Origin of the sequence: Oxalobacter paraformigenes (assembly GCF_000158475.2) — a bacterium.
In the GTDB taxonomy this organism is placed as follows: Bacteria; Pseudomonadota; Gammaproteobacteria; order Burkholderiales; family Burkholderiaceae_D; genus Oxalobacter; species Oxalobacter paraformigenes.
In genome coordinates, this window is the sequence record NZ_KI392031.1 from 1 (window position 1) to 115,343 (window position 115,343).

The following is a 115,343-nucleotide window of genomic DNA, read 5'->3' on the forward strand; positions in this document are numbered from 1 at the left end:
GTGGTCCTACTTCATCATAGTTGTTGGTGGCTTTGACGTCCCTGGCAACGTGTTCTGTCCCGTCTTCCATGATCAGCTTCATGCCGTCTTTTCTGATGGCTTCCAGGTTCGCACCCCGCACGATGAAGGTCACGTCTTCTCCGGACAACGCCAGCTTCACCCCAACGTAGCCTCCTATCGCTCCGGCTCCTATGATCGCAATTTTCATGTTCTTTCCCTTTTAAATATCGTCTACGCCTGACAGCCTTCGGATTTTCTATCGTTTATTCGTACAATGAATGCACGGCATTTCGTTTTTGCTGTCGGCTTGTTCACTAATTTTCGTTTTTTATGTATGAAAGTTCTCGTACATATGAGAAAAACCCATGCCCGTCATTCCAGAACCTTGCCGGTAAAAAAGGTACTCTACGTTATCTGATAGATAACGCATTACAGGGCGGTGTTGTCAAGGTTTAAAGCCCGCGCTTTAAACCCGCCTTCTTAATTATGAAACTTATGCAATGAATGAAATCTGCACTCGTAATGCAGAATTGCTCATTCTTCATGACGGATTTCCTGCCGCAGGAGCAGAAAATCCGCGCTAGATCAGAATAATCCGACAATACGACCATCTGCGTCAATGTCAATCATATTGGAAGAAGGCACTTTCGGCAAACCTGGCATAGTCATAACGTCGCCACACAGCATCACAATGAATTCGGCGCCCGCCGCAAGCTGGACTTCGCGAATGTTGACGGAATGACCGGACGGCGCGCCGCGTAATGCCGGGTCGGTTGCAAAGGAATACTGGGTTTTGGCAACGCAAATCGGATAATTGCCGTAGCCGTCTTCTTCCAGTTTTCTGATCTGGGCCTTGACCTTGCTGTCGGCAACAATATCCCTTGCACCATACAGTTTGGTTGCCAAGGTCGCCATTTTGTTCCAGAGCGATTCCTTTTCATCATAGACGAATTTGAAATTGCTTGGCGTCGTTTCGATAACATTGACAACAGTTTGGGCCAGCTCTTCAGCGCCCTTGCCGCCTTCACTCCAATGTTTGGAAACAACGATCGGTGCGCCACGGCTTGCCATTTTTTCTTTCAGCAATTGTATTTCCGCATCCGTGTCAAGGGTAAAATGATTGATACAGATAACGCATGGCAGACCGTAGTGATTGCGGATATTGTTTACGTGGCGTTCAAGATGTGCAATACCTTTTTCGAGGGCAGCCAGATTTTCCTTGCCCAGATCCGGCAAATTGACGCCACCGTGGTACTTGAGCGCACGAATGGTTACGACAATGACGGCGCAGTCAGGGCGCAATCCGGATTTCCGGCAAACGATATCGACAAATTTTTCCGCCCCCAAATCGGCGCCGAATCCGCTTTCGGTCACGACATAATCGGCCAGTTTCAAGGCTGATTTCGTCGCGATGACGGAATTGCTGCCGGTAGCGATGTTGGCAAACGGGCCGCCGTGGATCAGGGCGAGATTGTTTTCAAGTGTCTGAACCATGTTCGGTTTGATGGCGTCTTTGAGCAAGGCGGCCATCGCACCGTGAGCTTTCAGGTCGCTGGCGAGAACCGGTTTGAGGTCGCGGGTATAGGCAACAACGATTTTGCCGAGCCGTTCTTTCAGATCCTGCAGGCTGGTAGCCAGACAGAAAATGGCCATGACTTCCGATGCAACAGCGATGTTGAATCCGTCAGCACGGGGAAAACCGTTTGCCGGCCCACCCAGACCGACTGTAATGTTGCGCAGGGAGCGGTCATTCATGTCCACCACCCGTTTCCAGATGACACGACGAGCGTCGATGCCAAGTTCATTTCCGTGATGGATATGATTGTCGATCAGGGCCGACAGCAGATTGTTGGCCAGCGCGACAGCACTGATATCGCCGGTGAAATGCAGATTAATGTCTTCCATCGGGATGACTTGCGAGTAGCCGCCGCCTGCTGCGCCGCCTTTCATGCCGAAAACAGGTCCCATGGACGGCTCACGCAGGCAGATGATCGCTTTTTTGCCGATCCGGTTCAAAGCGTCGCCCAGGCCGATAGTGGTCGTGGTTTTTCCTTCTCCTGCGGGAGTCGGGTTGATGGCGGTTACCATAATCAGCTTGCCATCGGGTTTATCCTTCAGAGTATCCAGAAAATCCAGAGAAATCTTGGCTTTGTAATGGCCGTAAGGTTCCAGGTATTCTTCCTCAATGTCATAGCGTTGCGCAACTTGGCTGATGCGAAGCATTTTCGCACTTTGAGCAATTGCAATATCTGATGTCATATTTGGGTCTCGCTTTCTCTGCAGGAAAAAAGGTTGCACTAATTCAAAGTTAAAGGCCATTGTAGAATATACAAAGTACGGTTCGCAACTATAAATAGCCTAAAGGAACGGATATTCCCCGTTATTGATTTCAAATCTTTGGGAAATGAAGGGCAAATTCTTTTGCAAAGTGAGGATGGCATCATTTTTGCTGCCTGTTCTTCCGTCTTCGCAAGCCTGAAGACGGCTATGCAGCCCGGTGAAAAATACGATTACAATAAAGGCCGGTCAACAATTTCATCAAAACTGTTTTTTACTGAAAACTTATGCTCGATAATCTGACTCAACGTTTGGCTAAGGTCGTCAAAACGATTCGCGGAGAGGCCCGTTTAACAGAGGCCAATACGGCAGAAATGCTTCGCGAAGTCCGGCTGGCATTGCTGGAAGCCGATGTCGCTTTACCTGTTGTCAAGAACTTTATCGGAAAAGTCCGCGAAAAAGCTTTGGGAAAAGAAGTGATGGATTCCCTGTCACCGGGTCAGGCGCTCGTTGGTGTGGTTCAGCAGGAACTGGCCAATATAATGGGAGCGGATCTGGGAGAGAAATCGTCCCGGCTGAATTTTGCCACTCAACCTCCTGCGGTTATTCTGATGGCTGGTTTGCAGGGGGTCGGAAAAACCACGACGGTAGGGAAACTGGCCAGATATTTGCGACAGGAAAAGAAAAAGAAAGTATTAACGGTTTCAACCGACGTTTACCGGCCTGCGGCGATTAAACAGCTTGAGACGGTTTCAGGCCAAAGCGGAGCGGATTTCTTTCAACCGGACATTTCCGAACAGCCAGTTGCCATTGCCAGAGCCGCCTTGGATCATGCCAGGCGGCATTTTTACGATGTTTTGATTGTCGATACGGCTGGACGGTTGGGTATTGACGAGCAAATGATGCAGGAGATATCGGGATTGCATCAGGCGCTTTCCCCGATTGAAACGCTCTTTGTCGTGGATGCGATGTTGGGGCAGGATGCCATCAACGTTGCCCGAAGTTTCAACGAAGCCTTGCCCTTGACAGGCATTGTCCTGACCAAGCTTGACGGCGACGCACGCGGGGGGGCTGCCCTGTCGGTCCGTCATATTACCGGAAAGCCGGTCAAATTCGTTGGCGTTTCCGAAAAGCTGGATGGCCTTGAAGAGTTTGACCCCGTCCGGATGGCGAACCGGATACTGGGAATGGGCGATATTCTTGCTCTGGTAGAAGAAGCCCGGAAAAATGTCGATCTGAAAGCCGCTCAGGAGCTTGAAAAAAAACTGAAAGTCGGAGGGCGCTTCGATTTGAACGATTTTCAGGCGCAACTGGAACAAATGAAAAACATGGGCGGTCTTTCCAGTATGATGGATAAAATGCCTGCGCAGTTCCGGCAGGCTGCGCAGAGTACCAATTTCGATCAGGCCAATAAACAGGTGGGCCGTATGGCCGGGATCATTAATTCCATGACTCCTCAGGAACGGGCAAAACCGGAATTGATCAAGGCTTCGAGAAAACGTCGAATTGCGGCAGGCGCTGGCGTTCAGGTTCAGGAAGTCAACCGGTTGCTTTCCCAGTTTGAACAAATGCAGTCGATGATGAAGAAAATGAAAAACGGCGGCATGATGAAGCTGATGCGTGGCTTGAAGGGCATGATGCCGGGCATGCGATAAAAATCGGAAAAAACGCCTTTCAAAATCAACAGATTGGCGTTTAGATGAATGATTTGTTTGGCTTTCAGCCTGTGGTTGCCTAATTGAGAAGCACATTAGCCACACTTTGGGCAATGAAGGGAAAAAATACTTGCGTTTTGCAAGATTTCACACCTATATTTGATCTTGCAGTAAGTGACATAAATTCCCTTTCGTACTTTGTATATGAGGCATCGTTATGGCAACAAAAAAACCTGCAACAAAATCGACAAAAACACCCGCTGTAAAAAAGGCTGAGCCGGCTAAAAAAACGCCTGCGAAGGCCGAGCCGGCAAAACGCACCCCCAATGCTGCATTTATGAAGCCGGTTACACCAAGCGCTGTGCTGGCTGCCGTTATCGGTGCAACGCCTGTGCCGCGCACTGAAGTGACAAAAAAAATATGGGATTACATAAAACAGAACAATCTGCAGGATAAAGACAATCGGCGCATGATCAATGCCGATGGGAAACTGCAGCCTGTTTTTGGGGGTAAAAAACAGGTATCCATGTTTGAAATGACCAAATTGGTTTCCGCGCAGCTCAAATGAAGTAAAGCCGTTTCCGGGAAACCGTCGTTTTTCGCTACTGGCGCGATCGGTCGGGTAAGATATTGCCATACGAAAGAACGGATTTTTCACAGCGCTAGCCCGGGATGGAGCGGAATAGACGGTTTCCATAAAAAACGCCAGAAAAGATCTGGCGTTTTTCAGGCTACTGACCGCGTATTAAGGACGAAAAAAGAAGGTCAGAACAAAAATGAAATGTTTTTTTGTTCTGTGCATAAAGCGATTTCTGGTATTATTCACTGGCCAGTTTGTCTTTGATAAAGTTGGCCATATCGTCGATGGCAACGGCAGTCGCTTCTTTGTCGCGCCTTCCCTGATATTCCAGTTTGCCTTCTTTCAGACCGCGTTCTCCGATAACAATACGATGAGGGATACCGATCAGTTCCCAATCCGAGAACATGACGCCCGGTCGTTCTCCACGGTCGTCCATAAGGACATCGAGACCCGCGTTTTTCAATGTGCCATAAAGTTTGTCGGCCGTATTCCTGACCATTTCGCTACGATCATATCCCAAAGGGCAAAGCACGACTTCAAATGGCGCGATCGACACCGGCCAAATAATACCCCGTTCATCATTGTTTTGTTCGATGGCAGCGCCCATAATCCGGGTGACGCCGATACCGTAGCAGCCCATTTGCATCAGCTGCGGCTTGCCGTTTTCGTCCAGATAAGTGGCATGCATATCCTCTGAATAACGGGTACCAAGCTGGAAAACATGTCCGACTTCAATACCACGCTGGATTGCCAGAGTGCCTTTCCCGTCTGGCGACGGATCGCCCTCGACGACGTTGCGGAAGTCGGCAACAGTGGAGGGGAGCGGAACATCCCTTTCCCAGTTGACGCCGGTATAATGCATGTCCTTTTCATTGGCGCCGCAAATGAAGTCGCTCATAACCGTGACGGCATGATCGGCATAAAGCGCAATATCGGTACGCTCCGACAACCCGACAGGGCCCAGGTAACCGGATGGGCAACCCAGGTAATGCACGATTTCGCTTTCGCTTGCAAAACGGAATTCCCCGATATTTTTTTGCGTTTTGATTTCGTTGAGCTCATGATCGCCCCGCATCAGAATAATGGCGAAATGACCGGCTTCTTCTTCCGGAATGTCCGTCCGGATGGCCGCAATCACTTTAAGCGACTGGGAAAGCGGCTGATTCAGGAAAGTCGTGACATCTTCACAGGCTTTTTGACCCGGTGTCGGCACTTTCTGCAGGGTTTTCGACGGAGCGGCGCGTTGTGCAGTCGGAGGCAGTGCGACAGCCGCTTCCATATTGGCGGCATAATCGGAGTCACGCGAGTAAACGAGCGCATCTTCGCCGGTGTCGGCAATGACATGAAACTCATGCGACCCCGAGCCCCCGATAGCGCCATTGTCGGCGGCAACCGGCCGGAATTTCAATCCGAAACGGGTAAAGATTTTGATATAGGCATCGAACATGACCTGATAGGACTTTTTCAATCCCGCCACATCACGATCGAACGAATAAGCGTCTTTCATGGTGAATTCGCGGCCTCGCATCAAACCGAAGCGGGGCCGTCTTTCGTCGCGGAATTTTGTCTGGATATGGTAAAAGTTGATCGGTAACTGCCGGTAAGACTTGATAACATTCCTTGCGATATCGGTGATCACTTCTTCCGATGTCGGCTGAATAATGAAATCGCGATCATGTCTGTCCTTGACGCGCAAAAGCTCCGGACCGTATTTTTGCCACCGGCCGGTTTCCTGCCACAGTTCGGCTGGCTGTACGAGTGGCATCAACAGTTCAACAGCGCCAGCCCTGTTCATTTCCTCGCGAATGATGTTCTCGATTTTATGAATAACGCGAAGCCCCATTGGCATATAGGCATAAATGCCGGAACCCAGACGCCGGATCATCCCGGCCCTGACCATGAGTTTGTGGCTGATGATTTCAGCGTCGGCTGGCGCTTCTTTCAGCGTTGAAATAAAAAATTGTGATGCACGCATGACAGTGAATTCTTTTATTAACATAACAGGGTTATAATCTATATGATTCTAAAGGATTAGCTGGCGGATGCGTTCACAGTTTGTCTAATCGATGGAAATAGAGGTTTGTTTGTTGTAACTAGCGTAAATTTTTGCCCTGTAAAATCGTACGAGACTGTGAGAATGGCATTTTGCAAAGACATTGAGGTGAAAAATGTTGGACCGTGAAGGTTACCGCCCCAACGTCGGCATTATTCTGTTAAATACCAATAATGAAGTCTGGTGGGGCAAGCGGGTGCGCGAGCAGTCCTGGCAATTCCCGCAAGGCGGCATAAAATATGGCGAAACGCCAGAGCAGGCCATGTATCGTGAGTTGCAGGAAGAGACGGGCTTGCGTCAGGAACATGTCAAGGTCGTTGGGCGGACGCGAAACTGGTTGCGCTATGAAGTTCCTCCCCATTTTATCCGGCGCGAGATAAGAGGACATTACCGTGGACAGAAGCAAATATGGTTTCTTCTGCGTATGTTGGGGCGCGATACCGATATCAACCTGAAGCTGACCAATACACCTGAGTTCGATGCGTGGCGCTGGCACCAGTATTGGGTGCCGCTTGATGTCGTTATCGAATTCAAACGGGATGTCTATCTGAAAGCGCTTCAGGAATTGTCGCGTTTCCTGAATCCTACTCCAAAGCCGGACAATCAGCAGTATTTCAAGCTTTATGCCGGTAATCTTTCCAGGGGAACTGGCCGGGAAAGGACTTCGGGTCCGCCCAGAAAGCGGGAAGATACTGAATCGGGTGCCAATTCGAATGCAAAAAACATTTCTTGATTACCTTCGCAAAAAGGCCAGGCTTCTGGCTTTGGCGATGTTATTGGCCATCGGTTTTCATGCGTCGGCTGAGATCATTTTCGGAGAATACGGTAGCGACGATGAGGATGAACCCCCCAAAGAAGTCAAGGTTATGCCGCTCGTATTGCCCGAATTTCCCAGGGAAGAGAATCTTTTGCCGTTTGGAGGTGGCCCAACGGAAACGCAGGATTTTTTCATCGACTCCACCTCTTTGTCTGTCGGCGAGGATGAAATACGTTATACCCTGGTGACCAAAAGCAGGGCTGGTGCGATAAATGTCAGTTATGAGGGTATTCATTGCGATACCATGGAATACCGAAGGTATGCATACGGACACAAGGACAGTAAATGGGCCATGTCGAAAAGCGAAGCCTGGCGGAAAATCAACTTTCATGCCGCAAACCGCCCCCGTGCCCTGTTGGCGCAGGAATATTTCTGTGACCTGACGTCAATTGCAGGTTCCAAAGAAGATATGATTTTCCGGATTCGTTACAACCGTTCGGTTGAAAAAAGAAGGTACACCGGAAGTTCTTTCTGACATTCAGAGCACGATCATGTTATCCCGGTGAATCAGTTCGGGTGTACCGTCATAGCCCAGAATATTGATGAAATCCGAGGACTTGTGTCTTGAAATGAGATTGGCTTCCACGCTGGAATAATTCGTCAGTCCCCGCGCGATTTCCTTTCCGGATTCATCCAGACAGGAAATGATTTCGCCTCTCCCGAATTCACCGGTAATGCGGATGACGCCAATCGGCAGTAAGGATTTGCCTTCTTTCGAAACTTTCTGGACAGCCCCGGCATCGAGAATTGCGTTCCCGGCCGTTTGCAGGTGATCCGCCATCCATTGTTTCCGGGCCTGCAAATGACTGTCGGGGGCAGACAATTGCGTTCCGATCATTTCGCCGTCCGCAAGACGCAGGAGAACATTATCTTCCCGACCCCATGCGATGACGGTATGAGCGCCGGAACTGGCGGCGCGTTTCGCCGCCAGTACTTTGGTCAACATGCCTCCGCGTCCGATTCCTGTTCCCGCACCGCCAGCCATATCTTCCAGAACAGGGTCTCCCGCGTGAGCTTCTTTAACCAGGATGGCTTTCGGGTCTTTGCGGGGATCGGCAGTAAACAGTCCTTTCTGATCGGTCAGAATGATCAGGGCATCCGCCTCGATCAGATTGGCTACGAGCGCGCCGAGCGTATCGTTGTCGCCGAATTTGATTTCGTCGGTAACGACGGTATCGTTTTCATTGATGATCGGAATGACGCCGAAACGCAAGAGCGTGAAAAGGGTGGAACGGGCGTTCAGATAACGTTCACGGTCGGCCAGATCGGCATGTGTCAGCAGTACCTGCGCCGTGTGCAGGCCATGCGTTTCGAAACTGGTCTGGTAAATTTGCACGAGTCCCATCTGTCCGACTGCGGCACAGGCTTGCAGTTCATGAATATCGACAGGGCGTTTTTTGAATCCCAGTTGCAACATGCCTTCGGCAATGGCGCCGGAACTGACCAGGACGACTTCCTTTCCATGCAGGCGAAGCCGGGCAATCTGTTCAGACCACTTTGCAATGGCCATATGGTCGAGGCCGTGTCCATCGTTGGTAACCAGGGAAGAGCCGACTTTGACAATGAGCCGTTTTGCGTTTTGTATGACCGAATTCATGAATGCCAGAGAACAAACCTTATTCAAGGGATTTAAAACGGGGATCGTTTGAATCGATGGAATCGATATTGCGGGCTTCTTCAACTATGCCGGTTTTGCCAGCCTGTTCTTCCTGGCGCTGTAGTTGTTCGAAATAACGATAAATGGCTTCCATCAATTCTGCACAGCCAGCTTTAGTATAGGCCGAAATTTCGAAAACAGGGCCTTTCCAACCCAAACGCAAAACCAGATCGCGCACTTTTTCATTTCGCTCCTCTCCGGAAATCAGGTCGAGTTTGTTCACAACAAGCCAGCGCGGTTTTTTGGCCAGTTCCGGATCGTATTTTTCCAGTTCGGCAATCAGCGCCCTGGCTCCGGAAACCGGATCGGCTGTTTCATCGAAAGGGGCAAGGTCGATCAGGTGCAGCAAAAGGCGCGTACGTTGCAAATGACGCAAGAACTGATGACCAAGACCGGCTCCTTCAGCGGCGCCTTCAATCAGTCCGGGGATGTCGGCGATCACAAAACTCTTTTCATGTCCGATGCGGACAACGCCCAGATTGGGCTGTAAAGTCGTAAACGGGTAATCGGCAATTTTGGGACGGGCGTTCGAGACAGCCGAGATCAGGGTGGATTTGCCGGCATTCGGCATCCCGAGCAGTCCCACATCGGCCAATACTTTCAATTCAAGCTGGAGTTCGAGACGCTCACCCGGTTTGCCGTCTGTTTTCTGTCGCGGGGCGCGGTTTGTCGAACTTTTGAAATGGATGTTTCCCCAGCCGCCTTCGCCGCCTTTCGCGAGCAACTGTCTTTGCCCGTTTTCGACAAGATCGGCGATAACAGCGCCTGTATTGCGATCGGTGATAATGGTGCCGACCGGCATCCGCAACACGATATCTTCCGCTCCCTTGCCATAGCAATCCGACCCCCGGCCGTTTTCGCCGTTTTTGGCGCGGTACATTTTTGTATAATGGAAATCGATCAGCGTGTTGACATTGTTGTCGGCAATGGCCCATATGCTGCCGCCCTTGCCGCCGTCGCCACCGTCTGGCCCGCCAAAAGGCTTGAATTTTTCGCGATTGAACGAAGCAACCCCATTGCCTCCGTTTCCGGCGATCACTTCGATTTTTGCTTCGTCAATAAATTTCATCAAACAATCCCGTCAATACGAAAAGGCTCTGCCAACGGCAGAGCCCTCTCCTGATTTGAAAAGGCTCGCTTAACAAGCCCGTCTGCAAAGGGTTATGCGGCAGCTGCCGGAACAACCGTTGCAAAATGTTTTTTCGCTTCGCCCCTGACGACGAATTTGACGGTACCGTCTATCAGTGCGAACAAAGTGTGATCTTTTCCCATGCCGACATTTTCGCCGGGATGGATCGTAGTGCCACGCTGACGCATGATGATACCGCCAGCGTTGATCGTTTGTCCGCCATAAACTTTAACGCCCAGTCGTTTCGATTCGGATTCGCGACCGTTACGGGTGGTACCGCCGCCTTTTTTGTGTGCCATTTTAATACTCCAGAATGAATTGCTTTATGACCGATTCGAGATGAATCGCATCAGCCGGTGCTTAAGCGTTGATCGCAACGATTTGCAGTTCGGTATAATTTTGACGATGACCCTGACGTTTCTGATAATGTTTACGTCTGCGCATCTTGAAAATCTTGACTTTTTTGTGACGACCCTGCGCTACTACCGTTGCCTGAACCTGAGCACCATCGACCAGTGGGGTACCGAAGCGAATGGATTCGCCTTCGCCAACTGCCAGAACTTGATCGAGAGTGATTTCGGATCCAATGTCAGCCGGTATCTGTTCTACTTTATATTTTTTACCTGCGACAACTTTATATTGCTTGCCGCCGGTTTTTATGACCGCGTACATGGAAACTCCATCAATAAAATGTAAGTTGATAAAACCTGAAAGATCAGGGTAAAACCGGGAAAACGTCAAATTATATAATGGCTTGCCGGATTCGTCAAAGCGCTTTGACGTTTTTTGCCGGACAGGCCGTCCTCGAAAATAAATGACAGTCCCTGTAACACGCAAGGATGGGCGCTATAATGCCGCAACATGAATTTGCTTAAAACACTCGTTACGATTTCCGGCATGACCATGCTGTCGCGCATTACAGGCCTAGTGCGCGAGCTGTTGATTGCCCGGGCTTTTGGCGCATCCGGTTTTACCGATGCGTTTTTTGTCGCATTCCGCATACCCAATCTGTTGAGAAGACTGTTTGCCGAAGGCGCTTTTTCGCAAGCGTTCGTTCCTATTCTGGCAGAGTACGTCAACAAGAAAGGGGCTGATCCGGCCAAAGAACTGATCGACAAGGTTGCCACGGCCCTGATGTGGACGCTGGTTCTGATCTGCGTTGCAGGAATTTTTGCGGCGCCGGGTGTCGTTTATCTGGTGGCGACCGGGCTGGACGGTAATGCGGAAGTATTCGAACTGTCCGTGCTGATGACGCGGATTATGTTCCCCTACATCCTTTTCATGTCGCTGGTCGCATTGGCAGGCGGCATTCTCAACACCTGGCGTGAATTCCGGATCCCGGCGTTCACGCCGGTTTTGCTGAATGTCTCCTTTATCATTGCTTCGCTTTTTGTCGCCCCGCATCTTGAGCAGCCTGTTCTGGCGCTTGCATTTGCCGTGTTTGCCGGCGGTCTTTTGCAACTGGCGATCCAGATTCCCGCATTGGTCAGGATCGGCATGATGCCGCGTGTCTTTCTCAATATAATCGGCGTTTTCCAAAATCCCGGAGTGAGGCGTGTCATCCGGCAGATGGTTCCGGCCACGTTCGCCGTTTCAGTGGCCCAGATCAGTTTGATGATCAATACCAATATCGCTTCCCGTCTGGTGCATGGCAGCGTTTCCTGGATTTCCTATGCCGATCGTCTGATGGAATTTCCCAATGCCTTGCTGGGGGTGGCGTTGGGGACGATTCTGTTGCCCAGCTTGTCGAAAGCGCACGCGAACAATGATGAAAAAGAATATTCATCGCTTCTGGATTGGGGGCTGCGTTTGACTTTCCTGCTCGCCCTGCCGGCATCCGTCATGTTGATGACCCTGCCGGTTCCTTTCACGGCTACCCTGTTTCATTATGGCAAATTCAGCTCGCAAGATGTTTTCATGACGTCGAATGCCCTGATAGCATATGGTATCGGGTTGATCGGGCTTATCGTTGTCCGCATTCTCGCTCCGGGTTTCTATGCAAAACAGGATATCAAAACACCCGTCAAAATCGCTGTCGGCGTTCTGGTGGTCACCCAGCTGATGAATCTGATATTTGTTCCGCTGTATGCGCATGCCGGACTAGCGCTCTCTATCGGGATCGGCGCTTGCTTTAATGCCGCCATTCTGTTTTTTATGTTGCGTCGCCGGGGTATTTACCGGCCTCAAAGCGGCTGGAGAATTTTCTTTTTCAAAGTCGGCATCGCATTGATCCTTCTGGCCGGTGTTTCCGTCTGGGTAGCGGGTTACTTTGACTGGATTGCCTTGCAGGCGCATCCTTTTTTAAGAGCAGGAGCACTGGCGCTTGTCATGTCGGTTTGCGGCGTCGTCTATTTCGGCGCGCTGTTTGCGATGGGGTTCCGTCTGAAAAATTTCCGTCGCATAGCGTCTTAAACTCCGTTTTTTTATTCTTTCGTTTTCGATTCCAGTTCGTCCCAGCGGGCAATACAGTTCATCAGTTCTTCTTCGATTTCGGCAAAACGCTGGTTGAGGCGAATGCCTTCGGAAGGATCGCCCTGGTAAAGTTGGGGGTCGTTCAGCCGTGAAGCGATTTGCGCCTGTTCGTTTTCCAATACAGCGATTCTGGAAGGAAGTCCATCCAGTTCCCGTTGATCCTTGTAACTCAGTTTTTTGCGTCTGGTCGCATTGGCGCTTTCTTTTTTTGCTGGCGAGACGGCAGTTTCCCTCTCCGGTTTTTTGGCGGTGTGTTTTTCGGAAGGAGCAGGACGCATGCGTTCCCAGTCACTGTAACCGCCTACGTATTCACGCCATATACCGTTTCCTTCGGCAGCGATGACCTGTGTGACGACATTGTCGAGGAAAGCGCGGTCATGGCTGACCAGAAAAACGGTGCCATCGTATTCCTGCAAGAGCTCTTCAAGCAGTTCCAGAGTGTCAATGTCCAGATCATTTGTAGGTTCGTCCAGAACCAGGACATTGGCGGGGCGGGCAAAAAGACGGGCAAGAAGAAGACGGTTTCGCTCGCCGCCCGATAAGGATTTGACGGGAGAACGCGCCCGTTCGGGCGTGAACAGGAAGTCAGAGAGATAACTCATGACGTGTTTTTTCTGGCCGCCGATCTCGACCCATTCACTACCTGGCGAAATAGTATCAATGAGGCTGGCCTCGTCATCCAGTTGGGCGCGCATCTGGTCGAAATAGGCAACCTGCAATTTCGTTCCCAGCCGGATAGTGCCTGCGTCGGGAGAAAGTTCACCCAAAATGAGTTTCAGCAATGTGGTTTTTCCAACGCCATTGGGTCCGATCAGGCCGATTTTGTCGCCACGCAGAATGGTTTCTGAAAACGATTTGACGATGGTTTTTTCGCCGAAAGATTTGGAAATGCCTGTCAATTCGGCGACCAGCTTTCCCGAGCGTTCACCGGACGACACATCCATGCGAACCTGTCCCTGACGTTCTCTTCTGGACGCGCGGGTGGCTCGCAAGGCTTCCAGCCTTCGTACCCTGCCTTCATTGCGGGTTCGCCGCGCTTCGATTCCCTTGCGTATCCAGACTTCTTCCTGTGCCAGAAATTTGTCGAATTTGGCATTTTCGACGGCTTCATTTGCCAACAGTTCGTTTTTGGCGGTTTTATAAGCGCTGAAGTTGCCAGGGAAAGAAAGCAGCTTGCCACGATCCAGTTCAACAATGCGGGTGGCGATGTGATCAAGGAACCGGCGGTCGTGGGTAATGAAAACCAGGCTGCCGTGAAACTCTTTCAACAGGCTTTCCAGCCAGAGTATGGATTCGAAATCCAGGTGATTTGTCGGTTCATCCAGCATCAGTACGTCCGGGATTCCGACTAGTCCATGGGCCAGGGCGACTCTTTTGTGGAGACCGCCTGAAAGCGTTCCGATCCGGTCGGCGCCGTCAAGCGAGAGACGGTCGAGAATGGTCTCGACGCGATTGTTCAGATTCCACGCATCGGTTGCATCCAGTTGCACCTGAAGCTCATGAAGCTGTTCAAGGGTGCCGGCGTCGTTGTGTTTTTCGAGCGCGGATGTCAAAGCCTCGTATTCGTCAAGCAGGGCCTGTATCGTGTTTAAGCCGGAAGCGACGGTTTCATAGACGGTCTGGCCGGCAGGAAAAACGGGTTCTTGTTCGACGTAGGCAATTTTCAGTTTTTGCTGGACTGTCAGACGTCCGTCGTCCAGCCGCATTTTGCCGGCGAGGATTTGTAATAAAGAGGATTTGCCCGTTCCATTGCGACCAATCAATCCGACTTTTTCGCCTGCCTCCAGTGAAAATTCAGCGTGGTCAAGCATGGGAAAATGGCCAAAAGCAAGTTGTGCGTTGGAAAGCGTGATAATTGCCATAGTGAATTAAATCGCCACAGTTTGAAAACAGGAAAACATCATTGTACCGGCAAGCAGGGCAATATAGAGGTTTGCCCCTCGTACAGATTCGCCTCATGCGGTACAATGGCGTCGCCTGAAAAAATATCGGGAAGTCTCGCCGTAGCACAATGGATAGTGCACATGCCTCCTAAGCGTGGGATACAGGTTCGATCCCTGTCGGCGGGACCAGCAACGATCTAAACAATTCCAGCCTCTAAAAATCCCCGCGAAAACACTAACGGAAAACTTTCTGGCGCAAAGCGATGCGAGGCAGTGTGGCCAGACATGACAATTCGGGACGCAAGTTTGAATGTAATTTGCTGCGATTGGCTTTTCCCCAAAAAACCTTGGTGCCATTTCCACCGCTTATAACTGACGACGAAACACATTGTTCCATTAAATGCCGAAAGATCGAAAACCCAAAACCGGATGCAAAAATTACAGCTTATCTGGAAGTAATGGCTTTTATTGAAAGTCGTCTACTCAGCTTCCCGATTCCGGAGGCTGAAATAGCGCTTCAGTGAGGAATCCTGTTTTATTGGGCAGACATTCCTTTTATGTAGGGAAAATACAATAAAGAAATGTTCGGCATTTTCCAGACAGAACGAACGGTCTTGTCCTGTCTTTTAAACGGAAACAGGGCCTGCCAAGAAATGCCGTGTTTTGCCAATCGGAGGATTTTGAAAACGGGAAGAAAAGCGCACGACGGTTTCCGGTATTTCCAAGGTGATTTTTCCGTAATGTTGTCTTCTTTTGCACCCGGTTAGCCAGCTCCTGCGCTTCGCGGGTTGCAAAACTTTGTGTCTGACCCTTTTGACTTTTGTCTGGCGCGCAAACGCCGGATTTTCTTTGGCGACATTCAAGGCTTGAATGCGAAAAAAACGTTTCTGAAAGACGGAAAAAACCTTGTTTTGCCCGTATTTCACATGGATGGTTTTCTATAACCATCCAGGCGGTTGTTTTTTTGCAAAAGAGAAGGGGTTTTCAGGGGAAATCCTGCGTGAATAGCGGCCATTGTTCCGGATTGAGGACAGCGGTTTTTTTCGGGGAAAATGATGAATCCGGACGGTTTGTGTTTCGGTTCGGGGAGATGTTTTTTTTGAGGACAGGAAACAAATTGATCTGGGTCAATAATTGTAAATTGACCTAGGTCAATGATAGCGAATTGACCGCGGTCAATAAGGGCAAATTGACCTAGGTCAACGGTCTTTTCAGGCGTAATGCGGCATACTCGGAATTGACGTTGAACAACGTTTATCAAAACCAACCAAAGAAAGGTATTACTCATGAGTAACGACGACAATGTAGAGTTGACTGATGGCTTTCATGTGTTAAAGGACACACTGAAGTTGAATGGCATCGATACCATGTATGGTGTGGTCGGCATTCCTATCACCAACCTGGCCCGTCTGTGGGAACAGGATGGTCAGAAGTTCTATAGCTTCCGCCACGAACAGCACGCTGGCTATGCTGCCTCTATTGCCGGCTACATTCAGGGCGACAAACCTGGCGTATGCTTGACCGTTTCCGCCCCTGGTTTCCTGAACGGTTTGACGGCATTGGCTCATGCTACCACCAACTGCTTCCCAATGCTCCTGTTGAGCGGATCCAGTGAACGCGAAATCGTCGATCTGATGCAAGGCGATTACGAAGAAATGGATCAGATGAATATCGCTCGTCCGCATTGCAAAGCTTCTTTCCGTATCAACAGCATCAAAGATATTCCAATCGGTATTGCACGTGCAATCCGTACCGCTGTATCCGGTCGTCCGGGCGGCGTTTATGTTGACCTGCCAGCCAGACTGTTCGGTCAGACCCTGCCAGTAGAAGAAGCGCAAAAACTGCTCTTCAAGCCAATCGATCCGGTACCGGCACAGATTCCTGCCGCCGATGCTATCGCACGCGCTGCTGACATTATCAAGAACGCAAAACGCCCTGTTGTCATGCTGGGTAAAGGCGCTTCAATGGCCAAGGCTGACGCAGAAGTCAAACAGTTTGTGGAACAAACCGGTATTCCTTTCCTGCCAATGGGCATGGCTAAAGGTCTGATGCCTGACAATCATCCACAGTCTGCTGCCGCTACCCGTGCATTTGCTCTGGCACAGTGCGACGTCTGTATCCTGATTGGCGCACGTCTGAACTGGCTGATGCAGCACGGTAAAGGCAAGACCTGGGGTAACGAACTGAAGAAATTCGTTCAGATCGATATCCAGGCTAACGAAATGGATTCCAACCAGCCCATCGCTGGCCCGATCGTCGGCGACATCAAGTCCAGCCTGGCTCTGCTGAACGAAGCTCTGAAAGGCGCTCCGAAAGCCAATGCAGAATGGGTAGGCGCTCTGAAAGAAAAAGTGGATACCAACAAGGGCAAACTGGCAACCAAGATGGCTGCTCCTGTCGCTCCGACCGGTATGAACTATTCCAACTCGCTGGGCGTTCTGAAAGAATTCATGCTGGCCAATCCAAGCGTCAATCTGGTTAACGAAGGTGCAAACGCACTGGATAACACCCGTATGATCGTGGACATGCTGGAACCACGCCGCCGTCTGGACTCCGGTACCTGGGGCGTTATGGGTATCGGTATGGGCTACTGCGTCGGCGCAGCAAGCGTAACTGGCGATCCGGTTATCGCTGTTGAAGGCGACTCCGCATTCGGCTTCTCCGGTATGGAAATTGAAACCATCTGCCGTTACAACCTGCCAGTTACCATCATCGTCATGAACAACGGTGGTATCTATAAGGGTAATGAAGAAGATCCGGGCAATGGTCTGGTTTCCTGTACCCGTCTGATTCGTGGCCGTTACGATCAGATGATGGAAGCCTTCGGTGGCAAGGGCTATCTGGTCAATACTCCGGAAGAGCTGAAAGCCGCTCTGGAAGAAGCTGTTGCTTCCAAGAAACCATGCCTGATCAATGCCATGATCGATCCGGACGCTGGTGTTGAATCCGGCCGTATCAAGAGCCTGAACATTGTAAGTAAAGTTGGCAAGAAATAATTAGTCCGACTTTGAAAGCCAGTCTTTTGGCTGGTTTTTCGAATGTTCCGAATACCCCTCAAGATTCGTCTTGAGGGGTATTTTCTTTTTTCTCTTCGACCTTGCTTTGGTTAGACGCTGAAAGATGAGCTGATGAGTTATTGAATTGCTGTCGATAAAGGAGAAGGTGTTTTAATCGATGAATTCGGCGGTACTACCTTGCTGAAGAAGAATAAAAAACACTGGCTTTTTCATGGCTGAAACAGGATAATCGAAACATTTTGAATATTGTCCGGTTTTTCCCGGCCAAGCCATGCTTTTAAAACGAAAGTCTATTGAGCGGGAAGAGTCTCTTCGACCTGCTTCGGATGGTTCCAGAAAAACGCATACGCGCAAAATCAGGTATGCGCCTGTGACGCTTTCCGAACAGGGAGGGGTGCGTTATCTCCATTTCGGAACAGAATGGATACAAGGCGCCATGCGGCTTAAAAAGCCGAACTGGCTTGAACTTGAATACAGCCGGAAAATGATGTCCTGGCTGTTTTTCAAAAAAGAGCCTCGCGCTATTTGCCAGCTTGGGCTGGGCGCCGGTTCGCTTACCAAATTCTGTTATTACCAGTTTCCTGCCTGTATAACGACTGCTGTCGAATTGAATCCGGACGTCATTGCGGTTTGCAAGTCAATGTTTGCGTTGCCGGAGCCGGATGACCGGTTGCGTATTCTTGAAATGGATGCGCTGGATTTTGTCAATGACGTAAACAATTTCAACACGTTCGATATCTTGCATGTCGATTTATACGATGCGACTGCGCGTGGCCCGGTACTGGACACCCCCGAGTTTTATGCGGCTTGTAAAAAATGTCTTGTTTTCGACGGTATCATGACGGTCAATCTGTTTGGCGACCATTCCAGCTTTGGAAAGAACATGGCCGCCCTGTGCAAATCGTTTGAAAAAGTGGTGTGCCTGACGCCGACTGAGGAAGGAAACGTGATTGCGCTCGCTTTCCGGAAGCGGCCTGAACTGAAGGACGACGAATTGAAAGCGCGGGCGGCAGAAATCAGGGATAAAACCGGGTTGCCAGCGAAGAAATGGATTAAGGATTTCAGGAAAGCTTTACTGTAATAACGACAGCCAACGGAGATTGGTTACCTTTTAGAGAGCGGATTTATGCCAGACAAATTAAATGAATACGATCCCACGGACATTGAACTCAAACAGCTTTTCGAGCGCAATAAAGCCTGGGCGGAACAAATGGTTCAGGATGATCCGAATTATTTCTCGCGTCTGGTAACGCAGCAGTTGCCAAAGTACTTCTGGATCGGTTGTTCGGACAGCCGGGTTCCTTCAACACAAATCACCAATCTGTTGCCAGGCGATATCTTTGTTCACCGGAATGTCGCCAATGTCGTGTCTTATACCGATCTGAGCTGCCTTTCCGTGATGCAATTTGCTGTTGATGTCGTCCGGGTGCGTCATATCATGGTAACTGGCCATTACGATTGTTCGGGTGTTCATGTCGCCATGATGAGACAGAGAGTGGGATTGGCGGATAACTGGTTGCGCCATGTTCAGGACGTTCATCACAAGCACGAGCGTTATCTGGGAGATACGCTGCCGGCGAGAGTGAAATACGATCGTCTGTGCGAACTGAATGTCATTGAATCGGTGGCAAATGTGTGTCAGACCACTATCGTGCAGGATGCGTGGAACCGGGGCCAGCAATTGACGGTACATGGCTGGGTTTATGGTGTTCACGATGGTCTGATTCGGGATCTGGGCATGACGATCAGTTCGATGGAGGAGTTGCCCATCAAAAAGGCCCAGAGTCTTGCGCGTTATGAAATCGATTCCAACGATTCAGTAAAACAAAAAGTGGCAGGCAACAAGTTCTGATGATGAAGTCAGGCGTGCCCCTTTTTCTGTCCGCTTGTAAAGGCTCACGGTGCTTTTGTCCACACTTTATGCCAAAATGCTGTTGGCAGAATTTGCCGGAAGTTAACTTGTTCTGAATTCGGCTGCTTTCAGTCCGTTCCAACGATGACATAATCGGCTCTGGGGATGGGCATAGGCCGGTTTCACGACAGCCCGTTGCAGATGACTGGCACAGAGCAGTCATTATTCAAATGGTAACGATCGTTTCAGACCAATTTCGATTTTGAACCCGGAACGGACAAAGCTTTCGTGGATTGGGGACATGAGTCTTTCCGCCCGTTGCTCGCACAGATTTGTCTGTCATTCTTCCCCGCGAAAAGAAATGGCAAGGTATTCTGGCTATGTATCGGATTCTTTTTGAACTGAACAGCAAAAGTCCGCCGAAAACCGGTTTGTTTTCAATCGGTTCTGTTTAAAACACGCAGCGGACCAGCATTGCACACCTGACGGTAGGTCATACTGGCGGGGCAATGACGGTTGTCGTCAGAAGCAATGTTCAGGCGCCGGGAAGGATCCATCCTTGACCGCGCGCACATACGCTTTGATCGCATCTTCGATACTGGACTGTCCTTCCATGAAATTGCGGACAAAACGCGCCTTTCTGCCGGGATAGACATTGAGCATGTCATGCATGACAAGGACTTGGCCGGAACAGTCAGGGCCTGCACCGATACCGATAGTCGGGACGTTCAGGGCTTCGGTGATTTCTTTTCCCAGTATGGCAGGGACAGCTTCCAGCACATAGAGAGACGCTCCCGCGTTTTGCAGGATTTTTGCGTCTTCAAGGATACGTTTGGCATCTTCCGAGGTTTTACCCTGGACACGATAGCCACCGAACTGGTGGACGGATTGGGGAGTCAGTCCCAAATGACTGCAAACCGGTATGGCTCGCTCTGTCAAAAAACGGACGGTGTCTTCAAGCCAGCGACCACCTTCGATCTTGACCATATGGGCGCCCGCCTTAATCAGTTCGGCGGCATTGTCGTAAGCGGATTCAGGCGTTGCGTAGGTTCCGAAAGGCATATCCGATACGATCATGGCGGTTTTGTTGCCTCTGGCGACGCATTCGGTATGATAGGCGACTTCTTCGATGGAGACGGGCAACGTGGAATCTTTTCCCTGGCAAACCATGCCGAGTGAATCACCGATGAGCAGGATTTCGACTCCGCACTGATCCATAAGGGAAGCGAAACTGGCGTCATAACAGGTCAGCATGGTGATTTTTTCATGCTTGTTATAGAGAGCGGCCAGAGTGTGGCTGGTAACCGATTTGCGTTCCTGAAGATAGGTTGCCATAACAATCCTTTATTGAACTGGAAAATGGAGAGAACATCAGGACGTAACCATATCCCGATGCATGGCGGGCTGTCACGATTTCAGATCAATTATGAGCGAAAAATGAAGTAAACCGCGCCAAGCAGGCACAAGGCTGCCCAGACATAATCCATTTTGAAAGGTTGGCCCATGTAATAAACGGCAAAGGGGACAAATACGCTCAGGGTGATGGCTTCCTGCAAGATTTTGAGCTGTGCCAGACTGAATTGTGAAAAACCGATACGATTGGCGGGAACTTGCAAAAGATACTCGAAAAGAGCGATTCCCCAGCTGATCAGCGCGGCGATGAGCCATGATCTTGACGAAAGATGCCGCAAATGACCGTACCACGCAAATGTCATGAAAACATTCGATAAAATAAGCAGGCCGGCGGTCTGGATAAAGACAGGGATGTGAAACATGACTGGAACTCCTTAAAACAGGCTGTCAATTAAATACGTTCGATTTTCTGATTGCTGACGCGATGAAGAAGGGTGGAAAGCGGTTCTTTTTCCGGAATAACGATGTCGGGATCAATTTCGGCTAACGGGACCAAAACGAAGGCCCGCTCGCACAGGCGAGCGTGTGGGATCGTCAGGCGGTCGGTCAGAATACGTTCCCGGTTGTAGAGAAGAATATCCAGATCCAGCGTTCGGGGAGCGTTTTTGTAGGGCCGTTTTCTGCCGAAACGGTTTTCGATGTCCCAGAGGGCGTCCAGTAAGGGATCGGGTGCCAGACCGGTGACGAGTCTGGCGACGGCATTGATATAATCGTCGCCTGTCGCGTTAACAGGAGCTGTCCGGTAAAAGGAAGAGGACTTGTCCACGGAAGTATCGGGTAAACGGTTCAGGCTGTTTATCGCTTCGGTAACGTTTTGCAGGGCGTTTCCCAGATTGGAACCGATACCAATGTAAACGATGTTCCCGCTCATACTATGGCTGGATGTCTTCAGTTGTTGGCAAGGGGACCGTCGCCGGATTTGTTCCGGTCTTGCGGCGGCGTGAGCGTTTTGCACGTTTTTTACCGGATGAACTGGCCGATAGCCGTTTCACTTGTTCAGCGATCATTTGCTGCCGTTCATCGCCGGATGCATCAATAAATGCCGTCCACCATTGGCCGACTTCGGGATCGAGTTCGCCAGCTTCACACCGGATCAGCAGAAAATCGTAGGCGGCACGGAAGCGTTCATTTTCAAGCAGGCGGTACGCGGATTTCCCTGTACGCCGTTCCAGTCTGGGTTGCATGAGCCATATGTCCTTCATGTCACTTGCAATCCGCCGCTGAATGGCGAGTTTCTCGGTCTGGGTCTCCAGTATGTCTCCTGCGGCCGCCACAAGAGCGGGAATGGGGTGTTCTCCCTGCGCACGGTAATGCTCCCATTTTTCCTCAACCTGTGTCCACAGGAGTGTGGCAAACAGGAAACCCGGAGAAATACGCCGGTTTTCCCGGATGCGCTGATCGGTTTTGTCCAGGGCAAGTTCTATAAAATGAGCTGCCTGAGGCTGTTCCAGGGCAACGTCCAGAAGGGGGAGCAAACCTTTGTGCAAACCCCGGGTACGCAATTCTTTCAGGCAAGACATGGCGTGACCGCTCATCAGCAGTTTCAACATTTCGTCGAAAAGTCGGGCAGATGGAACATTGTTGATGAGAGGGGCCAGTGAAGCAATGGGTGCGCGTGTTGCCGGATCTATCGAAAAACCCAGTTTTGCGGCGAACCGGACAATCCGGAGCATGCGTACAGGGTCTTCGCGATAACGCTGTTCGGGATCTCCGATAATTTTCAGGGTCCGGTTGCGCAGATCGTTCATGCCGCCGTGGTAATCCAGCAGTAGCTGATTGGCCGGATTGTAATACATGGCATTAATGGTAAAGTCCCTGCGGGCGGCGTCTTCTTCCTGGGTGCCGAAACTGTTATCGCGCAACAACCTGCCGGCATCGTCTTTCAAGGCAGGTTTGGTAGATGATCCTCTGAAGGTCGTGACTTCGATCAGCTCCTGGCCGAGGAGAACATGAACGATCTGGAAGCGTCGGCCGATGACGAAGGCCCGTCTGAAAAGGCGTTTCACCTGTTCCGGTGTGGCGTCTGTTGCCACATCGAAATCTTTCGGCTTGAGTCCCAGCAGCAAATCCCGTACCGCGCCGCCGACAATAAATGCCTTATAGCCGGCATTGTGCAATATACGGACAACCCGTATGGCACTGTTGGATACCAGACGCGGATCGATGCCGTGCTGTGCGGAATTCAAGGTAACAGGTTTATCGGCGGCACGGGTATCCGAACCCATGCCAAAAATCTTGCGGATCAGTTTGTTAATCATCGAATAATTGCAATAAAGGCCAGCCTTTCATTTCGGCATATGCTTTCAGACGACTGTTGGGATTGACGGCAACCGGATGGTTTACCTGCGAGAGAAGCGGAATGTCACGGTCGGAGTCGCTGTAAAAATAGACGTGTCTGAAACTGTCGAAGGACAGATTCATCTGTTTGAGCCAGTTCTCGGTATGGATGATTTTACCTGCACCGGATGTGGGAATTCCTACCAGTTTCCCGGTGAGTTCGCCTTCCGGTGTTTCTTCGGGCAATGCGGCAATCAGGTGATCGACACCGAACGCTTTTGCAATCGGTTCCGTAATGAAACGGTTTGTTGCCGTAACAATGGCAACCAGATCGTGATTTTTTTGGTGTTTTTCCACCAGACGGCGTGCGGAAGGCGTAATGGCGGGGTAAATGACTTCATCCATGTATTGCTGCCGCCAGCGGTTCAGTTGCGAGCGGGGGAAGCGGGACAAGGTGCCCAGAACGAATGCGAGGAATTCGGCCGGGTCGAGAGTGCCTGCCTGATACTGGATGAAAAACTCCGCATTGCGCCTTTCATAGAATTCCTTGTCAACTGCGCCGATACGTACCAGAAATTGTCCCCACTCGTAGTCCGAGTCGATAGGGAGAAGCGTATTGTCCAGATCGAATAGTGCCAGTGTGTCAGTCATAGCGTCGGCTCCTGCTTTTTGTGCAGCAGATCGTAAAGGAGCGGCAGGGTGATCGTGCGTTTTGTCTGAAGCGAATAACGGTCCAGAGCGTCCAGAATCATGGAAAGCGAATGCATGTCTCGTTGATAGTGCGTAATAAGATAGGGTAGCACACCTGGGGAAAGAGTGAATCCCCTGCTTTTGGCCTGTTCTGTCAGGGCAGCTATTTTTTCTTCATCAGTCAGCCCCTTTATCTGATAGACAAGTCCCCAGCAAAGCCGGCTTTTCAGATCGTCCCTTAGCGTCAGGGCAAGCGGCGTGCTGGAACCCGCTGTAATCATGCATGCTCTGCCGTTTTCCCGGACCTGATTGAAAAGATCAAAAGCGGCAATCTGTTTTTCCGGAGATAATTTGTCGCAATCGTCTATCAGATACAGCGAAATGCCGGAGTCGTAATCAAAGGCCGCAAGAGGAGACCGGGCACTCAGGTATCGTGAAGGAGCAAACCGGGCCATCGCGAGCAGAAGATGCGTTTTTCCCACTGCGGCATCGCCCCACAAATAGACGAACCGGTCACGGGACTGTCTCGCCGCAATAAGATGAAGAAGATGCAGTGCCTCTTCATTTTGCCCGGGCACGAAAGTTTCAAGAGCAGGGGGGCTTGCAGTGTCAAGATTTAGCAGCAGTTGTTGCATGACGGAATTCAGCTTTTGTAAAAATTACTGTCAAAATAGTAATTTCGCAAATGTTTGTAGGCAACCGAGAGAATAGCCGAAGAAGGCAAAGCGAGCAAAATACCGACAAAACCGAAAAGCTGGCCGAATGCAAGCAAGGCGAAAATAACAATTAAAGGGTGAAGCTGAATACGGTCGCCGACCAGTTTGGGAGTCATCAGCAAGCCATCGAAGGAATAACCGAAACCATAGATGATTCCGAGGGTAATCCACGCTTCCATGCCGGTAAATTGCAGCAGTGTCGCTGTAATCGCCAGAGCCAGACCGAAACAGATCCCGATATAAGGGATGAAGGCCAGCATACCGGTCATGATGCCAACGGGCAGAGCGACGTTGTAGCCGGCAAGCGCAAGCGTAATGGAATAATAACTCGACAGAATGACCATAACCAGTAATTGTCCACGCAGATACTGCGCCAGCATACTGTTCACTTCCCTGGAGAAACTGACGGCCCTGGTTACCCAGCGTCTGGGGATCATGTCCCTCAGCTTGCGCATCATGATATGCCAGTCTTTCAACAGATAAAACAGAACGACCGGGATAAGGATCAGATTCCATGCCCAGGTGAGAACGGCCGTTCCTCCGAATTTGGCAGAGGCGATAAGCGATTTCCAGACGCCATCGCCTTTGGGAACGAATTGTTCAGTCAGAATTTTTTTGATGCCGGCATTGTCTGCCGGGATCTGGATGCCCAGTTCATTCAAAATCGGACTCAGGTAGTTATTGACCTTGGCGATAAAAGCCGGAATTTGTTCGTAAAGCATGGGCCATTCCCTGATCAGCATGGGAATCATGATCAGTGCGAATGCCGTCACAATGGCGATGAGCAGCAACATGACGATGATGACGGCAATGAGGCGGGGTAGACGAAGCGTTCCAATACGTTTCGAACGAAGCCAGTCAACGATGGGGTTTAAGGCATAGGCCAGAATGGCTCCGGCGATAAACGGCGTCAGGATCGGCCCGAGCAAGAGAAGAATGACAATCAGAAAAATACCGATGCCGGTCCACAGTGCCGTTTGTCTTTGTTGTGGTGTAAATAATGCCATTCGGTCGTACTTGTGTGATCAGTTTGTTAGAATACGGAATTATTGTTATTTTACGCCCAGCGGTGCATTTACATTATGAGCTCATCCACTAATCAATCTCTTTCCTATCGCGATGCCGGTGTCGATATCGATGCAGGCGATGCGCTGGTAGCTGCCATCAAACCGTTTGCCAGACGTACCATGCGCGAAGGGGTGTTAGGTGGCATTGGCGGTTTTGGCGCTCTTTTCGAAATCGGCAACAAATATCGCGAGCCGGTACTTGTTTCCGGTACCGATGGGGTCGGCACCAAACTCAAGCTGGCCTTTTTGCTTAACCGACATGATACGGTCGGGATAGACCTTGTGGCAATGAGTGTGAACGATATTCTGGTTCAGGGCGCGGAGCCGTTGTTTTTTCTCGATTATTTTGCCTGTGGCAAACTCGATGTCAACACGGCTACTGATGTTATCAAGGGGGTTGCTGCCGGATGCGAACAGGCCGGATGCGCGCTGATCGGAGGGGAAACGGCTGAAATGCCCGGCATGTATCCGGACGGAGAATATGATCTGGCCGGTTTTGCTGTCGGAGCTGTCGAGAAATCCGCCATTATCGACGGGACAAAAATCGTACCCGGCGATGTGGTTATCGGGCTGGCTTCCTCGGGGATTCATTCAAACGGGTATTCTCTCGTTCGCAAAATTGTTGAAGTCGCCAAGCCTGACCTGAGCGCCGATTTCGATGGCCGTTCGTTGGCAGATGCCTTGATGGCGCCCACAAGAATTTATGTCAAACCGCTGCTGTCGCTGATGTCTTCTATCGAAGTCAAGGGAATGGCTCACATTACGGGCGGTGGCCTGGTGGAAAACGTTCCGCGTGTTTTGCAAAATCATCTGACGGCTGTTTTGAAAAAAGAAGCCTGGAGTATGCCTCCGCTCTTTAACTGGCTGCAAAAACACGGCAATGTTGCCGATGAAGAAATGCACCGGGTGTTCAACTGTGGAATCGGTATGGTGGTGATCGTTTCGAAAGAAAATGCCGATAAAGCCGTTTCAGCACTGGAGATATCGGGTGAAACGGTTTACCGGATTGGTGAAATACGCCAGCGTATCGGCAACGAACCCCAGACAATCGTTGAATGACCATTGATTCTCTTCCTGGGGGATTTCGCGCACGAAATCTCCTTGTTGACGGGAAAGTTTTAAAAACAGGAATCTGAAAAACCCTGTTTTTAAAACGACCTCCAAAAAGGTTAGGCGAAAATCCTATTTTTATACAAACCAAGCATATTGCACAGCCGTGCACTGACGTTCTTTCGGGCCGCGCCTTGTTCTGTCGCTGGCCTGGAAGGAAGAAAGCCGGCCGATGGACGGTATTGCTTTGTCTTTTAAGGCCAGAGGGCTACTACGTTTCCAGGCTATGCCGGATTTGTCCTAACGATCAGCCACGAGCTTGATTGAATCCGAACTTGTGTATTGATTAAATACGATTTTTTGCTAATCATATGAACTCAAATTTCATATGATTAGCAAAAAATGTGAGATTATACATCATATGCCTTCATTTCCAATATGAATTTATTTCATATCTCTTTGGGGTAAATATGAAATAAATTTATTTGCTGACGGGAATAATGTGAAATAAGATTGCATATGTGGTTCTGCTAAATATGATATTAATTTTCATATGTGGAACTCATGATATGAGTCCCGGGAAGGTGCCATGGAATGGTTATCGGGCGCATTGATGGCCTTGTCGTCTGGTGGCGCTGGCATTTTCCCGAATCTCAATTTTGTATTAACTTGATTAGGGATTGGTAAGATGAATAATCCGCAAACAGCACAACCGGCAACCCCGCAAGCAGCAGGGAATATTCGCTGGTTCTATTTGGTATTGGCAGTTTTGCTAATGTGTATGATCTCGGGTGTCCAGTATTCCTGGACACTGTATGCTAACCCGGTGAAAGATGCTCTGGGCGTTTCACTTGCTGCCGTTCAGACAGCATTTACTCTTTCTCAGGTTATTCAAGCTGGTTCACAGCCGGGTGGTGGATATTTTGTCGATAAATTCGGTCCCAAGATTCCGTTGATGTTCGGCGGTGCCATGGTGCTGGTTGGCTGGTCTCTGATGGGACAGGTAAGCAGTATCCCCGCTCTGTATGCCCTTTATACTCTTGCCGGTGCCGGTGTCGGTATCGTTTACGGTATTGCCATGAATACGGCTAACAGATGGTTCCCGGACAAGAGAGGTTTGGCTTCCGGTTTTACGGCTGCCGGTTATGGCCTGGGTGTGTTGCCTTTCCTGCCATTGATCAGCTCTGTTCTGAGAGTTGACGGCGTTGGCCCGGCATTCATGTATACCGGTCTGATCATGGGTATCCTGATTATTGCTATCGCCTTTTTCATCAGATTCCCTGGAGAACAGAAAGGGATCAAAAAAGTTATCGTTCCAACCGAAAAAGACTTCAACTCGAATGAAATGCTCAAGACCCCACAATTCTGGATTCTCTGGACAGCTTTCTTTTCGGTCAACTTCGGTGGCCTGCTGCTGGTTGCCAACAGCGTTCCTTACGGCCGCAGCCTGGGTCTTGCTGCCGGTGTCCTGACTATTGGCGTTTCCATCCAGAATCTGTTCAATGGCGGTTGCCGTCCGTTCTGGGGGTTTGTTTCCGACAAGATTGGCCGTTACAAAACCATGTCGGTTGTATTCGGTATCAACGCTATCGTTCTGTGGTGTTTCCCGTATGTTGCGAAGGTTTCCGAAGTGGCTTTCATCGCGATGCTTGCATTGGCCTTCTTTACCTGGGGGGGTAGCTACGCTTTGTTCCCTTCGACCAACAGCGACATTTTCGGTACAGCTTATTCCGCAAGAAACTACGGCTTTTTCTGGGCTGCCAAAGCGATCGCTTCGATCTTTGGCGGTGGTCTTGGCGCGGCGGTTGCCACAAATTTCGGCTGGAATACGGCTTTTATGATTACCGGTATCACTTCCTTTATCGCTTTCGCTCTGGCTACCTTCGTTATTCCAAGAATGGGACGGCCCAAGAAGAAAGTCAAAGCTGAAGCAGTACAGGTCGCTCACTAGAAATTCGGTCTGTCTGGTTTAACTGAAAAATGGCTGGAGGATTCCAGCCATTTTTTTATCGTCTAAAGGGGCAGCTCAGGCAAGGTTGCGGTTTCTTGCAGGCGGTTATCCGGTTTTGAAACCGTGTTGTATTCTTACGCTTGGCCCCAAAAATGTCGCGACTGGCGCGAGCCTTTTTCTGCGGTTATCGGAAACCGGGCGTCATTTTTGTAGTGTTGGTTTCCTCCGCTGTTTCCTTGTCTCATACCTTTGGCGGGGTCAGAATCTCCAGGGATTTGCGTGTTCTGAATAAAGGGGCTTACAGTATTCTGGAAGGAATTTTATCGCCTTGGAGGGATGAAACCGGCTATGTTCAGCCTGGCGGGCTCTGGTACAAAGGCGATGCCGGTCGTGTTGTTTTTTTAATGATAAGACGGTAACGGAAAATAAATGGCGTTTTGGGCGGAAGATGTGCGCAGCCGGCGACTTGAAGAAGCGGATTTCTTGAGCCGGTGCTGCTCATCGTTCAGCGCATGACTAACGCAGGGAACAGCATGATGGCGCGCTCGGCGGGGATCGAACCCACAACCCCTGCCTTCGGAGGGCAGTACTCTATCCATTGAGCTACGAGCGCCTTGAAAAGAAGCACGTCATTTGCGGAATTTGCACGAGCGTTTAAAGCCGAAAAATGACGCAGGCAGTATTCTACCTCATTTGCCCGATCCGGGCCGCAGTTTAAGCAACAAAATTGATGGATCCCTTAAATCATACGGTTTCGGGCGCGCGGGGGATTCTTGGCAAAATATTTCTTGATGCCGTTCAAAATGGCGTCAGCAATGTCTTCCTGATGGGTGTCGTTGTTCAGTTTCGCTTCTTCTTCAGGATTGGAAATGAAGGCGGTTTCGACCAGAATGCTGGGAATGTCCGGCGCTTTCAGTACGGCAAAGGCCGCTTGTTCGACGGAATCCTTGTGCAGTCGGTTGATGCCTCCCATCTCATCCAGAACCGCGCTTCCCAGTTTCATGCTGTGTTTGATCTGGGCTGTTGTGGAAAGATCCAGCAGGACACTGGCCAGTTGCCGGTCATGTTTTTTGATATTGACTCCTCCAATGAGGTCTGCCGCGTTTTCCCGTTTGGCAAGCCATCTGGCCGCAGTCGAAGATGCTCCTTTTTCCGACAGGACAAATACGGAAGAGCCGCGCGCAGTCGGCCGGATAAATGCATCGGCATGAATGGAAATAAACAGATCCGCCTGAACAGCTCTGGCTTTCTGTACGCGAACGCCCAATGGAACGAAAAAATCGGCATTGCGGGTCATGACAACACGCATATTGGGTTGCTGTTCAATTTTGGATTTCAGACGTTTGCCAATAGCGAGAACGACGTCCTTTTCCTTGCTGCCTCTTGCTCCGATCGCTCCCGAGTCTTCACCGCCATGCCCCGGATCGATGACGATTGTGACCATCTGTTTCAACGGCATTTGAGTATCTTTTCCGGCGGGAGAGGGCGAAAATGACGTTTTCCGGCCGGGAGCTTCTATGATGGATTTTTTCGGATTACTGGCGGCAAGCTGTACCGGTTCAGCTTCTTTTTTCCATTCCCCTTTCAGGATCAGGGCGGCAATCGGATCGAGCGGTTCTTTCGGATAAAGATCAAGGACGAGACGATGCTTGTATTTATCGATCGGCGCCAGCGAAAAAACCTGTGGGTTGACGGCAACTTTCAGATCAAAGACAAGACGGACGGTTTTCGGATCCAGTTGCCCGACACGCACATTTTGAATGTAAGGATCGTCTGGCTGGATTTTGGAGATCAGTTCTTTCAGGGTGGAACTTAATTCAGTTCCTGCCACATCGACGACCAGCCTGTCCGGATTGTTCAGCATGAAGTGTTTGGCCTGGATATTGCCTTCGTGTTCCAGAGTGATGCGCGTATAGTCGTCTGCCGGCCAGGTGCGGACGGCGACAATGTTGCCGCCGAAGACCGGTTGCATGGCTGTCACCAAAAAGATAAACGATGCCATAACCAGAAGGATCGTTTGCCAGTGCTTGTAAAATGAATGTTTCATCTTCGACTCATGAGTGAGGCAAAAAGCGCAAATTTTCCAGACAGTGTGAACCTTTGTCGGACGACGCCTTCAGACAGGCGGTACGGCCGTCTCCGGTGACTTCCAGAGAGATAACGAGATCCGGAGGCGGTAATTCCGGGTCGGCTTTTTCAGCCCATTCGATAAAGCAAATCGTTTTTTCATTGAAGTGTTCCCGAAAACCCGCTTCAAGAAATTCTTCGGGGCACCCCAGCCGATATAAATCGAAGTGCAGCAAATCGACAGGCCGGTTGTTCAGGTCAATCGAGTAAGGTTCGACCAGTGTGTAAGTGGGACTTTTCACCTTTCCCTTGTGGCCCGCCTCTTTTAGCATGGCACGGATCAACGTTGTTTTCCCGGCGCCCAGATCACCATGTAAATAGATTTTGAGCCCTGCTTTCAGTACGGCCGCCAGCGATTTGCCGAGGGCACAGGTGTCGGACTCGTTTTTCAAATAAAAAGTCTTTTGATGCATCGTTCAAACGGTTCAAATCACTCTTCAGTTCTATTGTTTGATGGCAGGGCGATTCGTCTATAGTATCTATAATCATTCCGTTTTGGGCAATGTTTTTTGTTGTTTTTCATGAAATTTGCCGGGCAATTGACTGATTTTGTTTCAAAAATGCGTGGGAAGGCAACCCGTGTGGTTTTCGGGGGAAGGCATTGCCTTGTTAGTACTGGCCAAACCGGATGGCGGTTGGAGCAGTAGTTTGCAAACGGGTTTATGGAGAACGCATTTCGCGACAAGGCAGGGAGGGACGTCTCGTCCGGACGAGTAGTTGCCGAATACATGGTGTGTTTTATGGTGACACGAATTGTCTTCGGAATGTAGCGATGGCTGGATAGTGAAACCGGTTTGGGGGCAGGCACGCTTGTCGAAATGTGGATTTCGCCGTGTGCAGCGGAGTGGAGGAAGAAAGCGGCTCGTTTGCCTGTCGCGTTTTGACAGATTCAGTACCTGCGCTGGAGGTCGCTTTGGCCAAAAAAACTGTATTGACAGACAGGATAAAAAATCTTTTTGCAAACGGGCAGAAAAACGCGTTTTTTCAGGTGAAGGACTGTCCGATTCCCTCGCATTTGTTGAGATCAGGGAAAAAGCGCATTGCATAAGTAGCGGCCTTGTCTTCAGGATTGCCTGATCGGAGCCATTGCGGTACGGTATACAATTGATGTACGCCGGTGTATTTCTTATCGGGCCGTTGAATTGAAAAACGCCATACAGGAAAAGGGGTAACTGTCGTCCGAGAATTGCCTGTATGTTGGGATGATGGTCATTTACCTTATCCCCGGACAAATTTGCCGAAAGTCCCGCGCTATCCGGTTTCGCCGTTTGTTCCCTTTTTGACAAGGCTAAACTGCCGGAACGGTTTTTCTGAAGCGATGCCGGCTTTTATGAAAAGCTGAAGAAGCGCTGTTATACGCAGCGGATGCAGTCGCAGGTGTCGCATATCGCCCTCGTGTCAGGCAAGGCGTTTGGCACGGTGAAGAGGCGCCGGATAACCACAGAATCGAAGAGGCCCCCTTAAAACAAATACGATATCGGAAATGAGGGATAACCACACTGACTGGGCTACTCATCAGAGTGATTAAAATTATTTGTCGGGAATGTCTCTTTGGAAATGAGAAAGAAATATAATTTTTCTCTCAAGGTCTTTTCAGAAAAAATGCATATGAGCGCTTTGATTCCCGATAGATGCAGCGCGATTGTCAGAACCTCTTTCGGTTCTGTAGGGATTGCCGTTGAGCATGAGACAATTACAGCTATTCGTATTTTCCCCGACCTGTTCGTGGAAAAGAAGGCGACGGACGCCTTGTCAGCCGAAGCGGTCAGACAGATTCGGGGGTATCTGGATCATCCCGGTGCCTGTCTGGATTTGCCGGTAACGATGCCGGGAAGAGAAATCCATCGCAGGGTCTGGCGCGAATTAATGTCGATTCCGTGTGGAGAAATCCGTACTTATGGCGAACTGGGTAACCTGTTGCATCTTTCCCCCGGAGTGATCTGCCGGGCATGTGAGGAAAATCCATTGTCGCTTTATATTCCAAGCCATCGCGTTATTGCCATTACAGGGCCGCGGGGCCCTGTCGGTGAAGGCGATCCCTCCAGTGCGCGACTCCGGATGAAACGCTGGCTGCTGAAACATGAAGGTTTTTTATACGGATGAAGAAACAGGACAGATATACGCTTTCATCTGAAAACCGTTTGGCGATTGATGAGTTTTGCGAGACGGTCTGGCTGGAGGACGGTTTGTCTCAGAATACGCTTGATGCATACCGTCGCGATATGCAACTGTTTGCACAGTGGCTTGAAAAAAACGGGCCCGGCACCCGTCTGCTGGAAGTCACACCGGATATTCTGAACAGCTATTTTCTGGCGCGTCATTCCGAATCGAAAGCAACATCGGCCAATCGGCGTCTGACGGTACTCAAACGTTTTTACCGCTTGCAGTTCCGCCTTGGACGGCTGGCAGTGAATCCATGCCAGAAAATGCATGCCGCAAAACAACCGGCACGGTTTCCCGGAACTTTGTCCGAGACACAGGTCGAATCGCTCCTGATCGCACCCAGGGTGGAAAATCCACTAGGTTTGCGTGACAGAACCATGATCGAACTGATGTATGCAAGCGGACTGCGGGTATCGGAACTGGTTACCTTGAAGCTGGTGGAAGTGGGCATGAATGAAGGCGTCTTGCGCATTCTGGGGAAGGGCAGCAAGACACGGCTTGTGCCGTTTGGCGAAGAGGCGCGCATCTGGATCGAACGCTACATGCGGGAAAGCCGTCCGTTCATTCTTGCCGGAAAGGTGTCCGATTATCTGTTTGTTACAGCGAGGGGAACGTCCATGACGCGGCAGATGTTCTGGACGCTGATCAGGAAATACGCTTTGCAGTCCGGCATTCATGAACCTCTTTCACCGCATACCTTGCGGCATGCTTTTGCAACGCATCTGTTGAATCATGGAGCCGATTTGCGGGTTGTGCAGTTACTGCTGGGACATGCGGATATCTCGACAACCCAGATTTATACGCATGTGGCGCAACAGCGACTCAAGCAATTGCATGCCATCCATCATCCCCGCGGCAGCGATGTCGCGGACAAGAGAGAAAACGGATAGGTGTATGTGTCCTTCCCTGTTTTGAAGAGCGGGTTATTTCAATTCGATAGTGACAAGCGCCAGACTGTGGTCGGACAGTTCGGGATTGTCAGGATCGCCGTCATTTTGCAAATAGACCATTTTCTTGATTTTCCCTGTCAGAAATCCCGATTCTTCGGTGAATTCTTCCGAAACGAATATATGATCGATTCGGGGTGTCCCGTTTTCTTCAAGAAACTGCGACAAATTATTCATGTGATGATCCGGATCGCTCTGTATTTCAAAACAATCGTAAAGTCGGTAAAAAGGTGAGAGTGGTTGCTCACTTTCGTGTTCTTCGCCAGTCACAATACGGGTGGATACGGCCAGGGAAAAATCGTTGAAATCGCCGAGGATGGCAATGGGCAGGGCATTGTTCTGGCGGAACTCCGCTACGAGCGCCCGAACGCCGAGCGCGTCGGCTGCTCTTCTCATCAGTGAACGCAGCGCAGCCAGACCGTATTGGTAAGGATCCGACTTATTGACGAAACTGACGAAATCGGGACGTTTCGATTTCAGATGAACGACATAAATGTTGAGAATCTGTCCATTGGGGAGAAAGACAGGCGCTTCAAGTACAGGTCGGGAAAACCGGTTGATAAGGGTATCGGTGATCGGTAATGTGATCTGGAACTGCCGGGGAAAAAGTTGATGGGTTTGAGGTGAGCCTGCCAGTGGAAAACGGGACAAGAGGGCGACCTGGGGTTTTAAGGCAGCCGGCAGATGGTTCCGGTCGAAACAGATCAGGTGCGCTTCCCGGTAGTGGCGGGTTTTCGCAACAACGTCGTTTAAGGCTTGTTTGGAAAAAATTTCCTGAAAACCGATAACGTCGGCATCGGACTGGTCGATTTTTTCGGCAATCCATGCTGTTTTCGCCTCGTATTCTTCCTGCGTGTAGGGCGGCAAATCATCGTAATAGGCGATTTCCGGCAATACCAGATTGCGCACGTTGAACGTTGCAAGTCGAATTTCCTGCTGCATATTTTTCCTTTCACCACTACAATGCGGACATAAGCAACATTTCCTGTTTCGTTATCTTAACAAACGCTTCTGTTATTTTTGAGGTCATTGCGACTCTTGTTTGTGACAGAACAAGAAAACAGCGATTTGAAAATATGTATACGGTTTTATTTGTCATTGCCGCCTATCTTCTGGGATCCATCCCCTTCGCGCTGGTTTTCAGCAGGCTTTTCGGACTGGCCGATCCCAGAACGTACGGTTCCGGAAACCCGGGAGCCACCAATGTTTTGCGCAGCGGCAACAAACTGGCTGCCTTGCTGACGTTGCTGGGCGATGCCGCCAAAGGCTGGCTTGCCGTCTGGCTGGCTTCATATCTGGGGCCGCAATTCCAGGTAGGGGAAACGGGAACGGCCTGTGTTTGTATCGCGGTTTTTCTGGGACATCTTTTTCCTGTTTTTGCACGTTTTAAAGGGGGAAAAGGCGTGGCTACGGCATTGGGTGTGTTGTTGGGCATCAGCCCCTTACTGGGAGCGCTTGTACTGGTAACGTGGGTGGGTGTTGCAATTCTGACACGATATTCCTCGCTGTCTGCCCTGATTTCGGCTGTGCTCGCTCCCATCTATTACGGGCTGTTTTATGGATTCAACCTGTATTTTGCCGCTATTGTCGTCATGAGCGCTTTCTTGATCAGTCGTCACAGGCAGAACATCGGCAACCTGCTTTCGGGAAAAGAAAGCAAGATCGGCAGCAAGAAAAAAACCGGCTGATCCTGGCCGGAAACCGGCATTATCGTTCAAAAGGAGCGAGCAAGTTGTGAGCAATGGCGTACTGGACGATTTCCGCCAGAGAATGCATGTCCATTTTGGCAAGGATCCGGGATTTGTGCGTACTGACTGTTTTGACGCTTAAATGAAGCTGGGTGGCAATGTCTGTAATGGATTTGCCGCTGGCCATCATGTTGAAGATTTCGAATTCACGATTGGAAAGCTGTTTGTGAGGCAATTCCTTTTCCGGGGTCATAATGTCCAGCGCCAGTCGTTCAGCCACTTCCATACTGATGTAAGGTCTTCCGGAAGCGACTCTTTTGATCGCCGTAACGAGCTGGCTGCCGGCGCTTTCCTTGGTCAGATAACCTTGGGCACCGGCACGGATCGAACGGACGGCGTACTGTTCTTCCTCATACATCGTCAATACCAGAACGGGCAGCTTGGGCGCTTCTGTCCGGATCTGCCGGATAAGGTCGATACCGCTGCGGCCGGGCATGGAAAGATCCAGCAACAACACATCGAACCCGCCTTTCCGGACTTGCGCCAGAACGCTGAAACCGTCAACGGCTTCGCCGGCGACAGTGATTTCCTCGTTGCCTTCAAGAATGCGTTTCAGTCCTTCGCGCATTAAGGTATGGTCGTCCGCAATGACAATTCTGATCATGTGAGGTCTGGTAAAAACGATTGAGTGGAACAATACGACATCGGTATTTCGCAAAGAGGGCAGGCATGTCAAATAGATGTGCCGGCAGCACTACACATTATGCGTTGTCGCGGTAAAATGTAGCTTATCCGTTTTTTATATACAAGTCATGAACGTCGATAACAAAAACAGCCATTCTGCCTCATCGTCCAATTTTCTGCGCGCCATTATCGAATCCGATAACGAAAAGGGAACGTATCAGCGTCCCGGAATGCCGAAAGTCATTACGCGTTTTCCTCCGGAACCCAACGGTTATCTCCATATCGGGCACGCCAAGTCGATCTGTCTCAATTTCGGTCTGGCAAGGGATTACGACGGAAGATGCCATTTGCGTTTCGACGACACCAATCCGACCAAGGAAGATCAGGAATTCGTGGACACTATCAAAGATAGCGTCCAGTGGCTCGGTTTTTCATGGGAACAGGGCGGTACGGATTATCTGCATTATGCCAGCGATTATTTCGATACCCTGTATCTGATGGCCGAATACCTGATTGAAGCCGGGCATGCCTATGTGGACAGCCAGACTCCGGAAGAAATCGCCAGAAACCGCGGCAGTTTTTCCGAACCGGGCAAAAATTCGCCGTACCGTGACCGACCGGCGGCTGAGTCGCTTGATCTTTTCCGCAGGATGAAAGCCGGCGAGTTTCCTGATGGCTCATACGTATTGCGGGCGAAAATCGATATGGCTTCGCCCAATATGAACATGCGCGATCCGGTCATTTACCGTATCCGTCATGCACATCATCACAGAACGGGCGACAAGTGGAATATTTATCCGATGTACGATTACACGCATCCGATTTCGGATGCGCTGGAAAATATCACCCACTCGATTTGTACACTGGAATTTCAGGATCATCGGCCTTTTTATGACTGGATTCTCGAGCGGCTGTCCGAAACGATTACGTTGCCGGACGGTCGGGTTATCGGCGGTTTTCTTCAGAAACCGTTGCCTCACCAGTACGAATTCGCCCGGTTGAATCTGACTTATACCATTACCAGCAAACGGAAACTGTTGCAGCTGGTGGAAGAGAAAATCGTCGATGGCTGGGACGATCCGCGCATGCCGACGATTGTGGGTATCCGTCGTCGGGGTTATACGCCGGAATCGATCCAGCTTTTTTGCGAACGGATCGGTGTGGCGAAAGCGGATGGCTGGATTGACGTGGGCACGCTGGAGGGCAGCCTGAGAGACGATCTCGATCCCAAGGCGCCGAGAGCGACAGCTGTCTTGCATCCGGTAAAACTTGTTATCGACAATTTTCCGGAACATCTTCAGGAAGAATGCACTTCTCCGGTTCATCCGCATTATCCGGAACGCGGTTTGCGGCGTTTCCCGATTACAAAGGAATTGTGGATAGAGCGGGAAGATTTCATGATCGATCCGGTGAAAGGGTATTTCCGCCTGTTTCCCGGTAACCGTGTTCGCCTCCGCTATGGATATGTGGTCGAATGTACCGGTTACGACGTGGACGAAGCGGGAAATGTGACGGCCGTACACTGCAATTATTTTCCGGACAGCAAGAGCGGCACGGAAGGCAGTACAGCTTACAAGGTCAAGGGAAATATCCACTGGGTCAGCCGGGAACACGCAGTTGAAGCGGAAGTCCGCCTTTACGACCGGCTGTTTGCCGATCCGGCGCCGGACGCGAACAACAAGGATTTCAGGCTGGCCTTGAATCCGCATTCAAAAGAAGTCGTCAGGGCTTATCTGGAACCGGGACTGGCCGCCGCACAGCCCGGAGACATTTACCAGTTTGAACGGCACGGCTATTTTGTCGCCGACATCAAGGATTCGCAACCGGGCCAGCCCGTCTTCAATCGTGCGGTGACCTTGCGCGATTCCTGGGGCAAGAAGAAGTCATTTTTCTAGGTAGCGGGATCATCAAAAAACGCGCTTTCAAAGCGCGTTTTTTGTTAAAACGACGTTATCTTTTCTTTTTTGCCGCGGACTTGCCTTGACGTTTGGCGGCGGTCTGATAGAGCGGCATGACTTTGGGGAGTTCCGAGTGCAGTCTGTCGATTCTGGAAGAATCGCTGGGATGGGTTGAAAGCAGTTCCGGTGTCGAGCTGTCTCCCAGGTTTGCCATCTTTTTCCATACGTTGACAGCCGCTTCGGGGTTGTAGCCGGCTCGTGCCATCAATTCCATTCCCATGACGTCGGCTTCCGCTTCCATGGTTCTTGAAAATGGCAGTGTCAACACCAGTTGGCTGGCTGTTCCCGCGAGCGATTGCTGGGTGGAACTCAGTCCGGCCAGTGCACCGGCAATAGACAAAGCCTGATCGGTTGCAATCTGCTGGGAAATTTGTTCGCGACTGTGTTCGCGAAGCGCATGCGCCATTTCATGTCCAATGACGGCGGCCAGTTCATCGTCGGTAAGATTAAGTGAACTGATAATCCCGCTGTAAACGGCGATTTTTCCGCCCGGCATGCAGTAAGCGTTCACTTCCTTGCTGTTTATGACATTGACTTCCCATTTCCATTTCAAGGCATCGGGACGGAAAACGCCGACCTGGGCAATCAATTTATTTGAAATGTTTTTGACCCGTTTTGTGTAGGCAGTGTTCGTATTCAGCGCTTTTGCCGAACGCGCCCGGCCCAATTCTTTTTTGTAAGCGGTTGCCGCACCCTGATTGACCTCGTCAGACGAGATCAACAATAATTGACTTCGTGACGAATTGGTCGCGCCTCCGGCGGTTGTGCTTTGGCAACCCGATAGCAGTAGTGTTCCGGCCATCAGGGCAGCCAGTAAAACAAAAATACGTTTCATGAGATTCCTCCCTATAGGTTGTTGTCGTGTCATGATCTGCGCCAGAGCTATTTTTTTCCAATGTTGGCAAGTTGGCAATTCATTTCAACTGGATTCAGCAATATATGCTGGAAGAGTGACAATGAACTGACACGTCGTATCTGTGCAGGGGTATTATTTATTGCTGACGGATAAGGCAGTTTTATGTTCCTGTCACAACCTGTGTCTCTATTTTATGAAAGGCTGAAACAATGAAATTGTATTACACTCCCGGAGCCTGTTCGCTTTCACCTCACATTGTGTTGCTTGAATCCGGCTTGCCGTTTGAACTGGAAAAAGTGGATTTGCAGGAAAAGGAAACCGCTTCGGGCCATGATTTTTATCTCGTCAATACAAAAGGATCGGTTCCCGCGCTGGAACTTGAGGATGGTTCCATTCTGACGGAAGGCGCCGTTATTATCCAGTATCTGGGTGATCTGGTTCCGGAAAAACAGCTTGTTCCCTTGCCGAAGACGATGGAACGATATCGTCTTATGGAGTGGCTCAACTTTATTGCGACGGAATTGCAGAAAAGTTTTGTACCGATATTCAATCCGTCTTATGGCGCCTGCCGCGAAGAGGCGAAAAAGACCTTGCTCAGGCAATTCGATTATGTCGAACGCCAGTTGGGGAAAAAGCCTTATTTGATGGGGGAACGGTTTACCGTTGCCGATGCGTATCTGTTTACTGTTTCCACCTGGCTCGGGGCGGCTGATCTGGAGATCGATCAATGGAAAGCCCTGGCTGAATATGGTAAGCGGGTTTCAGAACGTCCGGCCGTTCATAAAGCCATGATTGCAGAAGGTTTGCTTCAGGGGTGAGGAATGGCGCGTTTTAAGGTGGGCTGTTTACAGGGCCGGATTGGTGATCAGGGCATGGATTGCATTGATTCGATCAACGATTTCATCGTTTAGCGAAATGGAAATGGCATCGATGTTTTCCTTAAGATGGTCCAGCTTCGTTGCCCCGATAATGGTGGCGTCGATAAACCAGCGGGAATAACACCATGCCAGAGCCAGTTGGGCTGGCGTCATGTTGTATTCCCTGGCCAATTGCATATACTGGCGGGTCGCTTCGAGTACGGCCGGACGGCGGTAGTGTGCGTTCCAGTCTGCTGAAAAGAGAGTCAGCCGTCCGCGAATTTTCGGGTTGTCGATGTACTTTCCTGTCAGTTGGCCGAAAGCGAGAGGGCTATAGGCGATCAGTCCGACGTTTTCCCGGAAGCAGATTTCATCCATGCCAATTTCAAAATGCCGGTCAGTCAGATTGTAGGCGTTCTGGATGGAAACGATTTTCGGCAAACCTTTCATTTCGGCGATCTTGATGAACTCCATCAGGCCCCATGCCGATTCGTTGGAAATGCCGATATGGCGGATTTTGCCTTCTTCAATCAGTTTGCCCAACGCCCCCAGCGTTTCTTCAATCGGCACACTGGGCCGCTCGTCTTTGGGATTGAAGATAACCTTGCCGAAGAACGGCACGTTCCGGCTGGGCCAGTGTAACTGGTAAAGGTCGATGTATTCGGTTTTGAGACGTTTCAGGCTGTTTTCGACCGCGAGGCGGATATTGTGTTCGTCGAGATCGCTTTTGCCGTTGCGTATCCATGGGATGAGCCGCGAGGGACCGGCTATTTTTGTCGCGAGAACGATGCTGTCACGATTTCCCCTTTTTTTCAGCCAGTTCCCGATGATGGTTTCGCTCAGTCCGTGAGTGACCGCTTGCGGCATGACGGGATAAATTTCGGCTGTGTCGATGAAATTGATACCGCGTTCGACCGCGTAATCGAGCAGGCGAAAAGCTTCGCTTTCATTGTTTTGGTCGCCGAAGGTCATGGTGCCCAGACAAACCTTCGAGACGAACATGCCACTGGTGCCTAAAGGTATTTTCTGCATGATTCCGGTTCCTCTTGTAGATAGCGACAGTAGAAAAAACCTCAGTCCCTGCGCAAGGCCTGTACGCATTCGCGTACCAGTCCGGGGCCTGAATAAATCATGCCGGTCAGTATCTGGACCAGTGACGCGCCCGCTTCTGTTTTTTCCCGGGCGTCTTCGCCGGACAAAATACCGCCTACCCCGATGATGGGAATGGCATTTCCCAATTCCGTTTTCAAGCAGCGGATAACGTGAGTGGAAAGATCCTTGACGGGAGCACCGGAAAGTCCTCCCGCTTCCTGACCGTGTTTGAGATGTTTGACGGTATCGCGTGTAATGGTTGTGTTCGTTGCAATGACGCCATCGATCTTGTGACGAAGCAATGCATCCGCGATATTTCTGATCTGGTTATCGTCAATGTCCGGCGCGATTTTCAATGCCAGAGGAACATATCGGGAATACTGTTGCGACAGTCTGTCCTGCGCCGTTTTCAGTTGCGTCAGCAGATTGTCCAGTTCGGATTCACCCTGCAATTGTCGCAGATTTTTCGTATTGGGCGAGGAAATGTTGATGGCAATGTAATCTGCGACAGGATAAACCTTTTCGAGACAGATCAGATAGTCGTCAACGGCGTTTTCAATAGGCGTGCTTGCATTTTTTCCGATGTTTAAACCCAAAATGCCTTTTTTTTCCCGATAAAAGCGTGAGGCTTTTACGTTCTCCACGAGTATATCGACACCGTCGTTGTTGAATCCCATCCGGTTGATCAATCCTTCCGCTTCCGGGAGCCGGAACATTCTGGGTTTGGGATTGCCGGACTGGGGTTTCGGAGTGACGGTGCCAAGTTCGAGAAAACCGAATCCGAGAGAGGCCAGACCGTCAATGCAGGATCCGTTTTTATCCAGACCGGCGGCCAGTCCGACCGGATTGGGAAAAGTCAGTCCCATGACTTTGCGGGGCGACGGACTGACGGCGGGCGCCAGAGCGGTCATTCCCATAGCGGAAGCCATTCTCATGGATGAGAGAGTGAAGTGGTGGGCGTTTTCCGGATCCAGGGAAAAAAGGCATGGCCGGATCAGGGCGTACATGAAATTAGGGATCATGAGATTCAATTTTGTTGCGACGGCGCCAGACCGGTTCCGGAAGAAAAGGCCTTTCACGGCGGTTTTTCCGGAACGAACATTCAGGATGGCCTATATTGTATCGTAATTCGCGGATTTATTTTCATCGGGAAATTGTGTGAAAGGAGCACAAGGGACAGAGATTGTCTGATTTCCACGACGTGACCGGCGGCAAATCGATGACGCTTTTAAGGTGAACAGTGAAATCGGCGCGGCTGATCGGACGGGCGCCCAGTGAAGCGAGATGGGCTGTTTCCTGCTGGCAGTCGATCATTTTCACGCCGTTCATTTTCAGGAAAAAAACAAGATGGGAAAGGGCGATTTTCGAGGCGTCCCTTACCCTGGCGAACATGGATTCGCCAAAAAATATTTTTCCCAGGCAAATGCCGTAGGCTCCGCCTACCAGTCTGTTTTCATACCATAGCTCCGACGAATGGGCGATGCCCATTTCATGGAGTTTCTGATAGTTGTCGATGATTTCGTCGGTTATCCATGTGCCCGCTATATGGTTTCTGGGTGCGGCGCACGCTTTTATGACTTGCCCGAAGTCGGCATCGAATTTCAGTTTCCAGGGGCCGCCGGTGTGGATGCTTTTGTGAATTTGTCGAAGTTTTTTCTTCAGACTGTGGGAAATGACAAAATGTTCCGTCGGCAACACCATACGGGGATCAGTGCTCCACCACAAGACAGGCTGGTTTTCGGAAAACCAGGGGAATATGCCCTGTCGATAAGCGTTGACAAGGCGGTCCGGAGACAGATCGGCGCTTGCCGCCAACAGTCCCGGAAAACCGCTTTCTTCCGTCAAGGCCGTTTCGACCGCAGGAAAAGGATCGTTTTGTTCTAGCCAGGGGATCATTGAACGGGTTGCTGCCATTTCAGAGATGGCATACGGGGCTGGATAAAAAACTTTGCCAATTATTTTTTGAGTCTGGCATGTCTGACGATGGCATCTCCCAGTTGCATGGCATCCCATTTCACGATTTCCGCCGCGGCGCGTTTTTCCTTGTGGGAGGTATATTTCGGATCGACGGCATCTACCAGAATGACTGGTATGCCCAGCTTTTTCGCCGCGTCCAGTTCCAGATTGATCCAGCGTTTGAATTCTTCATAAACGCCCGCCAGAATGATGAGACACGAACAGGGTTTCATCTGCTTTTCAATCGCGATTGCCAGTGCCTTGTTGGAGGGCACAGACTGGGCCGGATCGTCTTTCGATACGCTGTAGTATTCATATCCGAACCCTTCCGTTTTCAGACGGTATGTTTCCATCAGGCTCGTGATTCTTTCAATGCCATCTTGTTCGACCCAGCCGTGGCTGAGAAAAACGGGATACGTTGCCATAAAGTGAAATCTCCAAATTTTGCAGTGAACGGCTGAAATCGGATCGGGTCGGCCTATTGGGTCAGGTCGAGTGTGTGAAAACCGAAATCGCCTCCCTTCTGAATTTTCTTTTTGTCTTCAAAATAGAACTTGAGTGCGTATTTTATCGTTGAAAAGGCCAGTTGATTCCAGGGAATTTCATTTTCGGTAAAGAGTCGGGTCTCAAGGCTTTCCTCACCCGGCGCAAAGTTCGTGTTTTCCAGATGGGCCAGATAGAACAGGTGAACCTGATGATAGGCCGGCAAATTCATTAGGGAGAACAGGGTCGAGATTTTTACGTCTGCCCCCGCTTCTTCCTTTGTTTCCCGTCTGGCTGCCTGTTCCGTCGTCTCATCGTTTTCCATAAACCCCCCCGGGAGAGTCCAGAAACCGTGCCGGGGCGTTATCGCCCGGCGACACAGCAAAATGGACGTTTCCTTTTTCGTCTCCCAGGTCGGTATGCTGCAAACCACGATTTTCGGATTTTCATAATGGATCGTGTTGCAGTTCGGGCAGATATGGCGCGGCATATTGTCCAGCGGCGGGATATCGACAATCAGGGGATGAGCGCAGTGAGAACAGAATTTCATGTAAATTTAAAACGGCTCGGAACGGAATATAAGGAAACGACAACAGGATATCATTGAATAAAACCATTGATAACAATTCGCGCAATCAACACAATGTTACCTTCTTTTCCAACGCTTCAAAAGGTGCGTTGGCGGCGGAAAGTACAAGGCCCTTGTGAGGTTTTCCGGAAAAGAATGGCTCTTTATGAGACGCACTTGAATAAAAAAGAAAACCGGGTTATAATTCTACCTTTCCAGACGCGGGGTGGAGCAGTCTGGCAGCTCGTCGGGCTCATAACCCGAAGGTCGTAGGTTCAAATCCTGCCCCCGCAACCATTTTTATAAAAATGCCGTTAATTCAATGAGTTAGCGGCGTTTTTTGTGCTATTTCTAGTCTGATTTTAAAATCAAAAAACTAGCATTACCTGCAACTTCTCTAAATAAACTTGGCGTTAATTAATGAGAACTAATCGTCTAGTTTCAAGAAGGAACTAGTTCTTCGATGGTGCTGAATATTGATGCACTTTGAATGCGGAATAATATAATTTAAGATATAAATCATAGGGCGTGAATAATATCTGATGCGCAGCACAATCGGGTAGCCCAAGACAAACTCCCTCAATTGCTAAATCACACGCAAAATGTCACTGGTCATTAGCTGTATCACACACTGGAATTCGGAGTAAGTGCCTGCATTCACATAGAGGTTAAGTGCGTATTCATGGTGCATGAACAATAGAAATAAACTCATGTGCCCCATCTGGGGAATATGCTTTTCCACCTGCTGCATCAAGGGTGCTCATGAATGCGAGAAGTGGGATGGTGCGTTTGTCAGATTTTGAGAAAGTGATGTTTCCCATCTCATTGTTTTCATGTACCAATAATAAAGATAACTGGCGGATTTCAAGATCAAATGCGCAAAATATTCCCCTAGAGAATGTATATGCGGGGAATTCATTGTCAATAATCGTTTTTGTTTTTGTTCGTTTAATGCCAGTGGGGTTGACAGAAACCTCGTCAGCAACCCAGAAGCTAGTAGTAATGCCGTTTGCAAAGACATGGCGGGTTGCCCCAAGGAAGAGTGTTACAATGTCCACGGCATCTTCAACCTCTGATAAATTTGGGCTATGAAATTCGTGCTCCATGAGATTACGGAGGCGAATAATTTTTTTAATGATCCGAGGAGCAACCAAGCCAAGGGCTGATATTTTTTCAAGCCTGCTTGGAAACTGCTTTGGAATAGAGAGGCCAAACCCATGAAGAATATTCGCGACCTGACAGTCTATTGCTCGTTTGGCGTTTGATAGGCCGTTTACAAGGCCGTGAACATCTCCGATATTTAAGTCAGCTTCGGCATAGCGAAGATATTCAAATGGCGTAACTGGGGTCACGTATCCTAATGACTCAACACCCTTAAGGTCAAGTGTGGGTTTCTGCCAATTAGGCACATAGGCATTAATGTACTGAGCTTCGTTCATTGTAATCAGGCTATGAGTTCCAATTTCATCGTTATTCAGCATTAGGAAAGAGTACCAATTTCTTAAGCATACACACTCAAGCCCAATCAGTGCTTCAATGCTGGTCTTTTTCGTTCATTCTAAAAGAGTAGTGTCAGTTTATATCACATGTGTCTTCATTTACGTATTTTTGCAGAGAAGCTATTAATAGACGAACGGCTAGTACTCCTGCATTCAGAAATTTCATCATATGTGATTCTTCAGAATATCAGGCTAATTTATCTCGGTTCCATGATATTAATTTTGCTGTCCCATGCACAAAAGTTAAGCGTACATCGTAGAGACGGCCAACGATGTTCGTGTTGTTTTCCCAACGACCAAGCCATAGCTTAACTTTTTCAGAAAGTTGTCTTCTCATGTCACCATGCCCATCTATGTAAAAAGCCTCAAGAGCTTGCATAACGCCAAATAGTTGTATTCCATCGCTTGTCGAATCGGCTAGACCCACTACATACGTATATGCTGCTAGCGTGCGTTCGATTCGACTTTCGCTAATGTACTTTTCGAAATTATTTTTATTGGCCCATTCCACGACCTTTATAATTTCGATATTTACTAGTTGAGGCTAAGCGGATTCTTGCATTTTGTATTCAATCGAATATAGCCGAATTTTTTCTCGAATTGATTTTTGTAATTGCTCATTCACGAAACTTAAGCTTTTACAGGTTTCGATAATGCTTGGGTAAGCTAACTTTGTCAGGAACAGAATTATTTCGATTTTTTTCGCATAAGTAGCACAAGTAGCGTAGTCTGATAAATAGTGTTCTATTTCATCTTTTCCTAGATATGAATTGCCTTTCAAAAAGAGTTGTCTGTCGATTGATATCGCTCCCTTTATAAAGATTGTTACGGCTTGAAAAAGACGAAAATAAGGATTTCTTTTTTGAATGGCGGCAGTTAGTTCAATTGACAATTCATTAATGAGATCGGTAGAGTGAAAAATGATAGTCCCTACTATAGATGTTTTTGCAATTTGTATTGCATGCGGTAATTGTAAAATAAGTTAATCTAAAACTGAGAAAATTTATCTCCCAATTCATTTTTTTCAACTAATGGGAGGCTGACTGGAAGAAATGCCTATACAGAATGTTGTGCCATACTTCATCTCTTGAAGTGGTATTAGCCCTATTGCCAATATTATGCTCGATAGATATAACTGTACACTAGTCATTGCATTTAACTTTCGTTTACCTGTAGATTTTTATGTCTTAAACCATGGTTTACGATTCTTGGGAAAGCTATAGATAAGTACTTCTTGTCTATACCGTACGGTGCAGACCACCGCAACCAGTTTCAAACGCCGCTGTAAGTTACCTTCAGCGGCGTTTTGTCTATTTTGTTTCCCGGTGATGCGTCTGCTTGTTTGTCAGGTATGGTTTTTAGATAAATTGACGTTTTGATCCCGTCAGTTTTTTATGCCTTTTTCTGTTGCCGAAAAGTGTGCTTTTCAGAAGCTGGCGTGGCCTGAAATTGTGTAGCGTTTTCCGTATCTAACCGAAATGTCCGCTTAAATTTCTTCACGATAGGCTTTATCCGCTTTTTCGAACTGCACTTTCATCGTTTTGGAGGGCGGTTTGCCGAGAAGGCTGGTGACGACAATGGCGATGATGCCGAAAAGGAATCCGGGGATAATTTCGTAAATGCCCAGATGATCCAGGCATGTTTTCCATAAAATAATGGTTGCCGCGCCGACAAAGATGCCGGCAAAGGCGCCGTTTCTTGTCATCCGTTTCCATATGAGCGAAATCAGAATGACGGGGCCGAATGCCGCCCCGAAGCCGGCCCAGGCATAGGAAACCAGACTCAGTACCTTGTTGTTGGGGTTGAAAGCAATGACAAGCGCGATGAGGGAAACCAGCATGACCATGATGCGGCCTGTCCAGACCAGTTCGGTCTGGGAAGCGTTCGGGCGCAGGAAAGCCCGGTAAAAATCTTCGGTCAGGGCGCTGGAACAGACCAGCAACTGACAGCTTAACGTGCTCATGACGGCAGCCATGATTGCCGAGAGAATAATGCCGGCGATCCAGGGGTTGAAAAGGATTTTGGTCAGTTCCATGAAGATCGCTTCATTATTTTGCGCGACACCGGCAGCTAAAGCGGGATTGTCCGAGAAGTAGGCGATACCGAAAAATCCGGTAGCGACGGCGCCCACAAGGCAGAGAATCATCCATGTCATACTGATGCGGCGCGCCTTGGGAATGGTTTTGACGGAATCGGCTGCCATAAAACGGACGAGGATGTGCGGTTGTCCGAAATAACCCAGTCCCCATCCCAGCAGGGAAATAATGGCAATAAAGTCCATTTCTTTGAGCATGTCCAGTTTATCGGGTGTTTTCGCCTGGATTATGGACAGGGCTGTCGGAAAATCGCCGATTGCCAGAATGGCGAAAACCGGCGTTATCAAAAGAGCAAAAATCATCAGGGTTGCCTGAACGGTATCGGTCCAGCTGACTGCCAGAAAACCGCCGATGAAAACGTACGTGATTGTCGCGAATGCGCCTATCCAGAGGGCGGTCTCATAGGAGAGACCGAAAGTGCTTTCAAAAAGACGGGCTCCGGCTACCATACCTGAGGAACAGTAAATCGTGAAAAAGATCAGGATGACGAGAGCGGAAAGGATCCTCAGGAGTTTGCTGGTGTCTTCGAAACGGTTGGTCAGATAATCCGGCAGTGTCTGGGCATTGCCGCAATATTCGGTATGGATACGGAGGCGGCCGGCTACCAGCAGCCAGTTGAACCATGCCCCAATAACCAGTCCGATTGCAATCCAGCTTTCCGATAAGCCTGAGAGAAAAACAGCGCCCGGCAAGCCCATAAGTAGCCAGCCACTCATGTCGGAAGCTCCGGCAGACATGGCTGTGACAAAACTGCCAAGACGGCGTCCGCCCAAAATGTAATCGGAAAGGTTGCGTGTTGCCCGGTAAGCGATAAATCCGATAAGGGTCGTTGCGAGAATGTAAACGACAAAAGTAATGAGCAGAGGGGTATCAACATTCATGCCTGGCTGTCCGGATAGGGGTTGGTGTAAAACGGGACATTAAAGCAAATAATCCGGCAATACGCCAGTATGCGATGAATTTTCAGGAGGTCGGCAAGATTTTCTCGCCCAGATATCGGTTCATGACCTGATCCAGCAGCCCGATATCCAGCGGTTTGGCAAGATGCGCATTCATGCCGGCGGCTTTTGTGGCTGCCACGTCTTCCGTGAAGGCATTGGCTGTCATGGCCAGGATAGGAACCGTTTTGGCATCCTTGCGGGAGAGACTCCTGATTTGACGGGTTGTTTCAAGTCCGTCCATGACCGGCATCTGGAGATCCATGAAAATCAGATCGTAATAGAATTCAGGCCTTGTGCAAAATTTTTCCAGTGCTTCCTGCCCGTTTACAGCTGTTTCGACGGAAGCGCCTGTCTGGCCCAGGATCTCTTCCGCAATTTCCCGATTGAGATCGTTGTCTTCCACAAGCAGTACCCGTTTTCCCGGAAAAGACCGTCTTTGCCTTGCAGATTCAACGAAGGTGGAATGAACCGGTTCTTTAAGGGTATATTTTTTGATGGCATAGACGAGACTGGACTTTAGCATGGGTTTGACGATAAAACCGTTGACTCCCGCTGCACGCGCCTCCGTTTCGAATTCCGTCCAGTCATAGGCGGAGATAAGAATAATCGGAATGTCCGGTCCGATTTTTTCACGGATGCGCCGGGTGGTTTCGATACCGTCCATATCCGGCATTTTCAGGTCGATAATAATAGTGGAGAAGTCGTTTTTTTCTTCGTGGGCAGCGACGGCTTTCCGTATGGCTTCTTTGCCTGAAAGAACCCAATGCCCCTTCAGCCCTATTTCTTCCAGCCGCTCGCACGTCGTTTCGCAGGCAATGCGGTCGTCATCCACCACCAGCACACTCAGCCCGGGCAGGCGGAAAGCGTTTTTTTCTTCATCCTGCAGTTTCAGGGAAAGCGTGACCGTGAAAGTGGATCCGTTTCCATAGGTACTTTCTACCTGAATATCGCCATCCATCATTTGCACGATGTTTTTGCTGATGGCCATTCCGAGTCCGGTGCCCTGTACTGCACGGACGGCAGCGTCCTCTGCGCGTTCGAAAGGCTTGAATATCTTCCTGAGGAATTCAGACTTCATTCCGTATCCATTGTCCCGGAATACGAATTCATAGCAGCCGTAGCCAGCTGTTTGGGACGGTTTCTCACGTATGCTGAGAAGTATCTTGCCGCCATCCGGCGTGTACTTGACGGCATTTGAAAGAATATTCAGAAAGACTTGCTGGATATGTTGCGGATCGCCTGTGACGTTTTCGTGCTGTAACTCGCGGGCTTGAATGTCGAAGGCATGCCGTTTCGCCATAATGGACGGCTGTATGATTGTGACGATGTTTTGCAGCATTTCATTCAGGCTGAATTCCTCTTCTGTGATGCTGATCCTGCCGCTTTCTATACGGGACATATCGAGAACTTCATTGATCAGGCCAAGCAGCAGCCTGGAAGAAACCGTGATTTTTTGCAGGCAATCCCGAACACGGTCTTTGTCATCGAGATGGGAGCCGGCGATGGCCGTCATGCCGATAATGGCATTCATGGGGGTGCGGATATCGTGGCTCATCTGGGACAGAAAATCTGACTTTGCCTTGTTTGCCTGCTCTGCTGCCTGAAGCGCGTTGTGCAGCATTTCGGAGCGTTCCTCGAGCTGCTTTTGCAGTTCCCGCTGTTCGGTAATGTCAGTAATATCGATATATATGACCAGATAGACCGGATTTCCATGCACCCGGTCGATACAATCGGCATTGACCTGCAACCACACATTGCCGCCGGTCTTGTCCTTGGCCTGCAGGGTGAAGTGGACGCGTTTTCCTTTCCGCATAAGCGGAAAGTGTTGCGCATAAGCTTGCCGGTTTTTCCCGGTATCGAGATTGGAAAGGCCGTAATCGGCGCGGTTTTGCTTGTAGCCGAAGAATTTGCGGAAACGTTCGTTGCCTTCGAGAAACAGGAAGCCGTTTTCGTTCACCTGGAATTTGGCGACAAAGCCGGGAAGATTATCGTAAGTAATCGATTGCTCCTTTTGCATCCGGACCAGATCGTCGACATCGGTCATGACGGTGTATGACACCGGGTAGCCATTTATGTATTCCTCACCGAATACATTGGAAATATTGACCCAGACGTGGCTGCCGTCCTTGCGCGGCATGCGAGTGACAAGGGTGTAACCATTCTGATGGGTACGGATCGCCCGGGTAACCGCATGGACAAGTTCGTTCCATTCTTCCGGATGGTCTGCATAGTAAAGGTCAGGCCTGTTATGGAAGCGGGCAACGTATTCTTCTTTTGGCCAGCCGATGAGCTGGTAATAGAAATCGTTTGCCCAGATCAGGGTGTAGTGCTCGTCGAGCAGATGTTTGCTCACGCTGACGCCAAGAAGGCGCATCAGTGTGTTGTATTCATAATCGGCGACGGACTGCGTGCCGGACAATTCCCCTGTGTTTTGCTCCATTGTTGCCATTTCACCGATCTGTCGATTTTCTTTCCGGACTGCACGCAAGTTAGTGACGGGATATCGCGCGAACTCTTACCTTTATCATCGTATCACAGTATTGCAAATTATTTTTCCACTGTCTGTTTACCGGAAAGAAGAATGGTGTCTGATAGAAATCAGGCTTGAGACATGCGGTAATGAAGGGATATAAACTTCGGCACTTGGACAGCGTGAGACAGGGATTGGCCTGAAAATCATGGCATACTGAAAACCTTTAGAAACGATTGATGGAACAGGAGGCGACAGGGAGTGGGAGAAAAGGACAGGCATGTGCTGATTTATGGATATCTGCTTGCCAGGATACATTTCGGTTTTTATCCGGCAGGGGAAAATCTTCCTTCCATTTACCGGTTGAGCGACATGTTCGGGGTGTCAACCATGACCGCTCGCGAAGCGATTCGTTTGCTGGAAGAAAAAGGATACGTTCACAGGACACAGGGAAAGCGATCAGTTGTAATTGACGGTCATTTCCCTCATGAATTCCCCGCTTCTCTCAAGGTGCCGGAAGAGACACTGCAGGATCTCTACCAGAGTCTGTACCTTTTGCTTCCCAGTATTTTTTATCACAGTTACCGCCATTGCGGTGAAAAAGAAAAAAAGGAGCTGATCCGGATACTGGAACGTTCCAGTCAGGCCTGGGATGAGCCGACAGTCCAGTTTCTGTTCCATGTGGTCAGACAGTTGAAAAATCCGCTTTTGAACAGTCTCTATGTCGATACGCTTTTGTTTTCTTATCCCGCCCATCTCGCCCGTTTGTCGGCGGCAAGGGAAGACTGGAAAGCCTCTTATGAAAAACTGCAGCTGAAATTGCGGCAAATGCTGGACGTCTGGGAACAGGGAGACGTGGATTGGCTCTGGAAAATGATCCGGCAGACCTATCTGGAGTTCGATTCCTTTTATGCGGTGAAACCGCTTGCCGGACCGTTGAGCGTCTCTTATCGCTGGGGCAGGCCAATTGTCGTCAATTCCATCGCCCGCGAACTGATTTTCCGCATTTACTGTGGTCTTTATCCCGTCGATTCCTTTCTTCCATCGCCCAAAGCGCTTGCGGCAGACCTTTCTGTTCCGCTTATTACCATCAGGCGGGCGATCGGTTTGCTGAACAAGTTGGGGATTGCCGAGTCTGTCAATGGAAAAGGAACCCGTGTTCTTTCACTGGCAGCTGGCAAACAGCGGATTCAGTGGAAGGATTCGTCGGTCAGGAAGAATGTGATGACTTATCTTTATGCCTTGCATGTGCTGGCCCTGACGTGCGGGTCAGTGGCGGCTGCCATTTATCCGCTGATAGAAAACGAGGCCAAGGACAAAACAGGGAAAAAGGTTAGGGATGCAAAGGAAATGGGGCATTCCGATATTGTGGTGGCTATTTGCCTGGACATGATAATCGAATTCGGTCGTCTTGAGGCTTTCAAGAATATTTACAGCCAGTTGTTGAGTCTGCTTGTTTGGGGTTATCCGTTAACGTATCTTTTGCCGCGTCCGCGGCTTGAGCACCATACCGATGAGATTATTGCGGGTTTTGAAGCGGATGATGGCCTGTTGTTTGCAAAAGGACTTGAAAAAATTGTCGGCGCCTTGTTTCTTTCCGCCAAAACGAAGATTCTCTCGGCAGGTATCCTGGAAGCGGAAAGTGTCGATATCCCTTTTTTGCCAAAGAATGCGGAAGGTGAGGGCAGGCAGCTCCGGCACAACGGATTGTGCCGGAAGAAATCGCGTGCATGAAGGAGTTTCTTCCGGTTCGGTTTGATGAGGAAACGCCAATCAGGCGTGAAAAACAGCAAAGGTGAAAGGACAGGTCTTGCCGGGTCTGTTTCAGGATTAAAAAGGTCTGATCCACTCTGGTCGAAGATGCGCCTTTTCCGGGCGTTCGATGGCCAGATCGATCAGGTCGAGCAAGCGTTGCTTGTCCTTTCCCAAGGTGCCTTTCAACACGAGCTGATTGGAAGCGTGGTCGCTTCGGAAAATGGTCGATTTCAGTTCGAGCGCTCCAACAAATTGCCTTATTTCCCGGAACCTTTCGTGTTGGGTCATTTTGATGAATTGTCCGTTGTATCCTTGCTGGAAGCGGGCTTCTCCATTCGGCAGATTCAAAACGAGCGTAGCGAGAAATTCCGGTTGGGTTTCGTTGGCCAGCAATGCCGAATTCAGGGCGTGCTGTTCGCTGAACTTTGTGCCGCCCACGCCATTGATGATCATCACGGAACGCTTGATGCCTGCATCCCCAAGACGGTTCAGTGCCTCGACTGTCGATTGGTGGGTTTCCCCCTTGTTGATGCTTTCAAGCACGAAGTCGTCACCGGATTCGGCGCCGACATAAACCTGTTTCAGCCCGGCGTCAAAAAGGGTTTTCAACTCTTCGTCCGATTTGTTGGCAACGTTTCTGGGCGAACAGTAAGAAGCGACACGGGTGACTTCAGGCAAATATTCCCGAATGGTGTTCAGGATGTTGAGCAGTCTTCTGGTGGAAAGGGCAACCACATCACCATCTGCCAGGAACACCCGTTGAATCCCGTCATAATGCCGGCTGAACCATTCGATTTCTTTTTTGACGTCTTCTTCCGGTTTTACCGAAAATCGTTTCTGCGGCTGGGTGTACATATCGCAATACGTGCATTTGTTCCAGCTGCATCCGTTGGTAACTTGCAGGATCAGCGAATTGGCTTCACTGGGTGGACGGAAAACGGGATCAATGTAAGTGACAGGAGCGTATTGCATGGTTAATCAAAATGAAATGGTTGAATCTGATTTCTTCCGAACAGGTTTACTCATGAGGGTTGAAGGGATGGCCTCAAAAACCGGTATGACAATGTCCGGTCAGGAAGCGGATTATCCGCTTCCTGACTACTTTTGGTTTTTCCCGCGAAAAACGGCGCATTGGTGAAAAGCTTCAAGCGAGACCGGGGTATCGCAACTCATGCAAAGACGGCTGGTCAGTTTGAGCAATTCCTTGATGTCCCGTCCGCTGGAATGGGGAAAATCCCGCACGAGCTGATCAATCAGATCGTCTGAGAGCTCGACCTCGAATTGTTCCGAGAGCGATTTCCAGAGTTTGACAGCGTCTTCGCGGGAAGGCGTATCGTACCGGATGATGGCAATGCAGCGGGACAGAATGGCATCGTCCACATCGTCCACCCGGTTTGTCGTCATGAACAGCAGGCCGTCGAAATATTCCAGTGTCCGCAGAAATTCGGCGACAATCGCATTGTGCTGGAGATCGTTATCGCGTTTGCGGATATAAACGTCGGCTTCGTCGAGCAACAAAATGGAATCCCAGCGGGCGGCACGACGCAAAATGTCCGATAGCGCCGCTTCCACACTTTCTGCCGACGTTCCCAGTTGTCCCGAATGAACACGGTATAACGGTTTGCCGACGACTTCCGAATAGACTTCCGCTGTCAGCGTTTTGCCAAGACCGGCAGCGCCCATGCACAGGATCGTCGTTCCTCCCGATTTGCCTTCGATAATGTCGTCCATCAGTACGTCGGTATGCGCCGTCAGGATGTCGATCAGTTTGCGATGTTCCGGAGGTAAAATCAGTTTGGTCCGCAATTCGGGTTTGTACTGGTACTCTTCCAGATTCTGGACATGAACCCAGCAGTTCTGGTGCAGTTCCAGGTGGAACATGTACAGATAGCAGTGGAGCGGGATCTGGCTGAAAGTATTGTCAACCCGTGTTTTTCTGTCGGAGTGCGTTTCAATCCGGCGTTCCAGTATCTCTTCGTCATTGACGCATTTGACGGATGTGCCGGGGGTGATACGGAAAAATTCGAGATTTTTGAAAAGGGTACTGTCGCCTTCCTTGATAAGGAATCCCGAGTTTTTTGCCAAAAACTGTTTCCCGTAGAATGGCTGGAAGTTCTGGAAACGTGCCGCCTGTTTTTCATATTCTTCCTTGAACTCGGGACACTCCTTGTAATACCCTTTTCGGGCAAGAAGTTCCGGAATGGTCAATCCTCCCATTTCCCTCTGGTAAAAGAGAATGGAATTTGTCATTCCGCTGCGCCACTGGTCGGGCGCATTGTCGTCGACAGGACTGGTGGCGGCAATGGTGTTGGCCAGCAGCTGAATGCTGACAAAAGGCAGTCCGGGTATCAGTCCCTGTTGCCTCTGGACATATTCAATGCTGTCGATCAGCCAGGGAAGCAGGATACCATCCTTGTTGCGGCGGTATATCCATCCGTCGATAGCGTCTGTTGCGAAATACTCGACCAGTGCGGGCACGAGCATGTCCAGCTTGGGAACCACAAGGGAGTGACCTGGCCCTGTCCGGATATTTCGCAAGGCGATCATCTGGAACATCAGCGATTTGTCATTGTCTTTTTCGGCCAGTCGCCACAGGTGTTCCAGCGTTTCGGCATCGAAAATATGATCCGGAATCAGGATTCTGCCGTTGGTCAGTCCATGTGCGGAAAGGCGTTTCGCCAACGGAGTTTCTTTACTCACGCCGGCAAGCAAATCGTTTACCTGCGTAACGGAAAGCTCGAATTCCATTGCCACTCCTTGTGAACGGTGATTGCATGTACAGCTGTCCGGATGTCGCTGATCCCTGGATAAAGAGTGCCCGCCGACAGCTAAAGTTTCTATATTAGCATGTCTTGTGCCGGAATGATCAGAGTAACATCGTCCCGGAAAAATTCAGGCGTTTCCAAGCTGTGACTTGACCTTTTCGGCAGAGACGCCCAATGCAGCGGAGAGATTGGCAATCGCTTCTTCACGGGACAGCCTGGTTTGAAAATTCAGCATTTTCCGGGCTTTTTCCATGGAAAGCGGCCAGTCATCGGTCAAAAATGCACTGCCTTTCCATTGGGCAGCATCGATGGCGACAACTTGTGCGCCGGGATTGACCAGATCGGTGATCAGTCTGGCGACGTCTTCCCAGGTCAGATAGATGCTGGCCGCATTGAAAAGCTCGCCTTTGATGTCGCTTGAAAACAGGGCAAGAACCAGAGAGACGAAATCGTCGAGCTGCAGGAAACTGCCGCCGCTTTTTGCGGGAACTTCGATGCGCCCTTTTTCAATGGCGTCGCGAATCATGGCGCGGATGTTCCGGCCGCCGATAACGTCTCCGTAGGCATACCATACCATGAGGTTATTGACCTGGAGACCGTGCTGGACGGCGTAAATTTTGCCGAGTTCTTCGGTTGTCAGTTTGGCAAGCGCATAGACAGGGTTTCTCGACATCTCGACCAGATGTGCCTGATCTTCACGAACCGGGTTTGAAAGGGGCTTTCCGTAAGAAACGGCTGTCGTGGTATTGGCGACATGCTTTACACCGTATTCAACGGCAGCATCCAGCAGATACTGGTATCCCTTGACGTCGATATCGAGGAGATCAGGAAGATTATCCGAAAAACTCCAGGCGAGATGAATGATGGCATCGACGCCTTTGACGGCTGATTGGACGAACGCCTTGTCGGCCAGATCGCCGCAGCATGTTTCCATGCCGGTTTTTCCAAATTGCCCCAGTCCTTCCCGGTCGCGGTCGAGCACGCGTATGTCGTGTCCAAGTGAGGCCAGTTTGCGGATAATGTGCGGTCCCATGTTTCCACAACCGCCAGTAACAAGAATTTTCATGATTTTCCTTTTTGAGTGTGCCGTTGAATGCCGTTGGGCCAGTGCGAACCGGCTGTCAACCGGATTTGTCCGGTGCGATGATATCCATTTTCATTTTAATGGATGCCAGGTTTGCTTTGAAAGAAGAGAATGCCGGAAAAAATCAGGAAATCTTGCCGGGCTTTCGTGGCAGGCCTGGCAGATATACCGGAATTCCATGTCAAATGCACTTCCGGATGACGCTATCCGGTTAAAAAATGCTTTCCGGATGTTGATTAATGGAAATATTGGATGCCAATTATGCTTAAATACGTTTGAAACCGGAAAATAATTGGAGTGCCCGGTCGTAAAAACGTCAGTGAAACCGTGCTTATCTTTAAGGCTTGCAAATGGATCGGTTATTTGAAAAACGATTCGTGTCGAATTCGGCAGACGGTATTGCAACCGTCGTTTCAGATCGGGAAATGACATTGCTTAATGCCAATGAGTCGTTTTGCGCGCTTGCCGGCATAGCGGCCGAAAAAGGGCAGACCGGGCACAGCCTGTCGGATTTGTTGAAGCCGGAGGCGGGAAAAGCGCTTCGGGAAGCCTTTTCCCTGAATTTGCCCTGGTTTACGTGTAAAGAGGTGGCGTTTGAAAAAACGGCCACAGACGCCCCTGTTTTCCGGGTGACCGGAATTCGCATTGAAGGATGCGCCTGTGAAAAAACTTGGCCTGTTTATCATCTCGTTTTTTCGGATGATTCCGCTATCCACAAATTGAGACGGACTGTCGATTTCGAAAAAAGGAAACAGGACATCATTTCCAGCCTTTCGGAAGATATCACTTTCGAATATGACTATCTTTCGGACACGATTGTTTTTGCGGACAAATACCGGTCGGTTTTCGGTTCCGATCCTGCCATGCGGTTTTTCCGGAAACGTTTGCTCGATAATGATTGGATCGATAACCTGACGGAAACGTTCCGTGAACAGTTTTGCGAAATGCGGCCTTCGTCGGAAGAACCGGCCGACGCAAGGATCAACACGAAAAACGGTGAGTACAGATGGTTTTCTTTTTTCTGTACAAGGCTGGAAGACGAGAATGGCAAACCGGTCAAGGCAGTCGGTCTCATACGGGATATCGACAGCCAGAAGAAAGAACGCTTGCGTCTGCTGGACAAATCGCGTCTGGACCCCATGACAGGCTTGCTGAACAAAATCGCAGCGGAAGAGATGATCCGTTCGGCAATGGCGGCGGCGACTCCGGATAACATGGGTGTCTTGCTGATGATCGACATCGATTCTTTCAAGAACGTCAACGATACCTGGGGGCATCTTGCCGGTGATGAAGTCATCTTGCAAATTGTGCAGCAGTTGCGTCGGACTTTCCGTGAACACGATATCATCGGAAGAGTCGGCGGGGATGAATTTCACGTTTTCATGCGGGATGTCAAGGACGCGGCATTTGTTGACGAAAAAGCGCGGGGGCTCTGTCTGGCAGTCCAGAACCTTTTCTCTGGCGAGAATGACGGACGTGTCGTTACAATCAGTATCGGGATCGCGATCACCGGGGAGAATAAAACCTATAACGAAATTTACAGGCAGGCAGATATTGCGCTGTACCGCGCCAAGGCCAGCGGAAAAAACCGTTTCGTTTTTTATGGACAGGAATTATTGCAGGAGGTTTCCAGACCGTACAATGTCGTTTCTCCCCTCAAGGTCAATTCGGCGCGCGACAGGATACTGGTCGATATTATCGATATCCTTTTTAGCGTGCCCGATCTGCGCAAAGGGATAGACAAGGTAATGGAGTTTATCGGGAACGCCTTGCAGGTGGGCCGCATTTCCATCTTCGAGAAGTCGCTTGATCTGAAGAAAATCAGCATGACCCATGAATGGGCCTTGCGACCGGAATGGCGCAGCGGGGAACGGTACAGGGATTGCGATGTTGAAGCACTGAACATGCCGAAGTCTTGCGATGCCAACGGTATTTATTATTGCAGCGACATGAGCCAGTTGCGGGAAGCGGAAAAATCCTTTCTCAAGGGGGCACCGGTTTTTTCCTATCTTCAGTGCGATATTGTTCAGGACGGGCAAACGGTGGGGTACATCGGTTTTGAAGAACGCAGCCGGAAGCGGATATGGACCCGGCAGGAAATTGACGCCCTGATCCTGATGTCCAAACTGATCGGAGAAAGTATCCGGCAGCATCAGTCTGTCAGCCTTCTGCGCCACAGTTACAACACGACAAGAAGCATTCTGGATGGCCTGAATGGTGCCTACATTTATGTCATTGATGAGAACAGGAATCTTCTGTACCTCAATGAGGGAGCGGCAAAGGAGTATCCTCAGATCAGGGCGGGGATGAGATGTTATGTCGCCTTGAAAAACCGGGAGACCCCCTGTGAAACCTGTCCGGAAGCCATCGTTCGCGAGAAAGGCTGTTTCAGTTCGGTATTGCACGATACGCCATTTGGCAAGTCCATGAATGTTTCCGTTTCCCGGGCTCTCTGGGAAAACCGGGAATGGGTGTATATCGCCCTGTTTTCCGAACATCTGCCAACTGTCGAGGAGCGTAAACAGCAACAGAAACGGGCGACCTACATCGCCGCGCTCTGCAATACTTGCGACCACATTGCCGACATTGATACTCAAACAGGACAGTGCGAAATACTGGCATTTGCCGAAAACAGGCGCAGTTACGATTTGCCGGAATCGTGCGATTATCCCTCCTTTTTCGAGTTCGTCTCCAGATCGTACGTCAAGGAAGAATTCCGGGAGCCGCTTCTGAAAAAGTTCAGCCTGCAAAATATGCTGGAGGCTTTTTCAAAAGGCATGCCCAGCATCGCCATGGAATATGAACTGTTGAATAACACGGATGAAACTCCTGTCTGGAAAGAGCGGACGGCTTTTCCTTACCAGCTGAATGACGGTTCGCTTCACATTCTCTTCCACATCCGGGACATTACTGAAAAGAAGCAGGAAGAATGGCGGAGAAAACAGGATGAAAACAGTTTCATTGCCGCTCTTCAAAGCAATTATGCGGAAATCTACCATATCGATCTGGAAAGTGACCGGATTTCTCCCTTGTACTATAACAAGGATCAGATTCCCATTCCGTCAGGATCCATGAGTTTCACCGAATTTGTGCGCAAGCGGGCAGCTGACAGGGTGCATCCCGATGATATGCAGGCGGTTCGGGAGTTTTACAGTCTGGAGAATTTACGAAAGAAAACAGCTCTTTTCGATGTGCCAGAACTGGAATACCGGAAAAGACAGACGATAGAGGGGGAATACCGGTGGGTGGTCGCTACCGTTCGTCCGGTACAGGACAAAAACGGGAAGGCCGTCCTTTTCCTGAGAGACGTGACCCGTTTGAAGACAATGGAACAGACGGTGCGTGGACTCGAGAGGCGATATAACGCCGTATTCCGCCAGACTGTCGATATATTTACCGAAATCAGTCTTGAAACGGAAACGTATTCAAGAACGTTTTTTCAGGCCGGGAAAACGGATTCTTTTACGCATGGACAGTACCCGCGTGATTTCAGCCATTTTCTTGAGCTGGTCCATCCGGACGATCGGGAAAAGGTGAATGCCTGTCGCAATATGCAGGCCCTTTGCGAGGCTTACGGTAATGAAGAAAAAACCAATTTCTGCCTGTACCGGATTCTTTCGAATGGCGAATATATCTGGATTTCCAGCAGAGTGTTTTTTCTCTGTGAAGACAATACCGTCTCCGCCTTTATTCTGGCCAGAGACGTTACTGTGCAAAAGCGGATTGAAGAAGAGCGCCATATTGAATCCCAACGGTTCAACATGGCCATCAGAAATACTTATAGCGAAATTTACGAAACCGATCTGGAGCGCAACCTCACCCGGCTGATTTATCAGAACAGTGATGTGTTGGTGCCTCCTGGCGAGAATGAAAAACTGGAGGATTTTGCCGAAAGATGCATTCATCCTGAAGACAGACTCTATTTCACCGCGCAGATCATGGACAAAAACCTGTCGGAACGCTTCGCAAGGGGAGAAACCGAAATACATGGGGAATACCGGCGTCTCGGAAGCGACAAACAATGGCATTTTGTTTCGGCCATCATTGTCCCTCTTTTCGGAAGCTATGAAAAGAGGCCGCAGAAGGGGTTGTGTTTCATACGCGATATTTCTGAAAAGAAAAAGCTGGAAAAGCAGCGACGGATTGCGGAACAATACGATCAGGCGCTTCGTCAGATATATAATGAACTTTACGAGGTCAATGTGACAACGGATTCCTACCGGATCGTTTATCACGTCGACAACAAGTACAAGACGCCCGCGAGTGCTGGCAGGTTGAGTGACTGTATTGTGGAAGTCTCCGAAAACATGATTCATCCTGAAGACGCGCCGCGTTTTCTGGCGTTTTTCGATCTTGACCTTGTGCGGAAAAGTTTCCGGGACGGGCAGGAATACCGTATCGCCGAATTCAGAAAATTGTGGCTTGACGGTACGTATCACTGGGCCTCATTGACCGTTTTCCCTCTTCCGGCCGATGAAAGCGGCGACGAGATGTATCTCGTTTTCATTATGGATATCGACGACAAGAAACGGGCAGAGGAAGTTGCATTGCAAAAAGAGTTTCTTGAAAAACAGCGTACTGCCGACGAGCGTTACAAAACCATTATTGAACAGACAGATACGCTGGTTTTCGAATGGATCATGGAAACGGGTTCACGTTATCTTTCTCCCGAAATACCTCTCCGGTTTGCCGGACGTTACGATGAACGGGATCTGTTGCACATCTGGCGAGACGATGGAGTCATTCACGCAGACGACTTGTCCATGCTGGATGAACTTAAAGCCGCCATTCATGAGCGCAGTCATGTGGAAATGGTGGCGCGTTTTAAAAAACGGGACGGCCATTACGCATGGCATCGCATCACGCTTTCGTGCCTGTATGATCGGGAAGGCAAGCCAAGACGTTACATCGGCACAATCAACGATATCGATAATGAAACCCGTTCCGTTAAGGCGCTGAAGTACCGTGCTGAATTCGATGTGCTGACCGGCATTTACAATATGCAGACGTTTTACGACCGGGCATCGCAGATGATGGAGTCGGCGCCCGGGCAGCAATTTTATATTGTCCGGCTCGATATCGACCGTTTCAAGGTCATTAACGATCTTTACGGCCTTGAAGAAGGGGACTGCCTTTTGAAAACAATTGCAGCCATGTTGTCGGAAAAACTGAAAGAACGGGCGGTTTATGGCAGGATCAGCGGCGATATATTTTGTGCCTGTGTCGATTGCAGCAGGGAACAGGTTATTGAATTCGTGCAGGAAATCGCTGCGGCACTGGCCGAGTATCCTCTGGCCAGCAAGGTCATTCCCTCCTTTGGCATCTGCCGGGTCGATAATGTCCGGACGCCGATCAATGTCCTGTGTGACTGGGCGAATCTGGCGCTGAAAACGGTCAAGGGGAGTTTTTATCCTTTTTACGCTTTTTACGATGAAACGTTAAGGGATCAGATTCTCTCGGAAAAGAAAATCGAAAACGAAATGGATGCCGCACTGGAGAACAGGGAATTTGTGCTTTATTTCCAGCCGAAAGTTGATATCGCCACTTCACGCATTGTGGGAGCCGAAGGGCTGGTGCGTTGGCAGCACCCGTCTGAAGGCACGATTCCGCCGGATCAATTCATTCCATTGTTCGAGAGAAACGGATTCATCATTCAACTGGACGAGTTTGTTTGGGAACAGGCATGTGTTTGCCTGCGCAAATGGATTGATCAGGGGCGTGAGCCGGTACCAATCTCCGTCAATGTTTCGCGCATGCATATTCACGACGAGGGGCTGTCGGCCAAACTGGCCAGCCTGATCGGCAAATACAACTTGTCTCCGAAATGGCTGGAACTGGAGCTGACGGAAAGCATTTTCTTTGAAAATGCCGATTTGCTTGTAAGAACTGTCCAAAATCTTCAGAAAGAGGGGTTCCGTTTTTCACTGGATGACTTCGGCGCAGGGTATTCGTCGCTGAATATGCTGAAAAGCCTTCCGGTCGAAACGATCAAGCTCGATCGCGGTTTTTTTAATGAAGTCATTGTGACTTCGCGGGGGAAAACGGTAGTGGCACATACCATATCGCTGGCGAAAGCGCTGAATATCGACGTGATTGCCGAAGGCGTTGAAAACCGGGAGCAGACGGAGTTTCTTCTTGGAGCGGGTTGTTCGCTGGCACAGGGGTATTATTATTCACCACCGGTTTCTGCAACGGAGTTCGAGATAATGGCCTTTGAGAAAAAATATCTCCGTCCCTGATGCAATAGCGTTTCCCTTGCGAAAATACCTGGTGACCCGATACAGGAAGCCCGCCTCCTTGAGGGATCAGGCTGATTTGGCGGTTTCAAGGGGTGCGGATAACGGAAGATTGACTGAACAATCGACAGGACAGGCGATCAGAGTAGTGCCTTCGTAACGGAAGGCTTCGTTCAGCAAGGAAACGGGATCGTCCGCTTTTCCGGCCAGTTTGCCGCGGGCGCCAAAGCTTTCGACGGATTTTTTCGAGGAATCGGCCGCATGCGCACGAATGGCGCCGTATCCGGCGGAAACGGGGGATAGTGGGCCAGTTTATCCCATCAGGCGCTATTTCAACCTGCTTCGGATGGGCCGCGGCAGTCTTTTGTACAGACAGGAAGCGGGTCGGCTTCAGCCTGTGCTGTTTGAAAAGACTGCACCGGGTGTTTGGGAAAATACCGTCATACGCCTGCAAGATAGCATTTTGCCGCGTATCAGAGGAAGGGGAAAAAGAAAACGTCTTGTGCGCTGGCACAATGAAGGCAAAAAAAATCCACTGAAAAATCAGTGGATTTTCATGATTCTGGTAGGCCGTGGGCGGCTCGAACGCCCGACCAACGGATTAAAAGTCCGCTGCTCTACCAACTGAGCTAACGACCCGAAAGACCTGCATTATAGAGATCGATAGATGAAAGTGTCAAGAACTTGATAGAATATCGTCCTCATTTTTGAACATTTCTTATCTCATGATTGTATTGGGCATTGAATCGTCCTGCGATGAAACGGGAATCGCGATATACGATACGGAAAAAGGCCTTCTTTCGCATGCGCTTTATTCACAAGTCGCCTTGCATGCCGAGTATGGCGGCGTCGTTCCGGAACTGGCGTCACGCGACCATATCCGTCGTATTGTCCCGCTTCTTGAACAGGCGTTTGAAAAGGCGTCGCTTGTTCCGGCCGACATCGACGCCATCGCCTATACACAGGGGCCGGGACTGGCAGGCGCACTCTTGGTAGGCAGTTCGGTCGCGTCCGGTCTCGGGCTGGCATTGGGAAAACCGCTCATCGGCGTCCACCATCTTGAAGGCCATCTTCTTTCGCCGCTGCTGGCGAAAAATCCTCCTGTTTTTCCTTTTGTCGCCTTGCTGGTTTCCGGCGGACATACCCAGCTGATGAAGGTTGCCGGTGTCGGGTGTTATGAATTGCTGGGTGAAACGCTGGACGATGCCGCAGGCGAAGCGTTCGACAAATCGGCCAAACTGCTTGGTCTTGCTTATCCGGGCGGCCCGGAAATCTCGAAACTGGCTGAGAAAGGACGGCCCGGAATTTTTCAGTTGCCACGGCCGATGCTGCATTCGGGAGACTTGAATTTCAGTTTTTCAGGATTGAAAACGGCTGTTCTGACGACGCTAAAGAGAGAAGGGGGCGCATCAGACGAACAGGCGAAGGCCGATATCGCCCGCGCTTTTGTGGACGCCCTGGTCGACGTGCTGGCCACGAAATGCGCTGCGGCGCTTCGCCAGACAAAATTGAGGCAACTGGTGGTAGCCGGAGGAGTCGGGGCGAATCGCCAGTTGAGAGAGACGCTGGACAATATGGCGGTCAAAAAGCGTTTCAGCGTGTTTTATCCCGAGCTGGAATTCTGTACGGATAACGGCGCGATGATCGCGTTTGCCGGCGCCATGCGGCTGAAGCATAATCCGGATGCGGCCCATCCGGATTATGGTTTTACAGTCAGACCGCGCTGGCCACTTGAAGAACTGGCGGCAGGCTAGTTAAACGTGCCTGTTTTACCGTTCATTTTTTCTGCATTTCGCATTGGGCTGACAGACGGGCGCCGTGCCGGGCAATCATCAGTTCTTCGTAAGTCGGCAGAATCCAGATCGAGACAGGACTGGTGTCCCGGCTGATTTTCAGTTCGCCCAGCTGATTGGCGCGTTCGTCCAGTTCAAGACCGAGCCAGTCGAGTTGCTCGCAAATGGCTGCCCGGATTTCTGGCGAACGTTCACCGATACCTGCCGTGAAAACGAATGCATCAAGACCGCCGCAGGCCGCGGCAAGCGAACCCGTTTCGCGAACGACCCGATAGACAAACAGGTCGATCGCCGTCTTTGCCGAAGGCGCGTCGCTCGCCATCAAGTCCCGGACATCGTTGCTGATGCCCGATACGCCGAGAAGCCCGGATTGCTGGTAAAGCAGAGTCTCCAGTTCCCGGGCATCCATGTTTTCGTATTGCAAAAGATAAAGAATAACGCCGGGATCGAGCTGACCGCACCGTGTTCCCATGACCAGCCCGTCAAGAGCCGAGAAGCCCATAGTGCTGGCCACGCTTTTCCCGCCGACCATGGCGCACATGCTGGCGCCGCTGCCAAGGTGGGCGATAATGGTTCTGCCCATGGCGGCATGCATGTCGATGTGCTTCAATTCCATACTGACGTATTCAAAGGAAAGACCGTGGAATCCGTAGTGAAGCAATCCCTTGTCGGTCAGCGATTGCGGAAGACCGTACAGTCTGGAGATGTAGGGGTTCGTTTTGTGAAAGGACGTGTCGAAACAGACGATCTGGCAAAGGCCGGGGTAGCGCTCGGCCAGTGTGTCGATTACCTTGAGAATGCGCGGCTGGTGAAGCGGGGCCAGCGGAATGAGCGTGCGCAGATTGTCAAGTATGGACGGTGTAACGATAATCGGTTCATCATACAGGGTTCCTCCGTGAAGCATGCGGTGGCCGACGGCGCTCAGGCGGTTGGGCGCCAGAAATTTTTCGATCCATTCGATCAGGAATTCCAGCAGGGTTTCCAGCGATGCATTCGTTTCCCAGCGATGCTCGTCCATCTTGTATTTGTCGTCGTCATAGGCAATGAAGTAAGGCTTGCTGCTGCCGATGCCTTCTATTCCGCCATCGGTGCGGCGTTCGAGACGGCCGTCTTCCGTTTCCGCGAAAAGCGAGTATTTGAGGCTTGATGAACCGGCATTAATGACCGCGAAAAAACGCTGGCTGGACATGTTGTTCGCTTCACTCATCTGTTTTCTCCCGTACGGGTTCTGTTTGGGCAACCGGAAGCAAATCCGGTCAATTCATGCCATACAAGGCAGATACGACTCCTGTAATAATAGCCTGATATCGGCTGTGCCAGTCCGGTTTGGCGGGAAAGGCAGGCATTCTTTCCCAAAAGAGGCAGTTTAGAAGAAAACGGACGAACGATTTTGTCGCGAAACATGAATTTGCCGATTCCGAAAAAAACCGAAAACGGCCGCCTTTTCTCCCGAGGGAAGGAACTGGCCCGGCGTTTCACACAGGTAAGTACGGTTTTTCAAGCTTTGGCGGAAATAGGATAAAATCGGAATATTGCTTATTATCCATATAGCCAGGCATGTCCGGAGAAAGCGGGCAGACAAGGGAATGAAAACATCAGAACCAACGCCAAGCGGCATTGCCGCGTTCAGGGAACCCGGCGTTCCCGTCGAAATCCCTGCTTACTTGCACAAGATTTACTGGTGGGCCTATGAACATCCACTGGCTGTGCGTTTCTGGGATCACGGTTTTCTCATCAATTTCATTTTGCTGGGCAATTACGACCGGCTGGTCAATGCGGTGCTTGACGAGTTTCCCGACGGATTGTCTGGCACCACATTGCAGATTTCGTGTGCTTACGGAAAGCTGACGCCACGTTTGCAAAACGGATTGAACGGCGATTCGCGGCTGGATGTTATCGACGTTTTGAATGTCCAGCTTGAAAATGTGCGCAAAAAACTGAAACAACCTGACGGCAGGGTCAGACTGATACAGTGCGACGCCACCCGGCTCGACTGTCCCGACGCTGCTTACGATCAGGCGCTGATGTTTTTTCTGCCTCATGAATTGCCCGAAGACAAGCGGCGCCAGGCCCTGTCGGAAGCGGTAAGGGTGGTCAAGCCCGGCGGGAAAATCATACTGGTTGAATTTCACAAGCCGGCATGGTGGCATCCTCTTCGGTTTTGGCAACGCCTCGTCTTTTTCCTTTTCGAACCGTTTGCAACCGATATGTGGCGTCATGAACTGACCCATTATCTGCCGGAAGAATATCGCTGTTCCATTGCAACACACACTACCTATTTCGGCGGTCTGTACCAGAAGCTGGTTCTCGTCAGAGACAACTGGAAAAATATTCCTTTGGCAGGCGGGACAGAAGAAGCGTCTTTTCCCTTTTCCGGCGGAATCGAGTAGTGCTGTCGCAAATAAACTATTGCTTTGAAGCGAATTCGGATATAATCTCAGGATTTTTCCGTTCGAACTTTTTTTTGGAAGACTTATGGTCGTTATTCGTTTAGCTCGTGGCGGCGCCAAAAAGCGTCCTTTTTATCAAATCGTTGCAGCCGATTCGCGCAATCGCCGTGATGGCCGTTTTATTGAACGGCTCGGTACTTACAATCCGTTCGCGGCGGAAAACGAACAGGGTATCCGTATCGCAACCGATCGCCTGGCTTACTGGCAGAGCGTTGGCGCCAAGCTGTCTCCAACCGTAGCGCGTCTGGTTGCCGCAGCCAAATAATCACGTTTCCTTTTGGACGGAATTGGAACCCGCCGGCAACCCGCAGATTCCCGCCGATCTGGTTGAAGTCGGCCATGTCGGTGGTGCCTATGGCATTCGTGGCTGGGTAAGGATAAAGCCATATTCTGCCGGGGCCGAGGCTCTTTTGGCCGTCAAGGAGTGGTGGCTGGATTCATCCGGGTCGCGCGAAGTGAAAGTCTTGCAGGCAAGATGGCAGGGCGCTGATGTTGTGGCGTGTCTGGCCGGGGTGTCGGATCGCGATGCAGCCGAAGCTTTGCGGGGCGCGGTTGTCCGTATATCACGACGCCATTTCCCCGCTCCGGATGAGGGCGAGTATTACTGGGTTGATCTGATCGGGCTTGCCGTTTTCAACCGGCAGGGCGACTGTCTGGGAACCGTCAAAGGGCTGATGGATAATGGCGCCCATCCCGTTTTGCAGATAGAAACCGGTATGCCGGAAGACAAAAAGCGGGAACTTTTGATTCCGTTTGTGGAGCGGCATGTCGGTAAAATCGATATCGAAAACAGAAAAATGACGGTTGACTGGGAACTGGATTATTAAACACAGGTCGTTTCTTATGATTTCTTTTTTCAGGAAAGATCGGTGATGCAGTTCGATGTGGTCACGCTTTTTCCCGAAATGTTTGCCGCCCTGACCGGATCGGGAATAACCCGGCGGGCTTTTGAAGAAAACAGGTGTTCCCTGACTTTGTGGAATCCGCGCGATTTCACGCATGACCGGCACAGAACGGTTGATGACCGGCCTTATGGCGGTGGTCCCGGCATGGTCATGATGGCGCAGCCACTGGAAGAAGCGATTGTTGCGGCAAAGGAAAGGTTGCAAGGGGCGGGTGTCGATAATGCCAGGGTCATTTATCTTTCGCCCCAGGGCAAGCCTTTGGATCATAAAAAGGTCATGGAGCTGGGGGAATCGGCCGGGCTGATTCTCCTTTGCGGGCGGTATGAAGCGATTGACCAGAGGCTGATTGACCGGCATGTGGATGAGGAAATCAGTATGGGCGATTTCGTCCTCTCCGGCGGTGAAATACCTGCGATGGCTTTGATGGATGCCATTGTCCGGCAGTTGCCGGGGGTGTTAAATGATGAATTGTCGGCAGTGGAAGACAGTTTTGTTTCCGGCATTCTGGATTGCCCGCATTTCACGCGCCCGCCGCAGTACAGGGGAGTTGCCGTTCCCGATGTGCTGATGGCAGGCAATCATGCCGAAATTGCCAGATGGCGCCGTCGTCAGGCATTGCTGATGACGCGGAAAAAACGTCCCGATCTGCTGGAGAAAGCGGAAAGGGAAGGGAAACTGTCTGAAGAGGACAAAAGGTTTTTAAGCAGTAGCAGTTGGTGTATAGTAGGAGAGTGAGCTTTCGCTCGCGTTTATTAACCGTCATCCTATACCGGGTACCCGTCATAAAGACAAAAAAGGATTCGTCCAGTACGCCGGCACGATGACATGAGGAGTTGAAATGAATCTGATTGAGCAGTTAGAAAAAGAAGAAATCGAACGTTTGGGAAAAAACATTCCTGAATTCGCACCGGGCGATACCGTTGTCGTCAATGTGATGGTTGTTGAAGGCAATCGCAAACGTGCGCAGGCTTATGAAGGCGTGGTCATTTCCCGTCGCAATCGTGGCCTGAATTCCAATTTCATCGTTCGCAAGATTTCTTCGGGTGAAGGGGTGGAACGGACTTTCCAGCTTTATTCTCCACTGATCGCTTCCATTGAAGTCAAGCGTCGTGGTGATGTCCGGCGCGCGAAGCTGTATTACTTGCGTGAGCGTTCAGGCAAGTCTGCACGTATCAAGGAAAAATTGCCCAGCCGGAGCGCCAAGAGCGCCGAATAATTGAGCGTTGATTCAATGACGAAGGGGGCATCAGGGATGCCCCCTTTTTGTATTGTCAGGAGCAAATATGGCCAAATTGGGTTTTGATCCGGAAAAATTGCCTGTCGATTCGATAGGCGCCGGAGAAGCTGTTCCGGATGAACGCCTGAATCCGGAATGGATACGGAACCGGTTTTCCAATCCTCCGGTCTGGACGCCGGAAATCAATGCGGAACCGGCTTTCGTTCATCGTGATCGCTGGATACCGGCGGCCGTACTGGTGCCGCTTGTCGATCGGCAGGATGGTTTGTCGCTCATGCTGACGCAGCGGGCCATGCATATGCACGATCATCCAGGGCAGATCAGTTTTCCCGGCGGCCGCGTCGATCTGACCGACAGTACCCGCATTGAAACAGCCTTGCGTGAAATGGAAGAAGAAGTCGGAATTGATCGCAGTCATGTCGATATTCTGGGAACGCTGCCGGAATACCGGACAGGAAGCGGATACCGGGTGACACCCGTGGTTTCCATTGTCACGCCGCCTTTCGATACGCACACTAATCCGGATGAAGTCGCGGAGGTGTTTGAAGTGCCTTTTCCTTTTTTCATGAACGGAACCAATTATCAGCTCAGGTCGGCGGAATTTCCCAATGGAGCAGGCAAAAGGACTTTTTATACGGTACCGTATGAGAACCGTTTTGTCTGGGGCGCTACGGCGGGAATGTTGCGGAATTTATACCATTTCCTGAAAGCGTAGTTGCCACGAAACGGGTTTTTGGGCGGCGATGGACGGTTCCGGCAAGAGGGAAACGGTGTTTGGCAGATTGGGGAACCAGGTTGAAGGATCCGTTTTCCGCCCGGCTTTCCGGTGTTTGATTATGCTATCCGGCTGGGTTATTGTATCGATAAGACGGCTCATCCGGAATTTTCATGATTTTTTTCTCCATTCTTTGCGCGCTGCTGATCGACCATTTCAGGCCGATGCGAAACGGCAATCTTTTTTTCAGATCGATGCGCGCAGTTGCCACTCATGTCAGAAACTGGTGCGATACGGGCCTGATCCATCATGCCAGGATGGGCTGGGCAACAGTCGTCGCGTTCTTTGTATTTCCGGTGCTCGCAATTTACTGGATATGTCTTTCGATTCATCCGTTTTTCGGTTTGTTGTGGAATATCCTGATCCTGTATTTGTGCATGGGATTTCGTCATTACAATCATTATTTTACTGCCATTCAAATGGCATTGTTAAATGGAGAAAACAGTCAGGCGCGAAACTTGCTTTCGGAATGGTGCGGTTGCCGGATGGAGGAAGCGGAGGATGGGGAGATAACGCACCTTGTTATCGAAAAATCGCTGGTAACGGTTTTGAAAGATGTGTTTGGCGTTATTTTCTGGTTTGTTTTGCCTTTCGGTCCAGCCGGCGCCGTTTTTTATCGGGTCTCCGCCTGTTTGCAAACGTACTGGCAGGAGAAAAAGGAAAAGGGTGACGATTTTGGCATGTTTGCCGAAAAAATGTTTTACTGGATAAACTGGTTGCCGGTCAGGCTGGCGGCTGTTTCGTTTGCCATGGTGGGAAATTTTGAAAACGCCATTTATGGATGGAAAAATTTCTCCGGGTACTGGAAAAACAGGAATGTCGGCGTTCTGCTGGCATCTGCCGGGGGCGCGATGGGAGTCAGGCTTGGAATGGTTGCTAACGAAAAGAATGTTTCGCATGGTGTCCTGTCTGTGAATGTGTCTGGTGCCGGACAGGATTTGCCGCCCGGGGAAGAACCGGCCATCCGGTTTTTACAAAGTACGCTGGGATTGATATGGCGAACCTTGTTGTTGTGGCTGATAGTGCTCTTTCTTTTTACAATGGCGTTTTATCTGGCATGAACAGTTGCACGGCGATGTGACGTGTGGAATGACGATGGATGGATTATGGTTTCTTCAGTACTGATTAACGAAGCGGTTGAGAATCTGACAGCGGGGCTTGTCAAAGAAGACGCGAAACTCGTTATGGATGCCTATGCGTTTGCGCGGGAATCCTACGCGGACATTAGTCTGGACAGCGGGCAGTCTGCTGCTGAATTTTCCAAGAGTATTGGTTTGATACTGGCAGAATTAAACAGCGATGCCCAGACACGTATTGCAGGCCTGCTGGCCGTATTGCCGAAATATCATCCCGAAGTGGCCGATCAGATCGAATCCCGTTTCGGTACGGAAGTGTCGAATCTGGTGGACAGCGTCCGGAAACTCTTTAAATTGCGGGATTTGACTGGCGGTCTTGAAGAAATCGGACATGGAAAAAATGCCGCCCAGATAAGAAAGGCGCAGGCGGAAACCTTGCGCAAGATGTTGTTGGCGATGGCGGCCGATATGCGCGTCGTCATGATCCGGCTGGCGGCAAGGATGGCGGCTTTGCGTTATCTGGCCCGAAAAAAGGAAGACAACGACGCCAGCCGTCACTACGCGAAAGAAACGCTTGAAATTTACGCGCCTTTGGCCAACCGGTTGGGCATCTGGCAGGTGAAGTGGGAACTGGAAGATCTCGCTTTCCGCTTCATTGATCCGGAGGCCTACCGTACTATTGCGAAAAATCTGGAAGAAAAACGGACTGAGCGCGAAGAATTTATCCGCAAGACGATGGATCGCCTGAAAAAGGAACTGGATGCCGCCGGCATCAAGGCGGACGTGACCGGTCGTCCCAAGCATATTTACAGTATTTATAACAAGATGCGGGGAAAATCGCTGGATTTTTCGCGCATGTACGATTTGCGCGCTTTTCGCGTGATCGTTTCCGACATCAAAACCTGCTTTACCGTGCTGGACATTATTCACCGGCTCTGGACGCCGATTCTGAAAGAATTCGACGATTACATTTCACGGCCAAAGCCGAACGGTTATCAGTCGCTGCATACCGTTGTCGTGTCGGAAAACGGCCAGCCTTTCGAAGTCCAGATCAGGACACAGGAAATGCATCGTCTGGCTGAATTCGGTGTGGCCGCGCACTGGCGCTACAAGGAAACGGGCGGTTCGTCTTTCGTCGCTCAACAGTATGATGAAAAGATTTCGTTTCTCCGGCAGTTGCTGTCCTGGAAAACGGATGTGGACGATGCCGTAACGGAAGAAGGTTCCCACAAGGAATGGGCGGAAAAAATCAAGTCCACTACGCTGGATGACCGGATTTACGCCCTGACTCCACAGGCGCGTGTTATCGATTTGCCCAAAGGCGCCACTCCTATTGATTTCGCCTATCAGGTTCACAGTGATGTCGGCCATCGTTGCCGTGGCGCCCGTGTGGATGGCGTCATGGTTCCGCTGAATACGCCTTTGAAAAGCGGGCAGACGGTTGAAATTATCACCGCGAAGGGGGCGTCAGGAAATTTCGGTCCGTCGCGTGACTGGTTAAGTCCCGGTTATGCCGTCAATCCCAGAACACATGCCAAAATCAGGGCCTGGTTTAACGGTATCGAGTATCAGGAAACCGTTGCCAGTGGCAGGGCCATTATTGAAAAACTGCTCCAGCGCGAAGGGAAAACGGCGGTCAATCTGGAAGAGCTTGCCCGCAAGCTGGAATTTTCAAAGGTGGAAGAGCTGTTTTTTGCCGCCGGCAAGGAAAAGCTCAATTTGCGCAATGTCGAAATGGTGCTTCACGGTCAGGAGAGCGTGAAAGAAACCGGAAGCGATGACGATATCATTCGAAAGAGCCGGTCGTCCAGTGTCGCAAGCGGAGCAAAATCAGGCATTCTCGTTGTCGGAACGGAAGGGTTGTTGACACAGATGGCAAAATGCTGCAAACCGGCTCCTCCCGATCCGATAGTCGGGTTCGTCACGCGCGGAAAAGGCGTTTCCATTCACCGGAAAGACTGCAAGAATTTCCTGGAAATGGAAAGAAAAGCCCCGGAGCGGGTCATTCAGACAACCTGGGGGATACTGGAACCCGATACGGTTTATCCGGTGGATATAGACGTTCTGGCAGGAGACCGGCAGGGTCTGTTGCGGGATATCTCCGATGTCTTCATGCGGGAAAAGATCAATGTGATCGGTGTGCATACCCAAAGCAACAAAGGGCAGGCCCGAATGTCTTTCACTGTGGAAATCGTGTCGACGGAAAGCCTGAACAAGGCCATGCAGATGATCCGGGAAGTGGGAGGGGTAACACAGGTGAAACGTCATTGAATGGAAAGCAAAACCGGATGAAAATCTGTCTGTTCTGTTGTCTTTGAACAATTGCGGGAACGCGGCAGGATGTGCCCGAAGGGTTGTCCTTTCGATATATTCGCCTGCGGTCGAACGATTCCGGTTTAGCTGTTACACTACTGTATGGTTACAGTATTTGGTTTTCGGTCACTTTTATAACGGTTAATTGGTTTTTTGTTGGCACAATCGATGAAAAAATTGCGTAAATTGCATGTCTTTCTGGTTACCCTGTTGCTGGGTGGCGCCGTCATGTCGTATAAATTGTTCGATAGCAATTTTTCGGCAGACGGCTTTCATGAATGGGCGCTGGATTCCCTGCTGGTCGCAGCCATTATCGGCTTTATTGCCGTAAAATGGCTCAAGCATAAAGGCAAACTGGATTAATTGATGTTTGATATGGTTTGTCGAATTTTACAGAACAGGTTTTGACTGCAGTGCTGGCGAAACAGGAACGGAATCGTGTCCGTTTTATCTGCCACAGGCAGAAGTGAGCGCATTATGCCACCTCTTATCCATTTCAAGTCTGCCGTATTAAGGCGTTTTCTGCTGCTTCTTGTGTCTCCCCTTTATTTTCTGATCATTTTCGGTATCCGGATCGGCAAGTGTGTGGATTTGACCTTTTTCGATTCTTACGACGTGTTCCGCGCCGTCTGGAAAGGCCGGGTCGAGGAAGCGGAATTGCTGCCGTGCCCTTTTTGCGGGGGCAGGGCCAATCCTGACGGATGGAGGGCGAACGGGGGAGCGTCGGGGCCGTCATGCGATCAGTGCGGGGCTACGGCATGGTCTGCCTATACCTGGAATAGCCGTGTGCCGCTTTCGTCTGAGCATGTCCGGCAAGAAGAGCAGAATTGACTGTGGTAGCGTTTCGCTATCCGGCACGTTCCTTTCCCGATGTTTCAAATCGTTACCGTGCATTTTTCTGCAACAATGCGGGAAAAACGGGTTCCCGGCTTTTTGCGACAGCTGTTATGTCGTGTCAGGCGGTTTTTTCCGATGCTTCGATTGCATCATGCTGAACGGCGAATCGTTTGTTTCGCGAATGGAATTGATTTTTCTGTTCCCGTATCTTTTCGCTATCCGGCAACGGCGGGTAAATCCGGTTTCTTTCAGAAATGGCCCGGCCCGCTGTCACTGTGGCGTTCCTGAATCCGATATCCCCGGGTGAACCGGGCAATTGTGCGGGAGGAACCATTGACGGTTTTGCGGAAAAAAACAAAGCCATCGTGAACTGTTTTTGCGGATTTGTGGCCTGGCTATTGCGTTGTCCTTTTTCCGGAAAAGGTTTGGGCGATCCGGAACAGTATCGCCTGTTGTTTTTCCGGCGGGCATTCTTGTGAAAGAGCCCGTTTGCAAAAGCGGCAAAGGGAAAGTATTTCTGGAGACGGATGCCGGGCGAACGGTCTTTTTTCTTCTTCAGATAGGGGCGGCGATGCTCATTCTGGCGTTTTCAACGCCGCTGCTGTTTTTCATGATCATGATCGTCAATGGCCGCTATGGCCCTGCTGGGGCAGAAAAACGGCCCGGTAGCCATTCTCCTGTTTTTATTACGGTTCTTGTTGTTTCCTGACCATTGGGGCAGTTAATGAAGATATCGGACAAGCTCAGGGACAGGATTTCGCTTGCAGAGTGAAGTGCTGGCCACAGGGCAGGAATGGTGTCCCAAGCACTTTCTTTCGGTGCGGATGAGAATGGTTCAGGAGGCGACATGGAAAACACCAGAGTCCTTATGGACGATACCGTTTTTCTTCAGGTTGTTGCCCTGTTTTGTCCATCTTTCAGGATAGGCGCCGATCATTGGATCTGTCCTGTCCCGGCGGGAAAAATCATCTGTCTGGAGCGATAGCGTCTGAAAGGTACTGTCCGGCAGGCAAACGGATGCATGTAACGGGTAAGTTGCCGGATCTGCTTGTTCCGTTTCGGATTTTGTTGCCCTTGTTGTTTTTATCGGAAATGAGGCGGACATTTTGCCGGAACTTGCCTGAGCGGAAGGTCATGTCCGGCATCCTGTCTGTTTTTTACTGTTCAGGCTGTTCCGGAAGGTAAAAGGCGAAGGTTGACTGTTTTTCCGGATTTTACCGGATCGACTTGCCGGAAAGAACGTTTTTTGCAGGCATGACAGGGCGAATTTCCTGGACAGTTGCCGTCTGTGTACGGAGGCTGTCCGGTTTTTCCTGCGAATGCCGGGGAGATGGTTATGGCATATTCCTGAATACCCGGGCTGAATACGAACGGATAAGGACACAAGTGACGCGGTTTTGATGCATGGACGCCCCAAAAAGTCCTTTTGCGTGAATTAAGGGGACGGTTACATAAAAAATAGTGTGTCATTGTTGAACTTTATTGCTAACATATATACCCGTGAAAAAGAAGCGACCCTTCTCTCTGCGCACAAGTCGTGTTCATACAGGAACACGCGTTAAATGGGCAAATTGAGCAACTGTATCTGACAACGCATGATGTGTTTGCCCGGACAGGTAGCGGTAAGAGTCCGCTCCTGCCATTGCGCTTGCAAGAATGAAAAACATTCGCGCCATTGTTTATCTGCCAACCTGCATGGTAAAGGGTGGCGTAAAAAAGTTGTCAACACGCACAGATTAGGACATAAGAGAAACGTTATATGACAGAACGTAAAAAATGTTACCGTCTTCAGGTCGCTGAAAATCTGTATCGTTTCATTGAAGAGGAAGCGTTACCCGGTACAGGATTGGACAGCGACAGTTTTTGGCGCGGCTTTGACGCTATCGTCGATGAGATGACTCCTAAGAACCGCGCTTTGCTGGCAGAACGTGAACGCCTTCAGGAAGAACTGGACAGCTGGCATCGCCTGAACCCCGGCCCTATCCGGGATATGAAAGCATACAAGCAGTTTTTGAACAGTATCGGTTATCTGACGCCGGTGCCGGAAAAAGTCAGAATCGATCCCGAAAATATCGACGACGAGGTTTGCGTACAGGGAGGGCCGCAGCTGGTGGTTCCGCTCACCAATGCGCGGTATGTCCTGAATGCCGTCAACGCGCGATGGGCCAGCCTTTACGACGCGTTGTATGGTTCGGATGCCATCAGTGAAGAAAATGGCGCTGGCAAAAGCGGACCGTACAATGCGGTACGGGGCCAGAAAGTCATCGCCTATTGCCGGAGCAGGCTGGATGAATTCATTCCGCTGGCCGAAGGGTCACATCAGGACGCCGTCAGATATTATCTGAAGAACGGGCGGCTGGCCGTCGTATTGAAAGATGGAAAAGAAACGACGTTAAAGCAGCCTGAATGGCTGGTGGGGTATAACGGGAACCCCGATAATCCCGCATCGCTCTTGTTCAAGCAGCATCAGCTTCATTTCGATCTGCTTTTCGACAAGAATGATCCGATTTGCGCAAGCGACCCCGCCGGGATCCGCGACATTATTATGGAAGCGGCGACGACGACCATTCTGGATTGCGAAGATGCCGTGGCTGCTGTCGATGCCGATGACAAGGTTCTCGTTTACCGGAATCTTCTGGGTGTGCTGAAAGGCGATCTGGAAGAAAACGTCACCAAAAACGGAACGACTTTCGTGCGCCGGATGAACAAGGATCGCGAGTATCAGTCCGTTTCTTCCGATGAAAAGTTCGCTTTGCCGGGGCGTAGCCTGATGTTTGTCCGCAATGTCGGTCTGTTGATGCAGAATCCGGCGATTCTGGACGGCGACGAAAACGACATTTTCGAAGGTATCATGGATGCGGTGATCACGACACTGATTGCGAAACGCGATCTGGAGAGCAAGATCAGTTCCCGCCGTGGTTCGATTTATATCGTCAAACCGAAACTGCATGGTCCAAAAGAAGCGGCTTTCACGAATGAATTGTTTAACAAGGTCGAAGCCTTGCTGGGTTTGCCGCAATATACCGTCAAGCTCGGCATCATGGATGAGGAACGCCGTACAAGCGCCAATCTGAAAGCCTGTATTGCCGAAGTGCCTCATCGTCTGGCATTCATCAATACCGGTTTTCTGGATCGGACGGGCGACGAAATCCATACTTCCATGGAGGCCGGTCCCATGATCCGCAAAGGCGATATGAAAAAAACGCCCTGGATCAGCGCTTATGAAATCAATAACGTTCAGGTCGGTCTGGAGTGCGGCATGCGGGGGGTGGCACAGATCGGCAAGGGCATGTGGGCCGCTCCGGATCTGATGGCTGACATGATTGCCCAAAAAGGCGACCATTTGAGGGCGGGGGCCAACACGGCCTGGGTTCCATCCCCGATGGCTGCGGTTCTGCACTCCCTGCACTATCATCAGGTCAATGTCGAAAAGACACAGGAGGAAATGGAAAAGCAGCCTTTTGTGGACGTTCTGGACGATCTTCTGACCATTCCGGTTACCGCTCGGCCAGACTGGACAGCGGAAGAGATCCAGCAGGAACTCGACAACAACGCCCAGGGCATTCTCGGTTATGTTGTGCGCTGGGTCAATCAGGGAATCGGTTGTTCGAAAGTTCCCGATATCCGCGATATTGCCCTGATGGAAGATCGGGCCACCCTGCGGATTTCCAGCCAGCATATCGCCAGCTGGCTGCGTCATGGAGTGACGACGGTTCCGCAGGTAATGGATACCTTGAAGAGAATGGCCGTGGTGGTGGATCAGCAGAATGCGGACGATCCCACTTACCGGAAAATGACGGACGATTTCTGCCATTCTCCGGGGTTCAGGGCAGCATGCGATCTGGTTTTTAAAGGTTTGTCCCAGCCATCGGGCTACACCGATCCCTTGCTCCAGATCTGGAGGCAAAGGGCCAAGGAACAGTTCAAATGCTGTTGCTAGCAAAGGACAGTGCCTGATTGTGTTCTTTCAGGCAGTCGTACAGGAAAACCGGGATGATATCCCGGTTTTTTCATTCTTTATCGCTCGGATGTGCCCGTAAACGGGGATTGGCGAATGTTTTTTCAAAAATCCGGTTCTTTTTTGCGTGTGCTGAACAGACAATGGTTTTGGACAGGCTGTTCTGTGAAAAAGCGGCATGTCCGAATGGAATCGCCACCGTTGGGGAAGGATAAAAGGGAAGACGGGGGGGTGCGTTGCAGGGTGTGGCCAAAGGGCTTGTCAGGGGGCCGGTTTTTGGCTTTCGGCAATACCGGTTCCGGTTTCTGCTGCCTGTGCCTGAGTTGGGGGTGTTGTCCCGAAGACCGGTGTTTTCCGGCTGTTTTCTTTTTTGAGGTTTTTCCTGTTCGCTATAAGGGAGAAGGTAAAATGGTGTGGACGTTGCCATGAAAGAGGCAGGAAACGAACCACAGCGGTAAACAGAGGGCGATAGAAAAGCCCTGCATGAGATCGAGTATCTGCCAGACGGGTTGGGCAGGGTTTGTCCGGCAACGATGGAAGGGGAATGACTAACCGGAAATTAGGCGGCGCCAGCCGGGAAGGCCCTTGTTGTGCAGCCTGCCGTCAGAGGTGTTTTTATCCAACCTGTGTCTGAATGTCTTTACCGGCGGCAGAGGGTGCCAGGTTATTTGTCCAGGGTGTTGGATGAAAGCTTGAGTGTCCGTTCTCAATGGCCGAATCAGGCAAGAAAAGAATAAGATCGTGTGTTCTTAATAAAGAACGGTTCCTGTCGTGTGTTCCTGCCAGTGGCTCCGTTGTCCGGACTCAGCCAACAGGCAAGACAGGTCGCGCGGAAGAAGGGGCAGATAACGTGCTGTGGCTGCACCTCCTGTTGCTTCGCTTCTTGTCGGCCAGCCCATTGCCGTGGATGGAGGCTATGCCATAATGTAACGAGACAAGGCCATTTATAAGTAGAGAACGGCCGGGGAGCAATGCAGGTCGTTCTGTTCAAGGGAACGGTGTTGTGCGGGTTGCGCATTTTTATGTTTCTTCCGGGCTCGTTGCGTTTTGCGGGAATCGTCCGGGCAATGTCCTTGACGTTGGTTTTTCCCTGTTGGCAAGGCGTATTTCTTTACTGCGTAAAGAAATACGGACAGGGTGTTAAAGCCATACCTTGGGGAAAGCACGGCTCAAAAAGCTTCAATGGGCCACCACTTGTTACAGGTGGGCTATTGCGCTTCTGTGCCGGTGTGGAACAGGTTTCAAGGTGATGCCATACGGTCGGCAGTGTGGTGGTGGGCACAGTCAGGTTTCGGGAAGGAAAGGCAAATTCCATTTGCAATCCACGACAGACGGTGAGCGGTATCTGTGCAATTACGTTCTTGCGCAGGCAAATGCTTCCCCGATAGTACTACGGGTTTCAAGACTCCAAAAAGCTTCTTTCCGATGTGCTGGCGCAGAATACCCCAATACCCCTGAATTTTTTCGTCGTGACATGGAGCGGCAGCATATTGTTTCCCGAACCATCGCTTTGCCACCCACTTGGAGTTAGGAAGGTGCTCTTCCATTACAGGCAGGGCGGTTTGTTTTTCAGACTTCTTGATGCGTCGGGAGTATTTCCGGTCGCAAGCGCTTGCCAGCACGTTCTGCAGGCACCGGCCGGATTGATGTGCGCGTATCTGGCGGGGATCCGGAATTTTTACCCGTTCCCAAAGCGACAGGCCATTTGCCGGAACATGTTTTTTATCTTTCTCCTGATGCAGGCCCAAAGCCTGTTGCCGTCAGATTTTTGCCGGATTTTGTCACCGGCCCTGATGCTCCCGAGTCGGGTATTGGCCGGTTTTCCCATGTGGGCAAAATCTCCGGGCTGGCTGTAGGGTAAAACTTTACCGACCTTTTTACCTGCAAGAAACGGGAGTGACAATGTACCTGAAGAGACAGGTGAAGACCAGGACAAATCATGAAAACAAAATCCTGCAAGGCTTTTTGGCTCTTGCAGGATGGTGTGAAATTCTGAAGTGGTGCCGGGAGCCGGAATCGAACCGGCACGGTGTTTCCACCGGCAGATTTTGAGTCTGCTGCGTCTACCAATTTCGCCACCCCGGCGACGCCTGTGCATTATCCCCGATTTGCTCTTTCAGGGCAACTGAAACCCCTGTTCCGGAGAGTTTTTTGTCTCTAAAATCGTAAAGTGTTCCACAATAGGCGGACGGGCGAAGAATGGCCCGACAACACCTCGCCACTGGAGAAAAGCGGGCGATTCCCGGAAATCAACCGTGTGGTTTTCCAGTGTCTTCCAGTAATTCATCAGAACGTATCTTTCCGGCGATTCTATGCATTTGTTGATCTGGTAACCGATGAACCCTTTGGACGGGACAATATGTTCAGTGATACCGCGCAGAATGGCCTTATCGAATTCAGCCTGTTTGCCGGGCAGTATCAAAATATCGACTAGTTCAAGAATCATTCCTGTTTTCCTGTAAGTCAAATGAATAATTTTATCACTGAGACGATCATGCCGGGTTTGTTTCTGTTGTCGAGTGGGAATAGCGCAGTGCGTCAAGCCACTGGATGAGAGGAACGGTAGCGGGCAAGAGCGGTTCGACCCGGACAGTTCCCTGCCAGCTGAAGGATTGGCCTTCGCGGCTTTGAGGGAGTCCTTTCCATTGATGGCTGACGTAAAAGTGCAAGCGTACATGCGCATGGGGATAAACGTGTTCGACACAGCACCACGGCTCGGCGGCCAGAACGGTAATGCCCAGTTCTTCCATGAATTCCCGCTTCAGCGCTTCTTCGACCGTTTCACCTGCTTCGACTTTTCCGCCCGGAAATTCCCAGTAACCTTCATAAGCCTTGCCTGCTGGTCTTTGGGCCAGCAGGACATCGCCATTGTCTTTCATCAGAATACCGACGGCAACGTCGATCGGTCCGGATTTCTTCTGGCTCATTTTTCACGGTCGTCCCATAAATTGCCGGTGGGGTCGGAAGACGGCGCAACAACGCCGAAATGACGGTAAGTCGCGGTTGTGGCAATGCGGCCTCTAGGGGTTCTTTGCAGATAGCCCTGCTGGATCAGGTAAGGTTCCAGCACATCTTCGATTGTATCGACTTCTTCACCGATGGCAGCCGCCAGATTGGCGATGCCTACAGGGCCGCCGCTGAATTTGAACAGAACGGCTTCCAGAAGCTTGCGGTCCATCAGATCGAAACCGACCGGATCGACATCCAGCATTTTCAGGGCTGCATCGGCCATTTCACGGGTGATTTCTCCCGTTCCCTTGACTTCGGCATAATCGCGCACCCGCCGGAGCAGGCGATTGGCGATACGCGGCGTTCCCCGGGCACGCCGGGCAATTTCCCGCGCTCCATCCTCGACAATCGGCGCTTTCAGGAGCATGGCGCTACGGGTGACGATGCGGGTCAGATCGTCGATATCGTAGAATTCCAGCCGTGCCACCACGCCGAAACGGTCTCTTAACGGATTGGTCAGCATGCCTGCACGGGTCGTCGCTCCGATCAGGGTAAAAGGTTGCAGATCCAGCTTGACAGAACGTGCAGCCGGCCCCTCGCCGATCAGGATGTCGATCTGGTAGTCTTCCAGCGCAGGATAAAGGATTTCCTCGACAACCGGCGACATACGGTGGATTTCGTCGATGAAGAGAACGTCATTGGCTTCCAGATTGGTCAGAATGGCGGCCAGATCGCCGGGACGTTCCAGCACGGGGCCGGAAGTCTGGCGGAGGTTGACTCCCATTTCGCGGGCAATAATGTGGGCAAGCGTCGTTTTGCCGAGTCCCGGCGGCCCGAACAGCAGGGTATGATCGAGCGCTTCCTGCCGTTTTCTGGCCGCCGCGATGAAGATTTCCAGTTGTTCGCGCGTTTTGTGCTGGCCGACATATTCGCTCAGATACTTTGGCCGCAGCGCTCTTTCGACCGCTTCCTCATTCGGTGAAGCCGGGCTGGCGTCGATGATTCTTTTTTCGCTGAAATCGTCAGTTTGAATGCTCATGTAAAATCCGTTCCCGTTTTCGAAGATCACGCCTTGGACAGGGTCTTGAGCGCCATTTTAATGCCGTCCGATACATTGCAGTCGGCTGGTATCTGTTTGATTGCCGTAAGCGTTTCTTTCTCGGAATAACCCAGCGCCAAAAGCGCATTTTGTATGTCGGTCATGGAATCGTTCGATACCGCGCTTGGCGCAGCCGTCAATGAGGCGGAATCGAATTTTCCTTTCAGTTCCAGCAAGAGCCGCTCGGCTGTTTTTTTGCCGATGCCGGGGATCCGGGTCAGCCGTGTGGCGTCCTGCAAGGCGACAGCCTGAGCCATTTCAGCGACTGACAGGCCGGACAGAAGGGCCAGCGCGATTCGTGCCCCGATTCCCGTAATCCGTACCAGCTGTCTGAACAGGGTTCGCTCGTCCAGAGAGCCGAAGCCGTATAAAACATGCGCATCCTCCCGAATGGCCAGATGGGTGAAAAGCGTGACGTTTTCGCCGACTGCCGGAAGATTGTAGAAAGTGCTCATCGGCACGTCGATTTCATAGCCGACTCCCTGGCAATCGACCAGCAGTTGGGGGGGATTTTTTTGCAGTAGTGTGCCGTGAATGCGACCGATCATAAAGTAACCCAGACAAGTGAAAGGAAATTGTTTTACCGGATAAGTCTGCCACGCCGGATGCGAAAGGTGTTCTCATTGCTCAATACAGCCGCTTTTTCCAGTGCCTTGATGGCATCGAATCCATGAGCGTGGCAGATGGCGACGCCCAGGGCATCAGCTGCATCGCTTCCCGGTATGCCAGGGAGCGACAACAGCCGTTGCACCATTTCCTGAACCTGTTTTTTTTGCGCTTTGCCATGTCCGACGACGGCCTGTTTGATTTGAAGGGCCGTGAATTCGTAAACGGCCAGTTCGGAGGCAACCAGCGCACTGATGGCCGCTCCGCGCGCCTGCCCCAGAAGCAGCGTCGATTGCGGGTTGACGTTCACGAAAACCTTCTCGATCGCCGCGCAATCCGGCCGGTACTGCGTAATGATTTCATTGACTCCGTCGAAGATGGTTTTCAGTCTCAGCGGCAAACCGGCTTCGGCCGGCGTTTTGACGGTGCCGGATGCAATGTAGTGTAAGGCGTTTCCTTTTTTGTGGATAATGCCGAAACCGGTGGTTCGCAGGCCGGGGTCGATGCCGAGAATTTTCATGGCAAAGCCTTCAGCGTGACATGTCCGGAAGGATGGCCATGAATATCCTCTTTCCTGTCAGTGACGGAAGTGACGGATGGACGTGAAAACCATCGCAATGCCGTGTTCGTCGGCTGCGGCGATCACTTCCGGATCGCGCACGGAACCGCCCGGCTGGATGACGGCGGTTGCGCCGGCATTGGCGACGATATCGAGGCCATCCCTGAACGGTATGAACGCATCGGAGGCGACCACCGATCCCTGGAGGGACAGCCCGGCATTGGCGGCTTTCATGGTCGCTGTCCGTGCCGCGTCAACGCGGCTCATCTGGCCCGCTCCGATACCGAGCGCCATTCCGTTTCCGCAGAAAACAATAGCGTTCGATTTGACGAACTTGACCACTTTGGAAGCAAACAGCATGTCCTGCATTTGCTGGGGGGTCGGTTGCTGTTTGGTAACGACTTTCAGATCGCTTGCAATGACATCGACAATGTCCGGAGACTGTAAAAGCAGGCCACCCCCGACCCGTTTGAGGTCGAAAGCGTTGACATTTTTGCCCAGGGCGATCTGCAAAAGACGCAGGTTTTTCTTGCGGTTGAAAATGCTTTTGGCTTCTTCGGTGAAGGAGGGCGCGATCAGGACTTCCACAAACAGTTTGGAGACTTCGTCAGAAGTGGCGCCATCCAGTTCCCGGTTGAACGCGATAATACCGCCGAAAGCCGCTTCAGGATCGGTTTGCAGTGCTTTCTGATAGGCGTCAAGCAAGTTCTTGCCGGTCGCGACGCCGCAAGGATTGGCATGCTTGATGATCACGCAGGCCGGTTCGTCGAAATTTTTGACGCACTCCCAGGCAGCGTCCGCATCGCTGATGTTGTTATAGGAGAGTTCCTTGCCCTGAAGTTGCCTGTAGCTTGCCAGCGTGCCCGGCTCGATGTTTCTTTCGCGGTAGAAAGCGGCGGACTGATGCGGATTTTCACCGTAACGCATGTCCTGCACTTTTTCGAATTGCAGGTTGAGGATTTCCGGATAGGTACGGCGGTTCTGATGCTTTTTGTCCGCTTTCAGGCTCGACATGTAATTGGCGATGGCGCCATCGTATTGGGCGGTATGGGCAAACGTTTTTTTGGAAAGCTCGAATCGGGTCTCGACAGAAAGTGTCCCGTTGCGCTTTTTCATTTCGGCGATAAGGCTCTCGTAATCGGCCGGATCGCAGACGACGGCAACGTCTTTATAATTTTTTGCTGCGGAACGAAGCATGGCAGGACCGCCGATATCGATATTTTCAATAGCGTCGTCCAGTGTGCAGTTTTCCCTGGCAACGGTTTGCTGGAATGGATAGAGATTGACGACAACCATGTCAATGGTATCGATGCCATGTTGCCTGATCGCTTCCAGATGGGAGGGGGTATCGCGTCTTGCCAGAATGCCGCCGTGAATTTTCGGGTGCAGGGTCTTGACCCGGCCGTCCAGCATTTCCGGAAATCCCGTGTAATCGGCGACTTCGGTGACGGAGACGCCATTTTTCTGAAGCAGTTCCGCTGTTCCGCCGGTGGAAAGGATGGCAATATTCATAGCTGCCAGTTCTTTGGCGAATTCGACAATGCCTGTTTTGTCGGAGACGGATATCAGGGCAAATTGAGTCATGATAAAAAAATCGGTAAAGAAAAAGTTGAATGAAAAGACCGGTTACAGGAGTTTGTGTTCGAGGAGTTTTTTTCGCAGGGTATTCCGGTTGATGCCCAGCATTTCGGCGGCATGCGACTGGTTGTTGCCGGCATGAGCCATGACCGCCATCAGGACAGGCTTCTCGACCGTATGCATAATCATGTTATAAACGTCAGTCGGTTTCTGGCCGTCAAGATCCTTGAAGTATTCTTGCAGACTATGCAGGATAACATCCTGAATGTGCTCTTTACTCATGTTGCGTTTCCAATGGCAGCCGCCCCCGGCCGGCCAGTCGATCCAATCCGAATTCTAGAATGTTGATATTGTAACCGTTCGTCGCGCTCAAGTAGAGACATAAAGAAGCGATCGACTTCATTTATTTGCTTTTCACAGGTATCCGCCATGTTGGTTTTTTGCCGCAGTTTTTCGCCGTCGGGCAGATTGCCGGCATACCAGCCGATATGTTTTCTGGCGTTGCGAACACCGAGCGTTTCGCCATAAAAAGCGTAATGATCTTCCAGATGTTCACGCAGAATTTGCCATATTTCCTGAAGGGAAGGCGGAAGAAGAGGGGTACCGTACTGAAGAAAATGGCCGATTTCCCGGAATATCCAGGGCCTGCCCCGGGCGGCACGTCCTATCATGAGGGCGTCGGCTCCGGTCTTGTCGAGAACTGTTTTCGCTTTTTGCGGCGAATCGATGTCGCCATTGGCAACGACCGGGATGGAAACGAGCGATTTCACTTCGGCAATGGTAGCGTACTCCGCTTCTCCACGGTAACCGTCGGCGCGGGTGCGCCCGTGCAGGGTCAACATGGCAATCCCGGCCGATTCGGCAATTTTCGCGATTGCCGGGGCGTTGATATGGGAACGATCCCAACCGGTACGGAATTTCAGGGTTACCGGAACCGGTACTGCGTGGACGACGGCATCGAGGATCTGTCCGACCAGCGATTCATTTTGCAGCAAGGCGGAGCCGCACCAGTTGTTGCATACTTTTTTGGCAGGGCATCCCATGTTGATGTCGATGATGTCCGCTCCCTGATCGACGTGGTAGCGGGCACTGTCTGCCATGATAGCCGGGACGGAACCGACGATCTGAATGGCATGCGGTCCGCTCTCGCCATCATGTATGATCCGTTTCCGGCTTTTTAAAGTGTCTCGCAGCAAAGGGTTGGCCGCTGCCATTTCAGATACGGCATAACCGGCGCCCAGCTTTTTGCACAGCTGGCGAAATGGCCGATCCGTAATGCCTGCCATGGGCGCGAGAACGAGATTGTTGGGAAGGAGGTAGGGGCCGACACGCATGATAAATCGAACGAAAAACGCTATTCTAGCAGACAGGCTGTCTAAAAAGCAGGCAAGCCGTCCGTTCAGAAATGCTTGTAATAATCGACCGGGGGTTTTCGCGCTTCTTCCAGGTGGGACGCTTCTCCCCATGCCAGCAATTCAAGCCTTCCGTCGCGCCATCTGAACCGGTTGATGCTGGTATTCAAAACAGGCATTTTGCAGCGTGTACCCAGTGGAATATTCTGTGCGGCGCGGTAGGCCGTTTCAAGCACGCCGAAATGCGTGATGATCGCCACTCTTTCTCCGCAATGGCGGCTTGCCACATTCCGGATAGCCTCCAGTGCGCGATAATGGAATTGCCGGGGGCTTTCGGTTTTTCTTTCGCCATCGGGAAAAAAATGATCCGGATCGGCGGCGTACCATGCTTCGTAAGATTTTGGGTACGCTTTTTTTATTTCTTCGGCCAGCATTCCCTCGCAAATGCCATAACAGCGTTCCCGGAGAGACTTATCGGTGTGGACAGGCAAATTGTGGCTTTTGGCAATTTCATAAGCTGTCTGATAAGCCCGTTGCAAGTCGCTTGAAAAAATAGCATCGAGCGGTTCGTGCCGCAGTATTTCAGCCAGCGTGACAGCTTGCAAACGGCCTTCCTCGTTAAGAGGGATATCGCTGTGGCCCTGCAAACGCTTGAGTTTGTTCCAGGCCGTTTGCCCATGCCGGATAATCAGTATGTCGGTCGGCTGATTCACGTTCGGATCAGAGAGTTTTTTCAATTTCCGGATTAAGCGAGTAAACGCCGGTTATGCTGGCCTGGGCCAGGATATGGTCTTTCATGGCAGAGAGCACATCCTGTCCCGAAAAACGGCCGGACAGGGGCAGTTTTTCAATGTCCAGCGCGTAAAGTGTGAAAACGTAATGATGCGGGATGGAATCGTTCCAGGGAGGGCAGGGGCCGTCGTATCCATAGTAGTCGCCTTCCATTTCCCTGTCGCCGGCAAACCATGCCGTGTAATCGTTGATGCCCTGTCTGGAACCATGCAATGCTTCCGGGCCGTTTTTGCCTTTAGCCGTGATTCCGCTTGAATATTCTCCCTCGGAAATGGACGTGACGGTCGGGGGCAAGTCGATCAGGACCCAGTGATAAAAATCCACACGAGGCAGGTCGGCCGGAACGGTTTTGCCTTCCTGATTGACGTCATCGCCTTTGGAGGGGACATCGTAATCGTGGCAGATCAACACCAGGGAACGGGTGTTTCCCGGCAGGTCGCTCCAGGCAAGGTGCGGATTTCTGTTGTCCGACATGGCGGCATGCGTTGCGGCGTCAATTTTACAAAAAGCAAATGGCGTCGGGATTTTGGCCCCATCCTTAAAAGAATCGCTCCAGATTTTCATGATGGCTCCTGAAAGAGTAAGGGAAATAACACGCTTATTTTGCCAGATATGCGGGGATTTAACACGTCTGCCGTTATTTCTGATGAGGTTGATGTTTTTTGGGAGAGGTATCCAGCCAGAAAGTGACTGGCCCATCGTTAACCAGCGATACCTGCATATCGGCCCCGAACTGCCCGGTCTGGACGCCGGGGTGTTTCATTGCCGCCTTGTTTACGAAGTAGCTGAACAGTTTCCTGCCGACATCGGGAGGCGCGGCGGGCGTAAAAGAAGGACGCGTTCCGGATCGGGTATCGGCAGCCAGCGTGAATTGCGGAACGATGAGAAGTTCTCCGTCAATAGCGGTGACAGACAGGTTCATTTTGCCGCTGGCATCCGGAAAAATACGGTAATTCAAAATCCGTTCCAGTAACAGATCGGCTTCCTTTTCGGTATCGTTCCGTTCTGCACACAGGAATACAAGCAGTCCTTTTCCGATACGGCCCGTTTCTTTTCCTGCAATGGAAACACTGGCCTGTCTGACGCGTTGCAAAAGAGAAATCATCGGTCTTTCCTTGAAGAGACATGTCCGGTAACGGGGAAGCGTTTATTTTATAGGAGCCTGGGGAAAAATGGCTCTGTTGCGGCGTATTCTTTCAATGGGATTATTTCCTGAAAGAAAGTATAATAGAAAGCCTGATCGGACTGAAAGCAAGACTGGTCAATGAAGTAAACAGGATTCAACTGTTTTGCAGCAGATCAGGGCAGGATACGGTCGGGAAGAGCCTGCCCTGCAGAGGGGCGTGTTTGTGCGACGGGTTTATTCCTGAAACGGATGCGTCTGTGTGGGAGTCGCGTTCGATGTCACAAGCGGTTCGCCGATAAACTTAATGACTCATTTAATGAAAAGTCGATTTACATCGCTTTTTCGATCCCGGTATGGCTTGTTTGCCGTAGCCATCGCCCTGTTATTCGCGCTCATCTATTCGTCGGTATCGATTTACAGTGCGCTGAAGATGAATGCCAATCTTGAAGTGTTAAACAGGCGTTCCTATCTTGTCGTTTCCCATCTTCAGGAAATCCGGAAAGAGCTGACGGAAATGGAAGTGTATGTCGGCCGGCTCACGGACGATAATACGAAAAGCAACCGCAGACTGGTCGATAAGGTTATCGATTCTTCAAAGAGCACGATCGGGAAAAGTCTGGAATATGTATATGCCCACTATCTTGGGGCAAGAAAGGATATTGCCGGAATTGATGCAGCCCTGAAAAAGCTGTATGAAGAACAGGACAAGGTATTGCAGCTGGCCTTGAAGAAAAAAGAGGGACTGGGCGCGCTTATTTATGGCGACTTTGCCGTCTATTATGAAAAAGTGGACGACAAAATACTGAAAGCGATCGACCTGACAGGCCAGAAAAGAACGAAGGTCGCTGAAGATTCCATGTTTATGGTGGCCTTCAATGTTACGGTTTCAGTGGTTCTGTCGGTGCTGATGGTCATTCTGGTTTTTCTTGTCCAGCGTATGGCTTACCGGCGTATTCAGGAACGGCGCTTTCATGACGATGTTTTGCAGATTATTTCGGATAATGCAGGCCACGTTTTTCTTTTGTATAACTTTTACACGGGAGAAATGGAATATGTTTCTCCCAATGCCTTTGGCGTGCTTGGCATTCAGCGAAGTGTCCTGAAAAGGTATCCCCTGTTGTTTGTTGACCGGTGCAGTCCGGATCGTGCTGCCGAGATAGGCAAGTGGTTTAACGGCGTCGATGTTTTGAAACACCCTGTTTTTCATGAGGTCCAGTTCACCAATCCGGAAACCGGCAGCAAGCGATGGATTTCGATCAGTATTTACCCTGTCAGGGAAAAAGACAACAGCCAGTTGCGGTGCATTTTTTCGATTACCGATCTTTCCGATATAAAACAGGCGCAGCAGGTGCTAAAGGACGCTCTTTTCAACGCGGAGAAAGCAAATGAAGCGAAAAGTTCGTTCCTTTCACGCATGAGCCACGAAATCAGAACGCCGATGAATGCCATTATCGGTATGACAACGATTGCGGCAACAGTCATGAACGACCGGGCAAAGCTGGAAAACTGTCTCTCGAAAATCGCTTTGTCTTCCCGCCACTTGTTGATGCTGATTAACGATGTGCTGGATGTGTCGAAAATCGAAAGCGGAAAAATGACGGTTACGAAAGACCCTTTCGAACTGGGCGAGCTGATGCAAAACATCGGGTCGATCATTTATTCGCAGGCAATAACGAAGAAACAGCATTTTGAAATCGTGACCAATGTCCGGCATGAGACCCTGCGGGGGGATATTCTGCGTCTCAACCAGATTCTGATCAATATATTGTCCAATGCGGTGAAGTTCACACCGGAAAATGGCAGGGTCCGTTTGCAGGTCGAGGAGATTGCCAAACGGCATACCGATCAGATATGGTTGCGTTTTACCATTTCCGATAGCGGTCGGGGGATGAGTCCCGAATTTCTCAACAGGCTTTTCATGCCATTTGAGCAGGAAAATGACGGGTCGGGCAAACTGGTTGAAGGAACCGGGCTTGGCATGCCCATCACGAAGAATCTGGTGACATTGATGAACGGGACCATAAATGTCGAAAGCGTGCCGGGAAAAGGAACGGTTTTTACGGTCGAAATCGGTTTCGATAATGCAGGAGACGGAAAAGAGAAACGTTCGGGAGTGCTGGAAGAACTCAAGATACTGGTCGTGGACGACGATGCCGATACCTGTGAACATACCACGATTATTCTGGACAGAATGGGCATGAAGGCCGAATGGGTGCTCTCGGGACAGGAGGCCGTACAAAAAGTGGTGGGCACACACAGACGGCATGACGGTTACGATGTCGTTTTTGTTGACTGGAAGATGCCTGAAATGGACGGGATAGAAACCACGCGCAGGATAAGGCAGGAAGTCGGTTCCGAAGCGCTGATTATCATTATTTCCGCCTACGACTGGTCAGACATTGAAAAGGAAGCGCGTCTGGCCGGGGCAAACGCTTTCATATCCAAGCCCATGCTCCAGTCGAACATGTATCAGACCCTGGTCTCTGTAACCCGAGAAACGGGCAGAAGAGGTTTTTCATGTGATGTACCGAAAAATCCGGTCGCCAGTCTCTTGCCTTTTGGAAATAATAGCGGTCTGTCGGGAAAACATGTTCTTGTCGCCGAAGATAACGGCCTGAATCAGGAAATTGTGGAAGAATTGTTGAAGACTGTGGGGATATCCGTCGATATTGCCCGGAACGGAAATGAGGCGGTGAACAAGTTTGCAAGTTCTTCTCCGGGAACTTATGATCTTGTTTTAATGGATATACAGATGCCTTATCTGGACGGTTACGAAGCGACCAGAGCGATTCGCGCCTTGTCTCATCCGGATGCGAAGAGAGTGCCTGTTGTCGCCATGACGGCCAACGTTTTTGCCGACGATGTCGCAAAGGCAAGGGCCGCAGGAATGAACGCGCACCTTGGCAAACCTGTGGATATGAAGTTGTTGTACCAAATGATCTGTGAACAGTTGGAAAAATCCGAAAATGAATCTTGAAGAAGCCATGACAACTGCCGGTGTCGACTATGAAATCACGCTGAACCGGTTTTCCAATAATGAAAAACTCCTGGAAAAATTCGTCAGGAAATTTCCGGGTGACGCCACTTTCAGCACTTTGAAGTCGGCTGTGTCTGAAAAGAAATACCCGGAAATCGAGCGGTCGGCACACACGCTGAAAGGAATCGCGGCAAATCTGGGCTTCCAGAATTTGTCGGAACTGAATGCCGAGATCGTCAGTCTTTTGCGATCCGGTGAATTCAGTGATGGCGAGCTGGAAAGTGTTTTCTCGAAAATTTCCGGTGAATACGAAAAAATCGTCGATTGTGTAAACCGGCTGGGTTAGCCGGGCTGACTGCCAAATGGACAAAAAAACTATTCTGATCGTTGATGATATCGAGCTGAACAGGGCCATTCTGGCCGAATTGTTCAATGACCTTTACGATATTGAAGAAGCCGAGAACGGGCAACAGGCTCTGGATATTCTGGAAAAAGAGCATGAAAAAATCTTCATGGTTCTTCTGGATATCATCATGCCGGTCATGGACGGGTTCGAAGTCCTGCAGGTTATGTCGGAAAAAAGGTGGATCGACCGCATTCCCGTCATACTGATTACGTCGGAAAATTCCGACAGGGCGGCCTTGCGGGGATACCATCTTGGGGTAACGGATATTATCAACAAACCCTTCAATCCGGAAGTAGTGAAAAGGCGCGTCGCCAACATCATTGAACTGTTCATGCATAAATCCAGTCTGGAAAAACTGGTCAGCCAGCAGATAGGAACCTTGCAGAAACAGGCGCAAAAGATCAATCAGGTCAATAATTTCCTGATTGAAACGCTGAGCACCGCCGTCGAATTCAGAAATTGCGAATCGGGACAGCATATCAAACGCATCCGTCACATTACCCAGATGCTTCTTGAGGCGATTGCCGGGGAATATCCGGAGTATGAGCTGTCTCCCTATCACATTGAAAAAATAGCGAGTGCATCGATGATGCACGATATCGGCAAGATCGCCATTCCGGATTATATTCTGAACAAACCCGGCAAGCTGACGCCGGAAGAGTTCGAGATTATGCAGGCGCACTGCATTCGTGGAGGCGAATTTCTCCAGAGTATTCATTACGCGCAGGACGAGGAATATTTCCGTTACTGTTACGAAATCTGCCGTCATCACCATGAGCGTTGGGACGGTAACGGTTATCCGGACAGGCTAAAGGGGGAAGACATCCCTATCTGGGCACAGGTCGTTTCGCTGGCCGATGTTTATGATGCCCTGACAAGCAAACGCGTTTACAAAAACGCCTATTCGCATGAAAAATCCGTCAGCATGATTCTTGGCGGAGAATGCGGTGTTTTCAACCCAAAATTGTTGAATGTTTTTGTCAAGGTTGCGCCGCTTCTCGAAAAAGATCTGACGGTGGCGGAAGAATCCCTGGCTTTCTGTTCATTTGACAAGGATGGGGTTGAGAGCCGGGAAAATTTCCTGGCGCCGGATACCGTGCCTGCCAGAAACGAGGACAGCGGCTTGTCTTCCAGGACCTTGAGGCTTCTTGAACTTGAACGGGAAAAATACCGGATTCTTTCGGAGTTGTCCGGCGACATTATTTTCAACTATGACACCAAAACCGATATTCTCGAATTTTCCGAAAAGTTTTATACGCTTTTCCATCGCGACATCCGTATTCCACGGGCGCGGGAAGCGCTCCAGACCGCGGAGCTTATCCATCCGGATGACAGAAGTGTTTTCCTGAAGCGGCTGACGGAACTGACGCCGAAGTTTCCCAGCTCGCGAATCGAATTGCGCATGAAAGTTCCGGGTGATGGATACCAGTGGTTCGAAATGAATGTTCATGCCTTGTGGAACACCGAAACCAATGTGGAGTGTGTCGGTTACCTTGGAAAGCTGATCAATATCCATCAACGTAAGACGGAAGCGACGCTTTTGCGGAAGCAGGCCAATATGGATTCGCTGACGGAGCTGGACAATCGCAAGCGGTTAAAGGAGCGGCTGGTTACTCTGTTAAATGACAGAAATACGGAGCCCGGCGCTTTCTTTTTTATAGACGTCGATAATTTCAAGGCGATCAATGACAATCTCGGCCATATGTTCGGCGATGAAATCTTGCGATACATTGCCAGCGAAATCAAACGGAAGGTGCGTTCATCGGACATTATCGGCCGTATCGGTGGTGACGAGTTTGTTGTTTATCTTCGTGAAGCAAGTTCGGAAAAGGCCATTGCTGAAAAAGCGCGGGACATTTGCGATCTCTTTAAAAACACCTACAGGGAACTGGCCGATCAATACAATGTTTCATGCAGTGTCGGCGTTTCGGTTTATCCCAGGGATGGAAAAACATATGAAGAACTGTTCCACAATGCGGACAAGGCCTTGTACTATGCCAAGGAGAAGGGAAAAAACAGTTATGCATTTTATAACGCTACAATGACCGATTACAATTTCAGGACCGTTCTGACTAACGTTCCGGAAGATCGGCGTCTTGATGGCTGATCCCGGATTTGTATGCGGGAATGGCCGGAAACAGGAGTTTTTCAGGCAGGATAAAGGGCGCCAAGTATGCGAAAACTTTTCGCCCCGGTTACGGGCGGCAGATTGCCCGGTTTTTTCGCGATGAACCGATGTGCCAGCCAGGCAAATGCCAGCGATTCCACGTGCATGGGATCGATCCCCAATGCCTCGCTGCTTGCCAGCTTCGCCCGGATATTTCTGTCTTGAAGCGCCTGTTCAAGCAAAATCATCAAAAACCGGTTTCTGGCGCCGCCTCCGCATACGTAAATCTGTTCTGTACCGCAGGCGTGGTCGCGGATGGCCTGTGCGACAGAACTTGCCGTCAGCATGGTTAACGTAGCCTGAACATCTGCGGGATCCAGCGATCCGGACGCCGGAGACTGGAGAAGTTTCTCGCGCAGCCAGTCCAGATGAAAAAGATCCCGTCCGGTACTCTTCGGAGGAAGCCGGCTGAAAAACGGTTCGCCCTGCATCGTTTTCAAAAGTTCCCGTGAACAGGTACCGTTTCTTCCCCAGTTGCCATCGATATCGAAAGGCTGGTTCCGCTGCGATTGTATCCAGGCGTCAAGAAGCACGTTGCCCGGTCCGGTATCAAAGCCGGAAACGGAGCCATCCGGATGCAATATGCTGATGTTGGCAATGCCGCCGATGTTGACGACCACACGATGAGCCGCCCTGTCGCCAAAAACGGCCTGGTGAAAAGCCGGTACCAAAGGCGCGCCTTGTCCGCCAGCCGCGATGTCGCGGCTTCGGAAATCGGCAATAACGTCGATACCGGTCAGCTCGGCGAGCAGGGCAGGATTGTTGGTTTGCCGCGTAAACCCCAGATCGGGCCGGTGCCGGATCGTCTGGCCGTGAACCCCGATTGCGCGGACTTCCAGGGACGATGTTCCGTTTTTCAGAAGAAGTTGGCGAACATTTTCAGCATAAAGAGAAGCCAGTCTGTTGGCAGCCAGCGCTTCCCGCTCAATTTCATTGCTTCCCGGTGTTTGCAGTTCCATCAGTTGCTTGCGGAAGGACAGGTCAAACGGGACATGCGCTGCAGACAGGATAGCCGGTTTTCCGTTATCGCAAGAATCGGGAAGGGAAGCGAGGACTCCGTCCACCCCGTCAAGACTGGTACCGGACATCAGACCTATGAAAAGAGCCATAGTGGTTTGCCGACGGATTATTTATCCTGCCGGTGATAAGCGAGCCGTTGATTTGCGGAGGTCGAGTCCATCAGGGCAAACCGGTGTTGCATGTCGGCCAGATGGGTTCTGAACCGGACCATTTCACGGGAGGTCAGTGGATGGGCATTGGGCATATCGATCTGGGCCGGATTTTGCTGTACGTTATTGACGCGGAATTCGTAATGCAAGTGCGGGCCGGTACTGATGCCGGTTGTGCCGACATAACCGATCACGTCGCCCTGGCTGACTTTTTTGCCCCGGGTCATGCCAGCGGCGATCCGGCTCATGTGTCCGTAAGCGGTTGAATACGCCCCCCAGTGTTTGAGGACAATAAAATTGCCATAGCCGTTTTGCCATCCGGAAAAGCTGATCGTTCCATCGGCGGCCGCCCGGATAGGAGTGCCTGTCGGTGCGGCAAAGTCGATTCCTTTATGTTGCCTGATTTTTCCGGTTACCGGATGAATCCGCATCGAGAAACCTGAAGAGACACGCGTGAATTCCAGGGGGGATTTCAGAAACGCTTTTTTTTGCGATTTTCCGTTGAAATCATAGTATCCCCCTTTATTGGGCGCGCGTTCGAACCATATCGACTGATAAGGGGTGCCCTTGTTCACAAATTCCGCGGCCAGAATGTGCCCGGTTTTCAGGAATTTGCCGTTTTGCCAGTAAGTTTCGTAAACGATATTGAAACGGTCGCCCCGTCGCAGATCGGAGTTGAAATCAATATCCGTGGAAAACATTTCGATGAACTTGCGGGTAACCGGATCGGGTACTCCGGCGGCGTCGGTCGCGGCAAAAAGGGACGATTGTATGGTTCCCGAACGCATTTCGACGATCTTTTCCATCTGGACGGTATCGTTTGAAACGGTAAAGCCTGAATCGGTACGGGTAACGACGGTGTTCGTCTGGATATCGTCAGGATTGGGAAGCAGTGTGGAAAGCGTGTAAAGCCGGCCACGGTTATCGGTTTTCGCCTGAACCACCTGTCCTGTTTTCAGTTGCAGGAATATTCTGGATTTTTCGTGCGTCTTGATGAAATCGGCGGCTTCCCGGTCATTGACGCCGAGCCGCGATAACAGTGTGCCCAGCGTATCGCCTGAACGGACTTTGTCCTCGCGGATATAGAACTGCCGGTCTTTTTTCAGTTTTTCAAGCTGTTTGTCCAGGGAAGAAAGCTGGACTTCTTCCTCGATGATCCGGAATGCAATGTCGCTGGTGTCCGGAGGGGTGCCGGGAGCGACTGCCGCAGCGCCGAATGCGATAAAAGCAAAGCAGAGGGAAACGAGCGAAACAACTTGCGTTTTGTGTGAAGTTCCCAATAGTATCCGCTTCGCCCGGTCGATGAATCGCATTCAATTCCTCTTATTGCTGCAATCAGTTAAAATTGACTTTTTTGCGCAGGATGCTTTTCTTGTTATTGGCCTGTGGCAAAATTGCTCGAAAAACATATTATATCAATACAAACTGCCGTAAATAAATCAAATGAACGAAAAAAATTCCCGGTCTGCGCCTGTCGAAGAATGGCCTTTGTCGTCTTCGGTCAGGGAGGCGCTGGCGATCACGCTAAGAGGCTGTGACGAACTGCTCATCGAATCGGAATTCGCCCGGAAACTCGCCCGTTCGGAAAAAACGGGAAAGCCTTTGAGAATCAAACTCGGGCTGGATCCCACAGCGCCCGATCTGCATCTGGGCCATACCGTCGTGCTGAACAAGATGCGCCAGCTTCAGGATCTCGGGCATGTCGTTATTTTCCTGATCGGCGATTTCACCTCGATGATCGGCGATCCGAGCGGAAGAAATGTCACCCGCCCCCCTTTAACGCGCGAGCAGGTCAAGGAAAATGCCATGACCTATTTTTCACAGGCCAGTCTGGTGCTTGATCCCGAGAGAACCGAGATCCGCTATAACTCCGAATGGAGCGACGAGCTGGGCGCAAGAGGGATGATCCAGCTGGCATCGCAATATACACTGGCACGGATCATGGAACGCGACGATTTCGCCAAACGTTTCAGAAACGGAAATCCGATATCGGTGCATGAGCTGCTTTATCCGCTGATGCAAGGATACGATTCGGTGGCGTTGAAATCCGATATGGAACTGGGCGGAACCGACCAGAAATTCAATCTTCTGGTCGGCCGCGAACTTCAGCGCCAGTACGGTCAGGAACCCCAGTGCATCCTGACGATGCCGCTTCTGGAAGGGCTGGACGGTGTGGAAAAAATGTCGAAGTCCAAAGGCAATTATGTCGGCATTACCGAACCGGGAAATGTCATGTTCGGCAAACTGATGAGTATTTCCGACGAAATGATGTGGCGCTATTACGATCTGCTGTCGTTCAGATCGATAGATGAAATCGAACGTCTGAAAGAAGAAGTCAGAAACGGGCGCAATCCCCGCGATGTCAAGGTGGCATTCTGCCAGGAAATCGTGACCCGCTTCCACTCGAAAGCCGATGCCGATGCCGCGCTGGAAGATTTTATGGCCCGTTCGCGTGGCGGAATACCGGACGATATTCCTTCCGTCTCATTAAACGGCGCTCCTCTTGGAATCGGGCAGGTGCTGAAACAGGCCGGATTGTGCGCGTCCACCTCCGAAGCCCTGCGGCTGGTCGATCAGGGCGGAGTCCGGGTGGACAGTTCAACCGTCAGCGACAGGGGGCTGAAACTCGGAGCCGGAACGTTTGTCGTACAGGTCGGAAAACGCAAATTCGCGAAAGTCACCCTGAGTTGAGCTTGCGGAGGCCGCTTTTTCAGATGCGGTCTCTGCCGACTTTCCTGACGCCGGGAACATGGCGAACCCGGCGTATCAGACGGGCAAGGTGAATCCTGTCGTCTACCTGTACCGTGAATTTCAGCAAATTGAATTCACCTTGCGTTTCCATTTCGACGGCGGTGATGTTGGCGTCCGAACCGCTGATTTCAGCCGTTACCCTGGCCAGAATGCCTTTTTCTTCAACGACCAGCAGACGCAGGTAACAATCGAAACTGCGATTCAGTCCTTCACCCCAATCGACATTGATCCATTTTTCGGGTTCTTTCGCGATGAGTTTTTTTGCCTGCTGGCATTCGGCACTGTGTACGACCAGTCCCCGCGTCATGTTGAGTTCGCCGATGATGGTATCGCCCGGAATCGGCAGGCAGCAGCTTGCCAGCTGAACATTGATACCCTCGCTGCCATAAATGATGACCGGTTCGATTTTCTGGGGTTCCTCTTCCTTGATCGCCGTCCCCTGTTTTCGGCCCATTTCATCGATCAGGCCGGCGATTCTCCGGGCAACCAGTACGGACAGCCGTTTTCCGACGCCGATATCGGTATAAATATCGTCCAGCGTTTTGGAGCCGGTTTCATAAAGCAGCTTGTCAATGACAGGCTGCGGAACGGCAGTTTCGTCCAGATGGAGGGATTTCAGGGATTGTTGCAAAAGCCGTTTGCCGAGCTTGATGGAATCGGCCTGATTGACGGAACGCAGATAACTTCTGATACGCGAACGCGCTTTGCCCGTCCGGACGAACTCGAGCCAGGCAGGCGTGGGATGGGCGGTCGGAGACGTGATGATTTCGACAATATCCCCATTCTGCAATTCGGTTCTGAGCGGCACGACGCTGTTGTTGATCTTTACCGAAGAAGTGTGGTCGCCGATGTCGGAGTGAATGTTGTAGGCGAAATCCAGTGCCGTTGCCGCACGGGGCAGGGCGATGATTTTGGACTTGGGCGTGAAAACGTAAACGGAGTCCGGAAAGAGATCGACCTTGACATGCTCGAAGAACTCGGCGGAATTGCCGGTTTGTTGCTGGATATCGAGCAGGGACTGGAGCCAGCCGAGGCTGTGCTTTTGCAAGTCGGTCAGCGTTTCGTTTTCCGTTTTGTAAAGCCAGTGGGCCGCTACGCCCGTTTCGGCGACATGATGCATTTCATGCGTCCTGATCTGGAATTCGACGGGAGCGCCATAAGGGCCGATCAGGCTGGTGTGCAGCGATTGATAGTTGTTCAGTTTCGGTATCGCGATATAATCCTGCACCTTGCCCGGAATGGGTTTGTAGAGCGCGTGCAGAACGCCCAGCGTCATATAACATTGCGGCAGGGTATCAACCACGATACGGAAACCGTAAATGTCGAGAACCTGCGAAAAGGACAGGTTTTGGTTGCGCATTTTGCGGTAAATGCCGTACAGGGTTTTTTCGCGACCGTAAATTTCCGCACGGATGCCGTTTTTCTCAAGAGCATTGCTGACTGCGTCGTGAACTTTCCCGAGGAGGGCACGACGGTTCCCGCGGGACGCCTTGATCGCCTTGGCAAGGGTGTCATAGCGGAAAGGATACATGTTGTGAAAGGCGAGATCCTGCATTTCACGATAGAGGTTGTTGATGCCGAGGCGATGGGCAATCGGAACGTACACTTCCATCGTTTCCAGCGCGATCCGGTAACGTTTCGGGCGGTTCATGACATCCAGTGTCCGCATGTTGTGCAGACGGTCTGCCAGTTTGATCAGAATGACCCGGACATCACGCGCCATCGCCAGCAGCATTTTCCGGAAATTTTCACCTTGTGCATCGACATGCGTCTTGAACTGGAGTTTTTCCAGCTTGGACAAACCGTCAACCATGGCGGCAACCGGGGCGCCGAATCGTTCGATCAGCTCGTCAAGCGCGACTCCCTGATCTTCCACGACATCGTGCAGCAGGGCAGCCATGATAGCCTGGGCGTCCAGTTTCCAGCCTGCACAGATTTCGGCGACAGCCAGAGGGTGCGAAATATAGGGTTCGCCGGATTTGCGGATTTGCCCGAGATGCTTTTCGTCGGCGAAACGAAAGGCCTCCAGTATCCGCTTCATGTCGGCAGGCGGGAGGTACGTTTCCAGTGTTTGGGCCAGGTGGGAAAAAGTGACGACTTTGGGCAGGGAAAAAACGGGTACAACGGTCGCTGCGCTGTCAAACTGGTTGACAGGAAGAGCCGCATGGTCCGGATTGACCATGCCGGCCTGACCGGTCGATAAAGCGGTTTCTGGCGTCATCATGTTCGCTCTGTTTATCAGCTATACAATGAATGGGACAACCGCCAGGCAAAACGCACCCTCATGAGGCTTGTTCCAGGACCCGCGTTTAGCCCGGCACCTTTTTCAGCATTTCCCGTCCGACTTTTCCTGCCGCGATTTCGCGCAATGCCATAACCGTCATTTTATCCTTCGCTTCCACTTTCGGGGTATGCCCCTGTAACAGCTGACGTGCACGGTAGGTGGCGCAAAGCGTCAGTTCAAACCGGTTTGGAATTTCTTTCAAGCAATCTTCAATAGTAATACGAGCCATTTTTATATTCCTGCCAAATCAAATCCGTGCGTCATTTTACAAGCCGGTGAAACACCGGATGCCGAATTGTGCAAACAAATCCCTGTTTTTGATTGCCTGCCGTGTTATCCGGCAGCGGGCTGTTTCAACAATGGCCGCCAGCTTGGCCAACGCCAGATCAAAGTCATAGTTGATAATAACATAATCGAATTCGGATGCATGCCGGATCTCTTCATCGGCAGCTAGAATCCGTTGTTTTATGATGTCTCCGGAGTCCTGTCCCCGTTTGACAAGCCTTTCTTCCAGGACTGAAATCGAGGGAGGCAGTATGAAAACGCTGATGGTTTCCGGAAACAGTTTCCGGATCTGCCTCGCTCCCTGCCAGTCTATTTCCAGCAAGGTATCGTGACCGGCATCCAACTGGCCCAAGACGGACAGTTTTGACGTTCCATAATAATTTCCGTGGACGATAGCGTGTTCGAGAAATTCGCCTTCTTCAAGGCGTTTGCGGAAATCGGCGATGTTCGTAAAGTGGTACTCGCGCCCGTTCTGTTCACCCGGCCGGGGTGGTCTTGTCGTGTGCGATATGGAGAGACGCAAGGAAGGATCTTTCCGGATCAGGGCGGCAAGAAGAGACGATTTCCCGGCGCCGGATGGCGCTGTAACGGTAAAAAGCGAGCTTCCCGAAAAAGATTGTGCAGCTTGGGTCATTTAAAGTGATTTTTCAAAACGTCAAGAAGTTTATCCGCGAATCATGTATTTTTACCAGAATTGCCACCATGGATTTTCCTTGACGTTGCCGCCGTAAGGAATCTTGCTGTCGGGAAAATTCTGTTTGAAAATCCGGTCTGCGTCATTGCTCAGGTCATAAAGGCCCAGTTTCTTGTAAGACTCGGCCAGAATGTACAGCGCTTCCTCGACAACGGCGGATTCGGGATAATTGTTGATGGCGCGCTGGGCGCGGTTGGCTGCAGCCAGATAGGCGCCGCGACGGTAATAGTATTTCGCGACGTGAATTTCATATTTTGCCAGCATCGTGACGAGATATTTCATGCGATAGATGGCGTCCTTTGAATAAACACTGTCCGGGTAGCGCGTGACCAGCAGCTTGAAAGAATCGAAAGCGTCCTGGGCCGCTTTGGGATCGCGCTCGGAAAGATCCTGGCGGAAAGCGAAATTCAGGAGTCCTACACGGTCGTTGAAATTGATCAGTCCGCGCAGATAATACATGTAATCAATGTTAGGATGATTGGGATGCAGTTTGATGAAGCGTTCCACGGCTGCCAGCGCCTGCGCGGGCTCGTTGTCGCGGTAATAGGCATAGGCGATGTCGATCTGGGCCTGCTGTGCGTATACTCCGAACGGGTATCGCGATTCGAGTTTTTCGTAGTATTCGATCGCTTTTTCATAATTGCCCGATCGCATCTCGTCTTTCGCTTCGCGATACAATTTGCCTGCTGGCCAGGATACCGTTTCATCTATTTTTTCAGGCAACAAGCCGCAAGCGGCAAGGGAAACGGCCAGAAGAAGGGCAAGAAGTTTTAACAAATTCTTTCGCATGATTTTTGCAGACTGCGGATTGAGCAGAAAAACGTTTAATTTCAGAATTATAGCCGATAGGACCTGATGTGACTGAAAAAGAAAAGCCGACCACTTCCCAAACAGGCCGTTTTGACACGGATGAAGAGGAGATATTAACAGAACCGGAACCGGTCAGGTTTGTTTTATCCCTGAAAGAAGGCGGAGAGCGGTTGGACAAGATCGTGGCGCGGCATCTTCCCGACTATTCTCGCAGTCGTATCCAGCGATGGATAGAACAGGGATATGTCACGGTTGACGGAAAAGCGGCGCAGGGAAAGCAAACTGTAGTGGGGGACGAGGAAATCGTGGTGTTGCCCCAGCTTGCCGAAGAGGACTTGGCGTTTGTCCCTGAACCGGTCGGTTTTCCTGTCCTGTTTGAAGACAGGGATATACTCGTTGTCAATAAACCGGCCGGTCTGGTCGTTCATCCGGCTGCCGGAAACTGGTCGGGAACGCTTTTAAACGGACTTTTGCATCATTTGCCAAAAAGCGCCGCAATTCCGAGAGCGGGGATTGTGCACAGACTCGACAAGGACACCAGTGGTTTGATGGTGGTTGCCAAAACGCTGGAAGCGCAAACCCATCTCGTCCGGCAATTGCAGGCGAGGACTGTCAGGCGGGAATATCTGGCGCTGGTTTGGGGAGAAACGCCCGTGGCGGGAACAGTCGATCAGCCGATCGGGCGGCATCCGAAAGATCGCATCAAGATGGCTGTCTTGCAAACGGCTTCGGGGAAGCCTGCGGTAACGCATTACCGGTTGCTGGAAACCGGAGTGTGTAACGGGAGCAAAGTCAGCCTTGTCAAATGCCGGCTCGAAACGGGACGCACCCATCAGATCCGGGTACATATGCAGTTTTCCGGTTTTCCGCTGGTTGGCGATCCGCTTTATGGAAAATCCCGCCTCTCGGCCGTTTTTCCAAGGCAGGCTCTGCATGCTTTCAGACTGGGATTGCTTCATCCTGCAAAGAATGAGTGGAACGAATGGATGGCTCCGTTGCCATCCGACATGAGGATGCTGCTGGCGGGCTCGTCGATAACCGAAAGTGAACGATGGTATGAATCCGATTATTCCTGAATGGCCGGCTCCGGATTGCGTAAAAGCCTTTTCCACGGTACGTGCCGGCGGATTCAGCATGGCGCCTTATCATGGGAACGCCGATGGTACAGGAGGACTCAATCTGGGCCTGCATGTCGGTGACGACCCCGTAACGGTCAGGAGAAACAGGGCCTTGCTGAAAACATGGCTGCCTTCGGAACCTGTCTGGCTTAATCAGGTTCATGGCAGCAATATTGTCGATGCCGGGAAGGTAGGCGGCATACCCGATGCGGATGCGTCGTTTACCTTTCAAAAGGATACGGTATGCGTCGTCATGACGGCAGACTGTCTGCCTGTGCTGTTGTGTACTGCTGACGGAACGGCCGTTGCGGCCGTACACGCCGGATGGCGCGGACTGTCTGCCGGGGTGCTGGAGAAGGCGGTTGGCATGCTCGGGGAAAAAGGCGGTTCCGGCATAATGGCGTGGCTGGGGCCGGCTATCGGGCCGGCGGCCTTTGAAGTCGGGGAAGATGTCAGGAAAGTTTTTCTGCATAAAGACAGGGAATGCTCTGCGGCTTTCCGGGAAAGAAGGAACGCAAAAGGAAAATATCTGGCCGACATTTATGGACTTGCAAGAGACACACTGAAAAAAGCCGGGGTTTCCCGCGTATATGGCGGGAATTTTTGCACCGTGACCGATTCCGGACGGTTTTATTCCTATCGTCGGGACAAGGTGACCGGAAGAATGGCAACCGGTATCTGGATCGCTTCCCGGGAGGATCAGTTGTTCTTTTGCAATAAGTGATGGTCGGGCAAGCGTTGGAAAAACTTATGGGGCAGAATATCGGTTTCTGTCTGTTAGCGGACGGATGCGTCGGTTTTGGTAGGATACCTTGGGAGTGGGTAAAGTATGGGTTGGGATAAAACAGCAGGAACAGTAAGTTATGATGGATAAGCGGAAAACGGTCGGATTTGTATCGCTTGGCTGTCCGAAAGCGCTCGTGGATTCGGAAAGGATTCTGACCCGATTGCGGGCTGAAGGTTATGAAACGGCAGAAACCTATAAGGATGCCGGTCTGGTCATTGTCAATACTTGCGGTTTTATCGATGCGGCCGAAGCGGAATCCCTGGAAGCGATTGCCGAGGCGCTTGAAGAAAACGGAAAAGTGATTGTGACCGGCTGTCTGGGTGCCAAAAAAGATGGGGCGGGAGCCGGTTTCATCAAAAGCGTCTTGCCGAAAGTGCTTGAAGTGACAGGGCCCGATTCCGTACAGCAGGTGATGGACGCCGTTCACCGGCATTTGCCGCGTCCGCACGAACCCTTTGTCGATCTGGTGCCGCCGCAGGGCATCAAGCTGACGCCACGGCATTACGCTTATCTGAAGATTTCCGAAGGGTGCAGCCATCATTGCACTTTCTGCATCATTCCGGATTTGCGGGGAAGTCTGATATCTTACTCTGTAGGCAAAGTGCTTGACGAGGCGGAAATGCTGTTTCAGTCCGGCGTTAAGGAATTGCTGGTCATTTCGCAGGATACCGGGGCATATGGTCTCGATATCCAATTCAGGACGGGCTTCTGGAATGGCCGCCCGGTCAGAACCCATGTGACGCAACTGACGGAACAGTTGGGGCGCCTGGCCCGAAAGTATGGGGCCTGGGTGAGGCTGCATTACATTTATCCCTATCCGCACATTGATGACTTGCTTCCCCTCATGAATGAGGGGGGTGTCTTGCCTTATCTGGATGTGCCATTCCAGCATGCCCATCCGGATGTACTGAAGCGCATGAGGCGGCCGGCCAGCGGTGAGAAACATCTGGAGCGTATTCAGACATGGCGAAAGATGTGTCCCGATATGACGATCCGTTCGACCTTTATTGCGGGATTTCCGGGTGAAACAGAAGCGGAATTCACCTATTTGCTGGATTTTCTGAAGGAAGCGCGGATCGACCGGCTGGGGTGTTTTCCTTATTCGCCGGTCGAGGGCGCAAAAGCCAACGATTTGCCGGGAGCGGTACCGGAAGAAATCCGTGAGGAAAGAAGGGCGCGCCTGATGCAATTGCAGGAAGCGATTTCATACGAACGCTTGCAGGAAAAGATCGGAAAGACCTTGCGTGTACTGGTCGATGAAACCATAAGAGGAGGGGCCCTCGGCCGTTCCTCGGCCGATGCGCCGGAAATAGACGGGGTTGTTTATGTCCGAAAACCCAAAGGAATGCGCCGCAAACTGGCGCCCGGTGAATTCGTCGATGTATTGATTCATGACGCCGATGCACACGATTTATGGGGAGAGATGGTTCCTGCGTCCGGAAAAATTCAACATGGAAAGCGGGAAAAAACGGGAGAAACGGCATGAAAAGACCGGTATCGAAACAGACTCGTATCAATCATAGCGATTACGTTGCGCCTGAAGGCTTCGACGCTTTTCCGGAGCCGACGTATCGCGCGTCAACCGTATTGTTCGACAGCGTGGACGCGTTGCGCTCGCGTGAATGGATCGGCCGCGATTCCTACACCTACGGGCTGCACGGGACGCCGACGACGTTTACGCTGGAAGCGCAACTGGCGGAAATCGAGGGAGGAAGACACGCCGTTCTGGCTCCCAGCGGGCTGGCTGCCATTACGATTGTCGATTTCGCTTTCTTAAAGAGCGGAGACGATGTGCTGATTCCGGAGAATATTTACAATCCCAACCGGGAACTGGGAAACTGGCTGTCCAGGGATTTCGGTATTCATGTGCGATATTACGATCCGATGATCGGCGGCCGGATTGCCGGGCTGCTTCGCGACAATACACGGCTTGTCTGGGCCGAAACACCGGGGTCGGTTACGATGGAAGTGCCCGATATTCCCGCCATTTGCAAGGCGGCGCACGAAAAGGGCGCGCTTGTCGTTCTTGACAATACCTGGTCGGCCGGCCTGGCTTTCGACGCTTTTGGACATGGGGCCGATGTCGTGGTTCAGGCTGTCACGAAGTATCAGGGAGGCGCTTCCGATCTGCTGATGGGGGCCGTTATTACGAGAGATGGCGAGTTGTTCCGGCGTATATGTATGGCGCATATGCGTCTGGGCATGGGCGTTGGAGCTGACGATGCCTATCTGGTGTTGCGCAGTCTGTCTTCCCTGAAAGTGCGTTTTGAAAAAAGCGGGGAATCGGCCATGACGGTCGCGCACTGGCTGAAGAATCGTGCGGAAATCCACCGTGTTTTGCATCCCGCGTTTCCGGATTGCCCGGGACATGCCATTTTCAAACGGGATTTTACGGGAGCGAGCGGGCTCTTTTCCGTCCTGTTTAATGAACTTTATACTGAAGAACAGACCGACCGGTTTCTCGAAGCCCTGAAACTGTTCAGGATGGGATTCAGCTGGGGTGGAACGCACAGCCTTGCCGTTCCTTACCGGATCCGCCCCGACCGTCGGGACTGGAACCTGAGGCAAAACCAGCTGATCCGCTTTTATATCGGGCTGGAAGATCCGGAAGATCTGATTGCGGATCTTGAACAGGCGATGGAAACACTCGGTTAAATCAGAAAACGGCCGGGTGCCTTGACCGGTTTTTCGGCAGGAGTCGCGGCGATACGGAGGCGTCTCAGCAATTCTTTGGGATCGCTTTCGACAATCAGCGAATCGGCATAGCTTTCCTGGGCGAATCCTTCTTTTGCCAGATGATTGATCAGCGAAATCAGGCTGTCGTAAAACCCGTCCACATTCAAAATGCCGATGGGTTTGTCATGCAGGCCCAGTTGCGACCAGGCGGATGTTTCGAATAATTCTTCCATGGTGCCGATGCCGCCCGGTGCCGCGATAAAGCCGTCTGCCAGATCGGACATCATGGCTTTGCGTTCGTGCATGTCCTTGACGATATAAAGGCGCGTCAATTCTTCGTGCGCCACTTCTTTTTCCATCAGGTCTTTCGGGATAATGCCCGTGACTTCTCCACCAAGGCGGATCATTTCGTCGGCCAGAACACCCATCAGGCCAACTTTTCCGCCACCATAAACCAGTGCAATGTTTTCATTGATCATTTCGCGCGCCAGCAATTGCATGGTTTCGGCGTGAACTTTCGATGTTCCTGTGGAAGAACCGCAATAAATACAAATGGATTTCAACATGAATGTTTTTTACAAAGGGTAATCCTGTTTTTAAAAAGGGTTTTGCCCCTGGGGGCTGGACATGAATATTAAAAAGATCACACCCGAGGGTGATAACTATAACCTATTTTGAATTTCCGTATGAAACAGGGACAGTCGGGAAACACGGATTTCTTGACGAACTATGTCTGAAAGGCCGGAAATCAGGATGGTTGACAAGTCTGGCCGGGTAATCGGGGGCTTGCTGTTTTGCCGCCTTTTCCCGGAAACGGCATTCCTTGATTTTTCTTCCCGACGAATCGTTGTGCGGCGTGGTGGCAAGAGGGAACGGTTTTCTACAGGCAAGCGCCGTTTCGCTTTTTTCCGGTTCTGCCTGAAAGAGGAGGGCAAAAAACATACGTTAGAGAATCGTGCCAGGCGGGAAGGGGTATGAGTGTTTCCTTAACAAATAACTATAACGCACTTCCGTTTTCCCCAGAAGCGGAAAATCGAAAATGTATCATTTTCAGCCAAAAAAAGAAAAAACAGGTTTGTAATCAGGAATTTGGGATAGAGTTGAATCCGGCACTGCGCCAAAGCAAATTCGCACTGGAAGTATTGCTGGCACCTGTATTGCCGGTATCGGTTTTGCCGCCACGGACTTCATGGCAGGCAATTTTTCCTTTTAAGTCTTACGATGAAAGGTCTGGTTATGCGAAAATGTATTTCAACTTTAACTTTCTCAGCGGTGGCTTTATCTATGTTAATGACTGCAGGTTCCGTTCTGGCGGAAAAATCTCCCGGAAAATATTGTGACACGCCTTCCCGATGCATCAATCCCATTACCAAATACGGGGCAGTGACTTCCCCCAACTATCTGGCGTCGGTTGCGGGACTGGAAGTTCTGCAAAACGGAGGAAATGCGGTCGATGCGGCTATTGCCGTCGCTTCTACCATGAATGTGGTGTATCCGCAGATGACGACGCTGGGCGGAGACAATTTCTGGCTGATCTACAATGCCAAAACAAAAGAAGTAAGGGCGTTGAACGCCAGCGGCAGGTCGGGAGAGAAAGCGACTATCGAATTTTACAAAAGCAAAGGGTATGACAAGATTCCTTCCAGAGGTTATCTGGCAGCCAATACGGTTCCCGGTACGGTATCGGGATGGGACGCCGCCTACAAATACGCGCATGCCAATATGAGCAATCCCGGCCTTGCGTGGAAGGAGCTGTTTAACAGCGCCATTCTCTATGCACGGGACGGTTTTCCGGTAACGGCGTCCCTGCACCGCTGGCAGGAAATCAATATCGATCCAAAGGATTCCGAATTCCGCAATATGCAACGTTTCGACGGTTTCAGGCAGACGTATCTGAAACCGGACGGTTCGGCCTATAAAGTGGGCGAAGTCATGAAATTGCCGGAGCTGGCAAATACTTACCAGCTGATCGCCAGAGATGGGGCGGAAGTGTTTTATCGTGGTTCCATTGCCAAAAAGATCGTTGCCGATCTGGAAAAACATGGCGGTGTACTCACGTTAAAGGATTTTGCCGATCACAAGGCGGATTGGGTCAAGCCGCTGACGGTCGATTACCGGGGCTTTACGGCTTACAACCTGCCACCCAACACGCAAGGCATGGCATCGCTGGAAATTCTCAACATCCTGAACAATATCGACGTCAAAAAACTTGGCGAAGGCACGGCCGATTACTATCATGTCATGGTGGAAGCGACGAAAGAAGCTTTTGCCGATCGTGACAAGTATCTGACCGATCCGGATTTCTCGAAGATACCGCTGGATTTCCTCCTCTCGAAACAGCACGGCAAGGATCAGGCTGCACGCATCAGGATGGACAGGGCGGCCAGCAGTCTGAAGCCGCTCGATCCGAAAGGCGATACCGTCTGGATCGGTGTGGTCGATAAAGACGGGAATGCCGTTTCATTGATCCAGAGTATTTACCACGATTTCGGTTCCGGCATCGTTCCGCCGGGAACGGGCGTGCTGTTGCAGAACCGCGGCAGTTTCTTCTCGCTCGACCCAAATCACATCAATCGTCTGGAACCGGGAAAACGGACATTCCATACCTTGAATGCCGCGATGCTTTTGAAAGATAAAAAACCGTATCTCGTTTACGGAACCATGGGCGGGGAAGGGCAACCCCAGACACAGGCGGCCATTGCCACCCGGATCGTCGATTTCGGCATGTTCCCGCAGGATGCCGTTGCCGCGCCGCGCTGGTTGCACGGCAGAACGTGGGGTGCCTCTTCCAACGATCTCAAGATGGAAGGCCGTATTCCGCAAGCGGTGCTGGATGAACTCAAAAAACGGGGACATCCGGTGGCGAAACTGGACGATTTCACCGACAGCATGGGGCATGCGGGCGCCATTCTCATCGATCCGCAAACCAATCTGATGTATAGCGCCACCGATCCACGGGGCGACGGTCTGGCAGTTGGATATTGATATCTTCTGAAAGGTTGATCCAGTCTCTCTGTCGATCCGGTTCAGTGTATTGATAAGCGGCACAATTCGGTTAGCGAATTGTGCCGTTTTTTCCGCATGCGGTTTGCGTGGCTGTGTCAGAGGGTATTGTCTGGATAAATATTTCCGCGGGTCCGGAGTTTTATCTTCGAATGAATGGCTTTTGACAGCCAGCCAGACCTTGATGTAAGGAGCAGGCTATGAAAAGAGAGGTTACAGCCTTGGCTATGCTGGGGGTGGTTTCCGGTATGGCCCATGCACAAACTGACGTCAGGATAACGGTATTGTCGATACCGGCTATATCAAGCAAACGGGCAGTGACCTGAAAATGGGAGAAAACACCAATAACCGGCTTGGTTTTACAGGCAATGAAGATCTCGGAGGCGGCCTTAAAACGACTTTCCAGCTGGAAAGTCGTAATGGAACAGAGGCCACCAAAGTGGACTGGGAGGGTGCATCCAATGTCGGGCTGGCCGGAGATTGGAGAAGCATCCGTTTTGGACGGATGAGTGAAATTTCCAACGAATACATCCAGTTTCTGGATCCTTTTTTCCAGAATGGGATCGGTTCCATGATCTAGGCGGCCAACGTGCCATCCGCATCAGTGAAACAACGCGATACGACAGTCCCAGTCTGAACGGGCTGAACCTGTCCCTGACTTGTTCCATTGGTGCGAGCGAAAACCATGACATTGAAAACGATGGGTATGCAATCGGCTTGAAATACGTCAGTCATCCTGTGCTTTTGCAAGCCATCCGGGCACGAAATGCGGATTCCGACAATTCCTGTATAGGGAATTTGGGAGCTTCCTGCGCGTTCGGTTCTGCTCTTGTCTCTGACTTACGAAAAAACGGACAACAAAGGAGGGTTTTCGGGCCATTCCCTGCAAAGCAAGGGCAAACAGGATACCGTTTTAAAGCAGAATCCGGATGTTTGGGAAGACTGAAATGGTCCGGAACGCATGGTGTTTTTCGCCATTTTGGATAATTTCCGTCGCTTGAAAGCCTTTTTCGTTACGGGAAAAGGATGAAAATAAAAAGGCAAAAAGACCGCGTGACAGACTGTGTGGAAAAAAGCGGGCAGAACGTTTGAATGAAAAAAAGCCGGAAAACCTGATGGGTCTTTCCGGCTTTCCATCAAAAATCACGACTTTTTCCCGGTGTCGGCGGTTTTCGGAACAAGCCGGGTCAGACCGCTCATGTAAGGCTGCAACGCAGTGGGAATAGTCACGCTGCCGTCGGCCTGCTGGAAATTTTCGAGGATGGCAACGAGTGTTCTGCCGACGGCAAGGCCTGAACCGTTTAAGGTGTGAACCAGTTCGGGACGGCCTTTTTCGTTTCTGAAACGGGCCTGCATGCGACGGGCCTGAAAGGCTTCGCAGTTGGAAACGGACGAGATTTCCCGGTAGGTGTTCTGTGCGGGAAGCCAGACTTCCAGATCGTAGGTTTTGGCGGCGGAAAAACCCATGTCACCGGTTGAAAGGGATACGACGCGGTACGGCAATCCCAGTTTTTCGAGAACGCGTCCTGCATTCTTGACCATTTCCTCCAGTGCCTCGTAGGATTTTTCAGGATGGACGATCTGGACCATTTCCACCTTGTCGAACTGGTGCTGGCGGATCATGCCGCGTGTGTCGCGCCCGTAACTGCCGGCTTCAGAACGGAAACAGGGAGTATGGGCCGTCAGTTTGATCGGCAACTGGCCAGACGACAGGATTTCCCCGCGTACCGTATTGGTCAGGGTCACCTCGGCTGTCGGGATAAGGTAAAGGTTTTCGTTTTCCCCTTCCTGTCCTCCTTTTTTGGCGGCAAACAGGTCGTCCGCGAATTTGGGAAGCTGCCCGGTTCCGTAAAGGCTGTCGGCATTGACCATGTAAGGGGTGTAGCATTCCGTGTAACCGTGTTCCATGGTCTGGACGTCGAGCATGAACTGGGCCAGTGCGCGGTGCAGGCGGGCCATGTTGCCGCGCATGACACAGAAACGCGCGCCCGCCAGCTTGCCGGCCGTTTCGAAATCCAGTCCGAGCGGAACGCCGATATCGACATGATCCTTTACCTCGAAATCGAATTCGCGCGGCGTCCCGATGCGCCGTATTTCGACATTGGCCGATTCGTCGGGGCCGACCGGAACCGATTCGTGCGGCAAATTGGGAATGGACAGCATGAATCCGGAAAGCTTCGCCTGTACTTCAGACAAGGCCGCTTCATTGGCTTTCAGTTTGTCGCCGAGTCCGCCGACTTCGGCCATGACGGCGGAAGCGTCTTCTTTTTTGCTTTTCAGGATGCCGATCTGTTTGGAAAGCGCATTGCGCCGGGCCTGCATTTCTTCAGTCTGTGTCTGAAGCTGGCGGCGTTGCGCTTCAAGCGCGTTGAAAGTTGCCACGTCAAGTTCGAATTTGCGGGTTTCAAGCTTTGCTGCGACAGCGTCGATATCCTTGCGAAGGAGCTGAATGTCGATCATGGTATGAACTGTAATGACAAAAGAAGCATTGTAGCAATTTGCCGGTTCTTTGGAAAAATTAAATCCTGTTGCCATCCGTCCGGGGGGACGAACACGGAATTCTGACCGGTTTTGCGGTGCGCCGGTTTTGCGCAGGAACATTCCTTTTGCGAATTGTTGCCAGGCGCAGGAAAAAATGAAACCAAACCGTCCGGTATGCGGGATTATGCGTCATCGTACATTTACTTGCGTGAATTATCTTGCAATAATGAATCCCCCGTAATGGGCAATTAAACACTCATGACGGGAAAAAGCCCGGGCAGAAAACGTTTGCGCCTTTTCCGGCAGGGAGAGAAACGGCGGTATTTTGCCAGGGCATTGTTCCATATTTATTTTTTGATTGGATGTTTCAATGAAACAAAGTCTTGAAGAGTTTTTGGAGGGCGTCCGACAGCGCGATCCTCATCAGCCTGAGTTCCATCAGGCCGTCACGGAAGTTATGGAAAGTCTGTGGCCCTTCATTGAAAAAAATCCGAAATATGCAGATCAGAACCTGTTGCATCGTCTGGTAGAACCAGAACGCATCGTTCAGTTCCGCGTGTCTTGGGTTGACGATAAGGGTGAAGTGCAGGTCAATCGCGGCTATCGCATTCAGCACAGCTCGATGATCGGGCCTTACAAGGGCGGTTTGCGTTTCCATCCGTCCGTCAATCTGTCCATCCTGAAGTTTCTCGCTTTTGAACAGACGTTCAAGAATGCGCTGACGACTTTGCCGATGGGCGCGGGCAAGGGCGGTTCCGACTTTGATCCCAAAGGCAAGAGCGACAATGAAATCATGCGTTTTTGCCAGGCTTTCGTATCCGAACTGTACAGACATATCGGCGCCGATACGGACGTTCCGGCAGGCGATATCGGAGTCGGTGGCCGTGAAGTCGGTTATATGGTCGGTATGTATAAGAAACTGGCAAATCGTACCGATTGCGTCTTTACCGGCAAGGGCCTGTCTTTCGGCGGTTCCCTGATCCGTCCCGAAGCGACCGGTTACGGTACGGTTTATTTTGTCGAGGAAATGCTCAAACGTGCGGGCAAGGATCTTAAAGGCATGCGCGTCTCCGTTTCGGGTTCCGGCAATGTAGCCCAGTATGCGGTTGAAAAGGCCATGCAGCTTGGGGCCAAGGTCGTTACCGTTTCCGATTCCGGTGGTACGGTCGTCGATGAAGCGGGCTTCACCCCGGAAAAACTGGCGAAACTGATGGAAATCAAAAATGTCAGGTATGGCCGTTGCAGCGAATACGCTGCCGAAGTCGGCGCCCGGTTCATTCCGGATGCAAGACCGTGGAGTGTTCCGGTCGATGTCGCATTGCCCTGTGCAACGCAAAACGAACTGGATGAAAACGATGCCAGAACGTTGATCAAGAACGGTGTGATCTGCGTGGCGGAAGGCGCCAACATGCCTTCGACGATCGAAGCGGCCAAACTGTTTGAAGAAGCGCGCGTTCTGTACGCTCCCGGCAAGGCAAGCAATGCGGGCGGTGTCGCGACGTCGGGTCTGGAAATGTCGCAAAACGCATTGCGCCTGTCATGGTCGCGTGAAGAAGTGGATCGGCATTTGAACGAAATTATGAAAAACATTCACAATGCATGTGTCAAATACGGTACTCGTGCTGACGGATCGGTCAGCTACATCAGCGGCGCAAACATCGCCGGTTTTGTCAAGGTTGCGGATGCAATGCTGGCACAAGGTGTTATTTAAACCAGATTCACCTCAAAAAGGGGACCCGGGAGAAAAAGGATCCGGGTCCTTTTTTTATGCCCATTTCTTGTGATCGACCGTTTCATCCACGAAAAACCGCCATGTGAAGCCGGAGGGTTAAGCGATGCTGTATGGTTGTCCCATGAACCGGCTTGCGGCGCATACACGAAAGACCTGTGTGCGCTTCATTTCACAAGGATGTGGCGGCGACATGGGACAGGTCTGTATAAATCCCGTAAAAAACCGGATTGCGGTTTTCGTAAAGTTCACTGACAAACCAGCCGTTGAATCTGACGGGAATGGCGTGTCCGTCATGATGTTTCAGCCGGAAGTAAAGCGTGAACGGCGTTTTGCTTTCCATGGCGACGGATATGACCGCTCTGGTTTTTTCCCGGTCTTCGGGATGAACCAGGGACAATCCCCTGAAGCTGCGGGACGATAACAGGGAATCGGGAATGCCGGTCAATTCAGCCCATTTGCGGTTGTAATAAAGGAGATGGAAGTCATCGGTACAGGCAAATTTTGCGATGCCGTCCGTTGCGTTGTGCAAAAGTGTTTCCAGATCCCGCGGATCGACGCGCGATGCATCGACGACTGAGGCTTCCTTTCCGAAGATCGTAAAGCCGCCCCTGCCATGCGTTTTGGAATAATAAAGCGCCTGATCGGCTTTTTCGTAAAGTTCGGGGTACGATGCTCCCTGTTCCGGATAAAGGGCAGCGCCGATGCTGGTGGAAATATGGAAGCTCTTTTTCCCGTAATTCTTTCGGGCGAATTTGGTGCAAAGGCGGTCCAGTTTTTCCCGTATGGTTTCCAGACGGTCGTAATCCCTGAGCAAAACGACAAATTCATCGCCGCCGATCCGGCCAACGATATCGTCGTTACGGAACTGCGATTTGAGTTCCGAAGCGAATTCGGTGATGACCTCATCACCGATGGCGTGTCCATAGTTGTCGTTAATGTTTTTGAAATGGTCGATATCCAGAATGAGGAAGGCGTGTTTGCTGTTCATGGAAAGCGGGTTTTCCAGACATTCGGTAATCAGCTGTTCTGTTGCCCGTTTGTTGAACAGGGATGTCATCGGATCTTTTTGTGTTTCCTCCAGAAGACCCTGTTCGCGCCTTTTTTCGGCATCAATGTTTTTCCGGTATACCACCATGCGAACGGATTGATCCGATTTCCAGAAGAAAATCTGGGCATTGATCCGCATCCAGTGATAATTTTTACCGTCCTCGGAATACAGGAAATCGTAGCTCAGATTGTTGATACCGTTTCTGTATTTTTCGAGAATGTTTTCCGATTTGAACATTTCGAGATAGCCGGGTATGAATTCTTCCTTGATCTGGCGCCGTGCAATCGTTTTCAGGGCTTCATCATAAGACACATTTCCATCCATCCCGAGTTTTTCGAAATAACGCCGTGTCGTTTCGCTTCCCGCACGGTTACGGGTAATATCCATTTCGTCAATGTTTTCATACAGTTTTTCCGTCGCCTTGTGTAACAGTTGCTGGTATTCGGTTTCCTGCGAAACGGTCAGTTCGACAATCTGGGCATGGTATTTTTTGATCAGCCGCGTGATGGTAAAAAGCACGAGAACGATAACGCAGACGATAATGAACAGATTCATCACCAGCTGGCGGCGGAATGTGTTCCGGATTTCCGATACGTCGTTTTCGACGACCAGATGCCATTTCAGCGTGGGTATGTATTGTGTGATGACATATCCATCCCGGCCATCCAGGGAATACCAGAAAGTCTCCGGATCGTCGCTGCTTCCGAGGATGCGTTCCCTGAAACCGGACAGGGGATTTCCGGTAAAAAAATCGGCGTTTTCATGGCCG

General features: G+C 50.9%; 99 protein-coding genes and 5 tRNA genes (1 of these 104 running past the window's edge). 45 read left to right on the plus strand and 59 right to left on the minus strand.

What is annotated here, in order from left to right; translation table 11 throughout:
* The coding region (locus OFAG_RS03285) for a ketopantoate reductase family protein (protein ID WP_020994791.1) at nt 1–208 on the minus strand (208 nt) is incomplete at its 3' end.
* Nucleotides 209–585: 377 nt separating this feature from the next.
* On the minus strand, nt 586–2,259 hold the full coding sequence (locus tag OFAG_RS03290) for a formate--tetrahydrofolate ligase (RefSeq protein ID WP_005877964.1): 1,674 nt from the start codon (nt 2,257–2,259) through the stop codon (nt 586–588).
* Between the two features lie 305 nt (nt 2,260–2,564).
* Here OFAG_RS03290 and ffh point away from each other — a divergent pair, with 305 nt between their 5' ends.
* Nucleotides 2,565–3,932: a signal recognition particle protein gene (gene ffh / locus OFAG_RS03300; RefSeq protein WP_005877963.1), complete on the plus strand. Its 1,368-nt coding sequence runs from the start codon at nt 2,565–2,567 to the stop codon at nt 3,930–3,932.
* 217 nt (nt 3,933–4,149) lie between these two features.
* Complete coding sequence (locus tag OFAG_RS03305; protein WP_005877961.1) at nt 4,150–4,500, plus strand: SWIB/MDM2 domain-containing protein; 351 nt, start codon at nt 4,150–4,152, stop codon at nt 4,498–4,500.
* A 250-nt stretch (nt 4,501–4,750) separates the two neighbouring features.
* Here the strand turns inward: OFAG_RS03305 and OFAG_RS03310 are convergent, their stop codons facing one another.
* The gene (locus OFAG_RS03310; protein ID WP_005877959.1) at nt 4,751–6,487 is read right to left on the minus strand and encodes a proline--tRNA ligase; all 1,737 of its coding nucleotides are present in this window, start codon (nt 6,485–6,487) and stop codon (nt 4,751–4,753) included.
* Between the two features lie 193 nt (nt 6,488–6,680).
* On the opposite strand from OFAG_RS03310, the gene OFAG_RS03315 reads away from it, so the two are divergent.
* Complete coding sequence (locus OFAG_RS03315; protein ID WP_020994793.1) at nt 6,681–7,298, plus strand: RNA pyrophosphohydrolase; 618 nt, start codon at nt 6,681–6,683, stop codon at nt 7,296–7,298.
* A complete protein-coding gene (locus tag OFAG_RS03320) occupies nt 7,279–7,857 on the plus strand; it encodes a CNP1-like family protein (RefSeq protein ID WP_020994794.1) in 579 nt (192 codons plus the stop codon). Before OFAG_RS03315 ends, OFAG_RS03320 begins: the two co-directional genes overlap by 20 nt.
* A gap of 3 nt (nt 7,858–7,860) precedes the next feature.
* Here the strand turns inward: OFAG_RS03320 and proB are convergent, their stop codons facing one another.
* The 4 genes from proB to rplU all read right to left on the minus strand — a co-directional run bounded on the left by proB (nt 7,861) and on the right by rplU (nt 10,840).
* Entirely contained in the window at nt 7,861–8,979 is a 1,119-nt protein-coding gene (gene proB / locus OFAG_RS03325; RefSeq protein WP_005877954.1) for a glutamate 5-kinase, read from the minus strand.
* Between the two features lie 19 nt (nt 8,980–8,998).
* Entirely contained in the window at nt 8,999–10,108 is a 1,110-nt protein-coding gene (cgtA, locus tag OFAG_RS03330; RefSeq protein ID WP_005877952.1) for an Obg family GTPase CgtA, read from the minus strand.
* A 92-nt stretch (nt 10,109–10,200) separates the two neighbouring features.
* Nucleotides 10,201–10,467, minus strand: a complete 267-nt coding sequence (gene rpmA, locus OFAG_RS03335) for a 50S ribosomal protein L27 (RefSeq protein WP_005877951.1) — start codon at nt 10,465–10,467, stop codon at nt 10,201–10,203.
* 61 nt (nt 10,468–10,528) lie between these two features.
* The gene (rplU, locus tag OFAG_RS03340) at nt 10,529–10,840 is read right to left on the minus strand and encodes a 50S ribosomal protein L21 (RefSeq protein WP_020994795.1); all 312 of its coding nucleotides are present in this window, start codon (nt 10,838–10,840) and stop codon (nt 10,529–10,531) included.
* A gap of 189 nt (nt 10,841–11,029) precedes the next feature.
* Here rplU and murJ point away from each other — a divergent pair, with 189 nt between their 5' ends.
* Complete coding sequence (gene murJ / locus OFAG_RS03345; RefSeq protein ID WP_005877949.1) at nt 11,030–12,580, plus strand: murein biosynthesis integral membrane protein MurJ; 1,551 nt, start codon at nt 11,030–11,032, stop codon at nt 12,578–12,580.
* Between the two features lie 11 nt (nt 12,581–12,591).
* On the opposite strand, the gene OFAG_RS03350 is transcribed toward murJ, so the two are convergent.
* Nucleotides 12,592–14,502 (minus strand): ATP-binding cassette domain-containing protein, encoded by a 1,911-nt coding sequence (locus tag OFAG_RS03350; RefSeq protein WP_005877948.1) that lies wholly within the window; start codon nt 14,500–14,502, stop codon nt 12,592–12,594.
* Nucleotides 14,503–14,637: 135 nt separating this feature from the next.
* Here OFAG_RS03350 and OFAG_RS03355 point away from each other — a divergent pair.
* Nucleotides 14,638–14,712, plus strand: a tRNA-Arg gene (locus OFAG_RS03355).
* A gap of 733 nt (nt 14,713–15,445) precedes the next feature.
* On the opposite strand, the gene OFAG_RS03365 is transcribed toward OFAG_RS03355, so the two are convergent.
* A complete protein-coding gene (locus OFAG_RS03365) occupies nt 15,446–15,811 on the minus strand; it encodes a hypothetical protein (RefSeq protein ID WP_040719499.1) in 366 nt (121 codons plus the stop codon).
* On the opposite strand from OFAG_RS03365, the gene oxc reads away from it, so the two are divergent.
* From oxc to can, 3 genes are all read left to right on the plus strand, one after another.
* Nucleotides 15,810–17,519 (plus strand): oxalyl-CoA decarboxylase, encoded by a 1,710-nt coding sequence (gene oxc, locus OFAG_RS03370; protein WP_005877945.1) that lies wholly within the window; start codon nt 15,810–15,812, stop codon nt 17,517–17,519. The two genes, OFAG_RS03365 and oxc, sit on opposite strands and share 2 nt — an antisense overlap.
* A 292-nt stretch (nt 17,520–17,811) precedes the next feature.
* A complete protein-coding gene (locus tag OFAG_RS03375; protein ID WP_005877943.1) occupies nt 17,812–18,621 on the plus strand; it encodes a spermine/spermidine synthase domain-containing protein in 810 nt (269 codons plus the stop codon).
* Between the two features lie 45 nt (nt 18,622–18,666).
* Nucleotides 18,667–19,392, plus strand: coding sequence for a carbonate dehydratase (gene can / locus OFAG_RS03380; protein ID WP_005877941.1), 726 nt, complete (start codon nt 18,667–18,669; stop codon nt 19,390–19,392).
* Nucleotides 19,393–19,914: 522 nt separating this feature from the next.
* On the opposite strand, the gene panB is transcribed toward can, so the two are convergent.
* The 7 genes from panB to OFAG_RS03415 all read right to left on the minus strand — a co-directional run bounded on the left by panB (nt 19,915) and on the right by OFAG_RS03415 (nt 25,495).
* A complete protein-coding gene (gene panB, locus OFAG_RS03385) occupies nt 19,915–20,727 on the minus strand; it encodes a 3-methyl-2-oxobutanoate hydroxymethyltransferase (RefSeq protein ID WP_005877939.1) in 813 nt (270 codons plus the stop codon).
* A gap of 89 nt (nt 20,728–20,816) precedes the next feature.
* Nucleotides 20,817–21,167 carry a DMT family protein gene (locus OFAG_RS03390; protein WP_005877937.1) on the minus strand — a complete coding sequence of 117 codons (351 nt, stop codon included), beginning with the start codon at nt 21,165–21,167 and terminating at the stop codon, nt 20,817–20,819.
* A gap of 29 nt (nt 21,168–21,196) precedes the next feature.
* Entirely contained in the window at nt 21,197–21,676 is a 480-nt protein-coding gene (gene folK / locus OFAG_RS03395; protein WP_005877935.1) for a 2-amino-4-hydroxy-6-hydroxymethyldihydropteridine diphosphokinase, read from the minus strand.
* A gap of 1 nt (nt 21,677) precedes the next feature.
* Nucleotides 21,678–23,063: a polynucleotide adenylyltransferase PcnB gene (pcnB, locus tag OFAG_RS03400; RefSeq protein ID WP_005877934.1), complete on the minus strand. Its 1,386-nt coding sequence runs from the start codon at nt 23,061–23,063 to the stop codon at nt 21,678–21,680.
* Entirely contained in the window at nt 23,056–23,733 is a 678-nt protein-coding gene (locus tag OFAG_RS03405) for an HAD family hydrolase (RefSeq protein ID WP_005877933.1), read from the minus strand. The genes pcnB and OFAG_RS03405 overlap by 8 nt, the downstream gene beginning before the upstream one ends.
* The gene (hda, locus tag OFAG_RS03410) at nt 23,730–24,407 is read right to left on the minus strand and encodes a DnaA regulatory inactivator Hda (RefSeq protein ID WP_005877932.1); all 678 of its coding nucleotides are present in this window, start codon (nt 24,405–24,407) and stop codon (nt 23,730–23,732) included. The genes OFAG_RS03405 and hda overlap by 4 nt, the downstream gene beginning before the upstream one ends.
* Before the next feature lie 8 nt (nt 24,408–24,415).
* Nucleotides 24,416–25,495, minus strand: a complete 1,080-nt coding sequence (locus tag OFAG_RS03415) for an AI-2E family transporter (RefSeq protein ID WP_005877931.1) — start codon at nt 25,493–25,495, stop codon at nt 24,416–24,418.
* 75 nt (nt 25,496–25,570) lie between these two features.
* On the opposite strand from OFAG_RS03415, the gene purM reads away from it, so the two are divergent.
* Together purM and oxlT are read left to right on the plus strand one after the other, a co-directional pair.
* A complete protein-coding gene (gene purM, locus OFAG_RS03420; protein WP_005877930.1) occupies nt 25,571–26,614 on the plus strand; it encodes a phosphoribosylformylglycinamidine cyclo-ligase in 1,044 nt (347 codons plus the stop codon).
* A 679-nt stretch (nt 26,615–27,293) separates the two neighbouring features.
* The gene (gene oxlT, locus OFAG_RS03425; RefSeq protein ID WP_005877928.1) at nt 27,294–28,556 is read left to right on the plus strand and encodes an oxalate/formate MFS antiporter; all 1,263 of its coding nucleotides are present in this window, start codon (nt 27,294–27,296) and stop codon (nt 28,554–28,556) included.
* A 537-nt stretch (nt 28,557–29,093) separates the two neighbouring features.
* Here the strand turns inward: oxlT and OFAG_RS03435 are convergent.
* The 3 genes from OFAG_RS03435 to tsaE form a co-directional block, all read right to left on the minus strand.
* Nucleotides 29,094–29,169, minus strand: a tRNA-Arg gene (locus OFAG_RS03435).
* A gap of 126 nt (nt 29,170–29,295) precedes the next feature.
* Nucleotides 29,296–30,603: an N-acetylmuramoyl-L-alanine amidase gene (locus OFAG_RS03440; RefSeq protein WP_005877927.1), complete on the minus strand. Its 1,308-nt coding sequence runs from the start codon at nt 30,601–30,603 to the stop codon at nt 29,296–29,298.
* A 7-nt stretch (nt 30,604–30,610) separates the two neighbouring features.
* Complete coding sequence (gene tsaE / locus OFAG_RS03445; RefSeq protein WP_005877926.1) at nt 30,611–31,096, minus strand: tRNA (adenosine(37)-N6)-threonylcarbamoyltransferase complex ATPase subunit type 1 TsaE; 486 nt, start codon at nt 31,094–31,096, stop codon at nt 30,611–30,613.
* Between the two features lie 1,195 nt (nt 31,097–32,291).
* Here tsaE and OFAG_RS03455 point away from each other — a divergent pair.
* Entirely contained in the window at nt 32,292–32,786 is a 495-nt protein-coding gene (locus OFAG_RS03455) for a methylated-DNA--[protein]-cysteine S-methyltransferase (RefSeq protein WP_231371662.1), read from the plus strand.
* Complete coding sequence (gene xerD / locus OFAG_RS03460) at nt 32,783–33,736, plus strand: site-specific tyrosine recombinase XerD (RefSeq protein WP_020994799.1); 954 nt, start codon at nt 32,783–32,785, stop codon at nt 33,734–33,736. Before OFAG_RS03455 ends, xerD begins: the two co-directional genes overlap by 4 nt.
* A gap of 33 nt (nt 33,737–33,769) precedes the next feature.
* Here xerD and OFAG_RS03465 read toward each other — a convergent pair whose 3' ends face one another.
* Entirely contained in the window at nt 33,770–34,735 is a 966-nt protein-coding gene (locus tag OFAG_RS03465) for an endonuclease/exonuclease/phosphatase family protein (protein ID WP_005877921.1), read from the minus strand.
* Nucleotides 34,736–34,869: 134 nt separating this feature from the next.
* Here OFAG_RS03465 and plsY point away from each other — a divergent pair, with 134 nt between their 5' ends.
* Nucleotides 34,870–35,481: a glycerol-3-phosphate 1-O-acyltransferase PlsY gene (gene plsY / locus OFAG_RS03470; RefSeq protein ID WP_005877916.1), complete on the plus strand. Its 612-nt coding sequence runs from the start codon at nt 34,870–34,872 to the stop codon at nt 35,479–35,481.
* A gap of 19 nt (nt 35,482–35,500) precedes the next feature.
* Here the strand turns inward: plsY and OFAG_RS03475 are convergent, their stop codons facing one another.
* On the minus strand, nt 35,501–36,145 hold the full coding sequence (locus OFAG_RS03475) for a response regulator (RefSeq protein ID WP_005877914.1): 645 nt from the start codon (nt 36,143–36,145) through the stop codon (nt 35,501–35,503).
* Nucleotides 36,146–36,293: 148 nt separating this feature from the next.
* Here OFAG_RS03475 and OFAG_RS03480 point away from each other — a divergent pair, with 148 nt between their 5' ends.
* Nucleotides 36,294–38,060, plus strand: coding sequence for a glutamine--tRNA ligase/YqeY domain fusion protein (locus OFAG_RS03480; RefSeq protein WP_005877912.1), 1,767 nt, complete (start codon nt 36,294–36,296; stop codon nt 38,058–38,060).
* Nucleotides 38,061–38,115: 55 nt separating this feature from the next.
* Here OFAG_RS03480 and OFAG_RS03485 read toward each other — a convergent pair whose 3' ends face one another.
* Nucleotides 38,116–38,958 (minus strand): M48 family metallopeptidase, encoded by an 843-nt coding sequence (locus tag OFAG_RS03485; RefSeq protein ID WP_020994800.1) that lies wholly within the window; start codon nt 38,956–38,958, stop codon nt 38,116–38,118.
* A 230-nt stretch (nt 38,959–39,188) separates the two neighbouring features.
* On the opposite strand from OFAG_RS03485, the gene gstA reads away from it, so the two are divergent.
* Nucleotides 39,189–39,797, plus strand: coding sequence for a glutathione transferase GstA (gene gstA, locus OFAG_RS03490; protein WP_005877909.1), 609 nt, complete (start codon nt 39,189–39,191; stop codon nt 39,795–39,797).
* Between the two features lie 27 nt (nt 39,798–39,824).
* Here gstA and OFAG_RS03495 read toward each other — a convergent pair whose 3' ends face one another.
* The 5 genes from OFAG_RS03495 to OFAG_RS03515 form a co-directional block, all read right to left on the minus strand.
* On the minus strand, nt 39,825–40,868 hold the full coding sequence (locus OFAG_RS03495) for an aldo/keto reductase (protein WP_005877908.1): 1,044 nt from the start codon (nt 40,866–40,868) through the stop codon (nt 39,825–39,827).
* Between the two features lie 41 nt (nt 40,869–40,909).
* Entirely contained in the window at nt 40,910–41,950 is a 1,041-nt protein-coding gene (locus OFAG_RS03500; protein WP_005877907.1) for a quinone-dependent dihydroorotate dehydrogenase, read from the minus strand.
* 121 nt (nt 41,951–42,071) lie between these two features.
* Nucleotides 42,072–42,824, minus strand: coding sequence for a leucyl/phenylalanyl-tRNA--protein transferase (gene aat, locus OFAG_RS03505; RefSeq protein WP_005877905.1), 753 nt, complete (start codon nt 42,822–42,824; stop codon nt 42,072–42,074).
* A 59-nt stretch (nt 42,825–42,883) separates the two neighbouring features.
* The gene (locus OFAG_RS03510) at nt 42,884–43,309 is read right to left on the minus strand and encodes a TIR domain-containing protein (protein WP_005877903.1); all 426 of its coding nucleotides are present in this window, start codon (nt 43,307–43,309) and stop codon (nt 42,884–42,886) included.
* Between the two features lie 53 nt (nt 43,310–43,362).
* On the minus strand, nt 43,363–43,917 hold the full coding sequence (locus tag OFAG_RS03515; protein WP_005877901.1) for an NUDIX hydrolase: 555 nt from the start codon (nt 43,915–43,917) through the stop codon (nt 43,363–43,365).
* A gap of 238 nt (nt 43,918–44,155) precedes the next feature.
* Here OFAG_RS03515 and OFAG_RS03520 point away from each other — a divergent pair.
* Nucleotides 44,156–44,232: transfer RNA gene (locus OFAG_RS03520), tRNA-Met, on the plus strand.
* Between the two features lie 383 nt (nt 44,233–44,615).
* Here OFAG_RS03520 and OFAG_RS12720 read toward each other — a convergent pair.
* The 5 genes from OFAG_RS12720 to OFAG_RS03540 form a co-directional block, all read right to left on the minus strand.
* Nucleotides 44,616–45,416, minus strand: coding sequence for a hypothetical protein (locus OFAG_RS12720; protein ID WP_005877899.1), 801 nt, complete (start codon nt 45,414–45,416; stop codon nt 44,616–44,618).
* Between the two features lie 205 nt (nt 45,417–45,621).
* Nucleotides 45,622–45,945, minus strand: coding sequence for a hypothetical protein (locus OFAG_RS13645; protein ID WP_147617715.1), 324 nt, complete (start codon nt 45,943–45,945; stop codon nt 45,622–45,624).
* A 33-nt stretch (nt 45,946–45,978) separates the two neighbouring features.
* Nucleotides 45,979–46,326, minus strand: coding sequence for a hypothetical protein (locus OFAG_RS03530; RefSeq protein ID WP_040719503.1), 348 nt, complete (start codon nt 46,324–46,326; stop codon nt 45,979–45,981).
* Between the two features lie 594 nt (nt 46,327–46,920).
* On the minus strand, nt 46,921–48,411 hold the full coding sequence (gene putP / locus OFAG_RS03535) for a sodium/proline symporter PutP (RefSeq protein WP_005877897.1): 1,491 nt from the start codon (nt 48,409–48,411) through the stop codon (nt 46,921–46,923).
* Nucleotides 48,412–48,493: 82 nt separating this feature from the next.
* Entirely contained in the window at nt 48,494–50,911 is a 2,418-nt protein-coding gene (locus OFAG_RS03540; protein ID WP_020994803.1) for a hybrid sensor histidine kinase/response regulator, read from the minus strand.
* Nucleotides 50,912–51,202: 291 nt separating this feature from the next.
* Between OFAG_RS03540 and OFAG_RS03545 the strand changes: the two genes are divergently transcribed.
* Nucleotides 51,203–52,675: a GntR family transcriptional regulator gene (locus tag OFAG_RS03545; protein ID WP_005877890.1), complete on the plus strand. Its 1,473-nt coding sequence runs from the start codon at nt 51,203–51,205 to the stop codon at nt 52,673–52,675.
* Nucleotides 52,676–52,771: 96 nt separating this feature from the next.
* Here the strand turns inward: OFAG_RS03545 and OFAG_RS03550 are convergent, their stop codons facing one another.
* From OFAG_RS03550 to OFAG_RS03560, 3 genes are all read right to left on the minus strand, one after another.
* A complete protein-coding gene (locus OFAG_RS03550) occupies nt 52,772–53,668 on the minus strand; it encodes a radical SAM protein (RefSeq protein WP_005877889.1) in 897 nt (298 codons plus the stop codon).
* A gap of 126 nt (nt 53,669–53,794) precedes the next feature.
* Nucleotides 53,795–55,444 (minus strand): AAA family ATPase, encoded by a 1,650-nt coding sequence (locus OFAG_RS03555; protein ID WP_005877888.1) that lies wholly within the window; start codon nt 55,442–55,444, stop codon nt 53,795–53,797.
* Nucleotides 55,445–55,588: 144 nt separating this feature from the next.
* Nucleotides 55,589–56,527, minus strand: coding sequence for an NAD-dependent epimerase/dehydratase family protein (locus tag OFAG_RS03560; protein ID WP_005877886.1), 939 nt, complete (start codon nt 56,525–56,527; stop codon nt 55,589–55,591).
* Nucleotides 56,528–56,895: 368 nt separating this feature from the next.
* Between OFAG_RS03560 and OFAG_RS12725 the strand changes: the two genes are divergently transcribed.
* Complete coding sequence (locus OFAG_RS12725; protein ID WP_020994804.1) at nt 56,896–62,784, plus strand: EAL domain-containing protein; 5,889 nt, start codon at nt 56,896–56,898, stop codon at nt 62,782–62,784.
* A gap of 560 nt (nt 62,785–63,344) precedes the next feature.
* Here OFAG_RS12725 and OFAG_RS03575 read toward each other — a convergent pair.
* A tRNA-Lys gene (locus OFAG_RS03575) sits at nt 63,345–63,420 on the minus strand.
* A gap of 86 nt (nt 63,421–63,506) precedes the next feature.
* On the opposite strand from OFAG_RS03575, the gene tsaD reads away from it, so the two are divergent.
* Entirely contained in the window at nt 63,507–64,535 is a 1,029-nt protein-coding gene (gene tsaD, locus OFAG_RS03580) for a tRNA (adenosine(37)-N6)-threonylcarbamoyltransferase complex transferase subunit TsaD (RefSeq protein ID WP_020994805.1), read from the plus strand.
* Nucleotides 64,536–64,557: 22 nt separating this feature from the next.
* Here the strand turns inward: tsaD and OFAG_RS03585 are convergent, their stop codons facing one another.
* A complete protein-coding gene (locus OFAG_RS03585) occupies nt 64,558–65,781 on the minus strand; it encodes an acetate/propionate family kinase (RefSeq protein ID WP_005877880.1) in 1,224 nt (407 codons plus the stop codon).
* 379 nt (nt 65,782–66,160) lie between these two features.
* On the opposite strand from OFAG_RS03585, the gene rquA reads away from it, so the two are divergent.
* The 12 genes from rquA to OFAG_RS03665 all read left to right on the plus strand — a co-directional run bounded on the left by rquA (nt 66,161) and on the right by OFAG_RS03665 (nt 78,107).
* Complete coding sequence (gene rquA / locus OFAG_RS03595; RefSeq protein ID WP_005877878.1) at nt 66,161–66,964, plus strand: rhodoquinone biosynthesis methyltransferase RquA; 804 nt, start codon at nt 66,161–66,163, stop codon at nt 66,962–66,964.
* An 85-nt stretch (nt 66,965–67,049) separates the two neighbouring features.
* Nucleotides 67,050–67,289, plus strand: a complete 240-nt coding sequence (gene rpsP / locus OFAG_RS03600; protein WP_005877876.1) for a 30S ribosomal protein S16 — start codon at nt 67,050–67,052, stop codon at nt 67,287–67,289.
* Between the two features lie 22 nt (nt 67,290–67,311).
* Nucleotides 67,312–67,851: a ribosome maturation factor RimM gene (rimM, locus tag OFAG_RS03605; protein WP_005877874.1), complete on the plus strand. Its 540-nt coding sequence runs from the start codon at nt 67,312–67,314 to the stop codon at nt 67,849–67,851.
* 45 nt (nt 67,852–67,896) lie between these two features.
* Nucleotides 67,897–68,664 carry a tRNA (guanosine(37)-N1)-methyltransferase TrmD gene (gene trmD / locus OFAG_RS03610; protein WP_005877872.1) on the plus strand — a complete coding sequence of 256 codons (768 nt, stop codon included), beginning with the start codon at nt 67,897–67,899 and terminating at the stop codon, nt 68,662–68,664.
* A gap of 103 nt (nt 68,665–68,767) precedes the next feature.
* Entirely contained in the window at nt 68,768–69,145 is a 378-nt protein-coding gene (gene rplS, locus OFAG_RS03615) for a 50S ribosomal protein L19 (RefSeq protein WP_005877866.1), read from the plus strand.
* A gap of 67 nt (nt 69,146–69,212) precedes the next feature.
* Complete coding sequence (locus OFAG_RS03620; RefSeq protein ID WP_005877864.1) at nt 69,213–69,881, plus strand: CoA pyrophosphatase; 669 nt, start codon at nt 69,213–69,215, stop codon at nt 69,879–69,881.
* A 173-nt stretch (nt 69,882–70,054) separates the two neighbouring features.
* Nucleotides 70,055–71,002, plus strand: coding sequence for a CobD/CbiB family protein (locus OFAG_RS03625; RefSeq protein ID WP_005877862.1), 948 nt, complete (start codon nt 70,055–70,057; stop codon nt 71,000–71,002).
* A gap of 45 nt (nt 71,003–71,047) precedes the next feature.
* On the plus strand, nt 71,048–73,288 hold the full coding sequence (locus OFAG_RS03630; RefSeq protein WP_020994806.1) for a RelA/SpoT family protein: 2,241 nt from the start codon (nt 71,048–71,050) through the stop codon (nt 73,286–73,288).
* Between the two features lie 210 nt (nt 73,289–73,498).
* Complete coding sequence (locus tag OFAG_RS03635) at nt 73,499–73,693, plus strand: hypothetical protein (RefSeq protein WP_005877859.1); 195 nt, start codon at nt 73,499–73,501, stop codon at nt 73,691–73,693.
* A 75-nt stretch (nt 73,694–73,768) separates the two neighbouring features.
* Nucleotides 73,769–74,161 (plus strand): hypothetical protein, encoded by a 393-nt coding sequence (locus tag OFAG_RS03640; protein WP_155979178.1) that lies wholly within the window; start codon nt 73,769–73,771, stop codon nt 74,159–74,161.
* Between the two features lie 481 nt (nt 74,162–74,642).
* Nucleotides 74,643–74,876, plus strand: a complete 234-nt coding sequence (locus tag OFAG_RS03650) for a hypothetical protein (protein WP_020994808.1) — start codon at nt 74,643–74,645, stop codon at nt 74,874–74,876.
* A 1,050-nt stretch (nt 74,877–75,926) separates the two neighbouring features.
* Nucleotides 75,927–78,107 carry a malate synthase G gene (locus OFAG_RS03665; RefSeq protein WP_005877857.1) on the plus strand — a complete coding sequence of 727 codons (2,181 nt, stop codon included), beginning with the start codon at nt 75,927–75,929 and terminating at the stop codon, nt 78,105–78,107.
* A gap of 1,259 nt (nt 78,108–79,366) precedes the next feature.
* Here OFAG_RS03665 and OFAG_RS13655 read toward each other — a convergent pair.
* The 13 genes from OFAG_RS13655 to dtd form a co-directional block, all read right to left on the minus strand.
* Nucleotides 79,367–79,873, minus strand: a complete 507-nt coding sequence (locus OFAG_RS13655; protein ID WP_147617713.1) for a hypothetical protein — start codon at nt 79,871–79,873, stop codon at nt 79,367–79,369.
* 250 nt (nt 79,874–80,123) lie between these two features.
* Nucleotides 80,124–80,210 (minus strand) — tRNA-Leu (locus OFAG_RS03685).
* A gap of 31 nt (nt 80,211–80,241) precedes the next feature.
* A complete protein-coding gene (locus OFAG_RS03690; protein ID WP_005877855.1) occupies nt 80,242–80,571 on the minus strand; it encodes an antibiotic biosynthesis monooxygenase family protein in 330 nt (109 codons plus the stop codon).
* Nucleotides 80,572–80,617: 46 nt separating this feature from the next.
* Entirely contained in the window at nt 80,618–81,052 is a 435-nt protein-coding gene (gene mutT, locus OFAG_RS03695; protein WP_005877854.1) for an 8-oxo-dGTP diphosphatase MutT, read from the minus strand.
* Nucleotides 81,049–82,113 carry a Holliday junction branch migration DNA helicase RuvB gene (ruvB, locus tag OFAG_RS03700; protein WP_005877853.1) on the minus strand — a complete coding sequence of 355 codons (1,065 nt, stop codon included), beginning with the start codon at nt 82,111–82,113 and terminating at the stop codon, nt 81,049–81,051. The genes mutT and ruvB overlap by 4 nt, the downstream gene beginning before the upstream one ends.
* Before the next feature lie 26 nt (nt 82,114–82,139).
* Nucleotides 82,140–82,721, minus strand: coding sequence for a Holliday junction branch migration protein RuvA (ruvA, locus tag OFAG_RS03705; RefSeq protein ID WP_005877852.1), 582 nt, complete (start codon nt 82,719–82,721; stop codon nt 82,140–82,142).
* A gap of 32 nt (nt 82,722–82,753) precedes the next feature.
* Nucleotides 82,754–83,299: a crossover junction endodeoxyribonuclease RuvC gene (gene ruvC, locus OFAG_RS03710; RefSeq protein WP_005877851.1), complete on the minus strand. Its 546-nt coding sequence runs from the start codon at nt 83,297–83,299 to the stop codon at nt 82,754–82,756.
* 57 nt (nt 83,300–83,356) lie between these two features.
* Entirely contained in the window at nt 83,357–84,922 is a 1,566-nt protein-coding gene (gene purH, locus OFAG_RS03715; RefSeq protein WP_005877850.1) for a bifunctional phosphoribosylaminoimidazolecarboxamide formyltransferase/IMP cyclohydrolase, read from the minus strand.
* Nucleotides 84,923–84,964: 42 nt separating this feature from the next.
* Entirely contained in the window at nt 84,965–85,198 is a 234-nt protein-coding gene (locus tag OFAG_RS03720; protein ID WP_005877849.1) for a Fis family transcriptional regulator, read from the minus strand.
* The gene (gene dusB, locus OFAG_RS03725; protein WP_020994812.1) at nt 85,195–86,250 is read right to left on the minus strand and encodes a tRNA dihydrouridine synthase DusB; all 1,056 of its coding nucleotides are present in this window, start codon (nt 86,248–86,250) and stop codon (nt 85,195–85,197) included. Before dusB ends, OFAG_RS03720 begins: the two co-directional genes overlap by 4 nt.
* A gap of 65 nt (nt 86,251–86,315) precedes the next feature.
* On the minus strand, nt 86,316–87,005 hold the full coding sequence (locus tag OFAG_RS03730; RefSeq protein ID WP_005877846.1) for a histidine phosphatase family protein: 690 nt from the start codon (nt 87,003–87,005) through the stop codon (nt 86,316–86,318).
* On the minus strand, nt 86,989–87,624 hold the full coding sequence (locus OFAG_RS03735; RefSeq protein WP_005877845.1) for a YbhB/YbcL family Raf kinase inhibitor-like protein: 636 nt from the start codon (nt 87,622–87,624) through the stop codon (nt 86,989–86,991). The genes OFAG_RS03730 and OFAG_RS03735 overlap by 17 nt, the downstream gene beginning before the upstream one ends.
* 73 nt (nt 87,625–87,697) lie before the next feature.
* The gene (gene dtd, locus OFAG_RS03740; protein ID WP_005877844.1) at nt 87,698–88,165 is read right to left on the minus strand and encodes a D-aminoacyl-tRNA deacylase; all 468 of its coding nucleotides are present in this window, start codon (nt 88,163–88,165) and stop codon (nt 87,698–87,700) included.
* Nucleotides 88,166–88,502: 337 nt separating this feature from the next.
* Between dtd and OFAG_RS03745 the strand changes: the two genes are divergently transcribed.
* The 3 genes from OFAG_RS03745 to OFAG_RS03755 are packed head-to-tail and all read left to right on the plus strand — an operon-like array spanning nt 88,503 to nt 93,676.
* A complete protein-coding gene (locus OFAG_RS03745; RefSeq protein ID WP_020994814.1) occupies nt 88,503–91,163 on the plus strand; it encodes a response regulator in 2,661 nt (886 codons plus the stop codon).
* Entirely contained in the window at nt 91,153–91,509 is a 357-nt protein-coding gene (locus OFAG_RS03750; protein ID WP_005877840.1) for an Hpt domain-containing protein, read from the plus strand. The genes OFAG_RS03745 and OFAG_RS03750 overlap by 11 nt, the downstream gene beginning before the upstream one ends.
* A gap of 16 nt (nt 91,510–91,525) precedes the next feature.
* Nucleotides 91,526–93,676 (plus strand): diguanylate cyclase domain-containing protein, encoded by a 2,151-nt coding sequence (locus tag OFAG_RS03755; protein ID WP_005877838.1) that lies wholly within the window; start codon nt 91,526–91,528, stop codon nt 93,674–93,676.
* 41 nt (nt 93,677–93,717) lie between these two features.
* Here the strand turns inward: OFAG_RS03755 and OFAG_RS03760 are convergent, their stop codons facing one another.
* The gene (locus tag OFAG_RS03760) at nt 93,718–94,845 is read right to left on the minus strand and encodes an anhydro-N-acetylmuramic acid kinase (protein WP_005877835.1); all 1,128 of its coding nucleotides are present in this window, start codon (nt 94,843–94,845) and stop codon (nt 93,718–93,720) included.
* A gap of 17 nt (nt 94,846–94,862) precedes the next feature.
* Nucleotides 94,863–96,218 carry a M23 family metallopeptidase gene (locus OFAG_RS03765; RefSeq protein WP_005877834.1) on the minus strand — a complete coding sequence of 452 codons (1,356 nt, stop codon included), beginning with the start codon at nt 96,216–96,218 and terminating at the stop codon, nt 94,863–94,865.
* A 130-nt stretch (nt 96,219–96,348) separates the two neighbouring features.
* On the opposite strand from OFAG_RS03765, the gene tyrS reads away from it, so the two are divergent.
* Nucleotides 96,349–97,596: a tyrosine--tRNA ligase gene (gene tyrS, locus OFAG_RS03770; RefSeq protein ID WP_005877833.1), complete on the plus strand. Its 1,248-nt coding sequence runs from the start codon at nt 96,349–96,351 to the stop codon at nt 97,594–97,596.
* A 19-nt stretch (nt 97,597–97,615) separates the two neighbouring features.
* On the opposite strand, the gene OFAG_RS03775 is transcribed toward tyrS, so the two are convergent.
* The 4 genes from OFAG_RS03775 to OFAG_RS03790 form a co-directional block, all read right to left on the minus strand.
* Nucleotides 97,616–99,880 carry a RelA/SpoT family protein gene (locus OFAG_RS03775; RefSeq protein ID WP_020994815.1) on the minus strand — a complete coding sequence of 755 codons (2,265 nt, stop codon included), beginning with the start codon at nt 99,878–99,880 and terminating at the stop codon, nt 97,616–97,618.
* An 85-nt stretch (nt 99,881–99,965) separates the two neighbouring features.
* Complete coding sequence (gene rpoZ, locus OFAG_RS03780) at nt 99,966–100,169, minus strand: DNA-directed RNA polymerase subunit omega (RefSeq protein WP_005877831.1); 204 nt, start codon at nt 100,167–100,169, stop codon at nt 99,966–99,968.
* Nucleotides 100,170–100,205: 36 nt separating this feature from the next.
* Nucleotides 100,206–100,859 carry a guanylate kinase gene (gene gmk / locus OFAG_RS03785; protein ID WP_005877830.1) on the minus strand — a complete coding sequence of 218 codons (654 nt, stop codon included), beginning with the start codon at nt 100,857–100,859 and terminating at the stop codon, nt 100,206–100,208.
* A 51-nt stretch (nt 100,860–100,910) separates the two neighbouring features.
* A complete protein-coding gene (locus tag OFAG_RS03790) occupies nt 100,911–101,708 on the minus strand; it encodes an outer membrane protein assembly factor BamD (protein WP_005877829.1) in 798 nt (265 codons plus the stop codon).
* Between the two features lie 68 nt (nt 101,709–101,776).
* Between OFAG_RS03790 and OFAG_RS03795 the strand changes: the two genes are divergently transcribed.
* From OFAG_RS03795 to OFAG_RS03810, 4 genes are all read left to right on the plus strand, one after another.
* Entirely contained in the window at nt 101,777–102,805 is a 1,029-nt protein-coding gene (locus OFAG_RS03795) for an RluA family pseudouridine synthase (protein ID WP_005877828.1), read from the plus strand.
* On the plus strand, nt 102,786–103,571 hold the full coding sequence (gene pgeF, locus OFAG_RS03800) for a peptidoglycan editing factor PgeF (protein ID WP_005877827.1): 786 nt from the start codon (nt 102,786–102,788) through the stop codon (nt 103,569–103,571). Before OFAG_RS03795 ends, pgeF begins: the two co-directional genes overlap by 20 nt.
* 142 nt (nt 103,572–103,713) lie before the next feature.
* Nucleotides 103,714–105,120, plus strand: a complete 1,407-nt coding sequence (rimO, locus tag OFAG_RS03805; protein ID WP_005877826.1) for a 30S ribosomal protein S12 methylthiotransferase RimO — start codon at nt 103,714–103,716, stop codon at nt 105,118–105,120.
* Nucleotides 105,117–106,289, plus strand: a complete 1,173-nt coding sequence (locus OFAG_RS03810; RefSeq protein WP_005877825.1) for a cystathionine beta-lyase — start codon at nt 105,117–105,119, stop codon at nt 106,287–106,289. Before rimO ends, OFAG_RS03810 begins: the two co-directional genes overlap by 4 nt.
* Here OFAG_RS03810 and OFAG_RS03815 read toward each other — a convergent pair.
* Nucleotides 106,286–106,876: an LOG family protein gene (locus OFAG_RS03815; RefSeq protein ID WP_005877824.1), complete on the minus strand. Its 591-nt coding sequence runs from the start codon at nt 106,874–106,876 to the stop codon at nt 106,286–106,288. The two genes, OFAG_RS03810 and OFAG_RS03815, sit on opposite strands and share 4 nt — an antisense overlap.
* A gap of 408 nt (nt 106,877–107,284) precedes the next feature.
* Between OFAG_RS03815 and OFAG_RS13660 the strand changes: the two genes are divergently transcribed.
* The 4 genes from OFAG_RS13660 (at nt 107,285) to OFAG_RS12730 (ending at nt 109,893) form a co-directional block, all read left to right on the plus strand.
* Nucleotides 107,285–107,650: a hypothetical protein gene (locus OFAG_RS13660; protein WP_155979179.1), complete on the plus strand. Its 366-nt coding sequence runs from the start codon at nt 107,285–107,287 to the stop codon at nt 107,648–107,650.
* Nucleotides 107,547–109,295: a gamma-glutamyltransferase gene (ggt, locus tag OFAG_RS03825; RefSeq protein ID WP_005877823.1), complete on the plus strand. Its 1,749-nt coding sequence runs from the start codon at nt 107,547–107,549 to the stop codon at nt 109,293–109,295. The genes OFAG_RS13660 and ggt overlap by 104 nt, the downstream gene beginning before the upstream one ends.
* A gap of 218 nt (nt 109,296–109,513) precedes the next feature.
* Nucleotides 109,514–109,639, plus strand: a complete 126-nt coding sequence (locus OFAG_RS14435; RefSeq protein WP_020994818.1) for a hypothetical protein — start codon at nt 109,514–109,516, stop codon at nt 109,637–109,639.
* 2 nt (nt 109,640–109,641) lie between these two features.
* Nucleotides 109,642–109,893: a porin gene (locus tag OFAG_RS12730; RefSeq protein ID WP_005877821.1), complete on the plus strand. Its 252-nt coding sequence runs from the start codon at nt 109,642–109,644 to the stop codon at nt 109,891–109,893.
* A gap of 563 nt (nt 109,894–110,456) precedes the next feature.
* Here the strand turns inward: OFAG_RS12730 and serS are convergent.
* Nucleotides 110,457–111,773 (minus strand): serine--tRNA ligase, encoded by a 1,317-nt coding sequence (serS, locus tag OFAG_RS03840; protein ID WP_005877819.1) that lies wholly within the window; start codon nt 111,771–111,773, stop codon nt 110,457–110,459.
* A gap of 391 nt (nt 111,774–112,164) precedes the next feature.
* Here serS and gdhA point away from each other — a divergent pair, with 391 nt between their 5' ends.
* Nucleotides 112,165–113,505, plus strand: a complete 1,341-nt coding sequence (gdhA, locus tag OFAG_RS03845) for an NADP-specific glutamate dehydrogenase (protein WP_005877818.1) — start codon at nt 112,165–112,167, stop codon at nt 113,503–113,505.
* Between the two features lie 190 nt (nt 113,506–113,695).
* Here the strand turns inward: gdhA and OFAG_RS03850 are convergent, their stop codons facing one another.
* Nucleotides 113,696–115,343, minus strand: partial view of a sensor domain-containing diguanylate cyclase gene (locus tag OFAG_RS03850; protein WP_231371663.1) — the 3' portion only. Its footprint extends 653 nt past the window's final position; 1,648 of the gene's 2,301 nt are visible here — the last part of the coding sequence; its start codon lies off the right edge, out of view; its stop codon occupies nt 113,696–113,698.

Coding starts and splice junctions, on each gene's coding strand:
- OFAG_RS13660 (WP_155979179.1), top strand. CDS start 107,285: ATGAGTGTTTCCTTAACAAATAACTATAACGCACTTCCGTTTTCCCCA.
- OFAG_RS03635 (WP_005877859.1), top strand. CDS start 73,499: ATGAAAAAATTGCGTAAATTGCATGTCTTTCTGGTTACCCTGTTGCTG.
- trmD (WP_005877872.1), top strand. CDS start 67,897: ATGCAGTTCGATGTGGTCACGCTTTTTCCCGAAATGTTTGCCGCCCTG.
- OFAG_RS03540 (WP_020994803.1), bottom strand. CDS start 50,911: ATGGAGCAAAACACAGGGGAATTGTCCGGCACGCAGTCCGTCGCCGAT.
- plsY (WP_005877916.1), top strand. CDS start 34,870: ATGTATACGGTTTTATTTGTCATTGCCGCCTATCTTCTGGGATCCATC.
- OFAG_RS03775 (WP_020994815.1), bottom strand. CDS start 99,880: ATGATGACGCCAGAAACCGCTTTATCGACCGGTCAGGCCGGCATGGTC.
- ruvB (WP_005877853.1), bottom strand. CDS start 82,113: ATGAGCATTCAAACTGACGATTTCAGCGAAAAAAGAATCATCGACGCC.
- rplS (WP_005877866.1), top strand. CDS start 68,768: ATGAATCTGATTGAGCAGTTAGAAAAAGAAGAAATCGAACGTTTGGGA.
- OFAG_RS03550 (WP_005877889.1), bottom strand. CDS start 53,668: ATGCAATACGCTCCTGTCACTTACATTGATCCCGTTTTCCGTCCACCC.
- rpmA (WP_005877951.1), bottom strand. CDS start 10,467: ATGGCACACAAAAAAGGCGGCGGTACCACCCGTAACGGTCGCGAATCC.
- purM (WP_005877930.1), top strand. CDS start 25,571: ATGAGCTCATCCACTAATCAATCTCTTTCCTATCGCGATGCCGGTGTC.
- OFAG_RS03620 (WP_005877864.1), top strand. CDS start 69,213: ATGGCCAAATTGGGTTTTGATCCGGAAAAATTGCCTGTCGATTCGATA.
- OFAG_RS03665 (WP_005877857.1), top strand. CDS start 75,927: ATGACAGAACGTAAAAAATGTTACCGTCTTCAGGTCGCTGAAAATCTG.
- ruvA (WP_005877852.1), bottom strand. CDS start 82,721: ATGATCGGTCGCATTCACGGCACACTACTGCAAAAAAATCCCCCCCAA.
- OFAG_RS03510 (WP_005877903.1), bottom strand. CDS start 43,309: ATGGCAACGTATCCCGTTTTTCTCAGCCACGGCTGGGTCGAACAAGAT.
- pgeF (WP_005877827.1), top strand. CDS start 102,786: ATGAATCCGATTATTCCTGAATGGCCGGCTCCGGATTGCGTAAAAGCC.
- OFAG_RS03475 (WP_005877914.1), bottom strand. CDS start 36,145: ATGATCAGAATTGTCATTGCGGACGACCATACCTTAATGCGCGAAGGA.
- OFAG_RS03735 (WP_005877845.1), bottom strand. CDS start 87,624: ATGAAAATCTGGAGCGATTCTTTTAAGGATGGGGCCAAAATCCCGACG.
- tsaD (WP_020994805.1), top strand. CDS start 63,507: ATGATTGTATTGGGCATTGAATCGTCCTGCGATGAAACGGGAATCGCG.
- OFAG_RS03465 (WP_005877921.1), bottom strand. CDS start 34,735: ATGCAGCAGGAAATTCGACTTGCAACGTTCAACGTGCGCAATCTGGTA.
- OFAG_RS03365 (WP_040719499.1), bottom strand. CDS start 15,811: ATGAGTAATACCTTTCTTTGGTTGGTTTTGATAAACGTTGTTCAACGT.
- OFAG_RS03755 (WP_005877838.1), top strand. CDS start 91,526: ATGGACAAAAAAACTATTCTGATCGTTGATGATATCGAGCTGAACAGG.
- OFAG_RS03745 (WP_020994814.1), top strand. CDS start 88,503: ATGAAAAGTCGATTTACATCGCTTTTTCGATCCCGGTATGGCTTGTTT.
- OFAG_RS12725 (WP_020994804.1), top strand. CDS start 56,896: ATGGATCGGTTATTTGAAAAACGATTCGTGTCGAATTCGGCAGACGGT.
- OFAG_RS03555 (WP_005877888.1), bottom strand. CDS start 55,444: ATGGAATTCGAGCTTTCCGTTACGCAGGTAAACGATTTGCTTGCCGGC.
- gmk (WP_005877830.1), bottom strand. CDS start 100,859: ATGACCCAAGCTGCACAATCTTTTTCGGGAAGCTCGCTTTTTACCGTT.
- OFAG_RS03495 (WP_005877908.1), bottom strand. CDS start 40,868: ATGCAGAAAATACCTTTAGGCACCAGTGGCATGTTCGTCTCGAAGGTT.
- OFAG_RS03500 (WP_005877907.1), bottom strand. CDS start 41,950: ATGATCCCTAATTTCATGTACGCCCTGATCCGGCCATGCCTTTTTTCC.
- OFAG_RS03310 (WP_005877959.1), bottom strand. CDS start 6,487: ATGCGTGCATCACAATTTTTTATTTCAACGCTGAAAGAAGCGCCAGCC.
- OFAG_RS12720 (WP_005877899.1), bottom strand. CDS start 45,416: ATGCTGAATAACGATGAAATTGGAACTCATAGCCTGATTACAATGAAC.
- OFAG_RS03305 (WP_005877961.1), top strand. CDS start 4,150: ATGGCAACAAAAAAACCTGCAACAAAATCGACAAAAACACCCGCTGTA.
- OFAG_RS03480 (WP_005877912.1), top strand. CDS start 36,294: ATGAACGTCGATAACAAAAACAGCCATTCTGCCTCATCGTCCAATTTT.
- aat (WP_005877905.1), bottom strand. CDS start 42,824: ATGATCCCCTGGCTAGAACAAAACGATCCTTTTCCTGCGGTCGAAACG.
- OFAG_RS03560 (WP_005877886.1), bottom strand. CDS start 56,527: ATGAAAATTCTTGTTACTGGCGGTTGTGGAAACATGGGACCGCACATT.
- OFAG_RS03765 (WP_005877834.1), bottom strand. CDS start 96,218: ATGCGATTCATCGACCGGGCGAAGCGGATACTATTGGGAACTTCACAC.
- OFAG_RS03585 (WP_005877880.1), bottom strand. CDS start 65,781: ATGAGTGAAGCGAACAACATGTCCAGCCAGCGTTTTTTCGCGGTCATT.
- OFAG_RS03625 (WP_005877862.1), top strand. CDS start 70,055: ATGATTTTTTTCTCCATTCTTTGCGCGCTGCTGATCGACCATTTCAGG.
- folK (WP_005877935.1), bottom strand. CDS start 21,676: ATGAGCGGGAACATCGTTTACATTGGTATCGGTTCCAATCTGGGAAAC.
- OFAG_RS12730 (WP_005877821.1), top strand. CDS start 109,642: ATGGGAGAAAACACCAATAACCGGCTTGGTTTTACAGGCAATGAAGAT.
- OFAG_RS03375 (WP_005877943.1), top strand. CDS start 17,812: ATGCTTTTAAAACGAAAGTCTATTGAGCGGGAAGAGTCTCTTCGACCT.
- ggt (WP_005877823.1), top strand. CDS start 107,547: ATGCGAAAATGTATTTCAACTTTAACTTTCTCAGCGGTGGCTTTATCT.
- putP (WP_005877897.1), bottom strand. CDS start 48,411: ATGAATGTTGATACCCCTCTGCTCATTACTTTTGTCGTTTACATTCTC.
- OFAG_RS03630 (WP_020994806.1), top strand. CDS start 71,048: ATGGTTTCTTCAGTACTGATTAACGAAGCGGTTGAGAATCTGACAGCG.
- serS (WP_005877819.1), bottom strand. CDS start 111,773: ATGATCGACATTCAGCTCCTTCGCAAGGATATCGACGCTGTCGCAGCA.
- cgtA (WP_005877952.1), bottom strand. CDS start 10,108: ATGAAATTTATTGACGAAGCAAAAATCGAAGTGATCGCCGGAAACGGA.
- can (WP_005877941.1), top strand. CDS start 18,667: ATGCCAGACAAATTAAATGAATACGATCCCACGGACATTGAACTCAAA.
- murJ (WP_005877949.1), top strand. CDS start 11,030: ATGAATTTGCTTAAAACACTCGTTACGATTTCCGGCATGACCATGCTG.
- OFAG_RS03790 (WP_005877829.1), bottom strand. CDS start 101,708: ATGCGAAAGAATTTGTTAAAACTTCTTGCCCTTCTTCTGGCCGTTTCC.
- OFAG_RS14435 (WP_020994818.1), top strand. CDS start 109,514: ATGAAAAGAGAGGTTACAGCCTTGGCTATGCTGGGGGTGGTTTCCGGT.
- gdhA (WP_005877818.1), top strand. CDS start 112,165: ATGAAACAAAGTCTTGAAGAGTTTTTGGAGGGCGTCCGACAGCGCGAT.
- oxlT (WP_005877928.1), top strand. CDS start 27,294: ATGAATAATCCGCAAACAGCACAACCGGCAACCCCGCAAGCAGCAGGG.
- ruvC (WP_005877851.1), bottom strand. CDS start 83,299: ATGAAAATTCTCGGCATCGACCCCGGCCTGCGAACCACCGGTTTCGGC.
- OFAG_RS03810 (WP_005877825.1), top strand. CDS start 105,117: ATGAAAAGACCGGTATCGAAACAGACTCGTATCAATCATAGCGATTAC.
- OFAG_RS03315 (WP_020994793.1), top strand. CDS start 6,681: ATGTTGGACCGTGAAGGTTACCGCCCCAACGTCGGCATTATTCTGTTA.
- OFAG_RS03485 (WP_020994800.1), bottom strand. CDS start 38,958: ATGAAACGTATTTTTGTTTTACTGGCTGCCCTGATGGCCGGAACACTA.
- rpoZ (WP_005877831.1), bottom strand. CDS start 100,169: ATGGCTCGTATTACTATTGAAGATTGCTTGAAAGAAATTCCAAACCGG.
- OFAG_RS03690 (WP_005877855.1), bottom strand. CDS start 80,571: ATGATTCTTGAACTAGTCGATATTTTGATACTGCCCGGCAAACAGGCT.
- ffh (WP_005877963.1), top strand. CDS start 2,565: ATGCTCGATAATCTGACTCAACGTTTGGCTAAGGTCGTCAAAACGATT.
- oxc (WP_005877945.1), top strand. CDS start 15,810: ATGAGTAACGACGACAATGTAGAGTTGACTGATGGCTTTCATGTGTTA.
- OFAG_RS03515 (WP_005877901.1), bottom strand. CDS start 43,917: ATGAAATTCTGTTCTCACTGCGCTCATCCCCTGATTGTCGATATCCCG.
- pcnB (WP_005877934.1), bottom strand. CDS start 23,063: ATGATTAACAAACTGATCCGCAAGATTTTTGGCATGGGTTCGGATACC.
- rpsP (WP_005877876.1), top strand. CDS start 67,050: ATGGTCGTTATTCGTTTAGCTCGTGGCGGCGCCAAAAAGCGTCCTTTT.
- OFAG_RS03415 (WP_005877931.1), bottom strand. CDS start 25,495: ATGGCATTATTTACACCACAACAAAGACAAACGGCACTGTGGACCGGC.
- OFAG_RS03750 (WP_005877840.1), top strand. CDS start 91,153: ATGAATCTTGAAGAAGCCATGACAACTGCCGGTGTCGACTATGAAATC.
- hda (WP_005877932.1), bottom strand. CDS start 24,407: ATGCAACAACTGCTGCTAAATCTTGACACTGCAAGCCCCCCTGCTCTT.
- OFAG_RS03760 (WP_005877835.1), bottom strand. CDS start 94,845: ATGGCTCTTTTCATAGGTCTGATGTCCGGTACCAGTCTTGACGGGGTG.
- purH (WP_005877850.1), bottom strand. CDS start 84,922: ATGACTCAATTTGCCCTGATATCCGTCTCCGACAAAACAGGCATTGTC.
- OFAG_RS03320 (WP_020994794.1), top strand. CDS start 7,279: ATGCAAAAAACATTTCTTGATTACCTTCGCAAAAAGGCCAGGCTTCTG.
- proB (WP_005877954.1), bottom strand. CDS start 8,979: ATGAATTCGGTCATACAAAACGCAAAACGGCTCATTGTCAAAGTCGGC.
- dtd (WP_005877844.1), bottom strand. CDS start 88,165: ATGATTTCTCTTTTGCAACGCGTCAGACAGGCCAGTGTTTCCATTGCA.
- OFAG_RS03390 (WP_005877937.1), bottom strand. CDS start 21,167: ATGTTTCACATCCCTGTCTTTATCCAGACCGCCGGCCTGCTTATTTTA.
- OFAG_RS03350 (WP_005877948.1), bottom strand. CDS start 14,502: ATGGCAATTATCACGCTTTCCAACGCACAACTTGCTTTTGGCCATTTT.
- OFAG_RS03290 (WP_005877964.1), bottom strand. CDS start 2,259: ATGACATCAGATATTGCAATTGCTCAAAGTGCGAAAATGCTTCGCATC.
- gstA (WP_005877909.1), top strand. CDS start 39,189: ATGAAATTGTATTACACTCCCGGAGCCTGTTCGCTTTCACCTCACATT.
- dusB (WP_020994812.1), bottom strand. CDS start 86,250: ATGCGTGTCGGCCCCTACCTCCTTCCCAACAATCTCGTTCTCGCGCCC.
- OFAG_RS03440 (WP_005877927.1), bottom strand. CDS start 30,603: ATGAAACATTCATTTTACAAGCACTGGCAAACGATCCTTCTGGTTATG.
- tsaE (WP_005877926.1), bottom strand. CDS start 31,096: ATGCATCAAAAGACTTTTTATTTGAAAAACGAGTCCGACACCTGTGCC.
- rimO (WP_005877826.1), top strand. CDS start 103,714: ATGGATAAGCGGAAAACGGTCGGATTTGTATCGCTTGGCTGTCCGAAA.
- rplU (WP_020994795.1), bottom strand. CDS start 10,840: ATGTACGCGGTCATAAAAACCGGCGGCAAGCAATATAAAGTTGTCGCA.
- OFAG_RS03455 (WP_231371662.1), top strand. CDS start 32,292: ATGAGCGCTTTGATTCCCGATAGATGCAGCGCGATTGTCAGAACCTCT.
- OFAG_RS03815 (WP_005877824.1), bottom strand. CDS start 106,876: ATGTTGAAATCCATTTGTATTTATTGCGGTTCTTCCACAGGAACATCG.
- rquA (WP_005877878.1), top strand. CDS start 66,161: ATGAAAACATCAGAACCAACGCCAAGCGGCATTGCCGCGTTCAGGGAA.
- OFAG_RS03720 (WP_005877849.1), bottom strand. CDS start 85,198: ATGAGTAAAGAGCACATTCAGGATGTTATCCTGCATAGTCTGCAAGAA.
- panB (WP_005877939.1), bottom strand. CDS start 20,727: ATGGCAACCTATCTTCAGGAACGCAAATCGGTTACCAGCCACACTCTG.
- OFAG_RS03405 (WP_005877933.1), bottom strand. CDS start 23,733: ATGACTGACACACTGGCACTATTCGATCTGGACAATACGCTTCTCCCT.
- tyrS (WP_005877833.1), top strand. CDS start 96,349: ATGAACGAAAAAAATTCCCGGTCTGCGCCTGTCGAAGAATGGCCTTTG.
- xerD (WP_020994799.1), top strand. CDS start 32,783: ATGAAGAAACAGGACAGATATACGCTTTCATCTGAAAACCGTTTGGCG.
- mutT (WP_005877854.1), bottom strand. CDS start 81,052: ATGAGCCAGAAGAAATCCGGACCGATCGACGTTGCCGTCGGTATTCTG.